The sequence below is a fragment of the Pseudomonas sp. 65/3-MNA-CIBAN-0223 genome (assembly GCF_040310425.1).
Lineage (GTDB): Bacteria > Pseudomonadota > Gammaproteobacteria > Pseudomonadales > Pseudomonadaceae > Aquipseudomonas > Aquipseudomonas gregormendelii.
Map to the genome: position 1 here is coordinate 113485 of NZ_JBEOPV010000009.1, position 115343 is coordinate 228827.

The window sequence follows — 115343 nt, forward strand, 5'->3', positions numbered from 1 at the left end:
TCGCGCCATTGGTGCCCTTGATGATCATGTCGGCCGCTTCGGTCCAGCCCATGTGGCGCAGCATCATCTCTGCAGACAGGATCAGCGAACCCGGGTTGACCTGGTCCTTGCCGGCGTATTTCGGCGCAGTACCGTGGGTGGCTTCGAACATGGCAATGGTGTCGGACAGGTTGGCACCCGGCGCGATACCGATGCCGCCCACTTCGGCCGCCAGGGCGTCGGAGAGGTAGTCACCGTTCAGGTTCAGGGTCGCAATCACATCGTATTCGGCCGGGCGCAGCAGGATCTGCTGGAGCATGGCATCGGCGATGGCGTCCTTGACGATGACGTTCTTGCCGGTTTTCGGGTTCTTGAACTGCATCCATGGACCGCCGTCGAGCAGGGTCGCGCCGAACTCTTCAGCCGCCACTTCGTAAGCCCATTCCTTGAAGGCACCTTCGGTGAACTTCATGATGTTGCCTTTGTGCACGATGGTCAGCGAGTCGCGATCGTTGTCGACCACGTACTGCAGCGCCTTGCGCGCCAGGCGCTTGGTGCCCTGCAGCGAGACTGGCTTGATGCCGATACCGCAGTTTTCGTCGAAACGGATCTTGGTGACACCCATTTCCTCTTTCAGGAACTTGATGACCTTGGTCGCTTCCGGCGAACCGGCTTTCCACTCGATACCGGCGTAGATGTCCTCGGAGTTCTCGCGGAAGATCGTCATGTCGACGTCGCCTGGCTTCTTGACCGGGCTAGGCACGCCTTCGAACCAGCGAACCGGGCGCAGGCACACATAAAGGTCCAGCTGCTGGCGCAGGGCCACGTTCAGCGAACGAATGCCGCCGCCGACCGGCGTGGTCAGGGGGCCCTTGATGGAAACCACGTAATCCTTGACTGCGTCCAGGGTTTCCTGAGGTAGCCAGGTGTCCTGATCGTAAACCTGAGTCGCTTTCTCCCCGGCGTAGACTTCCATCCAGGAAATTTTGCGATCGCCGCCGTAAGCCTTCTTAACAGCAGCATCGACAACCTTGATCATGACCGGGCTGATATCAACGCCGATACCATCGCCTTCGATGAAGGGGATGATCGGGTTGTTAGGAACATTGAGAGAATGGTCCGCGTTGACGGTGATTTTGTCGCCGACTGCCGGAACCTGAATCTTCTTGTATCCCATGCTGAACTCCATTGTTTGGATTGAACATCTGGCTTGGTTCGAGCGTACCCCAGTTAATTCAGCGCGCAAACCCCATGTTCCACCCATCTGCCGCAAACCTGTGCGGCTGGGGTTCTACAAGCCTGAATGCAAAGGGAAAAGCGCCAAACTCAAGCACGGTGCAAGACTCTACGCCCCCCACCCCCCTGCGACCTTTAGACCAATGGACGACACACGTTGTGTATGAACCATCGGCAGATTGCCAGCTACCTATGTATAATGCCGCCCGCTGACCACAGAGTCACGACGGCCGACCCCTCTATTGCGAGAGCTTCGGCCCGAAAAAGCAGGACCGCTACAGCAGTCCACCCGCTTGCCGCTCGACTGATGCACCCAACATCACCGCGCACAAACCTCGACATTCGGCTCATGGACGACTTTGAACGAACGCGCTTACCCGGCGCCCCTCGAGTTTCTGCGCACGCTTTAGCAAAGAAGAGAGAGTTAATCCGAATATGCCCACCCGCTCGAAGATCATCTATACCTTCACCGACGAAGCTCCCGCCCTCGCCACCTATTCACTGCTGCCTATCGTAGAGGCTTTCACTGCCTCCGCTGATATCGCCGTGGAAACCCGCGATATCTCTCTTGCAGGGCGCATTCTGGCCAGCTTCCCCGAGCAATTGGGTGACAAAGCCGTAGCCGACCACCTCGCCGAACTGGGCGACTTGGCCGTTACGCCTGAAGCCAACATCATCAAGCTGCCGAACATCAGTGCTTCCGTTCCGCAACTGCAAGCCGCGATCAAAGAGCTGCAAGCCCAGGGCTTCGCACTGCCGGACTACCCGGAAACCGTGACCAGCGACGCCGACAAGCTCGCCAAGTCGCGTTACGACAAGATCAAGGGCAGCGCCGTGAACCCGGTTCTGCGCGAAGGCAACTCCGATCGTCGTGCACCGCTGTCAGTCAAGAACTACGCGCGCAAGCACCCGCACAAAATGGGCGCCTGGGCTGCGGACTCCAAGTCCCACGTAGCCCACATGAGCACCGGTGATTTCTACGGCAGCGAAAAAGCTGCCCTGATCGACGCCGCTGACGCCGTCAAAATCGAATTGATCGCTCAAGACGGCACCACCACCGTCCTGAAGGAAAAAACCACCGTACAAGCCGGTGAGATCCTCGATTGCGCGGTCATGAGCAAGAACGCCCTGCGCAGCTTCATTGCTGCCGAGATCGAAGACGCCAAAGCCAAAGGCGTGCTGCTGTCGGTTCACCTCAAAGCCACCATGATGAAGGTCTCCGACCCGATCATGTTCGGCCAGATCGTTGCCGAGTTCTATAAAGACGCACTGGCCAAGCACGCCGACGTGCTGGCACAGATCGGCTTCAACCTGAACAACGGCATCGGTGACCTGTACGCTCGCATCAAGGCTTTGCCTAGCGATCAGCAAGCTGCGATCGAAGCGGACATCCAGGCGGTCTACGCCGTTCGTCCGTCGCTGGCGATGGTCAACTCCGACAAAGGCATCACCAACCTGCACGTGCCGAGCGACGTCATCGTCGACGCCTCGATGCCGGCGATGATCCGTGACTCCGGCAAGATGTGGGGCACTGATGGCCAGTTGCACGACACCAAGGCAGTGATTCCGGATCGTTGCTACGCGACCATCTACCAGGCCGTCATCGAAGACTGCAAGGTAAACGGTGCCTTCGATCCGACCACCATGGGCAGCGTGCCAAACGTGGGCCTGATGGCGAAAAAAGCCGAAGAGTACGGCTCGCACGACAAGACTTTCCAGGTCAAGGCCAGCGGCGTGGTTCGCGTTACCGACAGCAAAGGCAGCCTGCTGCTGGAGCAAGCGGTTGAAGCCGGCGACATCTTCCGCATGTGCCAGACCAAAGACGCGCCGATCCAGGACTGGGTCAAACTGGCCGTCAACCGTGCCCGCGCCAGCAGCACGCCAGCGATCTTCTGGCTGGACCCGATGCGCGCCCACGATGGCGTGGTGATCGAGAAAGTTCAGGCTTACCTGAAGGATCACGACACGTCCGGCCTGGACATCCAGATCATGGCGCCAGTCGACGCCATGAAGTTCACCCTGGAGCGTACCCGTGCAGGCAAGGACACCATCTCGGTGACCGGTAACGTACTGCGCGACTACCTGACCGACCTGTTCCCGATCATGGAACTGGGAACCAGCGCCAAGATGCTGTCGATCGTACCGCTGATGAATGGCGGCGGCCTGTTCGAAACCGGCGCTGGCGGTTCGGCACCGAAGCACGTTCAGCAGTTGCTGGAAGAGAACTTCCTGCGCTGGGATTCCCTGGGCGAGTTCCTGGCCCTGGCTGCTTCCCTGGAGCATTTGGGTGTTACTTATAACAACCCGAAAGCCCTGGTGCTGGCCAAGACCCTGGATCAGGCCACTGGCCAGTTCCTCGACAACAACAAGTCGCCATCGCGCAAAGTCGGCAACATCGACAACCGCGGCAGCCACTTCTACCTGGCGCTGTACTGGGCACAAGCCCTGGCGGCCCAGACTGAAGATGCAGCACTGCAGGCGCAATTCGGCCAGCTGGCCAAGACCCTGACCGAGAACGAGACAACCATCGTTGCCGAGCTCAACGCCGTACAGGGCCAGCCAGTGGACATCGGTGGTTACTACCACGCTGATGCCGAGCTGATCAGCAAGGCCATGCGCCCGAGCAACACCTTCAACGCGGCGATTGCTGCGCTGGTGTAAGGTTGTAAGGATGCAAAGAAGCCCCGGCCTTGTGCCGGGGTTTTTGTTTTCGGTACTTAATGATTGGCACAAACCCCTGTGGGAGCTGGCTTGCCAGCGATGGCGGTTTATGATTCACCAATGACGGTGACTGACCCACCGCTATCGCTGGCAAGCCAGCTCCCACAGGGTTTGTGTTTCATTATTCAATATCTGAGGAAGCGTTATGGACTGGAAACCCCACATCACCGTCGCCACCATCGTCGAAGACAACGGTCGCTTCCTCATGGTCGAAGAACTCAAAGGCGGACGAGCGGTACTCAACCAGCCCGCCGGTCACCTCGACCCGAATGAAACCCTGACCGAAGCTGCCATCCGTGAAACCCTCGAGGAAACCGGCTGGGACGTCGAACCCACGGGGGTATTGGGCATTTATCTGTACACCGCCCCGAGCAACGGCGTGACCTACCAGCGAGTCTGCTTCATCGCCAAGCCGCTGAAACACCACCCCGAGTATCAACTGGACGACGGCATCATCGGCGCCAAGTGGTTGACCCGCGAGGAATTAATCGGACAGCGCGACAACTGGCGCAGCGAACTGATCATCCGCTGCATCGACGACTATCTGGGCGGTCAGCGCTTCGACCTGGAATTGATCCGTCCTTCTCTTTAGCCTTGTGGCCTTGGGCCTGCTAGAATCGCGTCCTTTTTCAAGACACTCATTGAATCCCTATGCGTGATCCAGCCCCTTCTGACATACAAAAGAAGCGCGTCATTGTCGGCATGTCCGGCGGCGTGGACTCTTCCGTTTCCGCTCTCCTGCTGATCGAGCAGGGTTACGAGGTGGAAGGCCTGTTCATGAAGAACTGGGAAGAAGACGATGGAACGGAATACTGCACCGCGATGGACGACCTCGCAGACGCCCAGGCTGTCTGCGACAAGATTGGCATCAAGCTGCACACCGCCAACTTCGCCGCCGAGTACTGGGACAACGTGTTCGAGCACTTCCTGGCCGAATACAAGGCCGGACGCACGCCGAACCCGGACATCCTGTGCAACCGCGAGATCAAATTCAAAGCCTTCCTCGACTACGCGATGATGCTCGGCGCCGACCTGATCGCCACCGGTCACTACGTGCGCCGCCGCGACATCGATGGACGCACCGAGCTGCTCAAGGGCCTGGACCCGAACAAGGACCAGAGTTACTTCCTGCACGCCGTGGGCGGAGAACAGATCGCCAAGACCCTGTTCCCGGTGGGCGAGCTGGAAAAACCCGAAGTGCGCGCAATCGCCGAGAAGCACGACCTGGCCACCGCGAAGAAAAAAGACTCCACCGGGATCTGCTTTATCGGCGAGCGCCGCTTCAGCGACTTCCTCAAGCAGTACCTGCCGGCACAACCCGGCGAGATCAAGACCACCGAAGGTGAAGTCATCGGGCGCCACCACGGCTTGATGTACCACACCATCGGCCAACGCCAGGGCCTGGGCATCGGCGGCCTCAAGGACGCCGGTGACGAGCCGTGGTACGTGCTGATCAAGGACCTGGAGCATAACGAGCTGATCGTCGGCCAGGGCAATGACCATCCATACCTGTTCTCCCGCGCCCTGCTCGCCTCGGACATCTATTGGGTCAACCCCATCGACCTCAGCGAGCCACTCAAGTTGACCGCCAAGGTGCGTTACCGCCAGGGCGACCAGCCGTGCACGCTGGAAAAAACCGCTACCGGCTATCGCGCCACCTTCGATGACCCGCAACGGGCGGTCACCCCGGGCCAGTCCGTGGTGTTCTACGACGGTGAGATCTGCCTGGGTGGCGGCGTGATCGAAATAGCCGAGCCCTGGACGAGCAAGAACGCGAGCAAGGGCCAAGTCCAATGAGCCCGACCCAGGAGCAACTGACAGCGCTGGGTGGGGTATTCCTCGCCGCGGTCCTGGTGGACAAGATCGCCAAGACCGGCCAGACCACCGAAGCGGGCCTGACCTGCATGCTGGGCAGCCTGCTGATTCGTGATCCCAAGGACACGCTGGAAGTGTACGGCGGAGACGACATCAACCTTCGCGAGGGCTATCGCGCCCTGATCGGCGCCCTGGAACGCGATCCCAGCACACTGCAGCGCGAACCGCTGCGCTACGCGCTGGCCATGCTCGGCCTGGAGCGTCAGCTGGCCAAGCGCGAAGACTTGATGGACGTGATTGGCAAGCGCCTGCCGCAGATCCAGTCCCAGGTCGAGCACTTCGGCCCGGCCCACGAAAACGTGATCGCCGCCTGTGGCGCGTTGTACCAGGACACCTTGAGCACCTTGCGCCAGCGCATTCAGGTGCACGGCGACATGCGCAACCTGCAGCAGCCAAGCAACGCTTCGAAGATCCGTGCCCTGCTGCTGGCCGGAATTCGTTCGGCGCGCCTGTGGCGCCAGTTGGGCGGTCATCGCTGGCAGCTGGTGATCAGCCGGCGCAAATTGCTCAAAGAGCTTTACCCGCTGATGCGCAGTAGCTGAACAGCGCTCGCAACACCGATTTTGATCTGTAACGCGTAATACGCCGGTCAGTTGGCAACGGACCGGCGGATTTTTTCATGTATGATACGCGCCCCATTTCGTTGCCCGACTGTCCGAGAACACCCCATGCAGCTTTCTTCGCTCACTGCGGTTTCCCCTGTTGACGGCCGCTACGCCGGCAAAACCCAGGCCCTGCGCCCTATTTTCAGCGAATACGGCCTGATCCGTGCTCGCGTCCTGGTCGAAGTGCGCTGGCTCCAGCGCCTGGCCGCTCACTCTGCCATCAGCGAAGTACCGGCGTTCTCCGCCGAAGCCAACGCTGTCTTGAACACCCTGGCGGAAAACTTCTCTCTGGAGCACGCCGAGCGCGTCAAAGAGATCGAGCGCACCACCAACCACGACGTCAAGGCCATCGAATACCTGCTCAAAGAGCAAGCGGCCAAGCTGCCTGAACTGGCGGCCGTCAGCGAATTCATCCACTTTGCCTGCACCAGCGAGGACATCAACAACCTGTCCCACGCCCTGATGCTGCGCGAAGGCCGTGATGACGTGATGCTGCCGCTGATGCGCCAGACCGCCGACGCCATCCGCGAACTGGCGATCCGTTTCGCTGACGTGCCAATGCTGTCGCGCACCCACGGTCAACCGGCCTCGCCGACCACTCTGGGCAAAGAGCTGGCGAACGTGGTTTACCGCCTGGAGCGCCAGATCGCCCAGGTCGCCGCCGTGCCATTGCTGGGCAAGATCAACGGCGCTGTGGGCAACTACAACGCCCACCTGTCGGCCTACCCCGAGATAGACTGGGAAGAAAACGCCCGCGCCTTCATCGAAGACGAGCTGGGCCTGGGCTTCAACCCGTACACCACGCAGATCGAACCGCACGACTACATCGCCGAGCTGTTCGACGCGATCGCGCGCTTCAACACCATCCTGATCGACTTCGACCGTGACATCTGGGGCTACATCTCCCTGGGTTACTTCAAGCAGCGCACCATCGCGGGCGAAATCGGTTCATCGACCATGCCGCACAAGGTCAACCCGATCGACTTCGAAAACTCCGAAGGCAACCTGGGTATCGCCAACGCACTGTTCCAGCACCTGGCGAGCAAGCTGCCGATCTCCCGCTGGCAGCGCGACCTGACCGACTCCACCGTGCTGCGCAACCTCGGTGTCGGCTTCGCCCACAGCGTCATCGCGTACGAAGCCAGCCTCAAAGGCATCAGCAAACTGGAGCTCAACGCCCAGAAGATCGCTGCCGACCTGGACGCTTGCTGGGAAGTATTGGCCGAGCCGATTCAGACCGTCATGCGTCGCTACAACATCGAAAACCCGTACGAAAAGTTGAAAGAATTGACCCGCGGCAAGGGCATCAGCCCCGAAGCGCTGCAAACTTTCATCGATGGCCTGGACATGCCGGCCGCCGCCAAGGCCGAGCTGAAACTGCTTACCCCGGCGAACTACATCGGCAACGCTGTAGAGCAAGCCAGGCGCATCTGATCGACCGCTGCACCCGTTTAAAACGCCCGGCAGCGCCGGGCGTTTTTATTCCCGTCTGAAAAGTACTTTTTTTCAATAGGTTACACATGAATCCTGATATTCCTCTTCAACTCCTGGGCGGCATCACGGCGCGCGAGTTCATGCGCGACTACTGGCAGAAAAAACCGCTGCTGATCCGTCAGGCGATTCCAGATTTCGAAAGCCCGATCGACGCCGACGAACTGGCCGGCCTGGCGCTGGAGGAAGAAGTTGAGTCGCGCCTGGTGATCGAAAACGGCGAGCGCCCTTGGGAATTGCGCCGCGGCCCATTCGCCGAAGACGAATTCAGCAAACTGCCGGAACAGGACTGGACCCTGCTGGTTCAAGCCGTTGACCAGTTTGTCCCGGAAGTCGCTGAACTGCTGGAAAACTTCCGCTTTCTGCCAAGCTGGCGCGTCGATGACGTGATGATCAGCTTCGCCGCACCAGGCGGCAGCGTCGGTCCGCACTTCGACAACTACGACGTGTTCCTGCTGCAAGGCCATGGCAAGCGCAACTGGAAAATCGGCCAGATGTGCGACTCTGAAAGCCCGCTGCTGCAGCACGCCGACTTGCGCATCCTGGCTGAATTCGAAGCCACCGATGAATGGGTCCTGGAACCGGGCGACATGCTTTACCTGCCGCCGCGCCTGGCCCACTGCGGCGTGGCCGTCGACGATTGCCTCACCTACTCGGTCGGCTTTCGCGCGCCAAGCGCCGCTGAAGTGCTGACCCACTTCACCGACTTCCTCAGCCAGTTCCTGTCGGACGAAGAGCGCTACACCGACGCCGATGCCCAGCCAGTCGCCGATCCGCACCAGATCCAGCACGACGCCCTCGGCCGCCTTAAAGGCCTGCTGGCCGAACACATGAGCGACGAGCGCCTGTTGCTGACCTGGTTTGGCCAGTTCATGACCGAGCCGCGCTACCCGGAGCTGGTGGTCGGCCCGGAAGAGATCGAAGAAGACGACCTGCTTGCCAGCCTGGAACAGGGCGCCGTACTGATTCGCAACCCGAGCGCGCGCCTGGCCTGGTCCGAAGTCGATGACGACCTGCTGCTGTTCGCCAGCGGCCAGAGCCGTTATCTGCCGGGCAAGCTGCGCGAGCTGTTGAAGCTGATCTGCGCCGCCGATGCGCTGCACATCGATAACCTCGGCGAATGGCTGGGCGATGACGACGGTCGCGGCCTCCTGTGCGAGCTGATCAAGCAAGGAAGCCTGGGGTTTGCCGATGAATAAAATTCACGTAAGTGTCGCAGACTGGCAGAAGGACAACGCCGAGATCCGGCGCATTCGTGAGACGGTGTTCATCGCCGAGCAATCCGTACCGCCCGAGCTGGAATGGGATGCGGATGACGCGACAGCGGTGCATTTCCTGGCCTTCGAGGGTGACTTTCCGATTGGCACTGCGCGCCTCCTGCCTGACGGTCACGTCGGCCGGGTGTCGGTGCTCAAGGACTGGCGCGGCTTGAAGGTCGGTGATGCGCTGATGCAGGCGGTGATCGGCGAGGCCGAGGAACGTGGACTGAAGCGGCAGATGCTCAGCGCGCAGGTGCAGGCCACGGCGTTCTATGAGCGCCTGGGTTTCAGCCTGGTCAGTGAGGAGTTCCTGGAAGCCGGGATTCCGCATGTGGACATGGTTCGGCATTCCTGAAGATCAAAAGATCGCAGCCTTCGGCAGCTCCTACAGAGTTGTGCGAACATCCGTAGGAGCTGCCGAAGGCTGCGATCTTTTCTGAAGCAACACCACAAAACGCCCCGCCATCCTCGGATGCCGGGGCGTTTTGCTGTCTGCGATTCAACTTGCTCCTATCGAGGCCGACAAACTGGCAATATCAATCAAAGGCAGGATCAAAAGATCGCAGCCTTCGGCAGCTCCTACGGGCTTTGTTTATTTGGCGGAGATAACGGACATGTCCCTACGCACCCTGCTCACCACGCTGCTGCTGAGCTGCAGTTTTTCGCTCAGCGCAGCCACCGAGATTGTGCCGCTGAACTACCACACCAGCGCCGACATGCTGCCGATGGCACAAGACTTCATCGGCAAGGACGGCCAGGTGAGCGCCTATGGCAACCAGCTGATTGTCAACGCCGATCAACGCAAGATCGACGAACTTAAGGCACTGATCAGCCAGCTGGATACCGCGCCGAAGCGCCTGCTGATCACCGTCGACACCAGCGAAAACAACTTCCAGGCTGACCAGGGCTACTCGGTAAACGGCGCCAGGCCGAGCCAGACTCGCATCATCAACCGCAGCACCGACAGCCGTGATGGTGGCATCCAGCAGATCCAGGCCAGCGAAGGTGCGCCTGCGCTGATCCAGATCGGCCAAAGCGTGCCGCTGACCAGCAGTCAAAGCGACTCCTACGGCGATTTGCGCAGCCAGACCGAATACCGCAACGTCACCCAGGGTTTCTACGTCACCGCCAGCGTCACCGGTGATATCGTTCACCTGGATATCAGCACCAACCGTGACCGCATGAGCCAGGAACGTCCCGATGTAGTGAATGTGCAAAGCACCGACACAACTGTCACGGGGCGCCTGGGCGAGTGGATCACCCTGGCCGGGGTGAATCGCCAGACCCAGGCCGACAAACAGGGCCTGACCCGCAGCTACTCGACTCAAGGCCGGGACGACATGACCCTGCGGGTCAAAGTCGATACTTTGGACTAAATCACCGAAAACTGACTGATTAGTCGTATTAGACCAAAGATGTAGTGCTTGAAAAAAAGCACTACAAAACGTTTGACGATCGAAAAAAGCAAAGGCATGATGGCCTCGCTCCCGCTAATCAGGGGCCCTGGCAAGGGCCTTCGAAGCGATGTTCGCACCTACCCCGCGAACCGCTTCGTGTCTGTACCGCCCACAAGGTGTGTTTGACGAGGTTGCCGACTGGAACGAAGTTGTCCCGAGGGACGGAAGCGTAATTAGGTAACCCGGCTCCACACTGAAGTCTGCACCAGGGCCCACGATGCCCGAATGCGTTCGCCAGTTCGCCCTTACCTGCTCACTTCCCCTCGAGCCCATCGTTCATCCCGTCGCCAATCCCGCCGAATCCGACTTGACCACCTAAGCTTCTGGTCTGCGAGCGCACGTATTTTCCACCGCAGAACAACTTTCCGTAAAAGACGCGACGAGGTTTATCTCCATGGCACTGACACGCGAACAGCAAATTGCAGCCCTCGAAAAAGACTGGGCTGAAAACCCACGCTGGAAAGGTGTGACACGCGCCTACTCCGCTGCTGACGTCGTCCGCCTGCGTGGCTCGGTTCAACCTGAGCACACCTTCGCAAGACTCGGCGCCGAGAAGCTGTGGAACCTGGTGACCCAGGGTGCCAAGCCGTCCTTCCGCCCTGAGAAAGATTTCGTCAACTGCATGGGCGCCCTGACCGGCGGCCAGGCTGTGCAACAAGTCAAGGCCGGTATCCAGGCGATCTACCTGTCCGGCTGGCAAGTAGCTGCGGACAACAACTCCGCCGAATCGATGTACCCGGACCAGTCGCTGTACCCGGTGGACTCGGTTCCAACCGTGGTCAAACGCATCAACAACTCGTTCCGTCGTGCTGACCAGATTCAGTGGAAAGCCGGCAAAGGCCCGGGCGACGAAGGCTACATCGACTACTTCGCACCAATCGTAGCTGACGCCGAAGCCGGTTTCGGTGGCGTGCTGAACGCTTACGAGCTGATGAAGAGCATGATCGAAGCTGGCGCCGCCGGCGTTCACTTCGAAGACCAGCTGGCTTCCGTGAAAAAATGCGGCCACATGGGCGGCAAGGTACTGGTGCCTACACAGGAAGCCGTACAGAAGCTGACCGCTGCTCGTCTGGCTGCTGACGTGGCCGGTACACCGACCATCATCCTGGCCCGTACCGATGCGAACGCCGCTGACCTGCTGACTTCCGACTGCGACCCGTACGACCAGCCATTCGTGACTGGCGAACGTACCCAGGAAGGCTTCTACAAAGTGCGCGCCGGCCTCGACCAGGCCATCGCTCGCGGCCTGGCTTACGCGCCGTACGCCGACCTGATCTGGTGCGAAACCGCCAAGCCGGACCTGGACGAGGCTCGCCGCTTCGCCGAAGCGATCAAGAAGGAATACCCGGACCAACTGCTGTCGTACAACTGCTCGCCTTCCTTCAACTGGAAGAAAAACCTGGACGACGCGACCATCGCCAAGTTCCAGCGTGAACTGTCCGCCATGGGCTACAAGCACCAGTTCATTACCCTGGCCGGCATTCACAACATGTGGCACAGCATGTTCAACCTGGCGCACGACTACGCCCGCAACGACATGACTGCCTACGTGAAACTGCAAGAGCAAGAGTTCGCTGACGCCGCCAAGGGTTACACCTTCGTGGCTCACCAGCAGGAAGTGGGCACCGGCTACTTCGACGACATGACCACCGTAATCCAGGGTGGTTCGTCTTCGGTTACCGCGCTGACCGGCTCGACCGAAGAAGAACAGTTCCACTGATCTGCTTCGCCTGAAATAACAGCCGCTGCGGGCCGAATGGAAAGCTAACCGCAGCGCTGCACCTCTGACGCCCCGACTTGCTCGGGGCGTTTTTTTGCCCGCAATTCAACAAACCATGGCAGCGTTGCGCACACAGATACAGACGCGCAAGGCTGCGCCAGAGCCAGACTCAGTAATCAATTTCCTGGAGCAGGGTCTTGGCTTTGTGATTATTGTTACGTACCGAGAAGACTCGCAATTTCTTCTGTTCGCGAACGCTTTCAACAATCAGGTAAGTTTCGTAGGACGCCGAACCGCTAAGGAACACCGGGGTATCGCCGAAGTAATTAGCATTATCGTAAATACCGTGGTCCTCATGGAAGTGACCGGCAAAGACAGCAGCCACCTTATGTTTTTTCATCATCGCCCTGAATGCTTCGGCGTCGGCGGCGCTAAAGTTCTTCCAACCATTAGGCTTATGGGTAACGAGGATATTGACCTTGCCCCAGTTGCTGGCGAACGCCATCTTGTTATCGATAAAATTCCAGGATGAGTTAATGTTAAATTGTTTCTTATTAACATGTGACACCCCCGTCTCAAATTTGGTTGCATAGACTGGATAATTATTGGCCTGTACTACGTGTAAATTATTATGCCACTCTGAATGGGCAAAACTGCCAGCGTAGCTTTCCCTGAACTTTCCGGCGCCAGTACTGGACCTATAATCAATATTGCCTCTCGCTATTAAATTTTTTGTCATTCTCAGGTAAGTCAGAACACTGTCTCTGGCACACCCATTATTAGCACAGTCGTTAACATTATTTTCATAGTCGTGATTACCCAACCCCAAATAGACCTTGTTATTGAAGTACTCTTTAAACCTTTTCTTCATAAAGCTTAGCTGGTCCCCATGACCGAAAGCTGTGATATCACCATTGACATATACTGGAATATCGAGTGCGGGATGACTGCTCCTGAACGAGTTAACGTCACGATACTGTGCATGGATATACGCTGCTGAAAGCTCCTTTTCGTTACCCTTCTCGTCTTCCTTTTTATCGGTCCAAGGATACTGCGGGTCCGAGGTCATCACGATATAAGAAGGTGTGCCAGCATAGGTCCAGTGATCATTGGATTTTTTACCTGTCGGATAATTGCGATAACCATCCTTTGGAACGCCGTCAAATTTTGAGATAAAATAAGAACTGTCACCTTTGGAATGTTGATGTATCGCACCGACATAGGTCTGATCGGTCAAGTCTTTGGGCTCAGCGTAGGAACCGGCAAGGGTCCCTTTGAAATCCCAAAGAATATTGCTGAAGGGGCCTGTCGGATATGATACCTCGCCTGCAATACCATTAAACCTTGACGAAAAGTATAAATTACCGCCATTGATAACTCTCTTATGAATGGCCCCAACGTAGGTCAACTCATTCGATTCTTTCGGGTCAGCAGCGGTGCCGGCATGAGCCCCTTTGAACTCCCAGTAATCGTTACTGTAGGGCCCCGTCGGAAAAAACCAATTATGATCACTCGCATTGCCATCGAATTTCGCCGCGAAGAAAAAGTTTTTTCCCTCATATGTGTATTTGTGAATGGCGCCGATCGTTGTGGCTTCTTCCCATAGTTTAGGATGCTCATAAGTGCCAGAAGCGGCGATGGCGCTCATGGCCGTCGCTGCAGAGGGCGGCACGAGCTCGGCAGTGGACGGTGCCAAGGCAGAGCTTTCGTTCGCCGACACGTTCATGACGCCGAACGTCAACTGACTGGCAATCAACAAGGAAAGGGTAGTTCGCTGCAAGGTGATAAGCACTGGACGTCTTCGTTGGATTGAAAAAACCCAGAATGCCGCTGCAGTAAAAGCAAAAACATACGAAAAGTACGAGATTTCCTACAACCCCCCACACCACAAGACTGTTATCGCCTGATAAGTACACGCGCCAACGGCACCCCACGGAAGGGCTTTCCCTCGTTCTCATCGAAGCCAGAAGGAGGATCAGGCGACAAAAAAGAGCAGCACCATGAAGAGGTCAATGGACCCGCCCAAAATGGCACCTTGAACACAGAAACCGCTCATTGAAATCGTATAACCGCCGGCAAACAATAGTGATTATCATTTACAAGCTGTTGAATTCATTGCATCACCTGTAAAACATAATTGATTGAAAGTCGCCTAATGCCCGCTATGCATGGGCTGCGAGGCCTTTAAGGCACGCTATGTCCTTATTCCTATCAATAATTTCGCTATCTGAATTTTACTTGCACGGTGTTGTGCCATAAAATCAGCGGGATTGATTGCTGCGACATATCGTCACTGCGTTGTTTCTTTTTCAAGCTCAGAGACCTTTGCTCTCTGTTAAGGATTTCCAGCATGCCCGAAGCGACAGGACTCATGGCCCACAACTGGGGCTTTGCCATTTTCCTTCTGGGCGTTGTCGGCCTCTGCGCCTTCATGCTCGGTGTCTCCAGCCTCCTTGGGTCAAAAGCCTGGGGCCGCAGCAAAAACGAACCGTTCGAGTCGGGCATGCTACCTACAGGTGGCGCCCGCTTGCGGCTCTCAGCCAAATTCTATCTGGTCGCGATGCTCTTCGTGATCTTCGATATCGAAGCCCTCTTTCTCTTTGCCTGGTCTGTGTCCGTCCGCGAAAGCGGCTGGACCGGATTCGTCGAAGCTCTCGTTTTCATAGCAATTCTGTTGGCAGGTCTTGTCTACCTGTTCCGAGTGGGCGCCCTTGACTGGGCTCCGGAAGCTCGTCGCAAGCGGCAGGCGAAGCTGAAACAATGAGGCTTTGGCAATGCAATACAATCTCACCAGGATCGACCCCGATGCTCCTAACGAGCAGTATCCGATTGGCGAGCGGGAAACCGTTTCCGATCCGTTAGAAGATCAAGTCCACAAAAACATCTTCATGGGCAAGCTCGAAGACGTGCTTAACGGCACGATCAACTGGGGGCGCAAGAACTCCCTGTGGCCGTACAACTTCGGTCTTTCGTGCTGCTACGTGGAAATGACCACCGCCTTCACGGCGCCCCACGACATCGCGCGCTTTGGCGCCGAGGTTATCCGGGCATCACCGCGCCAGGCGGATTTCATGGTTATCGCCGGTACCTGCTTCATCAAGATGGCGCCGATCATTCAGCGTCTCTACGAGCAAATGCTCGAGCCTAAATGGGTTATCTCCATGGGTTCGTGCGCCAACTCCGGTGGCATGTACGACATCTACTCCGTCGTTCAAGGGGTGGACAAGTTCCTGCCCGTGGACGTCTACGTGCCTGGCTGCCCGCCCCGCCCTGAAGCTTTCCTGCAAGGCTTGATGCTGTTGCAGGAGTCGATTGGACAGGAGCGTCGTCCGCTTTCCTGGGTCGTCGGTGATCAAGGCGTGTACCGCGCCGAGATGCCTTCGCAAAAGGAACAGCGCCGCGAACAGCGAATCGCAGTCACCAACCTGCGCAGCCCCGACGAAGTCTGATCCAGATCTGCTTCTTTAATAGAACGAGACACTGGCTTCATTCTTTACGTTGACCGAAAGCGATAAATAACCATGACTACAGGCAGTGCTCTGTACATCCCGCCTTACAAGGCAGACGACCAGGATGTGGTCGTCGAACTGAACAACCGTTTTAGCCCCGAGGCGTTCACCGCCCAGCCGACCCGCACCGGCATGCCGGTGCTTTGGGTTGCCCGCGCCAAACTTGTCGAAGTCCTGAGCTTCCTGCGCAACCTGCCCAAGCCGTACGTCATGCTCTATGACCTGCACGGCGTGGACGAGCGTCTGCGCACCAAGCGTCAAGGGCTGCCAAGCGGCGTCGACTTCACCGTGTTCTATCACCTGATGTCGATCGAACGTAACAGTGACGTGATGATCAAGGTGGCCTTGTCCGAGAGCGACCTCAGCGTACCGACCGTCACCGGCATCTGGCCGAACGCCAACTGGTACGAGCGCGAAGTCTGGGACATGTTCGGCATCGACTTCCCCGGCCACCCGCACCTGACCCGCATCATGATGCCGCCGACCTGGGAAGGTCACCCGCTGCGCAAGGACTTCCCGGCGCGCGCCACCGAGTTCGACCCGTTCACCCTGACCCTGGCCAAGCAACAGCTTGAGGAAGAAGCTGCGCGCTTCAAGCCTGAAGACTGGGGCATGAAGCGTTCAGGTGCGAACGAGGACTACATGTTCCTCAACCTCGGCCCGAACCACCCTTCTGCTCACGGTGCCTTCCGCATCATCCTGCAGCTGGACGGTGAAGAGATCGTCGACTGCGTGCCGGACGTCGGTTACCACCACCGTGGTGCCGAGAAGATGGCCGAGCGTCAGTCCTGGCACAGCTTCATTCCGTACACCGACCGTATCGACTACCTCGGCGGCGTGATGAACAACCTGCCGTACGTGCTCTCGGTCGAGAAGCTGGCCGGCATCAAGGTGCCCGAGAAGGTCGACGTCATCCGCATCATGATGGCCGAGTTCTTCCGGATCACCAGCCACCTGCTGTTCCTGGGCACCTACATCCAGGACGTCGGCGCCATGACCCCGGTGTTCTTCACCTTCACCGACCGTCAGAAGGCGTACACGGTGATCGAAGCCATTACCGGTTTCCGTCTGCACCCGGCCTGGTACCGCATCGGTGGTGTCGCTCACGACCTGCCACGCGGCTGGGAAAAACTGGTGAAAGACTTCGTCGAATGGATGCCAAAGCGTCTGGACGAATACCAGAAAGCCGCACTCGACAACAGCATCCTCAAAGGCCGGACCATCGGCGTCGCCGCCTACAACACCAAGGAAGCCTTTGAATGGGGCGTCACCGGTGCAGGCTTGCGTTCGACCGGTTGCGACTTCGACCTGCGTAAAGCACGTCCGTACTCCGGCTACGAGAACTTCGAATTCGAAGTGCCGCTGGCCGCCAATGGCGATGCCTACGACCGTTGCATCGTGCGCGTCGAAGAAATGCGCCAGAGCATCAAGATCATCGAGCAGTGCATGCGCAACATGCCGGAAGGCCCGTACAAGGCGGATCACCCGCTGACGACGCCGCCACCGAAAGAGCGCACCCTGCAGCACATCGAGACCCTGATCACGCACTTCCTGCAGGTTTCGTGGGGCCCGGTCATGCCGGCCAACGAATCCTTCCAGATGATCGAAGCGACCAAGGGCATCAACAGTTATTACCTGACGAGCGATGGCGGCACCATGAGCTACCGCACCCGGATTCGCACCCCAAGCTTCCCGCACTTGCAACAGATCCCTTCGGTGATCAAAGGCGAGATGGTCGCGGACTTGATTGCGTACCTGGGTAGTATCGATTTCGTTATGGCCGACGTGGACCGCTAAGCATGAACAGCACGCTTATCCAGACAGACCGTTTCGCCCTGAGCGAAACCGAGCGCTCGGCCATCGAGCACGAGCTGCATCACTACGAAGACCCGCGCGCGGCGTCGATCGAAGCCCTGAAGATCGTCCAGAAGGAACGTGGCTGGGTGCCCGATGGCGCCCTTTACGCCATTGGCGAAATCCTCGGCATCCCGGCCAGCGACGTAGAAGGCGTGGCGACGTTCTATAGCCAGATCTTCCGTCAGCCGGTGGGCCGCCACATCATTCGCGTCTGCGACAGCATGGTCTGCTACATCGGCGGCCATGAGTCTGTGGTCAGCGAAATCCAGAGCAAGCTCGGCATCGGCCTGGGTCAGACCACCGCCGACGGTCGTTTCACCCTGCTGCCGGTCTGCTGCCTCGGCAACTGCGACAAGGCTCCGGCGTTGATGATCGACGACGACACTTTCGGTGATGTGCAGCCAGCAGGCGTTGCCAAATTGCTCGAGGGCTACGTATGACCCTGACTTCCTTTGGTCCTGCCAACCGCATCAAGCGGTCGGCCGAGACTCACCCGCTGACCTGGCGCCTGCGTGACGACGGCGAAGCCGTCTGGCTCGACGAGTACCAGGCCAAGAACGGTTATGCCGCTGCGCGCAAGGCCTTCGCCGACATGGCCCAGGACGACATCGTCCAGACCGTGAAAGACGCCGGCCTGAAGGGTCGCGGCGGTGCAGGCTTCCCCACGGGCGTGAAGTGGGGCCTGATGCCCAAAGACGAATCCATCAACATCCGCTACCTGCTGTGCAACGCGGATGAAATGGAGCCGAACACCTGGAAAGACCGCATGCTGATGGAGCAGCTGCCCCATCTGCTGATCGAAGGCATGCTGATCAGTGCTCGCGCGCTGAAAACCTACCGTGGCTACATCTTCCTGCGTGGCGAATACACCACCGCCGCCAAGCACCTCAACCGTGCCGTGGAAGAAGCCAAGGCTGCAGGCCTTCTGGGCAAGAACATCCTGGGTTCGGGTTTTGATTTCGAGCTGTTCGTCCACACCGGTGCCGGGCGTTACATCTGCGGTGAAGAAACCGCACTGATCAACTCCCTCGAAGGCCGCCGCGCCAACCCGCGCTCCAAGCCGCCCTTCCCTGCCGCCGTGGGCGTGTGGGGCAAGCCGACTTGCGTGAACAACGTTGAAACCCTGTGCAACGTGCCGGCGATCATCGGCGACGGCGTGGACTGGTACAAATCGTTGGCTCGCGCGGGCAGTGAAGACATGGGCACCAAGCTCATGGGCTTCTCCGGCAAGGTCAAGAACCCGGGCCTGTGGGAATTGCCGTTCGGCGTCACCGGGCGCGAGTTGTTCGAAGACTACGCCGGTGGCATGCGCGACGGCTTCAAGCTCAAAGCCTGGCAGCCGGGCGGTGCCGGTACCGGTTTCCTGTTGCCGGAACATCTGGACGCACAAATGTACGCCGGCGGCATCGCCAAAGTGGGCACCCGCATGGGTACCGGCCTGGCCATGGCGGTGGACGACAGCGTCAACATGGTGTCCCTGCTGCGCAACATGGAAGAGTTCTTCTCCCGTGAGTCGTGCGGTTTCTGCACCCCGTGCCGTGACGGTTTGCCGTGGAGCGTCAAGCTGCTGCGCGCGATCGAGAACGGTGAAGGGCAAGCCGGCGACATCGAGACCCTGCTGGGTCTGGTCGGTTTCCTCGGCCCGGGCAAGACCTTCTGTGCTCACGCACCGGGCGCCGTGGAGCCGTTGGGCAGCGCAATCAAATATTTCCGCCATGAGTTCGAAGCCGGCATCGCGCCTGTCAGCGCCGTCGTCCCGCCTCTGGCACGGCCGATCGTAATCGGCGCGTAAACGCTTAAAAAGGCGAAGGGCCCGTGCCCGCAGCTTTTCGTGTGATGACGCCTTGAACGGCTGTGTTGATTCACGCGAATAACAAGATTCCATTAGCCACGCCCGCTGACACCGGGCCAACGAAGAACTTTGAACCATGGCCACTATCCACGTAGACGGCAAAGAGCTCGAAGTCGACGGGGCAGACAACCTGTTACAGGCATGTCTGTCGCTAGGCCTCGATATTCCGTATTTCTGCTGGCACCCCGCCCTAGGCAGCGTTGGCGCTTGCCGCCAGTGCGCGGTCAAGCAGTACACCGACGCCAACGATACCCGTGGTCGGATCGTCATGTCCTGCATGACGCCGGCCACCGACGGCAGCTGGATCTCCATCGAAGACGAAGAAGCGAAAGTGTTTCGCGCCAGCGTCGTCGAATGGCTGATGACCAACCACCCTCACGACTGCCCGGTCTGTGAGGAAGGCGGTCACTGCCACCTGCAAGACATGACGGTGATGACCGGCCACAATGAGCGCCGCTACCGCTTCACCAAGCGTACCCACCAGAACCAGCAACTGGGCCCGTTCATTTCCCACGAAATGAACCGCTGCATCGCTTGCTACCGCTGCGTGCGCTTCTATAAGGATTACGCCGGCGGCACCGACCTCGGCGTATTCGGCGCCCACGACAACGTGTACTTCGGTCGCGTTGAAGACGGCACCCTGGAAAGCGAGTTCTCCGGTAACCTCACCGAGGTCTGCCCGACCGGTGTGTTCACCGACAAGACTCACTCCGAGCGCTACAACCGCAAGTGGGACATGCAGTTCTCGCCGAGCATCTGCCATGGTTGCTCCAGCGGTTGCAACATCTCCCCGGGCGAGCGCTACGGTGAACTGCGTCGCATCGAAAACCGCTTCAACGGTTCGGTCAACCAGTACTTCCTGTGCGACCGTGGCCGTTTCGGCTATGGCTACGTCAACCGCGAAGACCGCCCGCGTCAGCCTTTGCTGGCCAATGGCGCCAAGCTGAGCCTCGACGAAGCGCTGGATAAAGCCGCTGACCTGCTGCGCGGTCGCAACATCGTCGGTATCGGTTCGCCCCGTGCCAGCCTCGAGAGCAACTACGCGTTGCGCGAACTGGTCGGCGCCGAGCACTTCTACTCCGGTATCGAAGCCGCCGAGCTGGAACGCATTCGCCTGGTCATGCAGGTGCTTAAAGACAGCCCGCTGCCGATCCCGAACATGCGCGACATCGAAGACCACGATGCGATCTTCGTCCTCGGTGAAGACCTGACCCAGACCGCTGCCCGTATGGCACTGTCCCTGCGTCAGTCAGTCAAGGGCAAGGCTGAAGACATGGCCGACGCCATGCGCGTCCAGCCCTGGCTCGACGCCGCCGTGAAGAACATCGGCCAGCACGCGCTGAACCCGCTGTTCATCGCCAGCCTGGCTGAAACCAAGCTCGACGATATCGCCGAAGAGTGCGTCCACGCCGCTCCAGACGATCTGGCGCGCATCGGTTTCGCCGTGGCTCATGCCCTCGACGCCAGCGCTCCAGCAGTTGAAGGCCTCGACACCGAAGCCCTCGAACTGGCCCAACGCATTGCCGACGCCCTGCTTGCGGCCAAGCGTCCACTGATCATCGCCGGCACCTCCCTGGGTTCCAAGGCACTGATCCAAGCTGCTGCCAACATCGCCAAAGCGCTGAAGCTGCGCGAAAAGAACGGTTCCATCAGCCTGATCGTGCCAGAGGCCAACAGCCTCGGCCTGGCCATGCTGGGTGGCAACTCGGTCGACGAAGCGCTGCAGGCCGTGATCGATGGCCAGGCCGACGCACTGGTCGTGCTGGAAAACGATCTGTACACCCGTACCGACAAGGCGCTGGTCGATGCTGCCCTGAACGCGGCGAAAGTGCTGATCGTCGCCGACCACCAGAAGACCGCCACCAGCGATCGTGCACACCTGGTGCTGCCCGCTGCCAGCTTTGCTGAAGGCGACGGCACCCTGGTCAGCCAGGAAGGCCGCGCCCAGCGCTTCTTCCAGGTGTTCGATCCGAAGTATATGGACGCGAGCATCCTGGTCCACGAAGGCTGGCGCTGGCTGCATGCCCTGCGTGCCACCCTGCTGAACCAGCCGATCGACTGGACCCAGCTGGACCACGTTACCGCTGCCGTTGCTGCGAGCACGCCGCAACTGAACCGTATCGTCGATGCCGCACCGTCCGCCGCGTTCCGCATCAAGGGCATGAAACTGGCTCGTGAACCGCTGCGTTACTCCGGTCGTACCGCCATGCGCGCCGACATCAGCGTGCACGAACCGCGTACGCCGCAAGACAACGACACCGCGTTCAACTTCTCGATGGAAGGATACTCGGGCTCGGTCGAACCGCGTCAGCAAGTGCCATTCGCCTGGTCCCCGGGCTGGAACTCGCCGCAAGCCTGGAACAAGTTCCAGGACGAAGTTGGTGGTCACATCCGCGCTGGCGACCCGGGCACCCGCCTGATCGAAAGCACCGGTGATGCGTTGAACTGGTTCGCCGCTGTACCGCGTGCATTCAACCCGGCTCCGGGTACCTGGCAGGTCGTGCCGTTCTTCCACCTGTTCGGCAGCGAAGAAAACTCTTCCAAGGCCGCGCCGGTTCAAGAGCGGATTCCGGCTGCTTATGTCGCTTTGGCCAAATCCGAAGCCGATCGCCTGGGTGTCAACGAGGGCGCCTTGCTCAGCTTGAACGTAGCCGGCCAGACCCTGCGTCTGCCACTGCGAATCAACGAAGAACTGGGTGCCGGTCTGGTTGCATTGCCAGCAGGTATAGCCGGGATCCCTCCGGCGATCTTCGGCAAATCCGTTGACGGTCTGCAGGAGGCAGCTCAATGACCTGGTTCACGCCTGAAGTGATTGACGTGATCATCGCGGTCCTCAAGGCCATCGTGATTCTGCTCGCCGTGGTGGTGTGCGGCGCGCTGCTGAGCTGGGTCGAGCGTCGTTTGCTCGCCCTCTGGCAGGACCGTTATGGTCCGAACCGCGTCGGCCCGTTCGGCGCGTTCCAGATCGCGGCCGACATGATCAAGATGTTCTTCAAGGAAGACTGGACTCCGCCGTTCGCCGACAAGATGATCTTCACCCTGGCACCGGTCGTGGCCATGAGCGCCCTGCTGATTGCCTTCGCGATCATCCCGATCACCCCGACCTGGGGCGTGGCGGACATCAACATCGGCATCCTGTTCTTCTTCGCCATGGCTGGCCTGTCGGTTTACGCGGTGTTGTTCGCCGGCTGGTCGAGTAACAACAAGTTCGCCCTGCTGGGCAGCTTGCGGGCCTCGGCGCAGACCGTGTCGTACGAAGTGTTCATGGGCCTGTCGCTAATGGGCATCGTGATCCAGGTCGGCTCGTTCAATATGCGCGACATCGTCGAATATCAAGCGCAGAACCTGTGGTTCATCATTCCGCAGATCTTCGGCTTCCTGACCTTCTTCATCGCCGGCGTCGCCGTGACTCACCGTCACCCGTTCGACCAGCCCGAAGCGGAGCAGGAACTGGCCGACGGTTACCACATTGAATACGCCGGCATGAAATGGGGCATGTTCTTCGTTGGCGAGTACATCGGCATCGTGTTGATTTCGGCGCTGCTGGTGACCTTGTTCTTCGGTGGCTGGCATGGCCCGTTCGGTATTCTGCCGCAGATCCCGTTCATCTGGTTCGCGCTGAAAACCGCGTTCTTCATCATGATCTTCATCCTGCTGCGCGCCTCGATTCCGCGCCCACGGTATGACCAAGTGATGGATTTCAGCTGGAAGTTCTGCCTGCCGCTGACCCTCGTCAACATGCTGGTGACCGCTGCGATCGTGTTGCTCAACACGCCCGCCGTCGCGGCTCAGTGAGGATAGAGAATCATGAAGTACATTTTTGACATCGTGCATGGCTTCTTCACCCAGCTTCGCAGCCTGGTGATGATCTTCGGCCATGCCTTCCGCAAGCGTGACACGCTGCAGTACCCGGAAGAGCAGGTGTACCTGCCGCCGCGCTACCGTGGCCGTATCGTCCTGACTCGTGACCCAGATGGCGAAGAGCGTTGCGTAGCCTGCAACCTGTGCGCCGTGGCGTGCCCGGTCGGTTGCATCTCGCTGCAGAAAGCTGAAACCGATGACGGTCGCTGGTACCCGGAGTTTTTCCGCATCAACTTCTCGCGCTGCATTTTCTGCGGCCTCTGCGAGGAAGCCTGCCCGACCACCGCGATCCAGCTGACACCGGATTTCGAGATGGCCGAGTTCAAACGTCAGGACCTGGTTTACGAGAAAGAAGATCTGCTGATCTCCGGCCCCGGCAAAAACCCTGATTACAACTTCTATCGTGTTGCAGGTATGGCCATTGCCGGTAAGCCCAAGGGCGCCGCGCAAAATGAAGCCGAACCGATCAACGTGAAGAGCTTGCTGCCTTAAGGAAGAAAGATGGAATTCGCTTTCTATTTCGCATCGGGTATCGCTGTGGTGTCCACGCTTCGCGTGATCACTCACACCAACCCCGTGCACGCCCTGCTCTACCTGATCATTTCGCTGATCGCCGTGGCCATGACGTTCTTCGCCCTCGGCGCACCGTTTGCCGGTGTCCTGGAAGTGATCGCCTACGCTGGCGCCATCATGGTGCTGTTCGTGTTCGTGGTGATGATGCTCAACCTTGGCCCGGCCTCGGTTCAGCAGGAGCGCGTCTGGCTCAAGCCTGGCATCTGGCTCGGCCCGACCATCCTCGGCGCCCTGCTGCTGGCTGAGCTGCTATATGTGCTGTTCGCCCACCAGAGCGGCCAGGCCATCGGCCACACCACCGTAGACGCCAAGGCCGTGGGCATCAGCCTGTTCGGTCCTTACCTGCTGGTGGTTGAACTCGCCTCGATGCTGCTGCTCGCTGCAGCCGTCACGGCGTTCCACTTGGGCCGTAACGAAGCCAAGGAGCAATGACGATGCCTGCTATCCCTTTGGAGCATGGTCTGGCGGTTGCCGGCATCCTGTTCTGCCTCGGTCTGGTCGGCCTGATGGTCCGCCGCAACATACTCTTCGTGCTGATGAGCCTGGAGGTCATGATGAATGCCTCCGCGTTGGCGTTCATCGTCGCCGGTAGCCGCTGGGGCCAGCCGGATGGACAGATCATGTTCATCCTGGTGATCAGCCTGGCAGCCGCCGAGGCAAGTATTGGCCTGGCGATTCTGTTGCAGCTGTATCGCCGCTTCCACACTCTCGATATCGACGCTGCCAGCGAGATGCGCGGATGAATCTTCTCTATCTGACTTTCGTATTCCCTCTCATCGGTTTCCTGCTGCTGTCGTTCTCCCGGGGACGCTTTTCGGAAAACCTTTCGGCGCTGATCGGCGTCGGCTCCATCGGCCTGTCTGCCATCGTCACGGCCTACGTGATCTGGCAATTCAACGTCGCCCCGCCGGAAGGCGGCCACTACACCCAGGTGTTGTGGCAGTGGATGGCGGTTGAAGGCTTCACGCCGAACTTCGCCCTGTACCTGGATGGCCTGTCCGTAACCATGCTCGGCGTGGTAGTGGGCGTCGGTTTCCTGATTCACCTGTTCGCCTCCTGGTACATGCGCGGTGAAGACGGTTACTCGCGCTTCTTCGCCTACACCAACCTGTTTATCGCCAGCATGCTGTTCCTGATCCTGGGCGATAACCTGTTGTTCCTGTACTTCGGCTGGGAAGGCGTGGGCCTGTGCTCGTACCTGTTGATCGGTTTCTACTACAGCAACCGCAACAACGGAAACGCGGCACTCAAGGCCTTTATCGTGACCCGCATCGGCGACGTGTTCATGGCCATCGGCCTGTTCATCCTGTTCGTGCAACTGGGCACTCTCAATGTCCAGGAGCTGCTGGTACTGGCACCGCAGAAGTTCCAGGTCGGTGATTTCTGGATCGTCCTGGCGACCCTGATGCTGCTGGGTGGCGCCGTGGGTAAATCCGCGCAACTGCCACTGCAAACCTGGCTGGCGGACGCGATGGCCGGTCCGACTCCGGTTTCGGCACTGATCCACGCCGCGACCATGGTCACCGCCGGTGTCTACCTGATTGCCCGTACCCACGGCCTGTTTGCACTGGCCCCGGACATCCTGCAACTGGTCGGCATCGTCGGCGGTGTGACCCTGGTGCTGGCCGGTTTTGCCGCACTGGTGCAAACCGACATCAAACGCATCCTCGCCTACTCGACCATGAGCCAGATCGGCTACATGTTCCTGGCGTTGGGCGTTGGTGCCTGGGATGGCGCGATCTTCCACCTGATGACCCACGCCTTCTTCAAGGCGCTGCTGTTCCTCGCTTCCGGTGCGGTGATTGTTGCCTGCCACCACGAGCAGAACATCTTCAAGATGGGCGGCCTGTGGAAAAAACTGCCACTGGCCTATGCCAGCTTCATCGTCGGCGGCGCGGCCTTGTCGGCCCTGCCACTGGTGACCGCAGGCTTCTACTCCAAGGACGAAATCCTCTGGGAAGCGTTTGCCAGCGGCAACCACGGTCTGCTGTATGCAGGTCTGGTCGGCGCGTTCATGACCTCGCTGTACACCTTCCGCCTGATCTTCATCGCGTTCCACGGTGAAGCGAAGACTGAAGCCCACGCCGGTCATGGCATCGCCCACTGGCTGCCCCTGTCGGTGTTGATCGTATTGTCCACCGCCATCGGCGCGATGATCGTTCCGCCACTGCACGGTGTGTTGCCGCAAAGCGTCGGCCATGCCGGCGGCGAAGCCAAGCACAGTCTGGAAATCGCCTCGGGCGCCATCGCCCTGGCCGGTATCCTGCTGGCCGCGCTGCTGTTCCTCGGCAAGCGTCGTTTCGTTACTGCAATCGCCAACAGCGGCATTGGCCGCTTCCTTTCGGCCTGGTGGTTCGCTGCCTGGGGCTTCGACTGGATCTACGACAAACTGTTCGTCAAGCCATACCTGGCGATCAGCCACGTGCTGCGCAAAGACCCGCTGGACCAGACCATCGGCCTGATCCCGCGTATGGCCAAGGGCGGTCACACCGCCTTGAGCCGTACCGAAACCGGTCAACTGCGTTGGTACGCGGCCTCGATGGCAGCCGGCTCCGTGCTGGTCATCGGCGCCATTGTGCTGGTAGCGGTCTGAATATGAACCTTGCGAACTTGCGAAAGGAATTGAGCCCGTCATGATTCTGCCTTGGCTAATCCTGATCCCCTTCATCGGCGGCCTGCTGTGCTGGATGGCTGAGCGCTTCGGCGCTACCCTCCCGCGCTGGATTGCGCTGATCACCATGTCCCTGTTGCTCGCTCTTGGCCTCTGGCTGTGGGCAACCGGCAACTATTCATTTGCCCCGGCGCCTGGCGCCGATCCAACCTGGGCGCTTGAGTTCAAGCACACCTGGATCCAGCGTTTCGGCATCAGCGTGCACCTGGCCCTCGACGGCCTGTCGCTGTTGATGATCCTGCTGACCGGCCTGCTGGGTATCCTCTCGGTACTGTGCTCGTGGAAAGAGATCCAGCGACACGTTGGCTTCTTCCACCTGAACCTGATGTGGATCCTGGGCGGTGTCGTCGGCGTGTTCCTCGCCCTCGACCTGTTCATGTTCTTCTTCTTCTGGGAAATGATGCTGGTGCCGATGTACTTCCTCATCGCGCTCTGGGGTCACAGTTCTTCGGACGGCAAGAAAACCCGGATCTACGCGGCGACCAAATTCTTCATCTTCACCCAGGCTTCCGGCCTGATCATGTTGGTGGCGATCCTCGGTCTGGTACTGGTCAACTTCAACAACACCGGCGTGATCACGTTCAACTACGCCGACCTGTTGAAAACCAAGATGTCGCTCACTACCGAGTACATCCTGATGCTGGGCTTCTTCATTGCCTTCGCGGTGAAGCTGCCAGTCGTGCCGTTCCACTCCTGGTTGCCTGATGCTCACGCCCAGGCGCCAACCGCAGGTTCGGTCGACCTGGCCGGTATCCTGTTGAAAACGGCCGCCTACGGCCTGCTGCGTTTCGCCTTGCCGCTGTTCCCGAATGCCTCGGCCGAGTTCGCGCCGATCGCCATGACCCTGGGTCTGATCGGGATTTTCTACGGCGCATTCCTGGCGTTCGCGCAAACCGACATCAAGCGTCTGATTGCCTTCTCGTCCGTTTCCCACATGGGCTTCGTGCTGATCGGCATCTATTCCGGCAGCCAGCTCGCGCTGCAGGGCGCAGTGATGCAGATGCTGGCGCACGGTGTCTCGGCAGCCGCGCTCTTTATCCTCAGCGGCCAGTTGTATGAGCGCACCCATACCCGCGACATGCGCCAGATGGGTGGCCTGTGGTCGAAGATCGCCTACCTGCCCGCCATCAGCCTGTTCTTTGCTGCCGCGTCCCTGGGCTTGCCGGGTACGGGTAACTTTGTGGGCGAGTTCCTGATCCTGCTCGGCACGTTCGCCAGCGCTCCATGGATCACATCGATTGCCACGACCGGCCTGGTGTTCGGTTCGGTGTACTCGCTGATCATGATTCACCGTGCCTACTTCGGCCCGTCCAAATCGGACGCGGTGCTGCATGGCATGGATGCTCGCGAACTGATCATGGTGCTGGGCCTTGCGGTACTGCTGATTTACCTCGGCGTATACCCGCAACCGTTCCTCGATACCTCTGCCGCCACGATGCATGGCGTGCAGCAATGGCTCAGTACCGCCTTCACTCAACTCGCTTCGGCCCGGTAAGAGCGCTATGGAATTCACTACTCAACACTTTATCGCGCTGGCGCCGCTGTTGATCACCACCATCACGATCATCGTGGTGATGCTGGCGATTGCCTGGCGCCGTAACCACTCGCAGACCTTCCTGATTTCCGTGGCAGGTCTGAACCTGGCGCTGCTGTCGATCCTGCCAGCCCTGAAAGTTGCGCCTCTGGCCGTGACCCCGTTGCTGCAGATTGATAGCTTCGCCTGCCTGTACATGGCGCTGATCCTGGTCGCCACCCTCGCTTGTGTAACCCTCGCCCACGCCTACCTCGGCGATGGGGGTTCGGGTTACCCGGGCAACCGTGAAGAACTTTACCTGCTGATCCTGATGTCCGCCCTGGGCGGCCTGGTGCTGGTCAGCGCGCAGCACTTGGCCGGCTTGTTCATCGGTCTGGAACTGCTGTCGGTGCCGGTCTACGGTCTGGTGGCGTATGCCTTCTTCAACAAGCGTTCGCTGGAAGCCGGCATCAAATACATGGTGCTGTCGGCCGCCGGTTCCGCATTCCTGTTGTTCGGCATGGCCCTGCTGTATGCCGATTCCGGCAGCCTGAGCTTCGTCGGTATTGGCCAGGCCCTCGCGGCCACCGGCCTGCCGAGCTCGCTGGCACAACTGGGCCTGGGCATGATGCTGGTCGGTCTGGCATTCAAGCTGTCGCTGGTACCGTTCCACCTCTGGACCCCGGACGTTTACGAAGGTGCTCCGGCACCGGTGGCCGCGTTCCTGGCCACCGCGTCGAAAGTCGCTGTGTTCGCCGTGATGGTGCGTCTGTTCCAGATCTCCCCAGCCGCAAGCAGCGGTGTGCTGAGTGACGTGCTGACCATTATCGCCATCGCGTCGATTTTGTTCGGTAACCTGCTGGCCCTGACCCAGAGCAATCTCAAGCGTCTGCTGGGTTACTCGTCCATCGCGCACTTCGGTTACCTGCTGATCGCCCTGGTGGCGAGCAAGGGCCTGGCCGTGGAAGCCATCGGCGTGTACCTGGTCACCTACGTCATCACCAGCCTCGGCGCCTTCGGCGTGATCACGCTGATGTCCTCGCCGTACAACGGCCGTGACGCCGATGCCCTGTACGAATACCGCGGCCTGTTCTGGCGCCGTCCGTACCTGACTGCGGTACTGACCGTGATGATGCTGTCCCTGGCCGGTATCCCGCTGACTGCGGGCTTCATCGGCAAGTTCTACATCATCGCCACCGGCGTCGAGTCGCATCAATGGTGGCTGGTCGGTTCCCTGGTACTGGGCAGCGCCATCGGCGTCTTCTACTACCTGCGCGTGATGGTCACCCTGTACCTGATCGAGCCGAACCTGCGTCGCCACGATGCGCAACTGCACTGGGAACAACGTGCAGGCGGCGTGATGCTGCTGGCCATCGCTGTGGTCGCCTTCTTCCTCGGCGTGTACCCACAGCCGTTGCTGACCCTGGTTCAGCAGGCGGTATTGGCGGGTTGATCGCTTGGCGGTAATCGGTAGAAAACAAAACGGCACCTTCGGGTGCCGTTTTTTGTGGCGAGGGGGCTTGCTCCCGCTGGGACGCGAAACGACCCCGCTGTTCAGCTGAGAAGCGGGGCCTGCTGCGCAGTCCAGCGGGAGCAAGCTCCCTCGCCACAATGGAATCAAAGGTTCTTCACCATCGGTACACACGCCAGTTGCAGCCCTGAAGGTGATTGGTAAATCGCACTCCCCTCCCCGACGTAACCGCAGCGCCGGTAAAAATCGGCAGCGTTCAACGTTGCGTCCAGACACACCTCTGCCAGCCCCAGTTCCCGCGCCAGATTTTCAAGAAAATACAGGACACGCTGACCCAACCCCCGCTGCATGAAATCAGGAAGAATAAAGATCGCACCGATTTCACGATGCTGCAGATCTAGCATCCCGGTCGCTACCGCTTCACCGTCCACGCACCCCAAATAGAAATGCTTTGCCATGAGTGTGTCGTAACCGTCCTCGGCCGAACCTCTCGTCCAATCGAGCATTTGCTGCTGGCTGTAGGCACCGATGCATTGATGCCGAATCGCTAGTCGCCGGATATCGAAGGCAATCTGGGCATCGTCCAGGGTCGCTCTTCGGATTTCGAACATTTCTCTCTCCATGCGCCATGTGCGGACGGGCAATGAAAAAGCCCCGTCCATTTCTGGCGGGGCTTTGGGTAGCCGTCAAATGACAAACACGCATGACCTTATGGCCCGCCGGAAGCGGTCATAGAGGAGCACATCATGTTCATTCGGTGTTGGGCAGTCATGTTCGGATAGTGCTGTGGATTGTTCCGACACGTCAATCGCGAAGTCTCTTGTTGCTCCACCGAAAGCCCTTGCAAGAAGGTCAGGTTCGTCCTACAGCCAGAATTGAGGCACTTCTCTATCCTCAGTAATTGCTGAAAAGATCAATCGAGGCACGGAGGAACAATCAAACGAGACATTTTTTCCGAACTACTGGACGGCTTGAAATCCTTGGCAGATGAGCGCGAAGGCAAAGTCAAACTACGGACCACCAAGCTTCATCTGGTAAAGGATTCCGATAAAAGCGAGGAAACAAACAATCCCACACACCGATTGAGTTCAAATCAAACGCACATGACGAAATTGTAATTCCCCCATCACCTTGGCGTTATCCGCAGCTTGCAACGATGTCACCCGGCGACCATGCCGGCGGCCCCTTGTCCGTCGAACAATAAAACCCACGCCGAAGCACGTTCCCGTTCTGCCGAACCCAAGGAGTGTTTGATGGTTAACAATACAAAAATGTCGATGGCCGCTTTAGCGGTGGTGGTCGGCTCCGGGCCGTCCATGGTGTTTGCAGAAGACAAGCCTGAGGGCTTTGTCCAAGGCAGCAGCCTGACGGTACTCAACCGCAACTTCTACTTCAATCGTGATCACCGCAACGGCCAGTCCAGCCCTTCCGGCAATGGTTATTCCGAAGCCTGGGCACATGCGGTAATCAGCAAGTTCGAATCCGGATTTACCCAAGGCACCGTCGGGGTCGGTGTTGATGCTTTTGCGATGATCGGCTTGAAACTCGACACCGGTGACGGGCGCAACGGTGGCCGCAGTTCCTTTGATGTGCTGCCGGTCAACAGTGACGGCGAGGCGCGGGACGAATACACCAAGGTCGGGGGCGCCGCGAAAGTGCGGGCGTTCGATACGGTGGTCAGGGTCGGTGATGTATTCCCGGCCAACCCGGTAGTGGCGGCGGGTGACTCTCGTTTGCTGCCAGAAAGCTTTCGCGGCGTGACGGTGACCAACACCAGCATTGAAGGTCTATCGGTTCAGGGCGGTCGACTGCACGCTATGAGCCAACCGGTGTCCAGCGATATGCGCGAGAATTTCGCGACCTTCTACGCCGGCCCGGTCAATTCGCCGTGGATCGCTTACGGCGGCGGCGACTATGTACTGAACAAAAACCTCAGTTTCAGCCTCTACTCCAGCCGTCTCAAAGACGCCTGGAATCAGTATTACGCCGGTACCGCCTGGACCTATCCGCTCTCCGATGACCTGTCGCTGTTCGGCGGCCTGAACTATTACAAGGCTGTCGATGAGGGCAAACAACTGCTCGGCGAGTTCGATAACAACATCTGGAGCGGCCGTGCCGGCGTGAAGTTCGGCGCCCACTCCGTCGCCCTCTCCCACCAGCGCAACAACGGTAATGACGACTTCGATTACCTGCGCCAGTCCGACTCGATCTTCCTCGACAACTCCATCCAGTACAGCGACTTCAACTCGCCGAAAGAACGTTCGTGGATGGTGCGTTATGACCTCGACATGACGACCTACGGTGTGCCCGGTCTGTCATTCATGACCCGATATGCGCGTGGTACTGATGCCGATTATTCCAACGCCAACGCGGTGTACATGCGCCGGGATGCCGAAGGTAATCCGCTGACGGATCAGAAGCGCTGGGAGCGCGATATCGAAGTCAAATACGTGGTGCAGAGTGGTTCGATGAAAGACCTGTCATTGCGCTTGCGCCAGGCCACTACTCGCGCCACGGCGTTTGAGTCCGATCTGGATGAAGTGCGGGTGATTGTCGAATACCCGTTGGCGATTCTCTGAGTTCACGAGCACAACACATTCACCTTTAGAAGCTCCTTGCTCCTTTGGTAAGAGGTGAATTTTTGGCGTCCTTCGGGCCGCCTTTTTTATGCCCGGTGTTTAGAATCACTTACCCCCTTATGCTGGAGCCCCACGCGGTCATTGAGGCCGAGCGCTTACCGGCGCACCTGAAAAAGTGGCTGGCGATGCCACGATGCCTTCTGCGAATGGCGAGACGTAGGGGGAAGTTGTATTGGCGTCCGCTGGAACGGTTGTTTCAGGCGGATTGGGCGTTGGCTTTTTCATAATGTTTTCACTCAGCTTGACGGTGCAGCTGACCCATTAGGTTCCTCGCGAAGGGGTAGCAGCTGTACGCAGGTTGGAACCCGGGCAATTGAGCAAAACCCGACAGACTCGAAGTCTCCCGCGCACAGCCGCCATAACGGAGTGCACACCATCAAGGTGCGCAAGAATACGTTATGAAAGATGCTTTTGCTGCCAGTTAAACCACGGGGTTCCAATCGCGATCGCTGATTTGGCCGCGACATCCACACACTAGAGAGCCGACGTCCGACGGACAACCTGAAAACATTGTGGGAAGGTTCTGCAATTGACCTACACACTTAAACATCCCGAAGCGAAATACAGATCGTGATATTGCAATCCCCCCGGTGTCGGCTATCCACCGCTGTTCCGGCAGACGCCCGCCACGCTGTATTTGAGGGTGTTGAGCTGCCCTTGCGAATCTTCATAGGTCATGGCGGTGGGGACGACCGAGCAGTCCGGCTGCGGCTTCACGACGCTGACGATTTTCACCACATCCAGCTTCATCCCGTACCCGTAATCCCTCACCACTGGCGGCGCCTTGCCCTGGTTGGCGGAGTATTGCGCCATGGCTTTGGCGTTGGCGCTGAATGCGCGCTCGAACGTGCGGTCACCACCGCCCTCGGCCAACACATTCATGGACATCGCCATGACGCCGGCGAGGGTCAACGACTTGATCAACTTCATGTTCAACTCCTCCATAAAAAAGCCCGGCATCGATGCGCGATGACAGGCTTGTTCCAGCACGGTGTGGTTACAGGTCCTGGGTCTTGTCGTCTTTCTTTTCATTGACGACGACCGGATTGCCAGCAGCCTTTTCCTTGGCGACAAACAGCTCCACAGAGCGGTCCTTGGCGGCCATCATTTTTTCGAAAGTGCGGTCGCCGCCACCTTCGGCCATGGCCAGGGAAGACAACGCGAGGGCTGCAGTGAAGGCACTGATCTGAGCGAATTTCATGTTTGATTCCTCGTTTAAGTAGCTGACGGGATCAAGGTAACAATCCGAACCTATCGTGACGGTGGCGTGGGGATTACATATTCGTTATGTGGGAAAGTGCGGCAACCACACAGAAAATTTTCAGGCCGGAGAAATACCTGTGGCGAGGGAGCTTGCTCCCTCGCCATAGGGGTTGTGTTCACAGTCAGGTAGGGACGGAGTCCTCATCCCGGCGATGGGCGAGTTGATAGAGCGCCGGCAATATCAGCAGCGTGAGGATGGTCGAGGACAGGATTCCGCCGATCACCACCGTCGCCAACGGGCGCTGCACTTCCGCACCCGTGCCGGTCGCCAGCGCCATCGGGATAAACCCCAGCGACGCCACCAACGCAGTCATCAATACCGGCCGCAGACGTGTCAGCGCACCTTCGTTGATCGCATCCGACAGCGACCGCCCCTCCTCGCGCAGATTGCGGATAAACGCGATCATCACCAAACCGTTAAGCACCGCCACACCCGACAGCGCGATAAACCCCACGCCCGCCGAAATCGACAACGGAATATCGCGCAACCACAGCGCCATGACCCCACCGGTCAGGGCAAACGGAATCCCGGTAAACACCAGCAGACCATCCTTGAGATTGTTGAACATCATGAACAACAACCCAAACACCAGCAGCAACGCCACCGGCACGACGATCTGCAAGCGTTTGGCTGCCGATTGCAGTTGCTCGAACTGCCCGCCCCAACTGGTCCAGTAACCGGCCGGTACTTGCACGTCACGCTCGATGACTTCGCCCGCCTCGCTGACAAACGAACCAATGTCACGCCCACGCACGTTGGCGCTGACGATCACCAGGCGCTTGCCGTTCTCGCGGCTGACCTGATTCGGCCCGAGCACCAGGTCGAGGCTGGCGACTTCCTGCAGGGCGATGAAGCCGATCTGGTTGGCCGTACCGTTCACCGCAGGCACTGGAATCAGCAGCGCCGACAAACCATCGATGTCCTTGCGCATGGCATCGGACAAGCGCACAACCATGTCGAAACGCCGATCGCCCTCATACAACGTCCCGGCCTGCCGTCCGCCCACCGCCACGGCAATGGTGTCCTGCACATCACCGACGTTGAGCCCGTAACGCGCCGCTTTGTCGCGGTCAATGTTGATGGTCAGCACCGGCAACCCGGTGGTCTGTTCGACTTTGACCTCGGACGCGCCGTTGACCTTCTGCATCGCCGTGGCGATCTTCGCGGCGGTGGCATTGAGCACGTCCATGTCATCGCCGAACACTTTCACCGCAACATCGCTGCGCACGCCGGAGATCAGTTCGTTGAAGCGCAATTGGATCGGCTGCGACATTTCATAGTTGCTGCCCGGCAGCGTCGCGGCGGCTGCTTGCAGTTCCGCCATCAGGGTTTCGCGGGACTTGCCCGGTTCCGGCCACTGCTCTTTGGGTTTGAGCATCACGTAGCTGTCGGAGATGTTCGGCGGCATCGGATCGGAGGCAATTTCCGCAGTCCCCGTTCGGGCGAACACCCGCTCGACTTCCGGCACCTTGGCGAGAATCAACGTTTCCAGACGCTGCTGCATGTCCACCGATTGCGTCAGGCTGGTGCCCGGTACGCGCAAGGCTTGCAAGGCAAAATCGCCCTCGCTGAGGCTCGGCACAAACTCGCTGCCCATACGGCTGGTGAGCACGCTGCTGAGCACGATCACCGCCACCGCCGCGCCCACGGCGACAGCGCGATGCGACATGACCCAGGCCAGTGCCGGCGCATACACCTTGCGTGCGCCGCGCATCACCGCGCCCTCTTCTTCCTTGACCTTACCGGTGACGAACAGCGCAATCGCCGCTGGCACGAAGGTCACCGACAACAGCATCGCACCGAGCAAAGCGATGACCACGGTGAACGCCATCGGGTGGAACATTTTCCCTTCGACGCCGCTGAGGGCGAAGATCGGCAGGTATACGACCATGATGATCAACTGACCGAAAATCAGCGGTCGCCGCGCCTCTTTCGCCGCGGCAAACACTTCCTTGAAACGCTCGGCGCGGGTCAGCAAACGCCCATGATGTTGCTGCGCATGGGCCAGGCGACGCAGGGTGTTTTCAACGATCACCACCGCGCCGTCGACAATGATGCCGAAGTCGAGCGCGCCGAGGCTCATCAGGTTGGCACTGACCTTGTTGCTGAACATCCCGGTGAAGGTGAACAGCATCGACAGCGGAATCACCATCGCCGTGATCAGCGCCGCGCGGATGTTGCCGAGGAACAGGAACAGAATCGCGATCACCAGAATCGCGCCTTCGATGAGGTTTTTCTTCACCGTGGCGATGGCTTTGTCGACCAAGTGCGTACGGTCGTAAACCGGCACGGCGATCACCCCGACAGGCAGGGACTTATTGATCTGTTCAAGCTTGCTCGCGACTGCTTGCGACACCGTGCGGCTGTTTTCACCAATCAGCATGAACACCGTGCCGAGCACCACTTCACGCCCGTTTTCCGTGGCCGCGCCACTGCGCAGTTCACGGCCGATGTCCACGGTGGCGACGTTCTTGATGCGGATCGGCGTGCCGTCGACGTTGGCCATGACGATGTTCGCGATGTCCTCGGTGCTCGCCACTTGCCCCGGCGCACGGATCAGCAATTGCTCGCCGCTGCGCTCGATGTAACCGGCGCCGACGTTGGCGTTGTTGCGCTCCAGCGCGGTGACCAGATCGGTGAGGGTGAGCTTGTACGCGGCCAGGCGTTTCGGATCCGGCGCAATCTGATATTCCTTGGCGAAACCACCGATGGTGTTGATCTCGGCGACGCCCGGCACGTTGCGCAATTGCGGTTTGATGATCCAGTCCTGAATCACCCGCAGATCGGTTGGCGTGTACGGCGTGCCGTCGTCCTTCAGCGCGCCTTCCTGCGCTTCGACCGTCCAAAGAAAGATCTCGCCAAGGCCGGTGGAGATCGGTCCCATCACGGCTTCCGCGCCTTCGGGCAATTGCTCCTTGGCGATTTGCAAACGCTCGTTGACCAATTGGCGGGCGAAGAACAGGTCGGTGCCGTCCTTGAAAATCACCGTGACCTGCGACAGCCCCGAACGCGACAACGAACGGGTCTGCTCCAGCGCCGGCAGACCGGCCATGGCGGTTTCAATCGGGAAAGTGATGCGCTGCTCGGTTTCCAGCGGCGAGAACCCGGCCGCGCCGGTGTTGATCTGCACCTGGACGTTGGTGATGTCGGGCACGGCGTCGATCGGCAGTTTTTGATAACTGGCGATGCCGAGGCCGGCCATGAGCAGAACGGCGAGCAGCACGATGATGCGCTGCTCGATGGCAAACTGGATTAGGCGTTCGAACATGAGGGCCTTCCGGGATCAATGAGAATGTTCGGCCGAGGCTTTGCCCAGTTCCGATTTGAGGACAAAGCTGCCGGCGCTGGCGACTTGTGCGCCCGCGTCCAGGCCTTGGGTGATTTCTACAAAACCATCGGCGCGGCTGCCCAGCTCCACCGCTCGCGTCTCGAAGCCGTCGTCGGTACGGACGAATACCGAGGGTTTGTCCTCGACCGTCTGGATCGCGGTTTCCGGCACGGCGACTTTCGCTTCGCGACTGTCGGTAGCCACCAGCGCAGTGACGAACAATCCGGGACGCCACGAACCCTGCGGGTTTTCCAGCGTCACGCGGACCGTTGCAGTACGGGTCTGCTCGCCGAGCAGGCTTCCGACATAAGCCACGCTGCCAACCACTTCGGCATTCAGCTCCGCTGCGCTGACCGTGACTTTTTTGCCCACCTGTACCTTGTTCAGATCCTTCGGTGATACGCCAAACGTCACCCACACCCGCGACAAATCCGAGAGGGTGAACGCTGCCGTAGACTCATCGACCACCTCGCCCGGCGTCAGGTGTTTTTCCACCACGACACCGTCGAACGGCGCACGCAATTCGTAGCGGTTGCCGCCGGTGGCAACCACACTGCCGCTGAGCACACTGATTTTTTGCCGGGCATTGCTCACGGCGATTTCGGCTTCTTGCAACGCTTGGCGCGCCTGGAGGAAATCCTGCTCGGCGGAAATCTTGTCCTGCCAGAGTTTTTTCTCACGCTCATAGGTGGTGCGCGCCAACGCCAGACGACGTTGTGCGGCGGCTTGCTCGCTGCGCTGATCGGAGATCTGCTGGCTGGCGATCACCGCCAGCAACTGACCCTTTTTCACCGACTGGCCAAGGTTGACCGCCACCGACTCGACCACGCCCGGCACACGCGGCACCACATGCGCGGTGCGGTCTTCGTCGAAGCGCACTTCGCCGGGGAACGGCAAACCGAGGCTGATGTTCTGCGCCCGCGCTTCGACCAGTTGAATGCCGGCGGCGGTGATCTGCTCGGTGCTCAATTCGAAGTGGCCTTCTTCGCCATGTTCGCCCTCGGCTGCGGCGCCCTCCTCGGCGTGATCCGCGTGCTCGGCATGTTCCGAAGCCTCATCGGCGTGCGCGTCGATAACGCCATTGCCCGCCCACATCGAGCCGATGCCGATGCCCAAAACCAGCGCCGCCGCAGCGACCACGATCAGTTTTTTATCCATGGAAACTCCTCTGCGCCGAACCTGCGCGCAGTGATCTGAAAAGTGAAATTCAAGGGCGGACGCTGAGGTCGCCGAAGATCCGTTCAATGCGTACGCGGGCGTCGGTCGCCTCGCTGACTGCCTGGATGTATTGGCTGCGCGCAGCGATCAGGGTGCGCTGAGCATCGAGCACATCGAGGAAGCCGAACTTGCCCATTTCGAAACCCCGGGTGGCGCTTTCAACAGCGCTTTGCGCGGCGGGCAGGATGGTCTGGTTGAACGCTTTGACTTCGCCGTTGGCCGTCTGCCATTGCTCAAGGCTGGACTGGATTTCCGTGCGCAAGCGTAGCTCGGTGGCGTTGCGCAGATCCCGCGCCTGATCAGTTCGGCGTGCCGCCGCGAGGACGTTGCCCTGATTACGATTGAACAGCGGAATCGGCATCGTCAGCCCGACCACGTTGACCCGCTCGCGCTCGGTTTCGCTGTACTGGCTGCCGATGCTGACGGTGAGATCGGGAATGCGTTGGGACTTTTCCAGCCCCAACGAAGCTTCACGCTGATCGATCTGCAACTTGGCCAGACGCAGCTCGGCGGTCTCGTTCAGACGCTCAAGCAAACGATTCGGCGGCGGCACGTTGGCGAGGTTTTGCGTGGCGGTTTGCACCGTGGTCGAGGTCGGCAGCGGCGCGCCCATGACCTGCGCCAATTGTTGATAGGCGTTGGCCTGATCGCGTTCGGCGCGGCTCAGTTCCAGGCGCACTTCCGAGAGTTGCACCTGCGCCCGCGTGCCTTCGACGGGTGACGACTTACCGGCCTCGATCCGCCCTTGCGCCACACGCAAACCGTGCTCGGCCAGTTGCAGTGACTGGCGGGACAACTGCAAGCGTTGCTGCGCAGTCTGGGCGCTGTTGAACGCCTGAATCACATCGGCGCGCAAGGTGTTGCGCTTGCGCTCAAGCTCGATGCCAGCGGCGTCCTGCGCGCGGCTGGCGACGTCGATGCGCGCGCCGCGCTTGCCACCCAGTTCGATCGGCTGACTGAGCATCACCGTGGTGGTACGCGAGTCGCGACGGGTGTCTTCAGCCTCCCACGAGACTTCAGGGTTGGGGATCAGCCCGGCCTGTTGGCGGTCACCCTCGGCGATACCTATTTCCCACTGCGCAGCGGCCAGATCCGGGTTGCCGGCAAACGCCGTTTGCAGGGCCTGATCGAGGGTCAGGGTCGATGCGCCCGCGAGGCTGGTAATGGTCAGCAACAGAATGCCACTGGCTGTTTTTTGCAGGCGTGATCGCGCCGTCAGTTGTCTTGAAACGGGCAATGGAAGACTTCCTTCATTGAGGATTTTTCGATGCCGCCACGGTAGGGTTTTGAACTTATCGACAAGGTGACTGGAACATTACAAATCCGTTATCCACGGTTTCGCCAAGTTGTTTTGCTCTAGGATGCGAAGTGCAAAAAGCTAAATTGGCAATACATAGAAACAAATGAGTCTAAGTTATCTGCTGAACAGCACTTGCCCAAGCAGGAAGGTCATATGCAAACGCCTGCGTCGCTGCGACAGGCTGTCGCAGACAGCCACTTTAGAGCCTCATGGCGCACGTCTCAGGTTGACTCTGTAGCCACTTCAGCCTTTACCGTGCACGCCTGCAAACGGAGAAATACCCGTCGGAAAAATCGTTAGTCGTTAATAGCGCCTGCCGGGAAGACCTTACAAAAACAATAACTTTCCCGGTCACCTTAATTACACATCCATTCAATTAAAGTGGTGATTGATCATGCGAATCCTTGTGATCGAGGACGAGCTTAAAGCTGCCGAATACTTGCATCAGGGTTTGACCGAAAGTGGTTATATCGTTGACCACGCGGCCACCGGCGCCGATGGTTTGCATCTGGCGCAACAACAGGTTTATGACCTGATCATTCTCGACGTCAATCTGCCCGAACTCGACGGCTGGGGCGTGCTGGAGCAACTGCGTCGCACGCATTCGACGCGGGTGATGATGCTCACCGCGCGCGGGCGTCTGGCCGACAAGATTCGCGGCCTCGACCTGGGCGCCGACGATTATCTGGTAAAGCCGTTCGAGTTTCCCGAATTGCTCGCGCGGGTGCGCACGCTGATGCGCCGCAGCGAGAACATCCCGGTGCCGCAAGTGCTGAAAGTCGCCGATCTGGAACTCGACCCCGGCCGGCATCGTGCGTTTCGCGGCGAACAGCGCATCGACCTGACCACCAAGGAATTCGCCCTGCTGCATCTGTTGATGCGCCAGTCCGGCGAGGTGATGACCCGCACACAGATCATTTCGCTGGTGTGGGACATGAATTTCGACTGCGACACCAACGTCGTGGAGGTCTCGATCCGGCGTCTGCGGGCGAAAATCGATGACCCGTTCGAGCACAAGTTGATCCACACCCTGCGCGGTGTCGGTTACGTGCTGGAGGCGCGGGAATGAAGCCGGCCAGCCTGTCGATGCGCCTTGGCTTGACGGTGAGCATCCTCGGCGCGCTGCTGGTGGTGTTTCTGGCGATCCTCGCTTATTTCGCCCTGACCCATGAGCTGAATGCGTTGTCCAGAGACAGCCTGGAAAAGAAGATGGAACAGGTCGAGCACAGCCTGTCGCTGTACGTTGACGCCAATGAAATCAGCGGTAAACCGCATGTCCTCCTCGATCAGGTGATGGGCCACGACAACCTCACGCTGACGATTTACGACCTTGTCAATCAACGCTCGCCGCTGCTCAAGTCCGGCAGCGGATTACGCGACCTGCGAGTTGAGTTGAAAGCCGTGCGGGCCACCACCGACCAATTGGTTTATTCGGAAAGTACCGACGCCGAGGGGGCAAAATTCCTCACCGTGTCGAAGCTGATTCGCCTCAAGGATGGCAGCAGCGTGCCGGTGCTGTTATCGATCGATAACGCGCACGACCAGGCCCTACTCAGCGCGTATCTGCGTTCGACGCTGATTGCCTTGCCGTTGCTGCTGGTGTTCATCGGCCTGACCGCGTGGGGCGCCGTGCAGCGCGGGTTGGCGCCGATGCGTGAGTTTCGCAAAGTGGCGGCGATGGTCTCGACCCAGGATCTGGAGCATCGGTTGTCAGTGGTGAACATGCCGCAGGAGTTGAGCGAACTGGCGCAAGGCATCAACTTCATGCTGCATCGGCTGGATGCGGGGGTGCAGCAGCTGTCGCAATTCTCCGATGATCTGGCCCACGAATTGCGCACGCCGATCAATAACCTGATGGGCAAGGCGCAAGTGACGCTGTCGCGCGAACGCACGGTGGATGAGTACAAGGATGTGCTGGTGTCGTGCACCGAAGAGCTGGAGCGCGTGGCGCGGATAGTTTCGGACATGTTGTTTCTGGCGCAGGTGAGTGATCCGTCGGCGCTGGCGCCGTTTGAGTCGGTGGCGCTGGAGGTTGAAGCGGCGAAGGTGGCGGAGATGTTTTTGCTGTCGGCGCAGGACAAGCAGATTCATTTGAATGTGCTTGGCAGCGCTTCAGTGATGGGCGATCGATTGATGATTCAACGGGCGATCTCCAATTTGCTGTCCAACGCTTTGCGGCATTGCCCGTCCGGGAAAACCGTGACATTGCTGATTGAACAAAGCGCGACGCAGACCTCGCTGCTGGTCAGCAACCCCGGCGCGGGAATTGAAGCGCAGCATCTGCCGCACCTGTTCGACCGCTTCTACCGCGTCGACAGCAGCCGTTCGCGTTCACAGGGCAGTACCGGATTGGGGTTGGCAATCGTCCGTTCGATCATGGGCCTTCACCAGGGTGTGGCCGACGTAAAAAGCCTGCCTGGCGCAATGACCGTGTTCAGGCTTGGATTTCCTGCGGTGACTCAAACGGCCCCATCGCTGGCAAGCCAGCTCCCACAGTGATTTCGGGTATTCCCAGGTTTTGTCAGCACCGCTGAAACCTGTGGGAGCGAGCCAGCTCGCGAAAGCGGTGGGTCAGTCGATATCAATGTTGAATGTCAGACAGCATTCGCTTGCAGGCAAGCTCCCACAGTGATTTGCGGTGCATGCGGAATATGTGACCACCCTAGAAACCTGTGGGGGTGATTTCGGGTGTACCCGGGTTTTGAGGGCACCACAGAAACCTGTGAGAGCTGGCTTGCCCGCGATGGCGGTGGGTCAGTCGATATCTTTGCGGTGTGTCAGGCACAAATGAAAACGGCACCTTGCGGTGCCGTTCGCCTCTCACAGTTCAGCTTTTACTTGCGCGCATCCGCCCAGGATTTCAGCAGTTCGTTGTAGTTCACGGTTTCACCTTTTGGCTTCTCGTTCGCCAGTTTCGGCTTCGGAGCACCGGGCTGGTCGAACCAGTATTGCGCATCCCGTTCCGGGTTCATCTTCGGCCCGCACACCGGCTGTGCCTTGGAGCGTTCCAGGCGGGTCATGATCGCGTCCTGATCCTTGGCCAGGCCATCGAGTGCCTGTTGCGGGGTTTTCTCGCCGCTGGCGGCTTCGGCGATGTGGCTCCACCACAGTTGTGCCAGGCGCGGATAGTCGGGCACGTTGGTCCCGGTCGGGGTCCATTGCACACGGGCCGGGCTGCGATAGAACTCCACCAGGCCGCCGAGTTTAGGCGCGAGGTCGGTCATGGCTTGCGAGTTGATGTCCGACTCGCGAATAGGCGTCAGGCCGACGATGGTTTTCTTCAGCGAAACGGTTTTCGAGGTCACGAACTGCGCGTACAGCCAGGCCGCCAGTTTTTGTTTTTCAGGCGTCGACTTCATGAACGTCCAGGACCCCACGTCCTGATAACCAAGCTTCATGCCCTCTTCCCAATAAGGCCCACGTGGCGACGGTGCCATGCGCCATTTCGGCGTGCCGTCGGCGTTCACCACCGGCAAGCCCGGTTTGGTCATGTCGGCGGTAAAGGCGGTGTACCAGAAGATTTGTTGGGCGATGTTGCCCTGGGACGGCACCGGGCCGGATTCGGAGAACGTCATGCCTGCGGCTTCCGGTGGAGCGTAGGCCTTCATCCAGTCGACGTACTTCTGCGTCGCATAAACCGCTGCCGGGCCATTGGTATCACCGCCACGGGTTACGCTGGAGCCGACCGGATGGCAGTCCTCGACGCGGATGCCCCACTCGTCCACCGGCAAGCCATTGGGGATACCCTTGTCACCGCCACCGGCCATGGAAAACCAGGCATCGGTGAATCGCCAGCCTAGCGACGGGTCTTTCTTGCCGTAGTCCATGTGCCCGTAGATACGCTTGCCGTCGATTTCCTTGACGTCCTCGCTGAAGAACTTGGCAATGTCTTCATAAGCCGACCAGTTCACCGGCACACCCAATTCGTAGCCGTACTTTTCCTTAAACTTGGCCTTCAGGTCCGGACGTTCAAACCAGTCGGCGCGGAACCAGTAGAGGTTGGCGAACTGCTGGTCCGGCAGTTGATAGATCTTGCCGTCCGGCGCGGTAGTGAATGAGATGCCGATGAAATCCTTGATGTCCAGCGTCGGCGAGGTGAAGTTCTTGCCTTCGTTGGCCATCAGGTCGGTGATTGATTCAGTCTTGCCGTAGCGGAAATGCGTACCGATCAAATCCGAGTCGTTGACCCAACCGTCATAGATGCTCTTGTCTGACTGCATCACGGTTTGCAGCTTCTCCACCACATCGCCTTCCTGCAGCAGGTCGTGGGTCAGCTTGATCCCGGTGATCTCGGTAAAGGCCTTGGCCAACACCTTGGACTCGTATTCGTGGGTGGTCAGGGTTTCCGAGACCACTTTGATGTTCATCCCGCGAAAGGGCTCGGCAGCCTTGATAAACCACTTCAGCTCTTCGAGCTGCTGCTCTGGCGTCAGCGTGGACGGCTTGAACTCGCTGCCAATCCATTTCTTGGCGGCGTCTTCATAGGCATCGGCCCAGGCCGCAGCGCTCAACCCGCTGAGTGCCAGCATGGCTGCCAATGAAACGCTATGTCGCAGCTTATTGTTTTTGTCGAACATAGAGACCTCCTGTTTGAGTTTTGGAGCAACTTTGCCGAGCGATGTCGACTAGCCCCAGCGCATCACAGCCAACAGCCACACCAGGGACAACGCGGACGCTACCCAGATGCTCCAGTCGGTGGCGCCAATCACCAGCAAATGCAGGTAGGCGCTACCGAGAAGACCGATAAACAGCCGATCGCCACGGGTGGTGGCAATCGGTAAAAAACCCCGGCGAAGGACGCTCGGAGAACGCAGCTCCCACGTCGTCATGCCCACCAGGATCAGGCCAATGACGATGAAAAACACCGCGGTGGGGACAGTCCAGCTCATCCATTCCATCATCAGCTCCTCATACCCGGCCCAGGGCAAAACCCTTGGCCACGTGGTTGCGCACAAACCAGATCACCAGCATGCCGGGCAAGATGGTCAGTACCCCTGCCGCCGCCAGCACACCCCAGTCGATACCGGACGCCGAGACCGTGCGAGTCATCACCGCCGCGATCGGCTTGGCGTTCACCGAAGTGAGGGTGCGCGCCAGCAGCAACTCGACCCAGGAAAACATGAAGCAGAAAAATGCCGTAACACCGATACCGGAGCCGATCAGCGGAATGAAGATCTTCACGAAGAACTTGGGGAAACTGTAGCCGTCGATGTAGGCCGTTTCGTCGATTTCCTTGGGCACCCCGGACATGAAGCCTTCGAGGATCCACACGGCCAGCGGCACGTTGAACAGGCAGTGCGCCAGGGCCACGGCGATGTGCGTATCGAACAGACCGATCGAGGAGTACAGCTGAAAAAACGGCAACAGGAACACGGCCGGGGGCGCCATGCGGTTGGTCAGCAGCCAGAAGAACAGGTGCTTGTCGCCCAGGAAGCGATAACGCGAGAACGCATAGGCGGCCGGCAACGCCACGCTCAGGGAAATCACCGTGTTCAGGCTCACGTAATACAGCGAGTTGAGGTAGCCGGTGTACCAGGCTGGATCAGTGAAGATGACCTTGTAGTTGGCCAAGGTAAAGTCCTGCGGAAACAGGGTCAGGCCGCTGAGGATTTCGGTGTTGCTCTTGAAGGACATGTTCAGCAGCCAGTAGATCGGCACCAGCAGGAACAGGATGTAGATCAGCAACGGGATCAGCTTTCTTTTGCTCATGGCAGACCTCAGCGGTTGGCGTCAGAGTGAGTCATGGCGGTGTAGAACAGCCAGGACACCAACAGGATGATCAGGAAGTACACCAGCGAGAAAGCCGCAGCCGGGCCAAGGTCGAACTGGCCGATCGCCATCTGGGTCAGGGTCTGGCTGAGGAAGGTGGTGGCGTTGCCCGGGCCGCCGCCGGTCAGCACGAACGGCTCGGTGTAGATCATGAAGCTGTCCATGAAGCGCAGCATTACCGCGATCAGCAGTACGCTTTTCAGCTTGGGCAGCTGGATATGGCGGAACACTGCCCAGGCCGAGGCCCGATCGATCCGTGCCGCCTGGTAGTACACGTCCGGGATCGCCCGCAGGCCGGAAAAGCACAGCAGCGCCACCAGCGAAGTCCAGTGCCAGACGTCCATCACCAGCACCGTGACCCAGGCGTCCATGGTGTTCGCCGCATAGTTGTAGCTGATGCCCATGGCATTGAGGCTCGAACCCAGCAGGCCGATGTCGGCTCTGCCGAAGATCTGCCAGATGGTGCCCACCACGTTCCACGGGATCAACAGCGGTATCGCCAGAATGATCAGCACCAGCGACGACCAGCGGCCCTTGGTCGGCATTGTCAGCGCGATCGCAATGCCCAGGGGGATCTCGATCAGCAGCACACAGCCGGAGTAAATGAACTGGCGCAGCAACGAGTCATGCAGCCGCGGGTCAAGCAGCACCTGCTTGTACCAGTCGGCGCCGACGAAGTACCGACTGGATTGATCGAAGATGTCCTGCACCGAATAGTTGACCACGGTCATCATCGGGATCACTGCGCTGAATGCCACCAGCAGGAACACCGGCAACACCAGCCACCAGGCCTTGTTGTTCTGCACCTTGTTCATGGCTGCGTCTCCAGCAGGTAATCATCGGCATAGACCATCAACCACTGGGCCGGGAAACTGATGTAGGCAGTGCCTTGCGGCACCGGCTTGTCTTCGGCCAGGCGTACTTTCAGCGGGGCGCCATCGAGGTTCAAGGTCATGATCTTGTAGGTACCGAGGTCTTCGACGTGTACGACTTTTGCCTGCATCGCGTCATCGAATGGCTCGTCCCACACATGGACGAACTCCGGACGAATGCCAACCTTCAGGGTCTGCCATTCGGATTCAGCGATACGCTGCTGTTGCGCTTCGGACAACGGCAAGTGGGTCGAAGCAAACCCGACGCCCCCAGGCTGGGGCTGCACGTCGATCAGGTTCATCCCGGGGCTGCCGATGAAATAGCCCACGAAAGTATGGCTCGGCCGTTCGAACAGCTCCCGCGGAGTACCGAACTGCACGATCTGGCCGCCGTACATCACGGCGATCTTGTCGGCAAAGGTCGAGGCCTCCAGCTGATCGTGGGTGACGTAGACCATGGTGATGTTGAACTGCTCGTGGATCTGCTTGAGCTTGCGCCGCAACTTCCACTTCAAGTGCGGATCGATCACGGTCAGTGGCTCATCGAACAGGATCGCGGAGACGTCATCGCGGACCAGCCCACGGCCCATGGAGACTTTCTGTTTTTCGTCAGCAGTCAGGTTGCGCGCCTTCTTGCCCAGCAGCGCCTGCAGGTCGAGGACCTCGGCAATCTCCTGGACCTTGCTGTGGATTTTCGCTTCGGCCATGCCCTGGTTGCGCAATGGAAAGGCCAGGTTGTCGAACACCGTCATGGTGTCGTAGACCACCGGGAACTGGAACACCTGGGCTATGTTGCGCTTCTCCGGAGTCAGGTCGTTGACGACTTTGCTGTCAAACAGCACCTGGCCCTGGGACGGGCTGAGCAGGCCGGAAATGATGTTGAGCAAGGTCGACTTGCCGCAGCCCGAAGGGCCGAGCAAGGCGTAGGCGCCCCCCTGCTCCCAGATGTGATCCATCTCGCGGATCGCGTAGTCCTCCGGACCGCTCGGCGTGCGCGTATAGCTGTGGGCGAGGTTCTGCAAGCGGATCTCGGCCATCAGGCAACCCTCGCGATACGGCGCCCGGGTGCCTGGACCAAGCGGCCCTGGGCATCGAACACAAACAGTTTGTGGGTCGGGATATAGATGCGAATCGGCGCGTCGACGTCGTATTCGTGAACCCCGGGCAAGTGCAGCACCAGCAGGAAATGTTCGTTGCGCACGTGCAGGAAGGTTTCCGATCCGCTGATTTCCGCCACCTCGACCGTTACTGCCAGCTCCAGGTCATCGTCGTTGCTCGGCACCAGGGAAATATGACTGGGCCGCACGCCAAAGCGGTATTCACCCTCACCGACCGGTCGCAGGTCGACGTTCAGCGGGAAGTGCACGAAATTGGCGAAGCTGACTTCATTGCCGGCAATGCGCCCGGGCATCAGGTTGATCGGCGGCTCGGAGAACAGTTCTGCCGCCAGCACACTCTGCGGCTGGTGATAGACCTCGGACGACTTGCCACTCTGGATCACCCGTCCTTCGTGAAGAATGGTCGTGGTGCCGCCCAACGCCAATGCTTCATTGGGTTCGGTGGTGGCGTAGATCGCGATGGTGTGCCGGGCCTTGAACAGCTCGCGCATTTCCTGGCGCAGCTCTTCGCGCAACTTGTAGTCGAGGTTGACCAACGGTTCGTCGAACAGGATCAGTTCGGCATCCTTGACCAGGGCACGAGCCATGGCAGTGCGCTGTTGCTGGCCACCAGACAGTTCGAGCGGATGGCGCTGGAGGAACTTCTCGATGCGCAGCATCTTCGCCGTCTCCTGAACCTTGCTCTCGATCAGGTCCCTGGACACCCCTGCCTGGCGCAAAGGCGAGGCGATATTCTCGAACACGGTCATGGTCGGGTAGTTGATGAACTGCTGATACACCATCGAGACGTTACGCAGACGCACGGGGCGTTGGGTGACGTCGACGCCGTTCATCAGGATGCGCCCGCTGTCGGGCTTGTCCAGGCCGGCCATCAGGCGCATCAGGCTGGTTTTGCCGGACAGCGTGCGACCGAGCAGAACGTTGAAAGAACCGGCTTCAAAATTCAGGCACGCATCGTCGATCCAGGTCTGGCCTTCGACGGTGCGGCTGACGTGCTCCAGGGTTAACGACATGGCTCGGCCTTTTTATTATTGGAGTCAAGCGACCCAGGCTGTAGAGCGAGTTTCATGCCAGGAAACGCAAGTCGTTGAACCACTGGGAAAAACGCCAAACTGGCGAGCAGCCGGGGTTCAATGCTGAACAGAAATGAACAACCGCCAATGAACAATTGAACAGATGGTCGGTTGACAATGAACAATAGTGAACAACACTCTATGGACTCTTCACGGTCCCTGTAGGAGCTGCCGAAGGCTGCGATCTTTTGATCTTGATCTTGATCTTGTGCGTCTTCAAATGAGCTGGAAATCAAGATCAAAAGATCGTCCGAACGCGGCCCGAGCCTTCGGCAGCTCCCACGCAGGTCGTGGGCAACTGAAGTACCCATAAAAACAATAAAAGCTTTGCTCAGAGATCGCCTGCCATGGCCGTACCTGCCTCGCCGCTCTCCCATGACGCCATCATTCAGGACTCCTGGTCCCGTTGCCGCGCGTTTGGTCTGGACCATCAAAGCGCCCCGGCCTTCGATCAGCTGCCGGCCGCTGGCATAGCGCAACTGCTGGAGAGCCAGCATTCACTGGTACAGACCACCCATCAGGAGGTCCTGCCCTACTACGAGAACATCCTCAGTAACTCCAACTGCCTGATCATGCTCGCCGACAATCAGGGCCAGGTGCTGACATCTTGGGGGACCCAGCGATTCATCGAGCCGACACTGACCCGAGGCTTCAGCGCCGGGGCCAGCTGGATGGAGCGCTGCAGCGGAACCAACGCGATCGGCACCGCGCTGGCCTGTGAGCAGGCGGTGCATATCGAACACGATGAACATTTCCTCAAGGCCAACCGCTTCATGACCGGCTCCGCCGCGCCGATTTTCGATGCCGAGCGCAAAGTGATCGCCGTGCTGGATGTGTCAAGCGACAGCTACCTGCCGCCGTCACACACGCTGGGCATGGTCAAGATGATGAGTCAGACCGTGGAGAACCGGCTGATTCTCAACCTGTTCCACGGCCAACACTTCCAACTGACCTTCAACACCGGTTTGAACAACCTCGACAGCCAGTGGGCCGGCTTGCTGATTTTTGATGAGAGCGGCCAGGTGCTGTCGGCCAATCGACGGGCGGACAATCTGCTCGGCATCAGTCTGTCGCGAGTGAGCGTCGAGAGTCTGTTCAAGGTCTCATTGCTGGAACTGTTGAATCAGCCGGATGATCTGCCCTTCGCGCTGCAGACCTCGGGACGCAATCGCTTCCAGTGCCTGTTGAAACGGCCCAAGCAAGTGCCGGTCAAGGCTCGAGTGTTCGTCGAGCAACCAGCAGTACCATCGGCTGGGATCAGTCTCAATACCTTGCACTTTGGCGACAGCCGGGTGGAAAAAGCCGTGCGCCAGGCCGAGCGGTTGCTGGAGAAGGACATTCCGCTGCTCATCCACGGTGAGACCGGTGTGGGCAAGGAAGTTTTCGTCAAGGCTCTGCACCAGGCCAGCTCGCGCAGCAAACAGGCGTTTATCGCGGTGAACTGTGCAGCGATCCCCGCCGAGTTGGTGGAGTCTGAACTGTTCGGCTACGAAAAAGGCGCGTTCACTGGCGCCAACCAGAAAGGCAGCATCGGGCTGATTCGCAAGGCCGACAAAGGCACCCTGTTCCTCGATGAAATCGGCGACATGCCGCTGCCGACTCAAGCACGTCTGTTGCGGGTGTTACAGGAGCGTTGCGTGCAACCGGTGGGCAGCAGTGAATTGTTTCCGGTGGATATTCGAATTATTTCGGCGACCAATCGATCCCTGCGCGAACAGGTTCAATTGGGCCGGTTTCGCGAAGATTTGTATTACCGCATCGGCGGGTTGACCCTGGAGTTGCCGCCGTTAAGGGAACGCAGTGACAAGCAGGAGCTGTTCAAACGATTGTGGGAACAGCATCGCGAACCGTCGCAGTGGGCGGGTTTGAGTCGTGAGGTGCTGGAGTTGTTTGCTCGCCACCCGTGGCCGGGGAATTTGCGCCAGGTCAGCAGCGTGATGCAGGTGGCGCTGGCCATGGCCGAGGAGCAACCGGTGCGCCCGGAGCATTTGCCCGATGATTTTTTTGTCGATATGCAGATGGAGCCGGTGGATGGACCGGAGCCGCTGGCAGTGGATCTGGATGATGCCGAGGATTTAAATCGGCAGTTGCAGGCAGTGGGCGGGAATATTTCGCACCTGGCCCGGCGGTTGGGGGTTAGTCGTAATACGCTTTACAAGCGGTTGCGTCAGGCCGAGTGATGAATCAATTCACGATGGGCGTAGCAAACTCATTGCCTTAGCTGAGTTGAATCACCTCTTGCAGTGCTGCGTCCATTTGTCCAGCCTGGACATTGCCAATTATTGAAAGATCGGCTCGGCATACGTCGCTGACGCGGCTTGAAGGGTGCGCAGGCCAAGCAGCACGATGACCACCATTATTAGCCCTGCGGCAATGGCTACACCGAACCCTGCTCGTGCACCATAAGTATCGATGATCAAGCCCGATAGTACTCCACCGAGCGCTACGCCTATGCTGATACCCGTTGTCATCCATGTCAGTCCTTCGGTGATCCTAGACGGCGGAACAATGATAGTACCGAGGTTCATGACGACGACCATAGTTGGCGCAAATGACACACCTGCCACAAACAGCATCCCCGAAAGGATGTAGACGTCCGGTGAGAAAATGGGCAACACGGCTGTGACTGCTGTTATCAGAACTCCGATAAAGAACTGCTTTTCAATCGGTAAGGAAATCCTTATCGCGCCGAACGTCAGGCCCGCAATCATTGAACCGAGCGCATAGGCTGCCAGGGTGAAACTGGCGGACGCTGGCCAGCCTTGAGCGTTGGCGAAGGCAACAACCGCAACGTCGATTGATCCGCCAATCACACCCATGGCCAAGAGCGCCAGCACGATGGTACGAACGCCGGGGATAAGCAGGATCGAGCTAGCGTTCCTTTTAACGCCAACGACCACCTTCGGTTCTGTCTGCCGTTGCATAAGAAAAGCCGTCACGCCGACAACCAGCAACAAGACGGCTACAAGCGGCCCGGCTTCGGCGAAAAAGCTGACGCTCAAACCAATGGCGAGTGGTGGGCCGATGATAAAGGCGAGTTCAGTTAGAACCGTGTCCAAAGAGAAGGCAGTGTGTAATTGCGGCTTGCCGCGGAAAAGTTGCGTCCAGCGCGCTCTTATCATCGCGGGCATGCTCGGCATCGTGCCCGCCAATCCCGCAAGAATAAAAAGCAGTGGGGCCGGAGCCCTCAGAGAGACAGCAATGATTAGCGCCAGCAACATGCCAATGCTGAAGGCCGTCACAAACGGCAGAACCCGACTCTGGCCCCGTTGATCAACGAGTTTTGATACGTGCGGGCCGATTAGCGCATTCGCCAAGGTAAAAGTACCGGCAACCGAGCCCGCCAGCCAATAAAGACCCGTCTGCTGCACCAACATGGTAATGACGCCGATGCCGATCATTGCCTGGGGCAGACGGGCAATGGAACTCGCGATCACTAACCCCATGACGCCCGGGGTGGTGAGAAGTTCGCGATAAGGATTAGCCATGATTTGTCCTTTCTGAATTTAACACTGATAAGTAGCCCACAGTATTTGACGCAACTAATGGGAAGGTATCGGTGACCGGATGTTATTATTCAGCTGAGCACTTGGCCCTCAAAGATAAGCGCCGTTGACCCCGGACCGCGCGCAACCTGCTCTTCGAAGAAATTGTGGATGCACACATGATCGGGATACTCAGAAGTAATCAGGTCTTGCACATTAACCTCCCAGAAGCGAAAACGGCATTTCTAAAGTTAATTGCACCTGAATCGCGGACAAGTGCTAGCTCAAGAAATATCATCCATTGGATCACACACTTCTCTTACTTAACCACGCCTGTCTTTACTAAAAAACCAAAAAGGAAACTTCCTACTCGCTCTTCGGAAAAACCTCACAAAAAAACTAACGAACTTATTGCCAGTTCGAAACGCCGAAACGACACACAAAGTCAACCACTGAAGACTAACCGCTGCACACGTTGAACAACGCCAACACTTCTTACCACTAAAATGCGTTTACCCCTCGACCACACGCACCCAAAAAACAAAAACCCGCACAAGGCGGGTTTTGTTTTCAACGACGATCGCTATCAGTCAGCCAAACGCCAGGTAGTCGCGCCCTTGCCATCTTCCAGCACCACGCCCATGGCGGTGAGCTGGTCGCGGATGCGGTCCGATTCGGCCCAGTCTTTACCAGCCCTAGCGGCCAGACGCGCAGCAATCAGCGCATCGACTTCAGCCGCATCAACCCGCCCTTCAGCACCAGCCTGCAGGAAGTCATCGGCCTCAAGCTGCAACACACCCAGCACACTGGCCAGTTCCTTCAGGCGCGCCGCCAGACCCGCCGCCGCGTCGATATCTGTATCCCGCAAGCGGTTAATCTCGCGGACCATCTCGAACAGCACCGCACAGGCTTCCGGTGTACCGAAGTCGTCGTTCATCACCTGGGTGAAACGCTCGACAAAGGCTTCGCCGCCGGCCGGAGCAACACTCGGCAGGCCTTTCAAGGCGTGATAGAAACGCTCGAGTGCGCCCTTGGCGTCCTTGAGGTTGTCTTCGGAGTAGTTGATCGCGCTGCGATAGTGGCTCGATACCAGCAGGTAACGCACCACTTCCGGGTGGTACTTTTCCAGCACGTCGCGAATGGTGAAGAAGTTGTTCAAGGACTTGGACATCTTCTCGCCATTGATGCGAATCATGCCGCAATGCATCCACGCGTTAGCGTAGGTCTTGCCGGTGGCCGCTTCGCTCTGGGCGATTTCGTTTTCATGGTGCGGGAACTCGAGGTCACTGCCGCCGCCATGGATATCGAAGGTCTCACCCAGGCAGCAGGTGGACATCACCGAGCACTCGATGTGCCAGCCCGGACGACCGTCGCCCCAAGGCGATGGCCAGCTTGGCTCGCCCGGCTTGGTGGCCTTCCACAGTACGAAGTCCAGCGGGTCCTGTTTCGACTCGTCGACTTCGATACGGGCGCCGATGCGCAGGTCTTCGATCTTCTTGCGCGACAGCTTGCCGTAACCCATGAACTTGGCCACGCGGTAGTACACGTCGCCATTGCCCGGTGCGTAAGCGTAACCCTTGTCGATCAGGGTCTGGATCATGCTCAGCATGCCCGGAATGTGATCCGTGGCACGCGGCTCCATGTCCGGCTTGAGGATGTTGAGGCGCGCCTCGTCCTCGTGCATGGCGGTGATCATGCGCTCGGTCAACGCGTCGAACGGCTCGCCGTTCTCCCGCGCCCTGTTGATGATCTTGTCTTCGATATCGGTGATGTTGCGCACGTAGGTCAGGTTGTAACCGCTGAACCGCAACCAGCGGGTCACCAGGTCGAACGCGACCATGCTGCGGCCGTGGCCAATGTGGCAGTAGTCATACACGGTCATCCCGCAGACGTACATGCGCACATTGTTGCCATCCAGCGGCTTGAAAACTTCTTTGCTCTTGGTGAGCGTGTTGTAGATCGATAGCACTTTAGTTGTTTCCTTGAATCACTGGCCCCACGAATCACGCAAGGTCACGGTGCGGTTGAATACCGGATGACCTGGTTTCGAGTCCTTGATATCCGCGCAGAAGTAACCTTCGCGCTCGAACTGGAAACGGTCTTCCGGCTGTGCGTTGCCCAGCGAAGGCTCGGCACGACAACCGGTGAGAACTTGCAGCGATTGAGGGTTGATGTTGTCCAGGAAACTGGCGCTGTCTTCGGCCTTCTCAGGATTCGGCGAGCGGAACAGGCGATCGTACAGACGCACTTCGCACTCGACGCTGGCCGCGGCCGGCACCCAGTGCACCACGCCTTTGACCTTGCGGCCTTCAGGGTTCTTGCCCAGGGTTTCGGGGTCGTAGGAGCAACGCAGTTCGACGATGTTGCCGTCGGCGTCCTTGATCGCTTCGTCGGCACGAATGACGTAGCTGCCGCGCAGGCGTACTTCGCCGTTGGGTTCCAGGCGCTTGTAGCCTTTTGGCGGCTCTTCCATGAAGTCTTCACGGTCGATGTAGATTTCCCGAGCGAATGGCAGGACGCGCACGCCCATGTCTTCCTTCGGGTGGCACGGCAGTTCGAGGTTCTCGACCTGGCCTTCCGGGTAGTTGGTGATGACCACTTTTAATGGACGCAGGACGCACATGGCGCGCGGTGCGCTGTGGTCGAGGTCATCACGAATGCTGAATTCCAGCATGCCGAAGTCGACCACGCCATCGGAACGGTTGGTACCGACCATGTCGCAGAAGTTGCGGATCGATTTGGGCGTGTAGCCACGGCGGCGAAAGCCCGACAGCGTGGACATGCGCGGGTCGTCCCAGCCATGCACGTGCTTCTCGTCCACCAGTTGCTTGAGCTTGCGCTTGCTGGTGATCGTGTAGTTCAGGTTCAGGCGGCTGAACTCGTACTGGCGCGGGTGGGCCGGTACCGGCAGGTGCTCGAGGAACCACTCATACAGCGGCCGGTGGCTTTCGAATTCCAGGGTGCAGATCGAGTGGGTGATGCCTTCGATGGCGTCCGACTGACCGTGGGTGAAGTCGTAGTTGGGGTAGATGCACCACTTGTCACCGGTCTGGTGGTGGTGGGCGTGACGGATGCGATACATGATCGGGTCGCGCAGGTTCATGTTCGGCGAGGCCATGTCGATCTTGGCCCGCAGTACCCGCGCGCCGTCCTGGAACTCACCGGCTTTCATGCGCGCGAACCAGTCGAGGTTCTCTTCCACGGAGCGATCACGAAACGGGCTGTTCTTGCCCGGCTCGGTCAGGGTGCCGCGGTATTCCTTGGCCTGCTCGGGGCTCAAGTCATCGACGTAGGCCTTGCCGGCCTTGATCAGCTCGACTGCCCAGTCGTGCAACTGGTCGAAGTATTGCGAGGCGTAGCGCACTTCGCCGGACCATTCAAAGCCCAGCCACTTGATGTCGCTTTCGATCGCGTCGATGTATTCCTGGTCTTCCTTGGCCGGGTTGGTGTCGTCGAAGCGCAGGTGCGTGACGCCGCCGAATTCCTGGGCCAGGCCGAAGTTCACACAGATCGACTTGGCGTGACCGATGTGCAGATAGCCGTTGGGCTCGGGCGGGAAGCGGGTGACGATCTGCGTGTGCTTACCCGAGTCCAGGTCCGCCTGGATGATCGGGCGCAGGAAATTGGCCGGCACGGCTGGGCCGGTCTTGGAATTCGAGGTAGGTTCGACAGTGGGCTTGCTCATAGGATCCTTGAACGTACAAGTGCGCGGCCGCAGACGGGGCCTGACAAATCAAAGCCGCTATCATAGCCGATGCCGTCAAGCTGCTGACAGAGCAGGCCCGAAAACGGCTGCATTTAATCGCCTGCAAATGAAAAACAGCCTCGAAATTCGCGTCTGTCGCGCTAAACTGCGTTTCTTGGCCCAATACAGGCTGAACCGGTTGCAGGCGCCAATGCCCAAAACCACGAATTCATTGAAAACGCTTTATCTCATGAAGCTTTAATTCATCAAGAGTACCGATCATGACCCAAGTCAAACTGACCACCAACCATGGCGACATCGTCCTGGAACTGAACGCTGAAAAGGCACCGCTGACCGTTGCCAACTTCATCGAATACGTCAAGGCAGGCCACTACGAAAACACCGTGTTCCACCGCGTCATTGGTAACTTCATGATCCAGGGCGGCGGTTTCGAGCCAGGCATGAAAGAAAAGAAAGACAAGCGCCCAAGCATCCAGAACGAAGCCGACAACGGCCTGCCGAACGTCAAGTACAGCGTAGCCATGGCCCGCACCATGGAGCCGCATTCGGCTTCCGCGCAGTTCTTCATCAACGTGGCCGACAACAGCTTCCTCAACCACAGCGCCAAGACCACCCAGGGCTGGGGCTACGCCGTGTTCGCCAAAGTGGTGGCCGGTGAAGAAGTAGTCGACAAGATCAAAGGTGTTTCCACCACCATGAAGTCCGGCCACCAGGACGTTCCCGCAGAAGACGTGATCATCGAGAAAGCCGAGATCATTGAGTGATACTGCTGATTTCAGACTTGCATCTGGAAGAGGAGCGCCCGGACATTACCCGGGCGTTTCTGGATTTGCTCACCGGGCGCGCCCGCTCGGCGAGTGCGTTGTACATCCTCGGCGACTTTTTCGAAGCGTGGATTGGCGACGATGCCATGACCGCCTTCCAGCGTTCCATCTGCCAGGCCCTGCGCGATCTCAGCGACAGCGGCACGGCCATTTTTCTGATGCACGGTAATCGCGACTTCATGCTCGGCCAGGCCTTCTGCAAACAGGCCGGCTGCACGCTGTTGAAAGACCCGAGCATCGTGCAACTCGCAGGCGAACCGGTGCTATTGATGCACGGTGACAGCCTGTGCACCCGCGACGAAGCCTATATGAAGCTGCGTCGCTACCTGCGCAATCCCGTCACCCTGTTCATCCTGCGCCACCTGCCCTTGGGCACGCGGCACAAGCTGGCGCGCAAACTGCGCAGCGAAAGCCGGGCCCAGACCCGAATGAAGGCCAATGACATTGTCGATGTGACCCCCGAGGAAGTGCCGCGGGTGATGCAGCAATACGGGGTGAAAACCCTGATCCATGGCCACACTCACCGCCCAGCCATTCACAAATTGCAGATTGGCGAGCAGGCGGCCAGGCGCATTGTGCTGGGGGACTGGGATCGCCAGGGGTGGGCGTTGCAGGTCGATGAGAACGGGTTTGCGTTGGCCCCGTTTGATTTTACAGCCTCTTAAGTTCAAAAGATCGCAGCCACAACCATTAATGCCCTGCCGACGCAGGCCCGGCCTTGGCGGCAAATGGCGGTTTGGCCAGCCACACGATCAGTATCAACCCCATGAACCCCCACCCCAGCAGCGTGAAATAATCCACGGTGGAGAGCATGTACGCCTGGCTGGTCAGCACATGATCGAGTTGCGCATAGGCCGGGTTGCCAGGGCCGCCCAGGGCATTGAGCGCGTCACGGGTGGCGGGCTCGTAGGTGCTGATGCTTTCACTCATGTAGGCGTGGTGTTGATCCGCCCGGCGAATCCAGATCCAGGTGGTCAGCGATGCCGCAAAGCTGCCGCCCAGGGTGCGCAGGAAAGTCGCCAGCCCGGCGCCGTCGGCGATCTGGCTCGGTGGCAGGTCTGACATCAGGATGCTCAGCGTTGGCATGAAGAACAGTGCCACGCCAATGCCCATGAATAACTGCACTAGCGCGATGTGCTGGAAGTCCACTTCGTTGGTGAAACCGGCGCGCATGAAGCAGCTCAGGCCAATCGCCAGGAATGCCAGGCCGGCCAGCAGGCGCAGGTCGAATTTGTGCGCGTACTTACCGACAAACGGCGACAGGATCACCGGCAGGATACCGATCGGCGCCACCGCCAGCCCGGCCCAGGTCGCGGTATAGCCCATCTGGGTTTGCAGCCACTGCGGCAGGATCAGGTTGATCCCGAAGAACCCGGCATACCCCAGCACCAGCACTATTGTGCCGATACGGAAGTTGCGGTGGGCAAACAGGCGCAGGTTGACCACCGGATGCTGGTCGGTCATTTCCCAGATGATGAACACCGCCAGGGCAATCACCGAAATGGCCGCGCCGATGATGATGAAGTTGGATTCGAACCAGTCCAGGTCATTACCTTTGTCGAGGATCACCTGCAAGGCGCCGACCCCGATGATCAGGGTGATCAGGCCGACGTAATCCATCGGCTGGCGACTGGTTTCCACCGGGCGCGCCTTCAGTTGCTGACGCACGACCATCACCGCGAAGATACCGATCGGTACGTTGATGAAGAAGATCCACGGCCAGCTGTAGCTGTCGGTAATCCAGCCGCCGAGGATCGGGCCTGCAATCGGCGCCACCACCGTGACCATCGCCAGCAACGCCAGGGCCATGCCGCGCCTCGCAGGTGGATAGACCGCAATCAGTAACGTCTGCGTCATCGGGTACAACGGCCCTGCGACCAGGCCCTGGACCACCCGGAACAGGATCAGCTCCGGCATCGAGGTGGAAATGCCGCACAGGAACGAGGCAACCACGAACAGGATGGTCGCCCAGAGAAACAGCTTCACCTCACCGAAGCGCCTGCTGAGCCAGCCAGTCAGCGGCAGGGCGATCGCATTGCTCACGGCAAACGAGGTGATGACCCAGGTGCCCTGCTCCGAACTGACCCCCAGGTTGCCGGAGATCGTCGGCAGCGCCACGTTGGCAATGGTGGTATCGAGCACCTGCATGAAAGTCGCCAGCGACAGGCCGATGGTGCTGAGCAGCAGGCTGGGAGGCGTGAAAGAGGCGTTATTGCTCATCGCAAATCCTTTGGAGCTTCAGACCCTGTGGGCGCGGGCAAGCCCGCTGCCACAGGGTTTGTGTGGTTGCGAATCAGCGTTGCGCGGTCTTGCTCGCCGCGGCGCTGTTGTCGTGGATCAGTTGGGCGATCATTGCATCGGCTTCGGCCAACTGACGGTCGTAGACGTTGGTGCTGAACGAGGCCTTTTGCGGCGGCTGTTGCGCCAGCACCGGACCGCTCTGGTCATGCAGGTTCACATCGACCTGGGTCGACAGCCCGACGCGCAATGGATGCCTGGCCAGCTCTTCGGCGTTGATATGAATCCGCACCGGCACCCGCTGGACGATCTTGATCCAGTTACCGGTAGCGTTCTGCGCCGGCAGCAGGGCGAACGCGCTGCCGGTTCCGGCGCCAAGGCTGTCGATGGTGCCGCTGTACTTCACGTCACTGCCATAGAGGTCGGCTTCGATGTCCACCGGCTGCCCGATGCGCATGTCGCGCAGCTGGGTTTCCTTGAAGTTGGCGTCGATCCACAGTTGATCCAGGGGAATCACCGCCATCAGCGCGGTGCCCGGTTGAACCCGCTGGCCCAATTGCACCGTGCGCTTGGCGACATAACCGGTAACCGGAGCGATCAAGGTGCTGCGGGCGTTGGTCAGGTAGGCCTGGCGTAGTTGCGCGGCGGCGGACATGACGTCCGGGTGCGACGAAACCACAGTGTCATCCACCAGCGCGCTGGTGGTTTTGAGTTGCTGGCGGGCATTGGCCAGGGCGTTTTGCGCCGAGGTCAGGTCATCGCGGGCGTGGGACAGTTCTTCCTGGGAGATCGCCCCGCCGGCTGCCAGGTTCTTGCGTCGATTGAAGTTGTCCTGGGCCTTCTGCACTTCCGCCTGCTGGGCGTTGACCTGGGCTTTCATGCCGTCGACATTGCTGTACAAGCCGCGAACCTGACGCACGGTGCGGGCCAGGTTGGCCTGGGCACTTTGCAGCCCGACTTCGGCGTCATTCGGGTCGAAATTGATCAGCACCTGACCTTCATGCACCAGGTCGCCATCGTCGGCACCGATGCTGACCACGGTGCCGGTGACCAGCGGAGTGATCTCCACCACGTTGCCGTTCACATAGGCATCGTCGGTGCTCTCGTTCCAGCGCCCGTAGAGCTCGTGATAGACCCAGACGCCAGCACCGGCGAGGATCACGACAATGGCCAGAAGCACCAGCATGATCTTGCGCTTGCGCGGATTGCCGGTGTCCTGATGAGCATCGGCGGCTTTTTGAGTGTTTTCGGCAGTGGCCATGACAGTTACCTTGAATTAGTTGTGCTGCGTGGCTGAAGTGGCGGCCGCCAGGGTGTCACCCTGGAAGCCTCCGCCCAGCGCCTGCATCAGTTGGATCGACAGGTCGATCTGCTCGGCATTCAGGTTGGCCAGCTGACGCTGGGCCTGGAGCAATTGCTGCTCGATGCTGAGCACGTCCAGGTAGTTACCGATGCCGGAACCGTAGCGCTGGACCACGGTGTCGTAGGATTGCCGGGCGATCTCGGTGGCGTGCTGCTGCGCGCCGATCTGCCGGCCGATATCTCGCAGCTGATTGATCGAGTCGCTGACATCGCCGAGTGCCTTGACCAGGCTTTTGTTGTACTGCGCCACCGCGAGGTCATAGTCGGCGTCGCGGGAATCGAGGTCGGCACGCAGGCGGCCGCCGTCGAAAATCGGCAGGGAAATCGTCGGCCCGACGTTGAAGAAACGACTGGCCGAACCGAACATTGCATCCCCCAGCAACGATTCGAAGCCAGCGGCAGCACTCAGGTTGAGGTTGGGGTAGAAGCGGGTCTTGCCGGCGGCAATGTTCTTGCTCGCGGCTTCGACCCGCCAGCGCGCGGCGATCAGGTCCGGCCGGCGACCGAGCAGTTCGGCCGGCAGCACCGATGGCAGTGCCACGGCGCTGGCCTGGAGGACTTTGGGCCGGGGGATTTCATTGCCGCGATCCGGGCCCTTGCCGAGCAGCACCGCCAGGGCGATCTTCGCGCTGTTCAGGCGTTTTTCAGCATCGATCAGGCTGGCCTGCGAGCTGGCTTCCAGGCTTTCGGTCTGCTGGAACTGATACTGGCTGTCGATACCCGAACTCAGGCGGCGCTTGCTCAGGTCGAGCATCTGCCGGGTACGCTTGAGGTCTTCGCTGGCCAGGTCATGGATGATGTGGGCCTGGCCCAGATCGCTGTAGCCCCGGGCGACGTCGGCGGCCAGGGTCAACTGCGCGGCCTGTTGGTCGACTTCGGCGGCACGGGCCTCGCCCAGTGCAGCTTCCCAGGCGTCCCGCTGCCCACCCCAAAGGTCGAAGTTGTAATTGAAACTGGCACCGAGGTTACGCAGGGTGGAATACGCCCCGCCCTGCCCCTGCGGGTCCTGATCCCGAGCCAGGCGGGCACGGCTGACCCCGGCACTGGCATCGAGCGTCGGCATGCGCTCGGCATCGGCGGCGTAGGCTGCGGCGCTGGCCTGATGCGCGCGAGCCTCGGCAATCTGCATGTCGGGGCTGTCTTGCAGGGCTTCGCGGATCAGCCCGTCAAGTTGCGGGTCGCCGAGGCTCGTCCACCAGGCGCTTTTCGGCCAGGCGGCAGGCGACAAGGTGACGCCGGTCAGCGACTGCCCGGCCTTGAGACTTTTTGCATCCAGACTGACGCCTTCGGTTTTCAAGCCACTGTAATTGGCACAACCCGCCAGGGTCATGGCCACCAGCACCAGGCTCAAGCGGGTGCGCGAGAGTTTACTGCTCATTTATCACCTACCCGCAGCAAGGTGATGGAGTCACCCGCCGCGACTAAAATTTTCTTCAGGATCTGTTCCAGGGTCGCCAGCTCTTGCTCGGTGATGGCGCCAGCCAATTCGTTCATGGCTGCCACGCCGATGTCTGGCAGGCGGTCAGCCAGCTGCTGGCCTTGTGCAGTGAGTACCAGCTGCACTTGACGACGGTCGGCTTCCGAGCGCTGGCGGGCGAGGAAACCTTTGTGCTCCAGGCGATCGAGCATTCGCGTCATGGAACCGCTGTCCAGCGACAGGTGACGGCAAAGTTCGGCCGGGGTGTCGACGCCGAACTGGGCCATGATGATCAACACTTTGAACTGCGCGGCGGTAATGCCGTGAGGTTCCATGTGGGTGTCGATGATCCGGTCCTTGAGCAGCGCAGCTCGCCCGAGCAGGAGCCCGAGGTGGCAGTTCTTGAAGTCGTCCGGGGTGAAGTGTTTCATCTGGCCACCGATTAGCTGCCTAGGCAGAGAATGTATGACAAGATGTTACTGCCTAGGCAGCGAATGTCAACGTAATAGTTAGGATGCTTTGTATTTGAGTGATAAATGGAGGAGGCATTGGTGGCCGTACCGACGCCTTCGCGGGCAAGCCCGCTCCCACAGGTTCCGTGTTACACCTGTGGGATTGGTGACTCTTGAAGTGAGATCCCTGCAGGACATCCGATCCCTGTGGGAGCGGGCTTGCCCGCGAAGGCAGCGACTCGGTTTTAGAGGGAACGCGGCTTAGAAATCGCGCTTGTAGAAGATATCCAGTGAACTCGCCACGCCACCCGCCGCTTCCAGGTAAACCTTCTTGCTCAGCTTGTAACGCAACGCAATGGTATTGGCCGGCTCGAACACCCCAACCCCATACCGCAGGCTGAGTTTTTCCGAGATATTGCCGCTGGCGACCACGGCGGTCTGGTCGCCACTGCCCTGGGTGTCGAGCTGGAAGTCCTGAATGCCCAGGTTCTTGGCCAACCCGCTGGTCACCCCGGCACTGCCCATCAAACCCAGGCCCAGTGCCGCCTGGGCAAGCATGTTGTTATCGCCGCCATCCGTACTCAGCGGCCGCCCCAGCACCAGGTAGGACAGGGCCTGCTCCTGGCTCAATGCTGGTTCGGAGAAGATCTGCGTGGTGGGCTGTTCGGCGCTGCCACTCAGGCGAATGCCGGCGATAACGTCATCGGTCTGGCGGATGGCCTCGATGTCCAGGAACGGCTGATCCAACGGCCCGGCAAACAACAAACGGGCCCGGCGCACGGTCAGGCGCTGGCCGTAGGCGCGGTAACGACCGTCGTTGAGCCAGAGCTCGCCGCGGGTGTCCATGTTGTCGCCGATGTGCACGTGGCCCTGTAGGTTGGCCGTCAGGCCAAAACCGGCGAAGCTGAGTTTGTCGGCGCCCACCTCCACATCAATGTCCATTTTCATCGCCAGTGGCGGCTTGCCTTGCTCGGTCTGCTGACCCACGATGACCGTGTCATCGGAGACCTTGACCGTCGATGGCGGCAACTCGCGCACGGTGATTTCCCCTCTGGGCACCAGCACTTTGCCGGCGACCGCCAGCTCATCGCCTTTCATCGAGATTTTCAGGTCCGGGGCCACCTCAAGCTTTGCATAGGGTTCGACGGACACCGGAAGCTGCGAGCCCTTGAGTGCCAGGTCCACCACCAGTGCCTGGCCCCAGGCGATGTTGCCATTGAGCGTGCCCTGCCCGGTCTTGCCGCTTTTCCAGCCGCCGTTCAACTGCACGGTTTCCCCGGCGATCACTGCCTGCAGCTGCAGGGCTTGCAGTTCGATCGGCAATTGCGGTCCGGACACTTCGCCATCGCTCAACAGCAGATTGCCGTTAACCAAAGGCGCCATCAGGGTGCCGCCGATCGTGCCGCTGCCATTCAGGCGCCCGGTGATTTTTTCGACCATCGGCACAAACGGCCGGGCCACGGACAAGTCCAGGCCATTGAGGCGGAACGTGCCACTCATGGGTTTGTTTGCCGGCAGCGGGTTGATCTGGGCCTGAACCCGCAGCTCCCCCAGCTTGCCGCCGACGAAGTTCAGGTCGGTGTCGATGCGCTTGGGGGTCATTTTGCTGGTGAGCAGCAAGGCCTGGTACGGGAAGTCCAGCCACTGATCCTTGTCGCGCACTCGCAGCGTGCCGCCACTGGCATCGATGCTGATCTGGCCATTCGGACCGCTGGCGGGCAGATCCAGCTGCAGGTCGGCGTTAAGCGCGCCTTTCCAGGCGAAGTCCTTGGGCAACCACTGCGCCAGGCTCTCGATCGGGAATTGTTTCAGGTGATAGCGCAGCTTGGGCTCGGGCATCAGGCGCTGGTCTTCACCGCACAGGCTGGCCGGGCCGGACCGCCAGCAATGGGCGCCGAAGTTGATTTTACCGTCGGCCAGGCGTTCAAGCTTCGCCGGGCCCTGCAACCTCCAGTCCTGGCCGCCGGCCTGGATATCACCAGTGGCCAGGCGTCCGCGCCAGTTGCCTTGGTCCAGCGCGCCGTCCAGACCGAGGGCGAGCTTGAGCTGCGGCCCTTGCAGGGCAAGGCTGAGTTTCTGATTCTTGATGTCACCCTGACCGCTGGCAGTGAGCGTGCCCAGCGCGGTATCACCGGCCCGGATGCCGCTGCCCTTGAGATCGATTTTCGCCCGCTGCGCACTGTCCAAGGTCGCGTCCAGGTTCAGGCTTTGCAAACGATTGTCCTGGAAAGCCAGCTGAGTGCCTTGCAGGCCGAGTTTGCCTTGTGGCGCCTTGAGTGTACCGGCGACGTCCATCCGGCCATTGAGCTGGCCGCGCAGTTGTGGCCACAGCTGCGCCAGACGCGGCATCTTGATATCGATCTGGCCGGCGAGTTTCTGCTGCAGGCTGCCCTTGCCATTGATGCTGTTGTCGCCCAGGCGAATCTGCAAGGCACTGAGGTTCCATTGCTCGCCGGCGCCATCGGCCTTGGCCTGGATGACCGCAGGTTGACCACGCAGCTTGCCCTTGAGGTCGAGGTCGGCGTTGAGGCTGAGCTTGTCATTTTTCATCTCGCCAGTACTGCGCAGCGGGCCGGCCAACGTGCCCGGCAGCTCCGCGACCCAGTACGCCGGATCGATTGCCGACAGATCCAGCGCGGTATCCCAGGCGATGCCATCGGCAAATTGCAGGTTCAGGTGGCCCTGGGCCTTGCCCTGCCCTGCTTCCAGCTGGATTTGCTGCAGGTAGATTTTAGTCAGGTCGCCTGCGAACGGGCTCTGCAGGCTGAAGGCACCGGCCGGGCCATCCAGCGCAGCCTTGAAGTGCCCCAGGTATTTGCCGTCGGTGTAGGAGACTTCGCCGTTGAAGCTGCGCAATGCCACTTGTGGCTCATCGATCAGCGGATAGACGCGGTGCCAGGGGAAGTCCAGCCAGTCGATCTTGGCATCGGCGCTCAGGCCTTTGCTCCAGTCCAGCTGGCCGGTGAGTTTGAGGTACTGTTTGTCGTTTGCGCTCAGGTCCAGACCGGCAATCTGCGCGCCCTGAGCGTCGACCTTGCCTTGCAGCGCCAGGGCGACCGGGCCTTGTTCCGCCGGCAGCGTAGCCGTGCCGAGGAGCTGGTAGCCGTTTTTCAGGTCACCGGCGCCCGAGAGTTCAAGCTGATTGAGTTGCAGGGTATCCGGAAGATCGGCGCTGGCCTTGAAGCCGTCCGCCGTAATGCGCACCTTGGCCGGCAGGTTCTCCACCAGCGGCTGCAGTTCACCCGTCAACTGCCCGTTCAGATAGCCGCTGCTGTCGGCCTTGAGGTTGAGGGTTTTGAGCAGGTCTCCGTCGATTTTCAGGGCCAGGGCCCAAGGACCGGTGCCAGGCGCGGGCAACGTCAGGTGGCCTTCAGCGGTCAGTGGCCAGTTGCCGCTGGGTTGCAGCAGGCCGGACAGATTCAGGCTCAGTTCGTCGCGCTGCAGCTTGACCGAGTCAATCTTCAAGCCCTGGGCGGTCCAGTGTGCGGCCAGTTGCAAGCCCCTGAGCTCTTCGCTGCCGTTGAACAGCAGGCTCCCGACCTTGACATCACCCAGCTCGATGGCCAGCGGCAGGTCCAGGTCAGGCAGGCTGATTGGCCCGCTGCTGTCTTGGTCGGTGCCCGGTGGAAACTGCAGGCTGACCTGCTCGGCCTGCAACTGCTCGATGCACAGGGTCCGGCGGGCCAGGCAACCGGGTGACCAGGCGAAGATCGCCTTGTTCAACTCAACCCGGCTGCTGTCCTGCTGCCATACCAGATGATCGGCGCTCCATTGACCGCCCAGGCGACCCTGGAAATTGTCCACACTCAAGCCCGGCACGAAACCCAGCGCCCAGCGACTGCCCGCCGCCGTCCCAAGCACGGTGGAGACAGCCAGAATAGTCAGCAGCAACAGGCCGAGGATGGCCAGCAGCGTTATCTTCAAACCACGATTCACAACTCGGGCCCCATGGAAAAGTGCAGTCGAACGCCACCCTCGTCATCCAGCGCGTGGGCCAGGTCAAGGCGGATCGGCCCCACTGGCGAGATCCAGCGCACGCCGATACCCACGCCGGTCTTGAGGTTCGGCAATTCGAGCTTATTAAAGGAGTTGCCCTGATCCACAAAGGTCGCCACCCGCCATTTTTCGGCGACCGAGTATTGGTACTCGGCACTGGCGGTGACCATGTACCGGCCACCAATCCGGTCGCCCTCGGAGTTTTCCGGGGACAGGCTCTGATAGTCGTAACCACGTACGCTCTGATCACCACCGGCGAAGAACCGCAGCGACGGTGGTATCGATTTGTAGCCGTTGGTGGCGCTACCGCCAACCTGGACCCGGCCAAGGAAGCGGTGTTTGTCGAATACCGTGGTCAGGCCTTTGACCAGCGCCGTGCCGTACAGCAGGTTGTTGTCCGAGCCCAATCCCTCCTTGGCCACCTTGGTCTCGAATTGCAGGCGATAGCCGTTGTGCGGGTCGATGCGGTTGTCGCTTTTCAAATAGGAATAACTGACCCCGGGCATCAACAGGGTACTGAGACCCGAGTCGTCGCCGAGTCGATATTCCTCGCGCTGCCACTTCAGCGACACCACGCGCTGCCAACCGCTGGGCAGCTTGCTGTGCCACTCGGGACCTATGGTCAGCAGCTTGCTGAGTGAGTCCTTGTCGGCGATTTCTTCGCTCTGGTAGCCGCCAGCGAAACGCAGCTTGTCCGTCAGGGGCGGGTCCAGGGGGATGTCGTAGAAAATCCCGACGTTCTGCCGGGGTGCCGATATTTCGGTTTCCCAGCCGTAGCTGTGGCCCTGGGGATTGACCCAGTGACGCGTCCAGTTGGCCTTGACCCGCGGGCCGACGTCGGTGGAATAACCCAGGCCCAGCCCCATGGTGCGCGGCTTGCGGGTGTCGAGCTTGACGTCGACCGGGATCACATTGTTTGTCGAAGCGGTGGGGGCTGCATCGACCCGCACACTTTCAAAATAGCCACTGGACTGCATCGCCTGATTGAGTTCGGCGATCAGCTCGGAGTCGTACGGAGCGCCTTCCTTGAAGGGCACCATGCGCCTGAGCAAATCTTCGTCGAATGGCGTGTCGCCCTCGAAATTGACCTTGCCCAGGGAGTAACGCGGGCCGCTCTGGTAGACCAGATCGATATCGGCTAAGCCCGCCCTCGGGTCGACCGACAGAGTCTGGCGGGAAAAATGCCCACTGAAAAAACCGAAACGCGACGCCTGGTTCTGGATCAGGCGCTTGGCGTCTTCGTAATTGCCATGGTTGAGCACTGCGCCGGTTTTCAGCGCCGCACTTTTGGGAACACGAAAGGATTTCAGCGACGCCGCCGGTCCTTCGACTCGAATAGTGACATTGCGCAGGTGAATCGGCTCACCGGGATCGACGTTGAGAATCAGCCGTGGACTCTTGCCGCCCTTCACGTCCGTCTCGATCTGCGGCTGGTAATAACCCAGGGCCTGGGCAGCCTTGCGAGCCTGCTCCTCGGCACCGCGGCTGAAGCGCAACAAGGCTTCTTCGTCACGATCGCCGAGGCTGCCGATATAGCCCTCTATATTGGCCTTGAGTTCATCGTTGGACGGTTTGACCCGCACATCCAATTCACTTTGCGCCAGCGCTGTGCAGCTGGTTATCAGCATCAGCACGCTACTGGTAATTCTTCCTGGAAACTTCATAGGCGCGGATGCTATCACGAGCTTGGGAGCGTGATAGAGCCTGGTTTGCGCGCAAAGTTCGTCCTTTATGCGGTGGCGGTTTGCAGGACCTGGGGGTTGGCGTGAAAAAATACGTGCTCACGTACCGGGCCAATAGCCACTTCACCGATCTCCTCATAGCCCTGGCGCTTGTAAAATTCCAGGTAACGCGGGTTGCCGGTGTCCAGCACAACGCCCTGGGAGTGCTCATCGACGGCGCACCAGTTGTGCACAGCCTGTAACAATTGTTCGCCGAAGTGCTTGCCCTGAAATTGCGGATGAATACCCAGCAAGGGCAGCAGGTGCACCGAGTCGGACGGCACGCACGCCATGACCGCATCGTGGTATTCCAGGTAGCGGCGGGTGCAGCGAAACCCGGTACTCAGGACCATGCGCAAACGCCATGCCCAACTTTCGGTGATCCCCAGGCGACGTTGCGGCGGCGCGATCAGGGCGATGCCAATCAGGCGGTCGTTGACCAGCAGGCCGATGGCGGGCAAGTCCTGGAGGAAATGCTGCTTGACCAGCTCGCGCACGGTGGCGCGCACTCGCTGCTCGTAGCCGGGACGTTCGGCTTCGAACAGATAGCTGAACGTCGGCTCGTGGCGGTAGGCCTGGTAAAGCAACGAGCGGGCTTCGCGGGAATAGCCACTGTCGAGCATGTGGATATCGGCAATGGCGGTCGAGGTTTCGGGCATAACGGCAAATCTCCCCGGGGCACCGCTCAAAATGGCGGCGCTCTTGTTGGTACGAGCCTCTGGGTGCCGGCACAGTTCCTTGCTGGTTTGAAAACAGCAGGTGCGCTGGGTCTAACAAGGTATAGACCAAGTGGATCGCAGGTGTGCGCGGGGCTCGCCGACCCGCGAGCCGCGGGATGGACAAGTACAGCCGAAAACACACCAACGGCTGGCCCCTCGAAGGCATGTCAGTTAGCATCGCCCTTTTGCGCCAGGACTGCCGACCATGAAGATCGTCTCCTTCAACATCAACGGGCTGCGTGCTCGCCCGCATCAGCTGGCGGCGCTGATTGAGAAGCATCAGCCCGACGTGATCGGGCTGCAGGAAACCAAGGTCCACGATGACCAGTTCCCGCTGGCCGACGTGCAAGCGCTGGGCTACCACGTGTATTTCCATGGGCAAAAAGGCCACTACGGTGTGGCCCTGCTCTCTCGCCAGGAACCCCTGGAGCTGCACAAAGGTTTCGCCACCGATGACGAAGACGCCCAGCGCCGATTCATCTGGGGCAAGTTCGCTGATGCCAACGGCGTGCCGGTGACGATCATGAACGGCTACTTCCCACAAGGTGAAAGCCGCGATCACCCGACCAAGTTCCCGGCCAAGGAACGCTTCTACAATGACTTGCAGCAACTGCTGGAAAGTCAGTTCAGCAATGAGCAGCCGGTTGTAGTCATGGGTGACGTCAACATCTCCCCGGAAGACTGCGACATCGGCATCGGGCCGGACAACATGAAGCGCTGGTTGAAGACCGGCAAGTGCAGCTTCCTTCCGGAAGAGCGTGAGTGGATGGCGCGGTTGAAGAACTGGGGGCTGGTGGACAGCTTCCGGCACCTGAACCCGCACGTGACTGATCGCTTCAGCTGGTTCGATTACCGTAGCCGTGGCTTTGAGGATGAACCCAAGCGTGGGCTGCGGATCGACCTGATCATGGCGTCCCATGGCTTGTTGCCACGGGTGAAGGATGCGGGTGTGGACTATGAATTGCGCGGGATGGAAAAACCGTCGGATCATGCGCCGATCTGGCTTGAGTTGAGTTGATATTTAAAAGATCGCAGCCTCGTTTCACTCGACAGCTCCTACACATCTCCTGCGCACGCTGCGATCTTTTGAGCTGTCATCTTTATGAAACCCTACTGACTTAATCTGCGGGCACTTCCTTTGCTCTTGTAGGGTGCCAGCATGCTGCTGCGCGTTTTGTTCCTGTTGCTGCTGGGCGTTGTCACGCCCGTATCGGCGTTGGCGGTTGCGTTACCCCTGCCCGAGCACGGCCCGGTATTGCGCATCCAGGGTTCCAACACCATCGGCGCAGCCTTGGGCCCGGCGCTGGTCGAAGGGCTGCTGCGCGAACAAGGTGTGCTCAAGGTTCATCGCGAAGCGCCAGGCAAGACCAACGAAGTGCGCGTCGTCGGCGAAACTGTCGAGGGGCGTCGGGTGGAGGTCGAGATCGCCGCGCACGGCTCCAGCACCGGCTTCACTGCGCTGCAAAGCGCCTCTGCCGACCTCGCCGCCGCCTCGCGCCCGATCAAGGACAGCGAACTCGCCAGCCTGCAATCCCTGGGCGACCTGAAGAGTCCCGGCGCCGAGCAGGTCATTGCGATCGACGGCTTGGCGATCATCCTGCATCCAGACAATCCGCTGAAACAACTGACCACCGATCAACTGGCGCGCATCTTCAGTGGTGACATCAGGACGTGGGAAGAAGTCGGTGGCAGCGGCGGGACGATCCATCTTTATGCGCGCGATGATCACTCCGGCACTTACGACACCTTGAAGGAACTGGTCCTCAACGGTCGTGGGAAAACCCTGAGCGCCAGCGCACAACGCTTCGAGTCCAGCGAGCAATTGTCGGACGCCGTCAGCCAGGACCCTCAGGGCATCGGCTTTATCGGTTTGCCGTACGTGCGCCAGGCCAAAGCCGTGGCGATTGCCGACGGTGCTTCCCAGGCGATGCTGCCACTGAACAATCTGATCGCCACCGAAGACTATCCGCTGTCACGTCGACTGTTCCTTTACCTGCCGCCCAGAGGCAATAATCCCTGGGCACAGGCGTTGGTGAAATTCGCCCAGGGCAGTCAGGGCCAGGAGATTGTCGCAGCCAACGGGTTTATCGCGCAGACCGTCCAGGCCATGTCGGTAAGCCCCAATGCGTTGATGCCAGAGGAGTATCAAACCCTCAGCCGACATGCGCAGCGTCTGACCGTGAATTTTCGCTTTGAAGAAGGCAGTGCCACCCTGGACAACAAGGCGCGCCAGGACCTGTCGCGAGTGCTGGACTATATAAACCAGCGCGACAAGGCCGATCGGCAGGTGACGCTGGTGGGATTTGGCGATGCCAAGACTGACCCTGCACGCGCCGACCTGTTGTCGAAGCTGCGGGCCATGGCCGTGCGGCGCGAGCTGGCCAAGCGCGGTGTGGTGCTGCGCGAAATCCGCGGTTTTGGCGCGCAGATGCCGGTGGCGGCGAACAGCGCGGATGAGGGACGGATCAGGAATCGGCGGGTTGAGGTCTGGGTTTACTGAATAAACTGGAATCTGTCACAGCCCCGTGGCGAGCTGGCTCGCTCGCCACGGGTTTTTCAACCGGCTTGAGCCATTAGCTCAGCAACTTCTCCAGCTGCGCCGTGGTGTCCACTGCGCCCATCGTCTTCGCAGCATCCAGCGCCGATACGCCGTTGGCATCCTTGGCTTTCGGATCAGCGCCTTTGCTGATCAGATAGTCGACGATGGCAACTCGGTTGAACATGGCCGCCATCATCAGCGCGGTACGGCCGTCGAAGGATGAGCCTTCGACTTGCGCGCCACCGTCGACCAACGCGCTGACCACCGCCAGATCGCCCTTGAACGCAGCGCCGGCGATCGGGCTCTGGCCATTGTCGTTGCGGATTTCCGGGTCGGCCTTGTGCTCGAGCAGCACTTTCACCGTGTCGACATGGCCATGGTAGGCCGCAAGCATCAACAGGGTGTCACCCTTGTGGTTGCGCAAGTTCGGCGGCAGGCCTTTGGACAGCAATGCGGCCATCATGGCCGCATCGCCCTCGCGCGCCTTGTTGAATACCTGTTCGGCGAATTCAGCGGCTTCTTCGGGGGTCATCTGGCGGCTTTGGTCTGACATGGTGGCTCCACTTTCTGTGTAGGTGCAAAGGGCGACAGTTTCCCGAGCAGCCTGGAGACTGTCACTTCTTTTTTCTGATCAAGGGTCATAGCCAGATTCAATAACGGTGTTTGCCATCATGAATCTCGGCCAGCACCTGTTCAGTCACCTGCACATAGGTGTGAGTTCCCGGCAACCAGGCATAGATGGGATCGTCACCGGTTTTACCGGGGTCAAACCCTTCGTCCTTGAGGCGGGTCTTCTGGTACTTGAAGGTGCCGGTGGTTTCCATTTTCACCTTCACCCGCAGGAACAACGGTACGGCATACGCGGGCATCTGTTCGCGAGCGAATGCCAGCAGCTCACTGAAATCCAGGGTCGCCAGGGATTCGGCCGGGGTGATCGCGGCCATGCCGGCACGGCCATTGGTGTTGTGTACTTCCACCCCGTAGGCCACCGCCTCGGAAATATTCGGATGCTGCAGCAGGATGTTTTCCACCTCGGTGGTCGAGACGTTCTCGCCTTTCCAGCGATAGGTATCGCCCAGTCGATCGACAAACTGGGCGTGACCGAAGCCGATGTTGCGCAACAGGTCGCCGGTATTGAAGTAACGGTCGCCCTTTTCAAACACGTCGTGCAGCACCACCTTTGCGGTCTTCTGCGCGTCGGTGTAGCCATCCAGTGGCGCCTTGTCGTCGATTTTCGCCAGCAGCAACCCTTGCTCGCCTTTGGCAACCTTGCGCATGAACCCCTTGGCGTCACGCAGAGGCTGGCCACTGTCGTGGTCGTAGGCAGCCAGCTCCCAGGACATCAGGGAAAAACCTACGGTGTTGTCGAAGTTGAGAACGTTGGTGAAACCGATATTGCCGTCACTGGCAGCGTACAGCTCGCAGATGTGCTGCACCGCAAAGCGGGTCTTGAATTCAGCCCAGGCGCCGGGGCGCAGGCCGTTGCCGATCATCTTGGTGACCCGGTGCCGGCTGTCTTGGGCAGTGGGCGGCTGATCGACCAGGTAGCGACACAGTTCACCGACATAGCCGAGGGTGGTCGCACGGTATTTGCGCACATCATCCCAGAACTGGCTGGCGCTGAACTTGCGGCGAATGGCGAAACCTGAGGCGCCACTGATGGCCGAGCCCCAGCACACACACAGCCCGGTGGCGTGGTACAGCGGCAGGGTGCAGTAGACGATATCGTCCGGGCTCATGTTCAGCGCGATCGTGCCAAAACTGGCGGAACTGCGCATCCAGCGACCGTGCTTGAACACCCCGGCCTTGGGTAACCCGGTGGTGCCTGAGGTGTAGATGTAGAAGCAGGGATCGTCGCAGAATACCTGCTGGCTGGTCACCGGGTTTGCGCTTGGGCTGTCGGCGATGGCCGCCATCATGTTGATGAAACCATCGGGCGCAATGCCCGGGTGCCGGCAGGTGTCCTGATCGGCTACGAACCAGGTGCGGGCAGGCTCCAGCGCCACGCGCTCGCGAACAGCGGAGAACGCCGGCACCAGTTCTTCGCCGACAATGATCGCCGCAGGCGCTACCAGGTTCAGGCTGTGCACCAGGGTGTCACGGGTTTGCGAGGTATTGAGCAGCGCGCTGATCGCACCCGTCTTGGCCACCGCCAGGATAGTCACCAGCAGTTCCGGACGATTCTCGATGAACACCGCCACCACATCACCCTTGCGGATGCCCTGCGCGCTCAAATGGTGAGCCATGCGATTGGCCCACTCGTTCACCTGGGCGTAGGTCAGGAGCACATCGCCCTGAAGCAATGCCGGGCCGTCGGGATTGCGCAACGTCGCTTGCTCGAAGCTCCAGCCCAGGCCACAGGACTGGGTTGGATCCTTGACGTTGGCAGCCTTCATGCCCCGGACCACTCGTGGCAGGGCCTTGGCGATGGTGGGCAGTTTGCGCAGCATCATGCCCCAGGTAATCGTGTCGTTCAGCGCGCGGCTCATCGTTGCTCCCGTTCGATCTTTTTATTGTCGGGTGGTGGCCGAAAGTACGTGAGTGATTCAGGGGCTGTACACGCAGTTTTTGCAATGTTTTGTATCCGCACAACAGACCGGCGACAACGTGAGCCCGGTTTTTGCGATTGGTTCCATTGAAACCGAACGAATCTCGCAAAATGCAGGATGCACGATGGCCTTTCATGCAGATTGCACGAAAGCAAAAATTGGCTTATTTTTTATCTTATTGATTTGTAAGGGTTTTTATTATTTTCAAATGCTGGCACAAAGGGTGCAACTACCTCTCCATGCTTGCCAATCAAGTGCTAACGGAGCTGATAGACATGAGCCTGATCCAAGAAAAATTTACCTCCCTGTTCTCCAACTTCGAAGTGAACACTCAGCCACGCCCCGACGGCGGCATCCTGCTGACACTGCGCAGTCAGGAAGGCAAAGTCTTCAAACGCTCGATTTCCTACCAGCAACTGCATGCTGGCGACCAGTTGTCCTGGGTGATCAGCGCGATCCGTCGTGACCTGGCTGAGCAAGCCAGCGAGTTGCCACAGATTTCGATGCTGCAAAGCCAGCAACGGTTCGCTCTGCCGACTTATCATTCGGCGTAAATTGTCGCAGGGCTGCAAACAGTCAGGCCGTGAGAGCTTTCGCTTCACGGCCTGAGTTGTTTCTGAAGTTTGTAAGGCTTAACACGCCCCTGCCTGATTCCTGAGACGCGCCCCTGTAGGAGCGAGCTTGCTCGCGAAAAACTACCAGGCGCCTTGGCCACTCAGGCTTCCCGCGTCATCGTTGACGACCATCGCGAGCAAGCTCGCTCCTACAGTCCATAGTCTATTCGGAGACTGTTTAGTATCTGGTCGGATCGATGCTCGCGAAGCTGTCGACAGTCTGGTGACCAGTCAGCGTCCCGCCTTCACGTGCCAGGCCGCAGGTGGCCATGCCGGCTTCCCGCGCCGCGTCCAGTTCTTCGACGATATCCGACAGAAACAGAATTTGCGCCGCTTCAAGGCCAATCGCCTGAGTGATGCGCTGGTAAGACTGCGCCTCACGCTTTGGCCCCGAGGTCGTATCGAAGTAACCGCTGAATAACGGCGACAAATCCCCTGCCTCCGAGCAACCGAAAATCAGCTTCTGCGCCTGAATCGAGCCTGACGAATAAACAAAAAGTTGAAAACCCGCCTGATGCCACGCCTTGAGCGCTTCAACAGCATCCGGGTACACATGCCCCTGCAACTGCCCTGCCTTGTACCCCTGCTCCCAGACCATCCCTTGCAACGCCTTCAACGGCGTGGCCTTGCGGTCTTCGGCAATCCAGCCCAGGAGTATCTCGATGACACGCTCGACATCCGCCTGCGGCTCATGGCTGTCCTGGCGCACTGCGTCCAATTGCTCGGCCACATCGGCGCGCCCGGCCTGTTGCCGTACGAAATCCGGCAGGTGCCTGGCCGCATAGGGAAACAGTACGTCGAACACAAAGCTCACGGCGCTGGTGGTGCCTTCGATGTCGGTGAGGATTGCTTTGATCGGCATCGGCTCAGTCCTCGAGTCGCGGGAAGCGATTGGCGATGTCTTCGCCGGTGAAGTTGGCCACCCAGCCTTCAGGGTTATTGAACAGGCGGATTGCCACGAAGTGCGGATGTTCGCCCATGTCGAACCAATGCGGGGTACCGGCCGGCACCGAGATCAGGTCGTTCTTCTCGCACAGCACGGCGTAGACGTAATCGTCGATGTGCAGGGTAAACAATCCACGGCCGGCGACGAAAAATCTTACTTCGTCTTCGCCATGCCGGTGTTCGTCGAGGAACTTGGCGCGCAATTCGGCCTTCTGCGGGTGATCGCTGTTGAGGCTGATAACGTCGACCGTCACGTAGCCTCGTTCGGTCATCAGCTTGTCGATCTGCTCCTGGTACGCCGCGATCACTTCTTCCTGGCTGGCGCCGGGCTGGATCTTCGCCGCCGCTTGCCAGCGGTCGAAGCGCACGCCCTGCTCGGCCAGGGTCGAGGCGATGTCTTCGAAATGGGTCAGCACCTTGTTCGGAATGTCAGGGCTTGAGACGTGGTAAACGGACAGGCTGCTCATCAGGGCAACTCCTTAACGGTTCATGCGTTACGGTTGGAGAGCGAGCGCATCTTCAACTCGCACTCAAACAAAAATTCGAAGGCCTCGATCTGCCGCAACGCATCGCTCATGCGCGCGCCCCAGGTGTACAGGCCGTGGCCGCGAATCAGGTAACCCACGCAATCAGGGTGCGCCTCCAGCCAAGGCTGAACCTTGGCGGCGAGGCGCGCAATGTCCTGGTCATTGTCGAAGACAGGCACGCGCACCCGGGATTCGTGGGTCGATACGCCACTGAAGGCTTTTTGCAGTTCATAATCTTCGAACTCGATGAAGGCTTGCGGCGTCAGGCGCGACAGCACCGTGGCGTTCACCGAATGGGTGTGCAGCACCGCGCCGATGTCCCCGCGCCAGCTATACAGCTGGGTGTGCAGCAGGGTTTCGGCGGAGGGTTTCTTGCCCGGTTCCAGGCTGTTGCCCGACAGGTCGGTGGCCAGTACATCGTTCAGGCTCAACTGGCCTTTGTGCTTGCCGGACACGGTCAGCAGCGCCTCGGTGGGCGACAGACGGGTCGAATAGTTGCTGCTGGTGGCCGGCGACCAGCCGCGGCCATACAGAAAACGCCCGGCATCAATGATTTCCTGGGCGAGGTGTTCACGGGTAAGGCTCATGGCCGGTCCTCTTGCATGCGTGTGGCTATGATAACGGCAGCGGCGAAGGCTGCGAGACTGGCGATACTAAAGGTGAACGTGGCCCCGAGGGCATTCCAGCTGTAGCCGGAGTACAGCGCACCCAATGCGCCGCCAGTGCCAGCCAGGGCTGCGTACAACGCCTGGCCCTGCCCTTGCTGGCGCGCACCGAAACTACGTTGCACGAATTGGATGGCAGCGGCATGAAAACTGCCGAAGGTAGCCGCGTGCAGCACCTGGGCAAACAGCAGCACCCACACATATTCGGCGAACGAGCCCAGCAGCACCCAGCGCAGCGCCGCCAGCAGGAAACTCGCCAGCAGCACCCGGCGCACGGAGAACCGCGCAAGAATCTTGCTCATGCCCAGGAACATCAGGACTTCGGCCACCACCCCCAATGCCCAGAGCATGCCGATCAGTCCACGACTGTAGCCCAACTGCTCAAGGTGCAGGGTGAGGAAGGTGTAATAAGGGCCATGGCTCAGTTGCATTAGGCCCACGCAGGCGTAAAACGCCAGGACGCCCGGGCTGCGCAGCTGTTGCAGAAAACCGTCGCCGGCGATGCGTTCACTTTGCACCGGCTCGGCATTGGGCACCCACAGGCTGCTGATCACGATCCCGGCCATGATCAGCACCAGCGCCAACGGATAAATGTCCAGGCTCAACCACTCGAACAAGCGCCCCAGCGCGACGACGGTGATGATAAAACCGATGGAGCCCCACAAACGGACCTGGCTGTAGCGCGAGGTCTGGCCTTTCAAGTGCGCCAAGGTGATGACTTCGAACTGCGGCAGCACCGCGTGCCAGAAGAACGCGTGCAAGGCCATGACCATGGCCAGCCAGGCGTAGGTCTTGCTGACGAAAATAAGCGAGAACGAAAGCAGCGTGCAGACCGCACCGAAGCGCACGATCGCCAGGCGTCGGCCGCTGTAGTCACCCAGCCAGCCCCAGATATTGGGCGCCACGCACCGCATCAGCATCGGGATGGCCACCAGCTCGCCGATGCGCGCGCTGGAAAACCCCAGGTGATCGAAGTACAGCGCCAGAAACGGCGCCGTCGAACCGAGCAAGGCGAAATAGAACAGATAAAAACTGGAAAGCCGCCAGTACGGGAGTGCCGCTGTCGTCATCAGACAGCAGCGGCCTTGAGGCCAGCCATTAAAGCTGACCCAGCACCGGCGTGCTTACTTGCACATCGGCGTTCTGCCCACGGTGGCGCAGCAGGTGATCCATGAGCACGATGGCCATCATCGCTTCGGCAATCGGCGTGGCGCGGATGCCCACGCACGGGTCGTGACGGCCCTTGGTGATCACATCCGCCGGGTTGCCGTGGACGTCGATCGAACGGCCTGGCGTGGTAATGCTGGATGTCGGCTTCAACGCCAGGTGCGCAACGATCGGCTGTCCGGAGGAAATGCCGCCCAAAATGCCCCCGGCGTTATTGCTGAGGAAACCTTCGGGGGTCATTTCGTCGCGGTGTTCGGTGCCTCGCTGGGCGACGCTGGCGAAACCGGCGCCGATTTCCACGCCCTTGACTGCGTTGATGCTCATCAGCGCATGGGCCAGCTCGGCGTCAAGACGGTCGAAAATCGGCTCGCCCAGGCCTGGCATCACACCTTCAGCGACCACGGTGATCTTCGCGCCGACCGAATCCTGATCGCGGCGCAACTGGTCCATGTAGGCCTCAAGCTCGGGCACCTTGTCCGGGTCGGGGCTGAAGAAGGCGTTGTCTTCCACCGAATCCCAGGTCTTGAACGGAATCTCGATCGGGCCCAGCTGGCTCATGTAGCCCCGAATGACGATGCCCTGGGTCGCCAGGTATTTTTTTGCGATCGCGCCGGCCGCTACGCGCATCGCGGTTTCACGAGCCGAACTGCGGCCGCCACCGCGGTAATCGCGCTCGCCGTATTTGTGGTGATAGGTGTAGTCGGCGTGGGCCGGACGGAACAGATCCTTGATCGCCGAGTAGTCCTTGGACTTCTGGTCGGTGTTGCGAATCAACAGGCCGATGGCACACCCGGTGGTGCGGCCTTCGAACACGCCAGCAAGGATTTCCACCTCATCGGCTTCCTGACGTTGCGTGGTGTGACGGCTGGTGCCGGGTTTGCGGCGATCGAGGTCGCGCTGCAAATCCTCCAGGGAAATTTCCAGGCCCGGCGGGCAGCCGTCGACAATGGCGACCAACGCCGGACCATGGCTTTCGCCAGCGGTGGTGACAGTGAACAGCTTGCCGTAGGTATTGCCGGACATGCAGGACGCTCCGTGAATTGAACGTGAATACGTAATGCGCGCCAGTATACGCAGGCTACCCAAGTAGTTCATCCTCGAACCTTATGGGTGCCCGCGAGTCCAACCGGCACCTTTGTGAATGATGGCGTGATGATGCTGCGAGTTCTAGCCTTGAGCCTTACCTTGTTTACCGGATTTGTGCAGGCCACTGTCCTGCAACGTCCCATTTCGCTGGACACCGGCAGCGGCGAACTGTTTGGTTCGTTGTTGCTGCCAAAGTCCGACACCCCCGTGCCCGTGGTGCTGATCATTTCCGGCTCCGGCCCGACCGATCGCGACGGCAATAACCCCGACGGCGGGCGCAATGACAGCCTCAAGCGCCTGTCCTGGGTGCTGGCCAAACACAACATCGCCAGCGTGCGCTACGACAAGCGCGGCGTTGCCGCGAGCCTGCCCGCCACCCCGGACGAGCGCAATCTGTCAGTGGAGGGCTACGTGTCCGACGCCCAGGCGTGGGGGCGCAAGCTCAAGGCCGACCCGCGATTCGGCCAGTTGATTCTGCTGGGGCACAGCGAAGGTGCCTTGATCGCCAGCCTCGCCGCGCCCGATGTCGATGCCGCAGCCGTGATTTCCATGTCCGGCAGCGCTCGCCCAATTGACCAGGTACTGCGCCAGCAATTGAGCAACCGTCTGCCTGCGCCCTTGATGTTGCGCGCCAACGAATTGCTCGACAGCCTCAAGGCCGGCCACACCGACGACAACGTGCCGCCGCAACTGCAGGTGATTTTCCGCCCGAGCGTGCAGCCGTACCTGATCTCACTGTTTCGCCAGGATCCGGCAGCGGCGTTCGCCAAGCTTGCGATGCCGGCGCTGATCATCCAGGGCAGTAACGACATCCAGGTCGGTGTCGGTGACGCCAAACTGCTTAAGGCGGCCAAGCCGGACGCCGAACTGGCACTGATTGAAGGCATGAACCACGTGATGCGCATCGTGCCCAACGACGTGAAGCGCCAGTTGGCGTCGTACAAGGATCCGAATTTGCCGCTAGCCGCCGAGCTGGGCTCACGCATCATCGGGTTTATTGACGGACTTCGTGCCAGTTAAGCGCTATTGACCCTCCAGTCCTGCAGAAAACGGCCGATAAGCCGGTGTCGCCAGCAATAAGCCTGGCGACACGCCGAGCTTGGACAGGACCTTGCCGTTATGACTGACACCCCGACTTCACCCGCCACCGCAGCTGAACAGGACGCGCCCCCAGCGGTCGAGCTGCCGTGGGCGGACGTGCACGCCGAGCATCGCCAGATGCTGCGCCTGGCTCCCCTGCAGACTGATCGCAACACCGGTGGGCGACCGCTGCGCTTTGTCGAATTCGGCTACGCCGAACGTCATGACAAGGAACGCAGCCTGATGCGCATGAGCATCACCCTGCCCGGCCAGCGAGTGCGCAAGGAACAGAACCTGCTGGATGTGTGGGTCGATCACCAGGACAAAAGCGTGCACTTCGGCCCCGACAGCGGCTTGCAGATCGAACCGATGAATCGTGGCGTCGGTCGCTTCATGGCGACCCACGGCATCACCTGGCTGAAGCAACGCTGGCCCGGGTACAGGGTCAACGGCCGCGATCTCAATAACAAGGACGCGCTGAACGAAGACACCCGCCTGCGTCGTGATGACTTCCTCAAGGGGCACGGTTTTGAAGTGGTCTATGCCGATGCCCAGCATCTCAAGGGCAGCGTCAAGGACGTGCCGGTCGGCGACCTGAAGGCGCAGTGGAACAGCGAGAAGGTGCAGGTGGTGGAGATTCTCGAGGCGGCGCAGATGCTCCAGCAGGCCGAGCAGAACCTGGCCGAGCAGGAGGTCAAACTCAAGCAACACGAGGAAAAGGTCAGCAAGTACCGGCGCGAGGACACGGCGCTGCGCTTTACCATCTCATGCCTGGTGGCATTTGCGGTGTTTCAGGCGGGGTTGTTGATCTGGATTGCTACGCACAGGTAGGGCTTGGGGGCTATGGTGCCGCCATCGCTGGCAAGCCAGGCTCCCACAGGATTACTGTCGTTGCGATAATGGCTGAACGACACAAAAACCTGTGGGAGCCTGGCTTGCCAGCGATAGCGTCCTCGGGTCAGACGCGGGACGCGAATAGCGCCTGATGCTCCCGGCACTGCTGCGCCGTCAACATGAACACCCCGTGTCCACCGCGCTCGAAGTCCAGCCAGGCGAAATCGACTTCCGGGTACAACCCCCCGACGTGCACCTGGCTGTTGCCTACTTCGACAATCAGCAAACCCTTCTCGGTCAAATGCTCGCCGGCTTGTGCGAGCATGCGGCGCACCAGGTTCAAGCCATCGTCGCCGCAGGCCAGGCCAAGTTCCGGCTCATGCTGGTACTCGTCCGGCATGTCGGCAAAATCTTCGGCATCGACATAAGGCGGGTTCGACACGATCAGGTCGAAGCGCTGCCCTGGCAACCCATCGAACCCATCGCCCTGCACCGTGTACACGCGCTCGTCGACGCCATGGCGCTCGATGTTCTGGTTGGCCACTTCCAGCGCTTCGAAGGACAGGTCGGCCAGCACCACCTCGGCGTTCTGGAATTCGTAGGCGCAGGCAATCCCGATGCAGCCGGAACCGGTGCACAGGTCGAGGATTCGTGCAGGCTCGCTGCCCAGCCATGGCTCGAAACGTTTTTCGATCAGCTCGCCGATCGGCGAGCGCGGGATCAGCACGCGTTCGTCCACGATGAACGACATGCCGCAGAACCAGGCCTCACCGAGCAAATAGGCGGTGGGAATACGTTCTTCGATGCGCCGCTTGAGCAATCGCTGGAGGTTGACCAACTCGTCGTCTTCCAGGTTGCAGTCGAGGTAGCTGTCCGCCATTTCCCACGGCAGGTGCAATGCACCCAACACCAGTTGACGAGCTTCGTCCCAGGCGTTGTCGGTCCCATGGCCGAAGAACAGATCCTCCCCATGGAAGCGGCTGACGGCCCAACGGATATGGTCGCGCAGGGTACGAAGTCGGGAAGTGATCACGGGGGCAAACTCTCTGAAAAAACGACTGCCGATTCTACCAGCCAAAACGCCTGGCGACGACGCCGTAAAAACATCCCGGCAAATGTAGGACTTTTCTGTTTTTTCGCCAGGCCGATGAACAAATTGTGAGTACTGACAAGGCTGCAAGCCAGTAAAGACGGCATCTGCGATGGTAGCGATTCACAGAATCGCTCAGCCAGAGGACAATGTCGCAAAAGCCCCACCCGAAGGAGCCCCAGAATGTCCGTTCCAAAAACGATGTTTCAACTCAGCGGCCGCGGTTATGCAGCAGCCAATCTGAGTCATGCGACCCTTGTCATCATCGATGCCCAGAAGGAATACCTCAGTGGTCCCCTGGCCCTGAACGGCATGGATGCTGCCGTCGCGAACATCAAGCAACTGGTAAGCGCTGCCCGCGCCGCCGGCCGGCCAATCGTGCATGTGCGTCACCTTGGCACCGTGGGTGGTCTGTTTGACCCCCAGGGCGAACGCGGTGAATTCATTCCAGGCCTGGAGCCCCTGGCCGACGAAACCATCATCGGCAAACTGCTGCCGAGCGCGTTTCACGGCACCGAATTGCTGGAGCGCTTGCAGAATCTGGGCTCGCTGGACCTGATCGTATGCGGCTTCATGAGCCATTCCAGCGTCAGCACCACCGTACGCGCGGCGAAAAACCTGGGCTTTCGCTGCACCCTCGTCGAAGACGCCTGTGCCACCCGCGACCTGCCCTACAAGGGCACAGTCCTTAGCGCCGAACACGTGCAGCAGACAGAAATGGCGATCATGGCGGACAACTTCGCCACCCTCGCCCTGACTCACGAACTGATTTGACCGATGCCTGACGAGCGGTGCATATCGCCGCTCATCCGCAAAAGCCTCTCATTTGCTGTAATTGTCTTAGCCTCAGGAACATCCCGGTCAACTCCCGGTCGAAGGGCCGATACCCATTGAGGAAGGTCGGAATGAAGTTATCCGATGGTTTTGACGCTCGGCGCCTGCGCCCCAAAGGCCAGAGCAACTGGCGTTTTCGTTTTGGTGCCGCGTTCGCTGCGCTGCTGGCCACCTGCGGCGTGCTGCTCGCGATGGCCGGCGCTGCCAGCCTGCTCGGCCGCCCGCCCGCACTCGGCGAACTGAATGCAAGCCCATTGGGCTCGACGATCATCCTGGCTGTCGGGCTGTTCGTTTTGTACCTGGGCGTATGGTTGTGGCGCCGCTGCCGTCGTCGCGCGCGGCAATCACGGGAACTGAACATGTCGCCGCACTTGATGAAAAAACACGATTGATGCAAAGGCCCGCCTGCTGACGGGCCTCAATTGTTATGGCTCAAGCCCCGACTTGGGTAAACTGGCCGCCCTTCGCGGAGGCTGACATGCAAGACGACGATTTTTCCCTGTTCAAAAGTGCGATCCAAGGCGTCAAGCCGATCAAGCACGATCGCGCCGAAACCGGCAAACCCAAGGCTGACCGCGCGCAGATCGCCAAGCTGCGCCAGGCCGCAACCGTGCGCACCGATGCCACCACCGTTGACGGCCTGTCCGACCAGTTCGTGATCGACGTCGGCCCCGAAGACGAGCTGATGTGGGCCCGTGACGGGGTGCAGGAAAGCCAGATGCGCAAGCTCAAGGTCGGCCAGATCCCTTTCGAAGGCAGCCTCGACCTGCACGGCATGACCGTGGAAAAAGCCCGGGAAACCCTGTGGGCCTTCCTCGCCGAAGCCACCAAATTCGAAATCCGCTGCGTGCGCGTCACCCATGGCAAAGCCGTGCGCCTGGACGGCAAGCGCCCGATGATCAAAAGCCACGTCAACACCTGGCTGCGCCAGCATTCCCAAGTGCTCGGCTTCACCTCGTGCCAGGCCCGACACGGCGGTGCCGGAGCGGTTTATGTGATGCTCAAGCGCACCATGATGGAAGGTCGCGACGATTAAACCTGTCGCTTCACGCTTGCAGCGCCGTGTCCGCCACCGTACCCTTGCCCTTTGCGTAGAATCCCACAGGTAGTTTCATGTCCCTGGAACAGAATTACACCGCGATTCTCGGCCAATTGGGCGAGGACGTATCCCGCGAGGGCCTGCTCGACACGCCAAAGCGTGCCGCCAAAGCCATGCAGTATCTCTGCCGCGGCTATGAACAGACGCTGGAAGAAGTCACCAATGGTGCCTTGTTCAGCTCCGACAACAGCGAAATGGTGCTGGTGAAGGACATCGAGCTCTACTCGTTGTGCGAGCATCACCTGCTGCCGTTCATCGGCAAGGCGCATGTTGCCTACATTCCGAGTGGCAAGGTGCTGGGGCTGTCGAAAGTCGCGCGGATCGTCGATATGTACGCCCGCCGCCTGCAGATCCAGGAAAACCTCAGCCGCCAGATCGCCGACGCGGTAATGGAAGTCACCGGCGCGCTGGGCGTTGCAGTGGTGATCGAGGCCAAGCACATGTGCATGATGATGCGCGGTGTGGAGAAGCAGAATTCGTCGATGATCACGTCTGTGATGCTCGGTGAGTTCCGTGAGAACGCCGCGACTCGCAGCGAATTCCTCAGCCTCATCAAGTAATTCGCAACACGGAGAAAACCGGCATTCATCGCCGGTTTTTTTTCGTCCGGCAAAAATCAGGTAAGCTGCGCGCCTTTATCAATTCCCACCGTGAGGCTTGTACCGTGTTCGTAAAAGCGCTTCGTGTCGGCCTTGGCCAACTGATCATCTTCATCGACTTCATCACCCGCCCGGGCAAGAAGCAGCGCCCGGCCGAGGTTCAGGCCAAGGTCAACTCCGCCGCCAGGGACCTGACCCTGTATCAATTCCACGCCTGCCCGTTCTGCGTCAAAACCCGCCGCGCCCTGCGCCGCCTGAATGTTCCGGTTGCGTTGCGCGATGCGAAGAACAACGAACAGGATCGCCAGACGCTGCTGGATCAAGGCGGCAAAATCAAGGTGCCGTGCCTGCGCATCGAAGAGAATGGGCAGACCACCTGGATGTATGAGTCCAAGGTGATCATTGATTATCTGGATAAGCGGTTTGCAGCGGCTTGATCCATTTGGATGTTTGATCTGGCGCCTTCGCGTACTCGTAAGTGGGCCAGCACAGCCAAGCCTGGTTGCGCTCGCGCGCAACACGACATGCATGCCGCACACAAGTAAAGCCCACCAGATTGTGGGCTTTACTTGCGTGCGGCACGAAAATAAACTCGGCTTCAGGATGCGGGGCTCATGCGTTGCAAAAACATAAACTCTTCAACCAATCTCGTTCGCTCCTGCTTAAGCTTGGAAATAGAGTCCTTAAATTCTTTAATTTTTTTCTCACGGTTTTCATCTTCTTTCTTGAAAGTAGAGATAGAATTATTTATTTCAGTAATTTCTTGCTCAGAAATTTTGTTATCCGGACTTTCCGCTTCGCTCGTCATTAATTCAACTAGTTGCCTATGGTCTTTTTCAAGCTTGTCTTTATCCAACTGCAACTTCTCTAGTTTAGCTGGAGAATCCAAAAAGTCTTTCACAAGTCTTTTCCACTCCTCACCCGCAGCATTTGGGACTTTAATGTATTGTGGATATTTCCCATCGCCCTCTTTTTTCACAGAACCGAATGTCTTGATAACAAATTCATCTCTTTGTATGTAAGAGGACCACGTTTCTGTTCCAAAACCAGTATTTGTATGATCATAGATCTTGCCCTCGACGGCCCAATCCAGACGTTGACTTACCGCGACGCCATTCCTTGACGCGTGCTCCAAAGCTAGATCTTTGCTATTTTTCAGACTCTGAATTTGTCTGTCTATCGTGGAAATTTTCTTTTCATGTGGTTTCTGAACATTAGCAATGAGCTTAGCGGTTTTCTTCCGAAGGTTGTTGCGAATAGATTCCAAGTCGCTATCACTGGCTTTTGCCCATTCAATCTTTTTTTCAAGGGGTGCTTTTCTTTCTGCGTTTCTGCGATTTTTACCATCAAGCCTTTCAACTTCTCCTTCTTTGTCGTCAATCTCAGCGTCAATACTACGCATTCTAAGCCGTATGTTTTTCTCATCAACTTTCTTGGCGATCGGTATAATTTTTTCCTCGATAGATATTAACTGCCCCTGTTTTTTATCGAACATACGAGAGTTCTGATCGACGAGTTTTACACGCAGCGAAATAAACAGCCCCTTCAGATCACCTGTACTTTTTCCCATTGATTTAATTGCATTCATCAATGCGGGATTATTTTTGGTGTTATCAAGCTCACCGACTATTTTATCGAGCTTGCCCAAGTTCTTTTTTGAAACTTTATCGGCTGCGTGCAGTTCATCTAATTTACGACTGAGTGGTCCTTGCGCTGGACCGGACAAACCTGAAGACTGCATAATTACCCCACCCTTGAAATTTTTTATAAGCAATTACATAAAAATCTTAAATAAATATACGATGTAATGGATAAGGGTATCTTGCAAAATACGCTCTTTATCATTCTGAGCGCCATCATGGTCAGTTAACTCCATCCCCCAGGTGGTTTGAACGCTATCGCGTGCTCGTAAGCAGCAGGTGGAGATATTGCGCTCCCGAGTGCGCCTACCCTCCAAAACCTGACCCTATTAGAGTGCTACTACGTATTGCCGCGGTTTGGCTGGCAAACCCATGTCGCCATACGCAATCCATTTTCAGAACAAAGCCAGGATTAAAATAAACCTTACAATTGGCCGGTTTATTAGTTCTACCTTCAGGCCACCTGGGCGACTCCGGCCTGACGCACGACCGCCGCCAGACGCCTATGAGTTTGATTCGTTGATCCATCGGGGACTCTCGATTCCATGGCATGGTCAGGCACCTCCTGACCGCATTTTTGCACCTGTAAACGATGCCTCTGGTTTAAAACGTAAAGGAAGTCCCCGGTTTCTACCCGGGCAAGCCCGCTCCCACAGGGTTTGGGTGGTGGACGCCATATTTATGTTCGACGGATACCACTGTGGGAGCCGGGCTTGCCCGCGATGGCGTCTGCACATCCGACATTGATGTGGCAGGGAGATTGCCATCGCAAGCCCCCTCCCACAGGGTGTTGGTGATGGACGCAGCATTTGCGTTCGGCGGATATCACTGTGGGATCGGGCTTGCTCGCGAAGGCGGCATGCCAGGCGATATACTCCGATCTGCAAAGTTTTCGTCTACAAAAGCAAAAACAATATTTGCTTTATTTGTACACAAAAGCATAATCCACCTCGTGCGAGTTCCTGACCAAGAGGTCAACAAATTCGCAAGTGCCTCAAAGGACCGCTGCCGCCCTCATGGGTCCGGTCCTGGAAATAACAATAAAACTCTTGAGGAGTACTCGCTGTGGAAAGCCGCAAATCCGAAGCATCGACGCTGGACCTCTCGCCGCCCGCCCCCACCGGCTGGCTGGAGCGTCTGTTTAAACTCAGCTTGCATGGCACCACGGTGAAGACCGAGTTGATTGCCGGTCTGACAACCTTCATCACCATGGCTTACATCATTTTCGTCAACCCCAACATCATGGCCGATGCCGGGATTGATCACGGTGCGGCTTTCGTCGCCACCTGCATCGCCGCTGCGCTGGGCTGCCTGCTGATGGGCCTTTATGCCAACTGGCCGGTCGGCCTGGCACCGGGCATGGGGCTTAACGCGTTCTTCACCTACACCGTGGTCGGCACCATGGGCTACAACTGGGAAACGGCCCTTGGCGCGGTCTTCGTGTCTGGCGTGCTGTTCATGTTCCTGACCTTCTCGCGGATCCGCGAATGGCTGCTCAACAGCATTCCAGTGAGTTTGCGCTACGCCATGGGCGCCGGCGTTGGGTTGTTCCTGGGGCTGATCGGCCTGAAAACCGCGGGCATCGTCGTCGATAGCCCGGCTACCCTGATCAAACTGGGCTCCCTGCGCGAACCTGGCCCGCTGCTGGCAGCCATCTGCTTCCTGATGATTGCTGTTCTCAGCTACCACAGGGTATTTGGCGCGATTCTGATCAGCATCATCACCGTGACACTGGCAGGCTGGGGCCTGGGCCTTGTGCATTATGAAGGCATCATGTCGGCCCCGCCGAGCCTGGCCCCGACCTGGATGGCCATGGACGTCGCCGGCGTGTTCAATGTCAGCATGATCAGCGTGGTACTCGCCTTTCTCTTCGTGCACATGTTCGACACCGCCGGCACCCTCATGGGCGTGGCCCAGCGCGCCGGCCTGGTAAATGCCGACGGCAAGATCGAAAACCTCTCCCGTGCCCTTAAGGCCGACAGTGCTTCCAGTGTATTCGGTGCGGTAGTGGGTGTGCCGCCCGTCACCAGTTATGTGGAAAGTGCCGCTGGCGTTGCCGCAGGTGGTCGGACTGGTCTTACCGCAGTCACCGTAGGTGTGCTATTTATTGCCGCGATGTTCTTCGCACCGCTGGCCGGGATGATTCCCGCCTACGCCACAGCCGGCGCGCTGATCTATGTCGCCATGTTGATGATGGGCGGCATGGCTCACATCGAATGGGATGAAGCGACCGACAGTATCCCGGCGATTGTCACCGCGATCATGATGCCCCTGACGTTCTCCGTTGCCGACGGTATCGCCCTGGGTTTCATCACCTACGTGGCACTGAAGGCCGGCACGGGCAAGTACAAGGAAATTTCCGTCAGCCTGTGGGTGTTGTGCGCGATCTTCATCGCCAAGTTCGTTTTCTTGTAAGCGTTACGCAGTAAGCGTTACGAACCAGCCTCACCCCGTCGGGTGGGGCTTTTGCGCAAATGGAGGAAAGTGATGAGTCTGGAAACCTGGCTGCTGTTCAGCGGCGCTGCACTGGTGGTGATCCTGATCCCGGGACCGCTGTCGTTGCTGATGATCAGCAACAGCCTGAATTACGGTCTGCGACGGTCTTACCCCGCCTTCCTCGGGGGAGTGATTGCCTCGATCTGCCTGCTCAGCGCTTCTGCACTGGGCCTGGGCGCCCTGCTGCTGGCTTCGGAACAGCTGTTCAGCGCGCTGAAGATCGTCGGTGCGCTGTACCTGTTCTACCTCGCCTGGCAGAGCTGGCAGCAATCGCGCCAACCGTCGGTGGGCGCTGAAGTGCCCCAGACGGCCGCTGTTCCGCGCTTTCGCGCACTGTTCGGGCGCGCATTTGTATTGGGCGCAAGTAATCCGAAGGACATTCTTTTCTTCGCTGCGTTTCTGCCACAGTTTTTGAGCGCCGAACAACCGTTCCTGCCGCAATTACTGGTGATGATTGCGACGTGGACGGTGCTGGATCTGCTGTGCAAGTTGGCTTATGGGCTGGGTGCGCACGGCGCGGCGCGGTATCTGCGAAGCGGCAAGGGGCAGAGTTGGTTTAACCGGATCAGTGCCGGCCTGTTCAGTGGTGCGGGTGCTGCGTCGCTGTTGAGCCGTTAGCAAGGCAAAATCAAAAGATCGTCCGAACGCGGCCCGAGCCTTCGGACGATCTGGAGGTGATGTTGCCTGTTGGGGCCTCATCGCGGGCAACCCCGCTCCCACAGTGGATTGTGGTGCTCTTTTGACTTTCCAGCAGGCAAAAAAAAGCCCGCAGTGTGAGCGGGCGAAAGACCAAAGAAGCTATATGCGCAGTCGCTTCCCGGTTGGGGCAGCTGCTTGGGGGATCAGCTGCCGCGATACGTGGAATAGCTGTACGGCGAGATCAGCAGCGGTACGTGGTAGTGATCCTGCTCGGCAGAGATGCCAAACCGCAACACCACGACGTCCAGAAACGCTGGCTCCGGCAACTGCACGCCACGGGCGCGGTAGTAGTCGCCTGCATGAAATTGCACCTGATAAACCCCGGTACGGTAGTCATCGCCTTGCAGCAGCGGTGCATCGACCCGCCCGTCGCTGTTGGTTATCGCGCTGGCGACCAATTCCAGCTGCGAGCCTTCAACGCGGTAGAGCTCGACCTTGATCGAGCTGCCCGGGCAACCGTGTGCTGCGTCCAAAACGTGAGTAGTCAAACGTCCCATTGATTCTGCGCGCCTGCGGTATCGAACCGTCAGGCCTCGCGCCTCCCGAAGTCAGTTAAAAAGGAGACCGCACCGATTCGGAGCACGAAACGCTGCGGCGAGGAACTGATTAAGACACTTTTCAAAAAAATTGTACACAATAAAAACGACATTTTTCGTGTCACTCCTGCCCACTGCCGATCAGTGCTGTATCTGCCTGCTCGGCAGGCCACCTCAGGACCTTCGATCCATTAGCTGACCATTCAGGCAGGTTTCTTGCACTACCACTGCAAGATGACAGCGAGTGAAAAATGCGAAAATTCAGACTTACAATGTGGATATAAAGTTGTATACAATCATCCCATCGCTGTGACGCCAGCCTGTGATTCCATCGCCAGGCCGCCACACAACCTGTCAACGAACAAGAAGGAAGACTGCAGTGAGCGCTGACTACCCACGCGACCTGGTCGGTTACGGCAGTAACCCTCCGCACCCACACTGGCCGGGCAATGCCCGCATCGCCTTGTCCTTCGTACTCAACTACGAAGAAGGTGGCGAGCGCAACATTCTGCATGGCGATAAAGAGTCTGAAGCGTTCCTCTCGGAAATGGTCTCGGCGCAGCCGCTGCAAGGCGAGCGCAACATGAGCATGGAATCGCTTTACGAGTATGGCAGCCGCGCCGGCGTCTGGCGGATCCTGAAACTGTTCAAGGAATTCGACATTCCGCTGACGATCTTCGCGGTGGCCATGGCCGCCCAGCGTCACCCGGACGTGATCCGCGCCATGGTCGATGCCGGCCACGAAATCTGCAGTCACGGCTATCGCTGGATCGACTACCAGTACATGGATGAGGCCCAGGAACGCGAGCACATGCTCGAAGCGATCCGCGTGCTCACCGAGATCACCGGTGAACGCCCACTGGGCTGGTACACCGGCCGCACCGGCCCGAACACTCGGCGCCTGGTCATGGAAGAAGGTGGTTTCCTTTACGACTGTGACACCTACGACGATGACCTGCCCTACTGGGAACCGAACAATCCGACCGGCAAGCCGCACCTGGTGATCCCTTACACCCTGGACACCAACGACATGCGCTTCACCCAGGTCCAGGGCTTCAACAAGGGCGATGATTTCTTCGAATACCTCAAAGACGCGTTCGATGTGCTGTACGCCGAAGGCGCCGAAGCACCGAAAATGCTCTCCATCGGCCTGCACTGCCGCTTGATCGGCCGTCCAGCGCGTCTGGCTTCGCTCAAACGCTTTATCGAATACGCTAAAAGTCATGAACAGGTGTGGTTCAGCCGTCGCGTCGACATCGCTCGCCACTGGCACGAAACCCACCCGTACCAAGGGCCTGCAAAATGAGCACTTTTCAAACTCTAAAACCCTCGACCCTGAGCCGCGACGCCTTCGTCAAAGCCTTTGCCGACATCTACGAACATTCGCCATGGGTGGCCGAGAAGGCCTTTGACCTGGGCCAGGACGCCTCGATCGACCAGATCGAAACCCTGCACCAGCGCATGAGCGACATCCTGTTGAGCGCCGATCACGCCAGCCAGCTGGCATTGATCAACGCTCACCCGGACCTGGCCGGCAAAGCTGCCGTCCAGGGCCAGCTGACCGAAGCCAGCACCAATGAACAGGCTGGCGCCGGTATTCACCAATGCACGGCAGAAGAGTTTTCTCGCTTCACCGAGCTGAACGACGCCTACAAAGCCAAGTTCAAGTTTCCCTTCATCATGGCGGTAAAAGGCAGCAACCGGCATCAGATCCTCGCGGCGTTCGAAACGCGCATCAACAACTCGGTCGACACCGAATTCAAGTGCGCGCTGGCGGAGATCAACAAGATCGCCCTGTTCCGATTACTGACCCTATAAGCGAGCCTGGCCCAGGTGTTCTCAAACGCAAATGACACCCGGGGCCTTGCAAGCATCCCAAGCCAACTTATTAAAGGCAGACAAGAAGAATGAAAGCTTACGCCGTACCTTTCGAGAAGTTCGTCAACCTGGCCGATGCCCGCCTGGGCACCAAGATCATCTCGGTCACCGATGACTGGTTCGCAGACGCCAATCGTCTGTTCCAACCGACCCCGGCCGTATGGAAGGAGGGCGTGTTCGATGACAACGGCAAGTGGATGGACGGCTGGGAGTCGCGCCGCAAGCGTTTCGAAGGTTACGACAGCGCTGTGATCCGCCTGGGTGTACCAGGTTCGATCAAGGGCGTGGACATCGACACTTCATTCTTCACCGGCAACTTCCCGCCATCGGCGTCCCTGGAAGCCTGCTTCCTGGCCTCGGGCGAACCAGACGACAACACCCAGTGGACTGAAGTGCTGTCGGCCGTCGAGCTGCAGGGCAACAGCCATCACTACCACGAAATCAGCAACGACCAGTCGTTCAGCCACCTGCGTTTCAACATCTACCCGGACGGTGGTGTGGCTCGACTGCGCGTGTACGGCATTCCGTTCCGCGACTGGTCGGCCGTGGGCGACAACGAGCAAGTTGACCTGGCTGCAGCCCTGAACGGCGGCCGCGCCCTCGCCTGCTCCGACGAACACTTCGGTCGCATGAGCAACATCCTGAACCCGGGCCGTGGCATCAACATGGGCGACGGCTGGGAAACCGCACGTCGTCGTACCCCGGGCAATGACTGGGTCATCGTCGCGCTGGGTCATCCGGGCGAGATCGAAAAAATCATCGTCGACACCCTGCACTTCAAGGGCAACTACCCGGACACCTGCTCCATCCAGGGCGCGTTCGTGAAAGGCGGTACCGACAGCCAGATCGAAACCCAGTCGCTGTTCTGGCGTGAGCTGTTGCCGGCGCAGAAGCTGGAAATGCACGCCGAGCACACCTTCTCCGAGCAGATCAAGGCACTGGGGCCAATCACCCACATCCGCCTGAACGTGTTCCCGGACGGTGGTGTGAGCCGCCTGCGCGTTTTGGGCAAGGTCGCTAAATAAGCGCTGAACCCAATCGCCAGCAGGCTGGCTCCCACATTGGCAATGCATTCCCCTGTGGGAGCCAGCCTGCTGGCGATAGCAACAGAACCAACAACACAGAATTCGGAAAAGAACAGCATGCGCACACTGACGATTGAACCGCTGACCAAAGAAGCCTTCGCCCCTTTCGGTGACGTCATTGAAACCGACGGCAGCGATCACTTCATGATCAACAACGGTTCGACCATGCGCTTCCATAAACTGGCGACGGTTGAAACCGCTACGCCTGAGGACAACGCCATCATCAGCATCTTCCGCGCCGACGCGCAGGACATGCCACTGACCGTTTGCATGCTGGAGCGCCATCCGCTGGGCAGCCAGGCTTTCATTCCTCTGCTCGGCAACCCCTTTCTGATCGTGGTCGCGCCAGTTGGCGATGAACCTGTATCAGGCTTGGTCCGCGCCTTCGTCACCAACGGCAGGCAGGGCATTAATTACCATCGCGGCGTTTGGCACCATCCGGTGCTGACGATCGAAAAGCGGGATGACTTCCTGGTGGTTGATCGCAGTGGCACAGGCAATAACTGCGATGAGCATTTTTTCAAAGAGGATGAGCGTTTGATCCTCGCCCCCCACCAATAAGAGAAGGTCTGATCACTCGAATACAGAGTGACAGGCGAGAGGTAAAGACTGTGGAAGCACATCTGTTGGAATGGCTGAACCTGAGCGTGCGCTGGGTTCACATGATTACTGGCGTGGCCTGGATCGGTGCGTCGTTCTATTTCGTCTGGCTGGAGAACAACCTCAATCGGGTCAACCCGAAAAGTGGTCTGGCCGGTGATTTGTGGGCGATCCATGGCGGCGGTATCTACCACCTGGAAAAATACAAACTGGCTCCACCAACCATGCCGGACAACCTGCACTGGTTCAAATGGGAAGCCTACTTCACCTGGATGTCGGGGATCGCGCTGCTGTGCGTGGTGTTCTACTCCAACCCGACGCTCTACCTGCTGGCTCCTGGCAGCAGCCTGACCGGTCCTGAAGGCGTTCTGTTGGGCATCGGCTCGCTGTTCGTTGGCTGGTTCGTCTACTCCTTCCTCTGCGACTCGGCCCTGGGCAAGCGCCCTGCGCTGCTGGGTTTCATTCTGTTCGTGCTGATCATTGGCGCCGCCTACGGCTTCAGTAAAGTGTTCAGCGGTCGTGGTGCTTACCTGCACGTCGGTGCGATCATCGGCACCATCATGGTCGGCAACGTGTTCCGCATCATCATGCCAGCACAACGTGCGCTGGTGGCGGCGATTGCCGAGAACCGCACGCCCGATCCGGCACTGCCGGCCAAAGGCCTGCTGCGCTCACGGCACAACAACTACTTCACCTTGCCCGTGCTGTTCATCATGATCAGCAACCACTTCCCGAGCACCTATGGCAGCCAGTACAACTGGCTGATCCTGGCCGGGATCGCGGTACTGGCAGTGCTGGTGCGTCACTACTTCAACACCCGTCACGACAGCCACAAATTTGCCTGGACCCTGCCGGTGGCAGCGGTGGGCATGATTTGCCTGGCCTATGTGTCCGGTCCGAAGCCGATGTCCAGCGCGCCTGAAGTCGCCAAGGCCACCATCGAGTACCAGCCACTGCCGGAAACCGCCCTGGGCGGTGACAAGAAGCCGGTTGAAGCTGCACCCGCGACGGCTCCTGCAACGGCACCGACCCAGGCAGCGAATGCCCGCCCGGGTTTTGACAAGGTGCACAACGTGATCCAGGAACGCTGCACGGTTTGCCATTCCGCCAAGCCGACCAGCCCGCTGTTCAGTGCCGCACCGGCTGGCGTGATGTTCGACACCCCCGACCAGATCCGCCAGAACGCCCCGCGTATCCAGGCGCAAGCGGTCGCCAGCCAGATCATGCCACTGGGCAACATCACCCAGATGACCCAGCAGGAACGTGACCTGATTGGTGCTTGGATCGTGCAGGGAGCCCAGACCAATTAACCGCTGAAAAGCATCGCGAGCAAGCCTTGCTCCCACTGGATTCCCAGGAATTCTGTAGGAGCAAGGCTTCCCCGCGATCGGCCGCCGCACGGTCGACCTGATGCACATAATCACAAGAATAAAAAAGATCCGAGGTGTTGCATGTCCGAGCTATCCGAAGCGCGCATCCCCGACGCACCCGCTATTCAGCGTTTGCCCCTGTTGCAACTGATCCTGGTTGGACTGCAGCACGTTCTGCTGATGTACGGTGGCGCCATTGCGGTGCCGCTGATCATCGGACAGGCCGCAGGCCTGAGTCGCGAAGAAATCGCTTTCCTGATCAACGCCGACCTGCTGGTTGCCGGCATCGCAACCATCGTGCAGTCCCTGGGCATCGGCCCGATGGGCATCCGCATGCCGGTGATGATGGGCGCCAGCTTTGCCGCCGTCGGCAGCATGGTTGCCATGGCAGGAATGCCTGGCATCGGCCTGCAAGGCATTTTCGGCGCGACCATTGCCGCGGGCTTCTTCGGCATGATCATCGCCCCGTTCATGTCCAGGGTCGTACGTTTTTTCCCGCCCCTGGTGACCGGCACGGTCATCACCTCAATCGGTTTGTCGCTGTTCCCCGTGGCCGTCAATTGGGCCGGCGGTGGCGCCGGCGCGGCGCAATTCGGCTCACCGATCTACCTGGCCATCGCCGCCCTGGTGCTGGGCACCATTTTGCTGGTGCACCGTTTCATGCGCGGCTTCTGGGTCAATATCTCGGTGCTGATCGGCATGTGCCTGGGTTATGTGATCTGCGGCCTGATCGGCATGGTCGACCTCAGCGGCATGGCCCAGGCGCCCTGGGTACAGATCGTCACCCCGCTGCATTTCGGCATGCCGAAATTCGAGCTCGCACCGATCCTGTCCATGTGCCTGGTGGTGGTGATCATCTTCGTCGAGTCCACCGGCATGTTTCTCGCCCTGGGCAAGATCACCGGGCAGGAAGTTTGCCCGCGGATGCTGCGCCGCGGCCTGTTATGTGACGCCGGTGCTTCGTTCTTCGCCGGTTTCTTCAACACCTTCACCCACTCCTCGTTCGCCCAGAACATCGGCCTGGTGCAGATGACCGGCGTACGCTGCCGCTCGGTCACCATCGTCGCCGGCGGCTTGCTGATCGTGCTGAGCCTGCTGCCCAAAGCGGCGTTTCTGGTGGCGTCGATTCCACCGGCGGTATTGGGCGGTGCAGCCATTGCCATGTTCGGCATGGTTGCGGCCACCGGGATCAAGATTCTGCAGGAAGCCGACATCGGTGACCGTCGCAACCAGTTGCTGGTGGCGGTGAGCATCGGCATGGGGTTGATCCCGGTGGTGCGGCCGGAGTTTTTCGCCCATCTGCCCTTGTGGATGAGCCCGATCACCCACAGCGGAATCGCGATGGCGACGTTGAGCGCGCTGTCGCTGAACCTGCTGTTCAACATCCTCGGCGGCAAGGAACGCGCCGCCATCAACGACTGCCACGCGCACTGACAAATAAGTACACGCCCCGCCAGGTGGAAGCGAGCCTGCTCGCGATGACGTTATCGGAATCAACACTTCATTGACTGATACACCGCCATCGCGAGCAGGCTCACTCCCACAGGGTTGGAGCCCCCGTGCCTTGAACAATAAAAACAAGAAGGAGCACCAGATGATCCGGAATCAGAAAAACCTGCTGCTGGGCGCCGCCCTGCTGACCACTGGCCAGGTCATGGCCGGCGACTTGTTGCTGTGGCAGACCAACAGCCTGAGCTATCTCTATGGCAAGGACTTTGCGGTCAACCCGTCGATCCAGCAGACGGTGACATTCGAGCACGCCGATGGCTGGAAGTACGGCGACAACTTCATGTTCATCGACAGCACCTACTACAACGGCGAGCAAGACCGCAACAAAGGCGTTCACGCCTATTACGGCGAGTTCAGCCCGCGACTGTCCCTGGGCAAGATCCTTGACCGACGCTTCGAATTCGGCCCGATCAAGGACGTGTTGCTGGCCATGACCTACGAGAATGGCGAAGACGACAGCGAGGCCTACCTGATCGGCCCCGGTTTTAACCTCGCAATACCGGGCTTCAACTTCTTCACCTTGAATTTTTATTATCGCCAGACCGAAGGCTCGCGCCCCGGCAGCGATGTCTGGCAAGTCAGCCCGGCCTGGTCCTACACCCTTCCACTCGGCAATTCGAGTGTACTGATCGACGGCTACCTGGACTGGGTGGTGGATAACGACCAGAACGCCCGTGGCACTTATCACGCCAACGTGCACTTCAACCCGCAGATCAAGTACGACCTGGGCAAGTCCATGGGTTGGCGGGAGAAACAGGTGTACGTCGGCATCGAATACCGCTACTGGAAAGACAAGTACGGCATCGAAAACAGCGCCAATTTCGACACCAATGAAAACACCACCAGCCTGCTGGTGAAGGTGCACTTCTAAGATGACCCGCAACCGTGCCCCAAACCTGTCGTCGGTGCGCTGTTGCGGGGCACTTGAGACCTGGCCAAGGAGTCAGTATTCTCCGCGACCGCCTGAATCCGCTTTAAAAAAAAGCCCGGATTTAATTCCTGACCAGAAAGCCAACTTATCCCGGCTCTGGACGGTATCAAGGCATCCCCGAACCACTCTCAATCGACTGTTTTCGAGCAGCCGAGCGGGAGTTTTTTGGTTTTCGCAAAGCCTTGGCGCAGCTTTTGCTAACAGCAATAAAGCTGACCGAATGGATGATTTTTTGCAGCTAAAGAAAAAGGCGCCACACCAGAGCGCCGACCTTAAAAAAATAACGTGATACCACTACTTTTTGGGAGCAACCGAATGAAACGTACGTGCACTAGCCTGATGCTGGCAGGATCGTTGCTGGCCGGGGGCCAGGCCATGGCCGGCGACTTGCTGCAGTGGCAGGACAACAGCCTGACTTACCTGTATGGCAAAGACTTCCAGGTCAACCCGCGCATCCAGCAGACCGTGACATTCGAACACGCCGACGGCTGGAAATACGGGGACAACTTCTTCTTCATCGACAAGATTTTCTACAACGGCAAGGAAGACTCTTTCGCCGGCAAGAACACTCACTACGGCGAATTCAGCCCGCGCTTGTCGTTCAACAAGATTTTCAACCAGAAGCTGGAGTTCGGCCCGATCAAGGACGTGCTGCTGGCCATGACCTATGAGTTCGGCGAAGACGACACCGAGTCGTACCTGATCGGTCCGGGTTTTGACCTGGCCATCCCCGGCTTCGACTACTTCCAGTTGAACTTCTATAACCGTCACACCGAAGGCGACCGTGCGGGTGACGATGTCTGGCAGATCACGCCGGCCTGGTCCTACACCCTCCCGGTGGGTGACTCGGACGTGCTGATCGACGGCTTCATGGACTGGGTGGTCGACAACGACGTGAACGACAAAGGCGAATACCACGCCAACCTGCACTTCAATCCGCAAGTCAAATACGACCTGGGCAAGGCCCTGAGTCTGGGTGCCAAGCAGTTGTACGTCGGTGTCGAGTATGACTACTGGAAAAACAAGTACGGTATCGAAGACAGCCAGGGCTTCAAAACCGATCAGAGCGTGACCAGCTTCCTGGTCAAGGTTCACTTCTGATTTTGTAAGAGTGAGCCTGCTCGCGAAGGACCAGAGAGCGCCATGATTTTGTAGGAGCGAGCCTGCTCGCGAAGGACCAGAGAGCGCCACGGGGTTTCAGGCTCCCAGCGTCATCGTTAACGTCCATCGCGAGCCAGCTCGCTCCTACAGCAACCCCAGAAACCGGGACAACTCCCCGCGCTTGGCCAGCGCATCGCGCCGCCCCAAATCAATCAACTCGCTGCAATACCCCGCCTCGAACAACAGATAACTCAACACCCCCGCTCCACTTGTCTTGGTCGCCCCCGGTCCGCGCAGGAACAGGCGTAGCGCCGCTGGTAATTCCTGCCGATGCCGCGCAGCGATCTCATCGATCGGCTGGCTCGGTGAGATCACCAGCACCTCCACCGGCGCCACGCCAAGCGCTCGGGTGGGCGTGCCATCTGGCATCAGGTGACTGAACTGGTTCAGACGCTGCAGCAGCTCGATGTCGCTTTCCAGGCTGTCGATGAACGTGCTGTTGAGCATGTGCCCGCCAATTTGCGCGAGGGTCGGCTGCTGGCCGGTATAGGCGCGTTGCAGCGGCTGCTCGGGATCGACCCCGCGCGGGTTGCCGCTGACCCCCACCACCAGCACGCGGCTGGCACCAAGATGCAGGGCCGGACTGATCGGGGCCGATTGGCGTACCGCGCCGTCGCCGAAATACTCTTCACCGATTTTCACCGGCGCGAACAGCAGCGGAATCGCGGAACTGGCGAGCAGGTGCTCAATCGTCAATTGCGTAGGCACGCCGATGCGACGATGGCGTAACCAGGCGTCGATGGTGCCGCCGCCCTGGTAGAACGTGACGGCCTGACCCGACTCATAGCCAAACGCAGTGACCGCCACGGCCTGTAACTGTTTCTGCGCGATCGCCTCAGCGATGCCGGACAACTGCAGCTTGTCGTCGAGCAGTCCGCGCAATGGCGAACTGTCAAGCAAGGCCACCGGCACCTGGGCACCGATCCCGAGCAGGCTGTGACCGACAAAGCGGCTGGCCTGATGGATCACCCCTGGCCAGTCGCTGCGCAACACCAGATGACTGCGAAAGCCTTGCCAGAACGCCGTCAGGCGCTCGATGGCGGCACGAAAATCCAGCGCGCCACTGGCCAGGCTGACCGCATTGATCGCACCCGCCGAGGTACCGACAATGACCGGAAACGGATTACGTGCACCCTGCGGCAGCAACTCGGCAATCGCCGCCAGCACTCCCACCTGATAGGCCGCCCGAGCCCCACCGCCGGAAAGAATCAAGCCTGTAACCGGTTCAACGGGACTCATCGCAACGCTCCATGGTACTTGTTGGTAGTCCGCTCCTGCAGGGGATCATGTCTCAACCGCGCTTGGCGTACAGCTTGGGTTCACCGGGTGGGCGGCTCTTGAAACGCCGATGCGCCCACAGGTATTGCTGCGGACAGTCGCGCAGCACGCCTTCGACCCACTGATTGATGCGAATGCAGTCGGCTTCCTCGGTTTCCCCCGGGAAGCCTTCGAGCGGCGCATGGATCATCAGTCGATAGCCGCTGCCGTCCGCCAGGCGCTCCTGGGTGAACGGCACCACCAGCGCCTTGCCCAGCCGTGCGAACTTGCTGGTGGCCGTCACAGTAGCGGCCTGAATGCCAAACAGCGGCACGAAGATACTTTGCTTGGCGCCGTAGTCCTGGTCCGGTGCATACCAGATCGCGCGTCCGGCCCGCAGCAGCTTGAGCATGCCGCGCACGTCGTCACGCTCCACGGCCAGCGAGTCGAGATTGTGGCGCTCGCGGCCGCGGCGCTGGATGTAATCGAACAGCGGGTTCTTGTGCTCGCGGTACATGCCATCAATGGTGTGCCGCTGGCCGAGCAACGCTGCCCCGATTTCCAGGGTGGTGAAATGCACGGCCATCAGGATCACCCCCTTGCCTTCGCGTTGGGCTTTTTGCAGATGCTCCAGGCCTTCGACATGCGCCAGCTTCGCCAGCCGCTCGCGCGACCACCACCAGCTCATGGCCATTTCAAAGAAGGCGATGCCGGTGGAAGCGAAATTTTCCTTGAGCAGGTGTTTGCGCTCGGCGGCGGATTTTTCCGGAAAACACAATTCGAGATTGCGCTTGGCGATGCGCCGTCTGTCGCCCGCCAGGCGATACATGACGGCGCCCAGGAGCCGACCGATGGACAGCAACGCCGGATAAGGCAGTTGGACAATCAGCCACAATAGCCCCAGACCACACCACAGCGGCCAGAAACGCGGGTAAAGAAATGCTCTTCGAAAACGCGGGCGATCCATTAAAGGTTCCGTCAAGACAATGGCCGCGCATTCTACATCGTTAGACCCGGCTTGCGGCCTGCGGGCGTTCTCGTTATAAGTCTCGGCACTTTTAGTGACAAGTCGTTGTATGCCGACCATGAGCCAAACCGAACCGCTAGACAAAGATCCCGTGTTCCAGTTGAAGGGCAGCATGCTCGCCATTACGGTGCTGGAACTGGCCCGTAACGACCTCGAGAACCTCGATCGACAACTGGCCGCCAAGGTCGCCCAGGCGCCTAACTTCTTCAGCAACGCGCCACTGGTGTTGGCCCTGGACAAACTTCCACCGGGTGAAGGCGCCGTTGATCTGCCGGGCCTGATGCGCGTGTGCCGCCAGCATGGCCTGCGCACCCTGGCGATCCGTGCCAGTCGCATCGAGGACATTGCTGCGGCCATTGCGGTCGACCTGCCGGTGCTGCCACCGTCCGGTGCCCGTGAGCGAGCCCTGGACCCGAATGAAGGCGTTGTCGTGAAAAAACCGGAGAAACCACCGGAGCCGACGATCAAGCCGACCAAAATCATCACCTCCCCCGTGCGCGGCGGCCAGCAGATTTACGCCCAGGGTTGCGACCTGGTGGTGATTTCCTCCGTCAGCCCGGGGGCGGAACTTCTCGCCGATGGCAACATCCATGTATACGGCCCGATGCGCGGTCGCGTGCTGGCCGGGGTCAAAGGCGACACCAAGGCCAGGATTTTCTGTCAGCAGATGAGCGCTGAACTGGTCTCCATTGCAGGCCACTACAAGGTTTCGGAGGACCTGCGACGCGACCCTTTATGGGGTTCAGGCGTTCAGGTCAGCCTGTCGGGCGATGTGTTGAACATCATTCGGCTTTAACGGATACTGCCGCATTTTCCAAGCATCTCTAAAACGTAGCGAAAACGGCTTGAACGAAGTGGGAAAATGGCCAGAAAGCAGTGTTTACCGAAGGTAAGCGCCGTTCAGGGCCGGATTCCAGCCAAGGCTGTCCGACTGCAGTAGTTTTCCAGAGATGTTTTTTCAGGGGCTAAATGTCCTTTTTCCTTAGGGGTGAAACACCTTGGCCAAGATTCTCGTGGTTACATCCGGCAAGGGTGGTGTGGGTAAGACCACCACCAGTGCCGCTATCGGTACCGGCCTCGCACTGCGCGGCCACAAGACAGTTATCGTCGACTTCGACGTAGGCCTGCGTAACCTCGACCTGATCATGGGTTGCGAACGCCGCGTGGTGTACGACTTCGTCAACGTGGTCAACGGCGAAGCCAACCTGCAACAGGCCCTGATCAAAGACAAGCGCCTGGAAAACCTTTACGTACTGGCCGCCAGCCAGACCCGCGACAAAGACGCGCTGACCGTCGAAGGCGTGGAAAAAGTCCTGATGGCGTTGAAGGAAGACTTCGAGTTCGTGGTCTGCGACTCCCCGGCAGGTATCGAGAAGGGCGCTCACCTGGCGATGTACTTCGCTGATGAAGCGATCATCGTGACCAACCCGGAAGTGTCCTCGGTACGTGACTCGGATCGCATGCTGGGCCTGTTGGCCAGCAAGTCGCGCCGCGCTGAAAAGGGCGAGGATCCGATCAAGGAACACCTGCTGCTGACCCGCTACAACCCGCAACGCGTGAATGACGGTGAGATGCTCGGCGTGGAAGACGTCAAGGAAATCCTGTCTGTCACCCTGCTTGGCGTGATTCCGGAATCCCAGGCTGTACTCAAGGCCTCCAACTCGGGTGTGCCCGTGATTCTCGACGACCAGAGCGATGCCGGCCAGGCATACAGCGATGCCGTCGATCGTCTGCTGGGCAAAACCGTGGAGCATCGTTTCCTCGATGTCACGAAGAAGGGATTCTTCGAGCGCCTGTTTGGAGGTAGGTAATGAACATTTTTGACTTCTTTCGAGCCAACAAGAAGCCAAGCACAGCCTCGGTAGCGAAAGAGCGTCTACAGATCATCGTGGCGCATGAACGCGGCCAACGCAGTACACCGGACTACCTGCCAGCCTTGCAGAAGGAACTGGTGGAGGTGATCCGCAAGTACGTCAATATCGGGTCCGATGACGTGCATGTCGCTCTGGAAAACCAGGGCAGCTGCTCGATTCTGGAACTCAATATCACCCTGCCTGATCGCTGAGTCGATCCGGCTGGAGCCACGGCGGCTCAGGCCCTTCGGGACCGTGTAGGAGCTGCCGCAGGCTGCGATCTCTTGATCTTGTTTTTAAAGGCAAAATCAAAAGATCGCAGCCTGCGGCAGCTCCTACGGGGACAATGAAGGGCGTGAGTCGCCGTTGGCGTTTGTTACGAGGCTGTTTTAATGCCGCTGTCCAACATCCAGATCATCCACCAGGACGCCGGCGTCCTGGTGGTGAACAAACCGACCTTGCTGCTCTCCGTCCCTGGCCGGGCCGATGACAACAAGGACTGCCTGATCACCCGCCTGCAGGAAAATGGCTACCCTGAGGCGCGCATCGTCCACCGGCTGGATTGGGAGACGTCCGGCATCATCCTGCTGGCGCGTGACCCGGATACTCATCGCGAGTTGTCCCGGCAGTTTCACGACCGCGAAACGGAGAAAGCCTACACCGCCCTGTGCTGGGGCCAGCCGGAACTGGACAGTGGCAGCATTGACTTGCCCCTGCGCTACGACCCGCCGACCAAACCCCGCCACGTGGTGGATCACGAATTTGGCAAGCACGCGCTGACATTTTGGCGAGTGCTGGAGCGTTGCGGTGACTGGTGCCGGGTCGAACTGACGCCCATCACTGGCCGCTCCCATCAACTGCGCGTTCATATGCTGTCCATTGGTCATCCACTGCTGGGCGACGGGCTCTATGCCCACGAACAGGCACTGGCCGCCTGGCCAAGGCTGTGCCTGCACGCCAGCATGCTGAGCTTCACCCATCCGCAATCCGGCGAACGCCTGCGCTTCGAGTGTCCCGCACCGTTCTAGGCTACTGCCTTCCCCCGCCAATCGCGGGCAAGCCTTGCCCCCACAGTTGGCCAGTTCATAGCTTGTGCGAACCACACAAACCTGTGGGAGAGAGGCTTGCCCGCGATGGCGGTGCGTCAGTCGACATCTATGCCGGCTGGCAATCCGTATTCGCGAGCAAGCCCGCTCCCACAGGGATCGGCTCGATAGGCACATTAGCCGCCCAATACGTTAAACTGGCGCCACTGCTGTCTGGAGCTTTTTATGCGCGAAGAGTTGAACCAAGGCCTGATCGACTTTCTCAAGGCCTCCCCTACCCCCTTTCATGCCACTGCCAGCCTTGTACAGCGCCTGGAAGCGGCGGGCTACCAGCGTCTTGACGAGCGCGAGTCCTGGAACACCGAAGCGAACGGTCGCTACTACGTCACCCGCAATGACTCTTCAATTGTCGCGATCAAGATGGGCCGCCACTCCCCACTCAACAGCGGTATCCGCCTGGTGGGCGCCCACACCGACAGCCCGTGCCTGCGGGTCAAGCCGCAGCCGGAGTTGCAGCGCCAGGGTTTCTGGCAGCTGGGCGTGGAAGTCTACGGCGGCGCCTTGCTGGCACCCTGGTTCGACCGCGACCTGTCGCTGGCCGGCCGGGTCACTTTCCGCCGCGACGGCAAGGTCGAAAGCCAGCTGATCGATTTCAAGCTGCCGATTGCCATCATTCCCAACCTGGCCATTCACCTCAATCGTGAAGCCAACATGGGCTGGGCGATCAATGCCCAAACCGAACTGCCGCCGATCCTCGCGCAGTTTGCCGGCGACGAGCGCGTGGATTTTCGTGCTGTGCTCACCAACCAGCTGGCCCTGGAACATGGTTTGAATGCCGACGTGGTGCTCGACTACGAGCTGAGCTTCTACGACACCCAGGCCGCTGCGATCATCGGCCTGCATGGCGACTTCATTGCCGGTGCGCGCCTGGACAACCTGCTGTCGTGTTATGCCGGCTTGCAGGCATTGCTCACCGCCGAGACCGATGAAACCTGCGTGCTGGTGGCCAACGACCACGAAGAAGTCGGCTCCTGCTCGGCCTGCGGTGCCGACGGCCCAATGCTTGAGCAAACCTTGCGCCGCTTGCTGCCGGAGGGTGACGAGTTTGTCCGCACCATCCAGAAATCCCTGCTGGTATCGGCCGACAACGCCCATGGCGTGCACCCCAACTACGCCGACAAGCACGATGCCAACCACGGCCCGAAACTCAACGCCGGCCCCGTCATCAAGGTCAACAGCAACCAGCGCTACGCCACCAATAGCGAAACCGCCGGGTTCTTCCGTCACTTGTGCATGGCTGAAGAAGTGCCGGTGCAAAGCTTCGTGGTGCGCAGCGACATGGGCTGCGGCTCGACCATCGGCCCGATCACCGCCAGCCACCTGGGCGTGCGCACGGTCGACATCGGCTTGCCGACGTTCGCCATGCACTCGATCCGCGAGTTGTGCGGCAGCCATGACCTGGCGCACCTTGTGAAAGTACTGAGCGCGTTCTACGCCAGTCACGAATTGCCATGACACCCGTGTAGGAGCCTGGCTTGCCGGCGATGGCGGTTTCAATGACTCCATCGCCGGCAAGCCGGGCTCCCAAGGCCTGTGCTCGACCCACCAAACCCGCCTAGAATTCAAGTAATCCCTTTCGACAAGGCCGTCGCCATGATCACCATGCAATCCTTCCACGCCATGCTGATCCCGATCCTCACCGGGATGATCCTGCTGGCCATCGGATTCAATTTCCGCGACAAGAATGCCGGCGTGTTCGCAATGTGGATTGGCATGCTGACGATCCTTGGCACCGTGGTGTTCAAGATCCTCGCCAAACTCAACGAATAAATACTCGCCCCGACTCGCATTGATTTTGGCGGGCTCGTACACTCGGGCAATCTGATCTCCCAAGGTTGACCGCCTAGTGTTTGTTCGTCTTTTTGCCCTGCCGTATTTCCTCTTCGTCTGCCTCATGACGCTGTTACCGCTGGCGTCTGCCGAGGCGGTCGGCCTGCCCGGGCTGCTCAATGGCTCGGAGAAACCCCAGCCGGAGGCGCAAGCGCCTCTCGGGCAGTCCCTGGACGATGTCATCAAGTCGCTGGAAAACGACCAGCAGCGCAGCAAACTGCTGGCCGACCTGAAAAAACTCCGCGATGCCACCAAGCAAGTCCAGCCAGCCGCCGAACAAGGTGTGCTTGGTTTGATCGGCGGCACGCTGGCCAGTTTCGAGAAACAGTTTTCCGGGGAGGACAGCCCGATTACCCGCTGGTCCCAAGAGTACGACCTGGCCAAGGACGAGCTGCAAGCGCTGATTCTGCCGGCCAACGAATGGCTGCCGATCATCTTCGCCTTCGCCATGATCCTGATGGTCTGGAGCCTGCTTGCTGCCGTGCTGATCTGGCTCGGCCACCGCGTGCGCATGCGCTTCGGCCTGACCGAAGAGCTGCCCCAACACCCCAAGGCCCTGGATATGTTGCGCTTCGCCCTGCGCAAACTCGGGCCCTGGTTGATCGCCCTGGTCATGACCGTGTACATGACCTACGCCCTGCCCTCGTCACTGGGCAAAAGCCTGGCCATGGTCCTTGCCTATGCGCTGGTGGTGGGCACCTGTTTCTCGGCTATCTGCGTGATCGCCTTTTCCGTTCTGGACGGCCCGCACCGGCACCGCGCCTTGTTCATCTTGCGGCACCAGGCCTTCCGGCCACTGTGGCTGATCGGCAGTTTTGCCGCGTTTGGTGAGGCACTGAGCGACCCGCGCCTGGTGGAAAGTCTTGGCAGCCACCTGGCGCACACCGCCGCGACCATAGCCAATGTCCTGGCAGCGCTGTCCACGGGACTGTTCATCTTGCGTTTCCGCCGCCCGATCGCCCACCTGATCCGCAACCAGCCACTGTCGCGCCGCCTGACCCGCCGCGCACTCAGCGACAGCATCGATATCCTGGGCACCTTCTGGTATGTACCGGCGCTGGTGCTGGTAGCGATCTCGCTGTTTGCCACGTTCGTATCCGCCGGTGATACCAGCACCGCACTGCGCCAGTCGCTGATCTGCACCGTGCTGCTGGTGTTGTGCATGGTGATCAACGGCCTGGTGCGGCGTCACTCGCTCAGGCCGCAACGCGGGGTGAAGCGCCATGCACTGTATTCGGATCGTCTGAAAAGCTTCTTCTACACCCTGGCCCACCTGGTGGTCTGGCTGGCGTTCATCGAATTGGGCCTGCGCGTCTGGGGCATGTCGTTGATAGCCTTCACCGAGGGTGAAGGCCATGAAATCAGCGTCAAGCTGTTAAGCGTGGCCGGCACGCTGATGTTCGCCTGGCTGATCTGGATTCTCAGCGACACCGCGGTGCACCACGCCCTGACCCGCTCGCGCAAAGGCCTGGCCAACGCCCGGGCGCAGACGATGATGCCGCTGATTCGCAACGTGCTGTTCGTGGCCATTTTCATCATCGCGCTGATCGTCGCCCTGGCCAACATGGGCATGAACGTCACGCCGCTGCTGGCGGGTGCCGGCGTAATCGGCCTGGCCATCGGTTTTGGCGCGCAGTCCCTGGTCGCCGACCTGATCACCGGCCTGTTCATCATCATTGAAGACTCACTGGCCATTGATGACTACGTGGACGTCGGCGGGCACCTGGGGACCGTCGAAGGCCTCACGATCCGCACGGTACGCCTGCGGGACATCGACGGTATCGTGCACACCATCCCGTTCAGCGAAATCAAAAGCATCAAGAACTACTCCCGGGAGTTCGGCTACGCGATTTTCCGGGTGGCGGTGCCGTCCAGCATGGACATCGACGAAGCGATCAAGCTGATGCGTGATGTCGGCCAGAAAATGCGCACCGACCCGCTGCAGCGGCGCAACATCTGGTCTCCGCTGGAGATCCAGGGCGTCGAGAGTTTCGAGTCAGGCAACGCGATCCTGCGCGCCCGATTCAAGACGGCACCGATCAAGCAGTGGGAAGTGTCGCGGGCGTTCAACCTGTCGCTCAAACGCCATCTGGATGAGGCAGGAATGGATCTGGCAACGCCGCGCATGAGTGTGCAGGTGGTAACGGCGGGCGGCGGACCGATAGCGCAAACAACCTCGAAACCTGACTAACCTAACCCGTAGGAGCTGCCGCAGGCTGCGATCTTTTGATCTTCAATTGCCCAAGATCAAGATCAAAAGATCGCAGCCTGCGACAGCTCCTACAGTGGGTTCGAGCAGCGGCAGCAACAGCGGCAGCAGCGGCGGCGGCGGCGGGTACGTTTTCAAAGGCAAAAAAAATCCCCGAACCAGTCGGGGATTTTTTATGTTCGATCAATCAACCCGAGGGCCGATCAATCTTCGCGATAGCGACGCAGCTTCAACTGCTTGCCAGCAACGCGAGTGTCCTTCAGCTTGGTCAGGAGCTTTTCCAGACCATCTTCCGGCAGCTCGACGAGGCTGAAGCTGTCACGCACCTGGATGCGACCGATGGCTTCGCGGGCCAGGCCGCCTTCGTTCAGGATGGCGCCCAGCAGGTTCTTGGCAGCGATACCATCACGCGCACCCAGCGCGGTACGGCAACGAGCACGACCTTCAGCCAATGGAACCGGAGCGCGACGCTCACGATCACCACGGTCCGGACGATCACCGGTACGCTCTGGACGATCGCCACGCGGTGCATTGTTCGGCACCAGTGGACGTTCTTTCTCGATCGCGGCCAGGGTCAACGCCTGGGCGTTGGTTGCCTTGCGCAACAGGGCAGCGGCCAGGGCACGCGGAGTGCAACCGATGTCGGCGGTCAGGCGATCCAGCAGATCACCGTGGGTCGATTCGGCGTCAGCCACCAGTGGCGACAGGCTGTTGGTCAGTTTCTTGATGCGAGCATCGAGAACAGCTTGTGCGTCCGGCAGGCGAACTTCGGCAACCTTTTGACCGGTTACACGCTCGATCACTTGCAGCATGCGGCGCTCACGTGGAGTCACCAGCAACAGCGCACGACCTTCGCGACCGGCACGGCCAGTACGGCCGATACGGTGAACGTAGGACTCTGGATCGTACGGCATGTCAACGTTGAACACGTGAGTGATGCGCGGAACGTCCAGGCCACGAGCGGCAACGTCGGTCGCCACAACGATGTCCAGACGGCCATCCTTGAGGGAGTCGATCACGCGCTCACGCTGGTTCTGGGCAATGTCACCGTTCAGCGCAGCGGCTTTGTAGCCTTTGGCTTCCAGGGCGCTGGCCAGGTCCAGGGTCGCTTGCTTGGTGCGTACGAACATGATCAGGGCGTCGAAATCTTCAACTTCCAGCAGGCTCAATACAGCCGAGGTCTTCTGGTCAGCGTGAACCAACAGGTGAGCCTGTTCGATCGCGGTAACGGTCTGAGTCTTGGTCTGGATCTTCACGTGTTGCGGATCGCGCAGATGGCGTTCGGCAATGGCACGGATCGACTGCGGCAAGGTTGCCGAGAACAATACGGTCTGGCGGGTTGCAGGCAGGGACTTGAAGATGACTTCGAGGTCGTCCATGAAACCCAGTTTGAGCATTTCGTCAGCTTCGTCGAGAACCAGGTGGTTCACGGTCGACAGGACTTTTTCGTCGCGACGCAGGTGGTCGCACAGACGGCCCGGGGTGGCGACAACGATTTGTGCGCCGTTACGGATTGCTTTCAGTTGTGGGCCCATAGGCGCGCCGCCGTAAACGGCCACAACGGTAACGCCCGGCATTTGCTTGGCGTAGGTTTCGAAAGCGGTTGCTACTTGCAGCGCCAACTCACGGGTTGGCGCCAGGATCAGGGCTTGCGGCTCGCGCTTGGCAGGATCGATGCAATGCAGAATAGGCAGGGCGAACGCAGCGGTTTTACCCGTACCGGTTTGCGCCTGGCCAATCATGTCCTGGCCGGCCATGATGATTGGGATCGATTGCTGCTGAATAGCCGAAGGTTCTTCGTAGCCAGTCGCAATGACGGCTGCAAGGATATTCGGATTAAGATTAAAAGCGGCGAAGCCGCCGGTTTCCTGGGTCATGGGTCTGCCTCTAAGTGCATCCGCAAAGACCCATGCTCCAAAGCTGCGCATGCCGTGTAAGACTCAAGAGTCGCCCTGGCTGCTTTGTCGGCGGGGATTTGCGAAAACGAATGAATGAAAAAGATTCGTCAAGGGAGAGTCCGCTGTGCGGACGTGCAGCCGAAGCTGACTTCGGGGAATTGCGCTACCTAAACGCGGCCTGGTTAAAGGCCGGCGCGCACTATACCGGAATTCGGGCAAAAAGGGAGCATTATTTGTCGGAAAACTGACGTATACGCCGTTGTGTCACAGGCTTTGCGCAGAATCCAACCAGGGTCTACTTTTCAAAGGCCCGGCCCTGCTGGAGATGGCGCTAAAACGGTTCACCCTGCTGAGCCGCCACCTTTGCCCTGCGCCCGGCAACCGCCCCCTTCCCGCCCGAGGAATTGCCCCATGAATCAGCCCTGCTCCAGTCGAGTCAGCCGCGAACGGCGCGGTCATGTGCTGTTGATCGGTTTGGACCGGGTGGCCAAGCGCAATGCGTTCGACCTCGACCTGCTGAATGAACTGAGCCTGGCCTATGGCGAGTTCGAAGCCGACCGCGAAGCGCGGGTGGCGGTAGTGTTTGGCCACGGCGAGCATTTTACCGCCGGGCTCGACCTGGTCAGCGCCAGTGCCAGCCTGGCCGAAGGCTGGCAGGTGCCCCCCGGTGGCTGCGATCCATGGGGAATCCAGGCCGGCCCTCGGGTGAGCAAGCCGGTGATCGTCGTCGCCCAGGGATACTGCCTGACCATTGGCATCGAATTGATGCTGGCCGCTGATATCAACCTGTGCGCCAGCAATACCCGCTTCGCCCAGAAAGAAGTGCAACGCGGGATTTTCCCGTTCGGCGGCGCCACCTTGCGCCTGCATCAGGTTGCCGGCTGGGGCAATGCAATGCGCTGGTTACTTACCGGGGATGAGTTCGATGCCCATGAGGCGCTGCACCTGGGCCTGGTCCAGGAAGTCATGGCCAGTGAGGATTTGCTGCCACGGGCACTGGAGTTGGCTGAACGGATCGCCCGTCAGGCGCCGCTTGGGGTGCAGGCGACCCTGATGTCGGCCCGGCAGGCGCGCTATGAAGGAGAAACGGCGGCAGCGCTGGGGCTGGCGCCGCTGGCGAAGAAGCTGCTGGGCAGTGAGGATGCCAGGGAGGGAGTGCGGTCGATGATCGAGAAGCGACCTGGCGTGTTTAAGGGACTTTGAGGGATGTATTGACTGTGGGGCCCTCATCGCGGGCAAGCCCGCTCCCACAATGATTGCGTCGTATACGAAACCTGTGGGAGCGGGCTTGCCCGCGATGAGGGCCTCACAGACGCCGACTCATGTTGCCGGGCGAATAGCCTTGATCAGCGACTGCAACGAATACCCCAATCGCGGCGCCAGCCCTTCGGCCCGGGCCACCAGGGCGTCCATGTCGAGCTCCTGATCCAGCTCTGACGGCACCAGTAAAATCACATTGCCCTCTTTCACCGGCAACTCCCAGTAATGGCGGTGATACAGCCCGCGCAACAGCGCAGCGCCCAGCGGCTTGCCATCGTCGGTCGCCCACTGATTGATCACCAGCCATCCGCCCGGATTCAGGCGCTTTTGACAGTTCTCCAGGAAACTCCAGGCCAGGTGGCCGACCCCAGGCCCGACATCGGTATACAGGTCGACGAAAATCAGGTCTGCAGGCTCCGCAGTGTCCAGCAACTCCAGCGCGTCGCCGACCCTGATATACAGGCGCGGATCATCATCCAGCCCCAGGTATTCAATGGCCAGGCGCGGCACGTCGGGCCGCAGCTCGATGGCTTCGACGTCTTCCAGCGGCAGGAATTTCAGGCAGGCCTGGGTCAGCGTACCGGCGCCCAGCCCCAGGAACAATGCACTTTCCGGCTGCTCGTGGCACAACGCACCGATCAGCATCGCGCGGGTGTAATCGTATTCGAGCCAGCTCGGGTCGGCGGTGAACACGCAACTCTGTTCGATGGCGTCACCGAACTCGAGAAATCGGTAGTCCGCCACTTCCAGCACGCGTATCACGCCGAACTCATCCTGTACCTCGGCGAGCAGATGCTCGACGCGCTCCTCGGTCATTTCGTCTCCTGGTCGTCTCGGGCCTGCAGCTTGGGGAAACAGCAGCGCAGTCAACCGCTGATGCGGCTGCAAAGGCGCGATTGTCAGCGATGCAACGGGAACAGGTCACGCACTAATTGCTGATAACATGAGGGTCCGAGCGTAAAACTACCGAGACCGTGATGAGCCAACCCTGGAGCCCTGACAGCTGGCGCGCCCTGCCGATCCAGCAACAACCCGCCTACCCAGACGCAGCACATTTGCTGCAGGTCGAGCAAACCCTGGCCAGCTATCCGCCGCTGGTGTTTGCCGGTGAAGCCCGGGAGTTGCGTCGCCAGTTCGCCGAAGTGACACAGGGTCGGGCGTTTCTGTTGCAGGGCGGCGATTGCGCTGAAAGTTTTGCCGAATTCTCCGCAGCAAAAATTCGCGACACCTTCAAGGTGCTGCTGCAAATGGCCATCGTCATGACCTTTGCTGCCGGCTGCCCGGTGGTCAAGGTCGGTCGCATGGCCGGGCAGTTCGCCAAACCCCGTTCGGCCAATGACGAAACCATCGACGGCGTCACCTTGCCGGCCTACCGTGGCGATATCGTCAACGGCATCGGCTTCGATGAAAAAAGCCGCGTGCCGGATCCGGAACGCCTGCTGCAGTCCTACCACCAGTCCACCGCCACCCTCAACCTGCTGCGCGCGTTTGCCCAGGGTGGTTTTGCCGACCTGCATCAGGTGCACAAGTGGAACCTGGACTTCATCGCCAACTCGGCACTGGCTGAGAAATACAGCCACCTGGCCGATCGCATCGATGAAACCCTGGCCTTCATGCGCGCCTGCGGCATGGACAGCTCGCCACAGCTGCGCGAGACCAGTTTCTTCACTGCGCACGAGGCCTTGCTGCTCAATTACGAAGAAGCTTTTGTTCGCCGTGACAGCCTGACCAACGATTACTATGACTGTTCAGCGCACATGCTGTGGATTGGCGACCGCACTCGCCAGCTGGACGGCGCTCACGTCGAGTTTCTGCGTGGCGTGAACAATCCGATCGGGGTCAAGGTCGGCCCGAGCATGAACCCCGACGACCTGATCCGCCTGATTGATGTGCTCAACCCGGACAACGACCCTGGCCGCCTGAACCTGATCGCCCGAATGGGCGCCAACAAAGTCGGTGACCACCTGCCCGCCCTCATCCGCGCTGTGCAGCGCGAGGGCAAGCAGGTGCTGTGGAGTTCCGACCCGATGCACGGCAACACCATCAAGGCCAGCAGCGGCTACAAGACCCGCGACTTTGCGCAGATCCTGGGCGAAGTGAAGCAATTCTTCCAGGTTCACCAGGCCGAAGGCAGTTATGCCGGCGGGATTCATATCGAGATGACAGGACAGAACGTGACCGAATGCATCGGCGGCGCGCGGCCGATTACCGAGGACGGGTTGTCAGACCGCTACCACACCCATTGTGACCCGCGGATGAATGCAGATCAGTCGCTGGAATTGGCGTTCTTGATTGCCGAGACGTTGAAGCAAGTCCGGCGGTAAACCACTTTGAAACAATCGCGAGCGGGCTAGCTTCCACATTTTGACGGCGTTGTTCTGCCAAACGCGGTCAACTGTGGGAGCGAGCCTGCTCGCGATGAGGCCAGCTCAGGCACCCTCAATCCCAGCCAATGCCACTCTTAATCTGGCCGCACTCACCCGCTGGCAATTCAACTGCACCTGCGCCAGCCCCAGCCAATCGGCCATCCGCCGCAAATTCACCGCCAACGCCAGCATCCCCTCATCGTCCAGCCCCGGCTCTTCCTCGTGCACGGCATGCACCGCCAAGCGGCCGTGCGCGCGCTCCGCGCGCAAATCTACCCGCGCCGATATTCGTTCGTTGTGCAAAAACGGCAGCACGTAATAGCCATAGACCCGTTTATCCCGGGGCGTATAAATCTCCAGCCGATAGCGAAAATCAAACAACCGCTCGGTACGGCCGCGCTCCCAGATCAGTGAATCGAAGGGCGACAGCAAGGCGCTGGCCTCGACCTTGCGTGGCACTTTCGGCTCGGGCAGGCAAAAGGCCGGTTGCCGCCAACCCTGGACCTCACAGGACAGCAATGCGCCCGCCTCCAGCAGTTCCGCCAGGCGCGAACGCGCATCGCCCGGATTCAGGCGAAAGTAGTCACGCAGGTCCTTTTCCGTCGCGATGCCCAAGGCATTGGCCGCATGCAGCAACAGGCCACGCTGGGCCTCATCTTCCGAGAGCATCGGCTGCTGGAGGATGACCGCGGGAAGCACCCGCTCCGGCAAGTCATACAACCGCTCGAATCCACGTCGTCCGGCAACAGTCACTTCACCGGCGGCAAACAACCATTCCAGCGCGTGTTTTTCCGCGCTCCAGTCCCACCATGGCCCGGCTCTTTCCTGGCGAGTCGACAGGCTGCCTGCGCCCAACGCCCCGAGTTCCTGAACCGAGCCAAGGACGCGGCGGATGATGTCCTGGTGCTCACGACCGAAACGCGCCAGTTGCTGATAAATATCTTCGCCCCGGCCTGCCCGCGCCATCCGCCAGCGCATCAAGGGGAACATCGACAAGGGCAGCAGGGACGCTTCATGCCCCCAGTATTCAAACAGCGTGCGCTGCCGCCCCTGACTCCAGGCCGCCTGATCAAGCAAGGCGGATGAATAACAGCCCAGGCGCGAAAACAGGGGAAGGTAGTGCGAGCGCACCAGTGCATTGACCGAATCGATCTGCAGGATACCCAGACGTTCGATCAAACGATTGACCTGGATTGATTTGACCAGCGCTGGCGGCTGGCGCCCACCGAACCCCTGGGAGCTCAACGCCAGGCGCCTGGCCTGCAGCAAGGAAAAATACGAGGAGGTAGACATTCAAAGGCTCATGCAGAGGTCTGTGTCCACCTTAGCGGCCCACGCATGAAACGCCAATGGCGTGACCTCATCGCCTTTTCAGCAGGTGCCCGCCCGGCTCCAGCGAACGAATACGACCGCCTGCTGCCGCCCATGAAAAACCCCATGACCCGGGCTTGCGCCACGCGTGATGGGGTTGTGACCAGGCATGTGCCATCGGTGTTTCCAGCCTTATTTGCCGCCGCCCAATGGGTCTTGCCAGAAGTGACGCTCCGCTTCCTGCGCCACGTCCGCGCGACTCAGGCCGATGTCCTTCAAGGCCTCATCGCTCATGCCCGCCAACATTTCCCGTTCGCGGTGCAGTTCATACCAGCGGGTCAGCTTGTGCAGCAGATCCGAGGCGAAGTGAATGGAGTGTTTTTCTACTGCGCTGACATCCTGTTGACCTTTCATCTTGTTGCCCTCCGTTTGGGATGGCTCAAGTGTCGCGCCGGGGCTAAGATCAATCCAACGAATGTTTCTTATGCAATACATCTCGGAGATTGATGTATGTCTGCCTACCCCAGTATCGACACTGAAGTGCTGCGCACCTTCGTCGCCATCGCTGACCAAGGTGGCTTCACTCGCGCAGGCGAACTGGTCAACCGCACCCAGTCTGCGGTCAGCATGCAGATGAAGCGGCTTGAAGAGGACGTGCTGCAGCGCCAGTTGTTTCAACGTGACGGGCGCCAGGTGCGGCTGACAGCCGAGGGCCAGGTACTGCTTGGTTATGCCAGGCGCATCCTCAAGCTGCACAGCGAAGTATTCAATACCCTGCGCGAGCCGCATATGGTCGGCATGGTCCGGATCGGTACGCCGGACGACTACGTGATGCGTTTTCTACCCGGGATTCTGCGGCGTTTTGCGCAGTCCTATCCGCTGATCCAGATTGAGGTGCATTGCGAGTCATCAAAACAATTGCTGCTGCGCCAGGACCTTGACCTGTCCATCGTCACCCGCGAACCCGGCAACGAGATCGGCCAACTGCTGCGCAAAGAACGATTTGTCTGGGCCGAAGCGCAATGTTTCAGCGCCCACGAGCAGACGCCTTTGCCGCTGGCGATGTTCAACAGCGATTGTTTCTGCCGCCTGTGGGCGTGCAATGCACTGGATGCCATGGGGCGTGATTATCGGGTGGCGTATAACAGTTCCAGCCTGTCGGCGATCATGGCGGTGGTCAGCGCCGGCCTTGCAGTGACTGCGCAGCTGGAAAGCCTGATCACCCCCGACATGCGCATCCTGGGTGAGGCCGAGGGTCTGCCGGTGTTGCCCGAGGCCAGCATCATGCTGGTGCGCAACTTGCACAACCCCTCGCCTATCACTGAGTGCCTGGCGGAACACATCGTCGATGGTTTCAAACTTTAAAGGCGAGCATCACCGCGCACATCACCAGAAAGCCGCAAAACAGCCCGCGCAGCAGGCGCTCCGGCATCGCGTGGGCGATTTTAACGCCCCAGCTGATGCTCAGAAGGCCGCCGATGGCCAATGGCACGCCGATCATCCAGTCGACTTGATGGTGCACGGCGTAGGTCACCAGTGTCA

At 59.6% G+C, this 115343-nt stretch carries 100 protein-coding genes and 1 pseudogene (2 of these 101 only partly in view); 60 read left to right on the forward strand and 41 right to left on the reverse strand.

Annotation, left to right across the window (positions count from 1 at the left end):
• Positions 1 to 1156, reverse strand: partial view of an NADP-dependent isocitrate dehydrogenase gene (gene icd / locus AAEZ09_RS13130; protein ID WP_350599700.1) — the 5' portion only. 101 nt of this gene lie to the left of the window's left edge; only the first 1156 of its 1257 coding nucleotides appear in the window; it begins with the start codon at positions 1154 to 1156; the stop codon falls past the left edge of the window.
• A 494-nt stretch (positions 1157 to 1650) separates the two neighbouring features.
• On the opposite strand from icd, the gene AAEZ09_RS13135 reads away from it, so the two are divergent.
• The 9 genes from AAEZ09_RS13135 to aceA all read left to right on the forward strand — a co-directional run bounded on the left by AAEZ09_RS13135 (position 1651) and on the right by aceA (position 12343).
• Positions 1651 to 3876 (forward strand): NADP-dependent isocitrate dehydrogenase, encoded by a 2226-nt coding sequence (locus tag AAEZ09_RS13135; RefSeq protein ID WP_350599702.1) that lies wholly within the window; start codon positions 1651 to 1653, stop codon positions 3874 to 3876.
• Between the two features lie 205 nt (positions 3877 to 4081).
• Entirely contained in the window at positions 4082 to 4528 is a 447-nt protein-coding gene (locus AAEZ09_RS13140; protein WP_045062347.1) for an NUDIX hydrolase, read from the forward strand.
• Positions 4529 to 4587: 59 nt separating this feature from the next.
• Positions 4588 to 5733: a tRNA 2-thiouridine(34) synthase MnmA gene (mnmA, locus tag AAEZ09_RS13145; RefSeq protein WP_045062284.1), complete on the forward strand. Its 1146-nt coding sequence runs from the start codon at positions 4588 to 4590 to the stop codon at positions 5731 to 5733.
• Positions 5730 to 6353, forward strand: coding sequence for a high frequency lysogenization protein HflD (hflD, locus tag AAEZ09_RS13150; protein WP_045062285.1), 624 nt, complete (start codon positions 5730 to 5732; stop codon positions 6351 to 6353). The genes mnmA and hflD overlap by 4 nt, the downstream gene beginning before the upstream one ends.
• A gap of 126 nt (positions 6354 to 6479) precedes the next feature.
• Complete coding sequence (gene purB / locus AAEZ09_RS13155; RefSeq protein WP_045062286.1) at positions 6480 to 7850, forward strand: adenylosuccinate lyase; 1371 nt, start codon at positions 6480 to 6482, stop codon at positions 7848 to 7850.
• Between the two features lie 86 nt (positions 7851 to 7936).
• Positions 7937 to 9106: a ribosomal protein uL16 3-hydroxylase gene (locus AAEZ09_RS13160; RefSeq protein ID WP_045062287.1), complete on the forward strand. Its 1170-nt coding sequence runs from the start codon at positions 7937 to 7939 to the stop codon at positions 9104 to 9106.
• On the forward strand, positions 9099 to 9521 hold the full coding sequence (locus tag AAEZ09_RS13165; RefSeq protein ID WP_045062288.1) for a GNAT family N-acetyltransferase: 423 nt from the start codon (positions 9099 to 9101) through the stop codon (positions 9519 to 9521). Before AAEZ09_RS13160 ends, AAEZ09_RS13165 begins: the two co-directional genes overlap by 8 nt.
• A gap of 259 nt (positions 9522 to 9780) precedes the next feature.
• Positions 9781 to 10542, forward strand: a complete 762-nt coding sequence (locus AAEZ09_RS13170; protein ID WP_350599704.1) for a secretin N-terminal domain-containing protein — start codon at positions 9781 to 9783, stop codon at positions 10540 to 10542.
• 475 nt (positions 10543 to 11017) lie between these two features.
• Positions 11018 to 12343, forward strand: coding sequence for an isocitrate lyase (gene aceA, locus AAEZ09_RS13175; RefSeq protein WP_045062291.1), 1326 nt, complete (start codon positions 11018 to 11020; stop codon positions 12341 to 12343).
• Positions 12344 to 12512: 169 nt separating this feature from the next.
• On the opposite strand, the gene AAEZ09_RS13180 is transcribed toward aceA, so the two are convergent.
• The gene (locus tag AAEZ09_RS13180) at positions 12513 to 14135 is read right to left on the reverse strand and encodes a metallophosphoesterase (protein WP_350599705.1); all 1623 of its coding nucleotides are present in this window, start codon (positions 14133 to 14135) and stop codon (positions 12513 to 12515) included.
• A 558-nt stretch (positions 14136 to 14693) separates the two neighbouring features.
• Between AAEZ09_RS13180 and AAEZ09_RS13185 the strand changes: the two genes are divergently transcribed.
• The 13 genes from AAEZ09_RS13185 (at position 14694) to nuoN (ending at position 29632) form a co-directional block, all read left to right on the forward strand.
• Positions 14694 to 15107 carry an NADH-quinone oxidoreductase subunit A gene (locus AAEZ09_RS13185; protein ID WP_003223812.1) on the forward strand — a complete coding sequence of 138 codons (414 nt, stop codon included), beginning with the start codon at positions 14694 to 14696 and terminating at the stop codon, positions 15105 to 15107.
• Between the two features lie 10 nt (positions 15108 to 15117).
• Positions 15118 to 15792 (forward strand): NuoB/complex I 20 kDa subunit family protein, encoded by a 675-nt coding sequence (locus AAEZ09_RS13190; protein ID WP_008146035.1) that lies wholly within the window; start codon positions 15118 to 15120, stop codon positions 15790 to 15792.
• A 72-nt stretch (positions 15793 to 15864) separates the two neighbouring features.
• Positions 15865 to 17649 carry an NADH-quinone oxidoreductase subunit C/D gene (gene nuoC / locus AAEZ09_RS13195; RefSeq protein ID WP_350599707.1) on the forward strand — a complete coding sequence of 595 codons (1785 nt, stop codon included), beginning with the start codon at positions 15865 to 15867 and terminating at the stop codon, positions 17647 to 17649.
• Positions 17650 to 17651: 2 nt separating this feature from the next.
• Complete coding sequence (gene nuoE, locus AAEZ09_RS13200; RefSeq protein WP_007970445.1) at positions 17652 to 18149, forward strand: NADH-quinone oxidoreductase subunit NuoE; 498 nt, start codon at positions 17652 to 17654, stop codon at positions 18147 to 18149.
• Positions 18146 to 19501, forward strand: a complete 1356-nt coding sequence (nuoF, locus tag AAEZ09_RS13205; RefSeq protein ID WP_045062301.1) for an NADH-quinone oxidoreductase subunit NuoF — start codon at positions 18146 to 18148, stop codon at positions 19499 to 19501. The genes nuoE and nuoF overlap by 4 nt, the downstream gene beginning before the upstream one ends.
• Positions 19502 to 19637: 136 nt before the next feature.
• Entirely contained in the window at positions 19638 to 22352 is a 2715-nt protein-coding gene (gene nuoG, locus AAEZ09_RS13210; RefSeq protein ID WP_350599708.1) for an NADH-quinone oxidoreductase subunit NuoG, read from the forward strand.
• Positions 22349 to 23356 (forward strand): NADH-quinone oxidoreductase subunit NuoH, encoded by a 1008-nt coding sequence (nuoH, locus tag AAEZ09_RS13215; protein WP_028623953.1) that lies wholly within the window; start codon positions 22349 to 22351, stop codon positions 23354 to 23356. Before nuoG ends, nuoH begins: the two co-directional genes overlap by 4 nt.
• 12 nt (positions 23357 to 23368) lie before the next feature.
• Entirely contained in the window at positions 23369 to 23914 is a 546-nt protein-coding gene (gene nuoI, locus AAEZ09_RS13220) for an NADH-quinone oxidoreductase subunit NuoI (RefSeq protein WP_205892400.1), read from the forward strand.
• Between the two features lie 9 nt (positions 23915 to 23923).
• Positions 23924 to 24427, forward strand: a complete 504-nt coding sequence (gene nuoJ, locus AAEZ09_RS13225) for an NADH-quinone oxidoreductase subunit J (protein WP_045062310.1) — start codon at positions 23924 to 23926, stop codon at positions 24425 to 24427.
• Positions 24428 to 24429: 2 nt separating this feature from the next.
• Entirely contained in the window at positions 24430 to 24738 is a 309-nt protein-coding gene (gene nuoK, locus AAEZ09_RS13230) for an NADH-quinone oxidoreductase subunit NuoK (protein ID WP_007905077.1), read from the forward strand.
• A complete protein-coding gene (gene nuoL / locus AAEZ09_RS13235; RefSeq protein WP_045062313.1) occupies positions 24735 to 26588 on the forward strand; it encodes an NADH-quinone oxidoreductase subunit L in 1854 nt (617 codons plus the stop codon). Before nuoK ends, nuoL begins: the two co-directional genes overlap by 4 nt.
• A gap of 40 nt (positions 26589 to 26628) precedes the next feature.
• Entirely contained in the window at positions 26629 to 28161 is a 1533-nt protein-coding gene (gene nuoM / locus AAEZ09_RS13240) for an NADH-quinone oxidoreductase subunit M (protein ID WP_045062315.1), read from the forward strand.
• Between the two features lie 7 nt (positions 28162 to 28168).
• Positions 28169 to 29632, forward strand: a complete 1464-nt coding sequence (gene nuoN, locus AAEZ09_RS13245; RefSeq protein ID WP_045062317.1) for an NADH-quinone oxidoreductase subunit NuoN — start codon at positions 28169 to 28171, stop codon at positions 29630 to 29632.
• A gap of 164 nt (positions 29633 to 29796) precedes the next feature.
• Here nuoN and AAEZ09_RS13250 read toward each other — a convergent pair whose 3' ends face one another.
• Positions 29797 to 30261 carry a GNAT family N-acetyltransferase gene (locus tag AAEZ09_RS13250; protein WP_122839256.1) on the reverse strand — a complete coding sequence of 155 codons (465 nt, stop codon included), beginning with the start codon at positions 30259 to 30261 and terminating at the stop codon, positions 29797 to 29799.
• A 324-nt stretch (positions 30262 to 30585) separates the two neighbouring features.
• Between AAEZ09_RS13250 and AAEZ09_RS13255 the strand changes: the two are divergent.
• Positions 30586 to 30690 (forward strand): annotated as a pseudogene (locus AAEZ09_RS13255) (transcriptional regulator); the annotation flags it as partial.
• Between the two features lie 213 nt (positions 30691 to 30903).
• On the forward strand, positions 30904 to 32229 hold the full coding sequence (locus AAEZ09_RS13260) for an OprD family porin (RefSeq protein ID WP_350599710.1): 1326 nt from the start codon (positions 30904 to 30906) through the stop codon (positions 32227 to 32229).
• A gap of 657 nt (positions 32230 to 32886) precedes the next feature.
• Here AAEZ09_RS13260 and AAEZ09_RS13265 read toward each other — a convergent pair.
• From AAEZ09_RS13265 to AAEZ09_RS13285, 5 genes are all read right to left on the reverse strand, one after another.
• Positions 32887 to 33219, reverse strand: coding sequence for a DUF2790 domain-containing protein (locus AAEZ09_RS13265; RefSeq protein WP_350599711.1), 333 nt, complete (start codon positions 33217 to 33219; stop codon positions 32887 to 32889).
• A 67-nt stretch (positions 33220 to 33286) separates the two neighbouring features.
• The gene (locus AAEZ09_RS13270) at positions 33287 to 33490 is read right to left on the reverse strand and encodes a co-regulatory protein PtrA N-terminal domain-containing protein (protein WP_122839259.1); all 204 of its coding nucleotides are present in this window, start codon (positions 33488 to 33490) and stop codon (positions 33287 to 33289) included.
• A gap of 184 nt (positions 33491 to 33674) precedes the next feature.
• Positions 33675 to 36821: a CusA/CzcA family heavy metal efflux RND transporter gene (locus AAEZ09_RS13275; protein WP_350599712.1), complete on the reverse strand. Its 3147-nt coding sequence runs from the start codon at positions 36819 to 36821 to the stop codon at positions 33675 to 33677.
• 15 nt (positions 36822 to 36836) lie between these two features.
• Positions 36837 to 38039: an efflux RND transporter periplasmic adaptor subunit gene (locus tag AAEZ09_RS13280; protein ID WP_350599714.1), complete on the reverse strand. Its 1203-nt coding sequence runs from the start codon at positions 38037 to 38039 to the stop codon at positions 36837 to 36839.
• A 49-nt stretch (positions 38040 to 38088) separates the two neighbouring features.
• The gene (locus AAEZ09_RS13285) at positions 38089 to 39336 is read right to left on the reverse strand and encodes a TolC family protein (RefSeq protein ID WP_350599715.1); all 1248 of its coding nucleotides are present in this window, start codon (positions 39334 to 39336) and stop codon (positions 38089 to 38091) included.
• Between the two features lie 457 nt (positions 39337 to 39793).
• On the opposite strand from AAEZ09_RS13285, the gene AAEZ09_RS13290 reads away from it, so the two are divergent.
• Together AAEZ09_RS13290 and AAEZ09_RS13295 are read left to right on the forward strand one after the other, a co-directional pair.
• Positions 39794 to 40468, forward strand: coding sequence for a heavy metal response regulator transcription factor (locus AAEZ09_RS13290; protein WP_350599716.1), 675 nt, complete (start codon positions 39794 to 39796; stop codon positions 40466 to 40468).
• Entirely contained in the window at positions 40465 to 41898 is a 1434-nt protein-coding gene (locus AAEZ09_RS13295; protein WP_350599718.1) for a heavy metal sensor histidine kinase, read from the forward strand. Before AAEZ09_RS13290 ends, AAEZ09_RS13295 begins: the two co-directional genes overlap by 4 nt.
• A gap of 335 nt (positions 41899 to 42233) precedes the next feature.
• Here the strand turns inward: AAEZ09_RS13295 and AAEZ09_RS13300 are convergent, their stop codons facing one another.
• The 6 genes from AAEZ09_RS13300 to AAEZ09_RS13325 are packed head-to-tail and all read right to left on the reverse strand — an operon-like array spanning position 42234 to position 48171.
• Positions 42234 to 43976, reverse strand: a complete 1743-nt coding sequence (locus tag AAEZ09_RS13300) for an ABC transporter substrate-binding protein (RefSeq protein ID WP_045062319.1) — start codon at positions 43974 to 43976, stop codon at positions 42234 to 42236.
• A 48-nt stretch (positions 43977 to 44024) separates the two neighbouring features.
• The gene (locus AAEZ09_RS13305; protein WP_045062321.1) at positions 44025 to 44297 is read right to left on the reverse strand and encodes a DUF2160 domain-containing protein; all 273 of its coding nucleotides are present in this window, start codon (positions 44295 to 44297) and stop codon (positions 44025 to 44027) included.
• Positions 44298 to 44307: 10 nt separating this feature from the next.
• Positions 44308 to 45108: a carbohydrate ABC transporter permease gene (locus tag AAEZ09_RS13310; protein ID WP_045062323.1), complete on the reverse strand. Its 801-nt coding sequence runs from the start codon at positions 45106 to 45108 to the stop codon at positions 44308 to 44310.
• A gap of 8 nt (positions 45109 to 45116) precedes the next feature.
• Entirely contained in the window at positions 45117 to 45983 is an 867-nt protein-coding gene (locus tag AAEZ09_RS13315; RefSeq protein WP_033057091.1) for a carbohydrate ABC transporter permease, read from the reverse strand.
• Positions 45980 to 47077, reverse strand: coding sequence for an ABC transporter ATP-binding protein (locus AAEZ09_RS13320; RefSeq protein ID WP_045062326.1), 1098 nt, complete (start codon positions 47075 to 47077; stop codon positions 45980 to 45982). Before AAEZ09_RS13320 ends, AAEZ09_RS13315 begins: the two co-directional genes overlap by 4 nt.
• Positions 47077 to 48171, reverse strand: a complete 1095-nt coding sequence (locus AAEZ09_RS13325) for an ABC transporter ATP-binding protein (protein WP_205892398.1) — start codon at positions 48169 to 48171, stop codon at positions 47077 to 47079. The genes AAEZ09_RS13320 and AAEZ09_RS13325 overlap by 1 nt, the downstream gene beginning before the upstream one ends.
• Before the next feature lie 407 nt (positions 48172 to 48578).
• On the opposite strand from AAEZ09_RS13325, the gene AAEZ09_RS13330 reads away from it, so the two are divergent.
• Positions 48579 to 50411 carry a sigma-54-dependent Fis family transcriptional regulator gene (locus AAEZ09_RS13330; protein WP_205892397.1) on the forward strand — a complete coding sequence of 611 codons (1833 nt, stop codon included), beginning with the start codon at positions 48579 to 48581 and terminating at the stop codon, positions 50409 to 50411.
• A 99-nt stretch (positions 50412 to 50510) separates the two neighbouring features.
• Here AAEZ09_RS13330 and AAEZ09_RS13335 read toward each other — a convergent pair whose 3' ends face one another.
• The 3 genes from AAEZ09_RS13335 to AAEZ09_RS13345 all read right to left on the reverse strand — a co-directional run bounded on the left by AAEZ09_RS13335 (position 50511) and on the right by AAEZ09_RS13345 (position 55401).
• Positions 50511 to 51719: an MFS transporter gene (locus tag AAEZ09_RS13335; protein ID WP_350599720.1), complete on the reverse strand. Its 1209-nt coding sequence runs from the start codon at positions 51717 to 51719 to the stop codon at positions 50511 to 50513.
• A 583-nt stretch (positions 51720 to 52302) separates the two neighbouring features.
• Positions 52303 to 53685: a cysteine--tRNA ligase gene (gene cysS, locus AAEZ09_RS13340; protein ID WP_350599721.1), complete on the reverse strand. Its 1383-nt coding sequence runs from the start codon at positions 53683 to 53685 to the stop codon at positions 52303 to 52305.
• 18 nt (positions 53686 to 53703) lie between these two features.
• The gene (locus AAEZ09_RS13345) at positions 53704 to 55401 is read right to left on the reverse strand and encodes a glutamine--tRNA ligase/YqeY domain fusion protein (protein ID WP_045062335.1); all 1698 of its coding nucleotides are present in this window, start codon (positions 55399 to 55401) and stop codon (positions 53704 to 53706) included.
• A gap of 281 nt (positions 55402 to 55682) precedes the next feature.
• Here AAEZ09_RS13345 and AAEZ09_RS13350 point away from each other — a divergent pair, with 281 nt between their 5' ends.
• The gene (locus tag AAEZ09_RS13350) at positions 55683 to 56186 is read left to right on the forward strand and encodes a peptidylprolyl isomerase (protein WP_045062337.1); all 504 of its coding nucleotides are present in this window, start codon (positions 55683 to 55685) and stop codon (positions 56184 to 56186) included.
• Complete coding sequence (gene lpxH / locus AAEZ09_RS13355; protein ID WP_045062339.1) at positions 56183 to 56911, forward strand: UDP-2,3-diacylglucosamine diphosphatase; 729 nt, start codon at positions 56183 to 56185, stop codon at positions 56909 to 56911. Before AAEZ09_RS13350 ends, lpxH begins: the two co-directional genes overlap by 4 nt.
• Positions 56912 to 56936: 25 nt before the next feature.
• Here the strand turns inward: lpxH and AAEZ09_RS13360 are convergent, their stop codons facing one another.
• The 7 genes from AAEZ09_RS13360 to AAEZ09_RS13390 all read right to left on the reverse strand — a co-directional run bounded on the left by AAEZ09_RS13360 (position 56937) and on the right by AAEZ09_RS13390 (position 68091).
• The gene (locus tag AAEZ09_RS13360) at positions 56937 to 58466 is read right to left on the reverse strand and encodes a DHA2 family efflux MFS transporter permease subunit (protein WP_350599722.1); all 1530 of its coding nucleotides are present in this window, start codon (positions 58464 to 58466) and stop codon (positions 56937 to 56939) included.
• 73 nt (positions 58467 to 58539) lie between these two features.
• The gene (locus tag AAEZ09_RS13365) at positions 58540 to 59745 is read right to left on the reverse strand and encodes an HlyD family secretion protein (RefSeq protein WP_350599724.1); all 1206 of its coding nucleotides are present in this window, start codon (positions 59743 to 59745) and stop codon (positions 58540 to 58542) included.
• A gap of 15 nt (positions 59746 to 59760) precedes the next feature.
• Positions 59761 to 61224 (reverse strand): efflux transporter outer membrane subunit, encoded by a 1464-nt coding sequence (locus AAEZ09_RS13370; RefSeq protein WP_350599725.1) that lies wholly within the window; start codon positions 61222 to 61224, stop codon positions 59761 to 59763.
• Positions 61221 to 61694: a MarR family winged helix-turn-helix transcriptional regulator gene (locus AAEZ09_RS13375; protein WP_350599726.1), complete on the reverse strand. Its 474-nt coding sequence runs from the start codon at positions 61692 to 61694 to the stop codon at positions 61221 to 61223. Before AAEZ09_RS13375 ends, AAEZ09_RS13370 begins: the two co-directional genes overlap by 4 nt.
• Before the next feature lie 282 nt (positions 61695 to 61976).
• On the reverse strand, positions 61977 to 65651 hold the full coding sequence (locus tag AAEZ09_RS13380; protein ID WP_350599728.1) for a translocation/assembly module TamB domain-containing protein: 3675 nt from the start codon (positions 65649 to 65651) through the stop codon (positions 61977 to 61979).
• Positions 65648 to 67375, reverse strand: coding sequence for an autotransporter assembly complex protein TamA (locus tag AAEZ09_RS13385; protein WP_350599729.1), 1728 nt, complete (start codon positions 67373 to 67375; stop codon positions 65648 to 65650). The genes AAEZ09_RS13380 and AAEZ09_RS13385 overlap by 4 nt, the downstream gene beginning before the upstream one ends.
• 65 nt (positions 67376 to 67440) lie before the next feature.
• Complete coding sequence (locus tag AAEZ09_RS13390) at positions 67441 to 68091, reverse strand: GNAT family N-acetyltransferase (RefSeq protein ID WP_045059166.1); 651 nt, start codon at positions 68089 to 68091, stop codon at positions 67441 to 67443.
• Positions 68092 to 68356: 265 nt separating this feature from the next.
• On the opposite strand from AAEZ09_RS13390, the gene xthA reads away from it, so the two are divergent.
• Both xthA and AAEZ09_RS13400 read left to right on the forward strand, forming a co-directional pair.
• Positions 68357 to 69169 (forward strand): exodeoxyribonuclease III, encoded by an 813-nt coding sequence (gene xthA, locus AAEZ09_RS13395; protein ID WP_045059165.1) that lies wholly within the window; start codon positions 68357 to 68359, stop codon positions 69167 to 69169.
• 141 nt (positions 69170 to 69310) lie between these two features.
• Positions 69311 to 70651, forward strand: a complete 1341-nt coding sequence (locus AAEZ09_RS13400) for a substrate-binding domain-containing protein (RefSeq protein ID WP_350599731.1) — start codon at positions 69311 to 69313, stop codon at positions 70649 to 70651.
• A 73-nt stretch (positions 70652 to 70724) separates the two neighbouring features.
• Here AAEZ09_RS13400 and AAEZ09_RS13405 read toward each other — a convergent pair whose 3' ends face one another.
• Together AAEZ09_RS13405 and AAEZ09_RS13410 are read right to left on the reverse strand one after the other, a co-directional pair.
• Positions 70725 to 71243: an ankyrin repeat domain-containing protein gene (locus tag AAEZ09_RS13405; RefSeq protein ID WP_045059163.1), complete on the reverse strand. Its 519-nt coding sequence runs from the start codon at positions 71241 to 71243 to the stop codon at positions 70725 to 70727.
• Between the two features lie 97 nt (positions 71244 to 71340).
• Positions 71341 to 73179: a long-chain-acyl-CoA synthetase gene (locus AAEZ09_RS13410; protein WP_045059162.1), complete on the reverse strand. Its 1839-nt coding sequence runs from the start codon at positions 73177 to 73179 to the stop codon at positions 71341 to 71343.
• 335 nt (positions 73180 to 73514) lie between these two features.
• Here AAEZ09_RS13410 and AAEZ09_RS13415 point away from each other — a divergent pair, with 335 nt between their 5' ends.
• Complete coding sequence (locus AAEZ09_RS13415) at positions 73515 to 73793, forward strand: DUF3509 domain-containing protein (RefSeq protein WP_045059161.1); 279 nt, start codon at positions 73515 to 73517, stop codon at positions 73791 to 73793.
• A gap of 238 nt (positions 73794 to 74031) precedes the next feature.
• Here AAEZ09_RS13415 and mtnC read toward each other — a convergent pair whose 3' ends face one another.
• The 5 genes from mtnC to aroC are packed head-to-tail and all read right to left on the reverse strand — an operon-like array spanning position 74032 to position 78180.
• Positions 74032 to 74715 (reverse strand): acireductone synthase, encoded by a 684-nt coding sequence (mtnC, locus tag AAEZ09_RS13420; RefSeq protein ID WP_045059160.1) that lies wholly within the window; start codon positions 74713 to 74715, stop codon positions 74032 to 74034.
• Between the two features lie 4 nt (positions 74716 to 74719).
• The gene (locus AAEZ09_RS13425; protein ID WP_045059159.1) at positions 74720 to 75265 is read right to left on the reverse strand and encodes a 1,2-dihydroxy-3-keto-5-methylthiopentene dioxygenase; all 546 of its coding nucleotides are present in this window, start codon (positions 75263 to 75265) and stop codon (positions 74720 to 74722) included.
• A gap of 20 nt (positions 75266 to 75285) precedes the next feature.
• Entirely contained in the window at positions 75286 to 75912 is a 627-nt protein-coding gene (locus AAEZ09_RS13430; RefSeq protein WP_205892387.1) for a methylthioribulose 1-phosphate dehydratase, read from the reverse strand.
• Positions 75909 to 77060 (reverse strand): MFS transporter, encoded by a 1152-nt coding sequence (locus AAEZ09_RS13435; protein WP_045059157.1) that lies wholly within the window; start codon positions 77058 to 77060, stop codon positions 75909 to 75911. The genes AAEZ09_RS13430 and AAEZ09_RS13435 overlap by 4 nt, the downstream gene beginning before the upstream one ends.
• A 28-nt stretch (positions 77061 to 77088) precedes the next feature.
• On the reverse strand, positions 77089 to 78180 hold the full coding sequence (gene aroC, locus AAEZ09_RS13440) for a chorismate synthase (RefSeq protein ID WP_045059156.1): 1092 nt from the start codon (positions 78178 to 78180) through the stop codon (positions 77089 to 77091).
• A 129-nt stretch (positions 78181 to 78309) separates the two neighbouring features.
• Here aroC and AAEZ09_RS13445 point away from each other — a divergent pair, with 129 nt between their 5' ends.
• A complete protein-coding gene (locus tag AAEZ09_RS13445) occupies positions 78310 to 79263 on the forward strand; it encodes an alpha/beta hydrolase (protein ID WP_350599798.1) in 954 nt (317 codons plus the stop codon).
• Positions 79264 to 79362: 99 nt separating this feature from the next.
• Positions 79363 to 80154 (forward strand): hypothetical protein, encoded by a 792-nt coding sequence (locus tag AAEZ09_RS13450; RefSeq protein ID WP_205892385.1) that lies wholly within the window; start codon positions 79363 to 79365, stop codon positions 80152 to 80154.
• A 127-nt stretch (positions 80155 to 80281) separates the two neighbouring features.
• On the opposite strand, the gene prmB is transcribed toward AAEZ09_RS13450, so the two are convergent.
• Positions 80282 to 81190 carry a 50S ribosomal protein L3 N(5)-glutamine methyltransferase gene (prmB, locus tag AAEZ09_RS13455; protein ID WP_350599733.1) on the reverse strand — a complete coding sequence of 303 codons (909 nt, stop codon included), beginning with the start codon at positions 81188 to 81190 and terminating at the stop codon, positions 80282 to 80284.
• A 240-nt stretch (positions 81191 to 81430) separates the two neighbouring features.
• On the opposite strand from prmB, the gene AAEZ09_RS13460 reads away from it, so the two are divergent.
• The 5 genes from AAEZ09_RS13460 to AAEZ09_RS13480 all read left to right on the forward strand — a co-directional run bounded on the left by AAEZ09_RS13460 (position 81431) and on the right by AAEZ09_RS13480 (position 84216).
• The gene (locus AAEZ09_RS13460) at positions 81431 to 82021 is read left to right on the forward strand and encodes a cysteine hydrolase family protein (RefSeq protein WP_045059152.1); all 591 of its coding nucleotides are present in this window, start codon (positions 81431 to 81433) and stop codon (positions 82019 to 82021) included.
• A 131-nt stretch (positions 82022 to 82152) separates the two neighbouring features.
• A complete protein-coding gene (locus AAEZ09_RS13465; protein ID WP_045059151.1) occupies positions 82153 to 82473 on the forward strand; it encodes a hypothetical protein in 321 nt (106 codons plus the stop codon).
• Between the two features lie 86 nt (positions 82474 to 82559).
• Complete coding sequence (locus AAEZ09_RS13470; RefSeq protein WP_045059150.1) at positions 82560 to 83117, forward strand: Smr/MutS family protein; 558 nt, start codon at positions 82560 to 82562, stop codon at positions 83115 to 83117.
• Between the two features lie 77 nt (positions 83118 to 83194).
• On the forward strand, positions 83195 to 83740 hold the full coding sequence (gene folE, locus AAEZ09_RS13475; RefSeq protein ID WP_045059149.1) for a GTP cyclohydrolase I FolE: 546 nt from the start codon (positions 83195 to 83197) through the stop codon (positions 83738 to 83740).
• 104 nt (positions 83741 to 83844) lie between these two features.
• On the forward strand, positions 83845 to 84216 hold the full coding sequence (locus AAEZ09_RS13480) for a glutathione S-transferase N-terminal domain-containing protein (RefSeq protein ID WP_350599735.1): 372 nt from the start codon (positions 83845 to 83847) through the stop codon (positions 84214 to 84216).
• A gap of 161 nt (positions 84217 to 84377) precedes the next feature.
• On the opposite strand, the gene AAEZ09_RS13485 is transcribed toward AAEZ09_RS13480, so the two are convergent.
• Complete coding sequence (locus tag AAEZ09_RS13485) at positions 84378 to 85520, reverse strand: hypothetical protein (RefSeq protein WP_350599736.1); 1143 nt, start codon at positions 85518 to 85520, stop codon at positions 84378 to 84380.
• 964 nt (positions 85521 to 86484) lie between these two features.
• Between AAEZ09_RS13485 and AAEZ09_RS13490 the strand changes: the two genes are divergently transcribed.
• Both AAEZ09_RS13490 and AAEZ09_RS13495 read left to right on the forward strand, forming a co-directional pair.
• Positions 86485 to 87834 carry an NCS2 family permease gene (locus AAEZ09_RS13490; protein ID WP_045060233.1) on the forward strand — a complete coding sequence of 450 codons (1350 nt, stop codon included), beginning with the start codon at positions 86485 to 86487 and terminating at the stop codon, positions 87832 to 87834.
• A 72-nt stretch (positions 87835 to 87906) separates the two neighbouring features.
• Positions 87907 to 88533, forward strand: a complete 627-nt coding sequence (locus tag AAEZ09_RS13495) for a LysE family translocator (RefSeq protein WP_045060232.1) — start codon at positions 87907 to 87909, stop codon at positions 88531 to 88533.
• 224 nt (positions 88534 to 88757) lie between these two features.
• On the opposite strand, the gene uraH is transcribed toward AAEZ09_RS13495, so the two are convergent.
• A complete protein-coding gene (gene uraH / locus AAEZ09_RS13500) occupies positions 88758 to 89111 on the reverse strand; it encodes a hydroxyisourate hydrolase (protein ID WP_008031462.1) in 354 nt (117 codons plus the stop codon).
• Between the two features lie 418 nt (positions 89112 to 89529).
• Here uraH and puuE point away from each other — a divergent pair, with 418 nt between their 5' ends.
• From puuE to AAEZ09_RS13545, 9 genes are all read left to right on the forward strand, one after another.
• Positions 89530 to 90456, forward strand: a complete 927-nt coding sequence (gene puuE, locus AAEZ09_RS13505) for an allantoinase PuuE (protein WP_045060231.1) — start codon at positions 89530 to 89532, stop codon at positions 90454 to 90456.
• Positions 90453 to 90968, forward strand: a complete 516-nt coding sequence (gene uraD, locus AAEZ09_RS13510; RefSeq protein WP_045060230.1) for a 2-oxo-4-hydroxy-4-carboxy-5-ureidoimidazoline decarboxylase — start codon at positions 90453 to 90455, stop codon at positions 90966 to 90968. The genes puuE and uraD overlap by 4 nt, the downstream gene beginning before the upstream one ends.
• Before the next feature lie 89 nt (positions 90969 to 91057).
• Positions 91058 to 92053: an allantoicase gene (alc, locus tag AAEZ09_RS13515; protein ID WP_350599738.1), complete on the forward strand. Its 996-nt coding sequence runs from the start codon at positions 91058 to 91060 to the stop codon at positions 92051 to 92053.
• Positions 92054 to 92170: 117 nt separating this feature from the next.
• On the forward strand, positions 92171 to 92674 hold the full coding sequence (locus AAEZ09_RS13520) for an ureidoglycolate lyase (RefSeq protein WP_016773758.1): 504 nt from the start codon (positions 92171 to 92173) through the stop codon (positions 92672 to 92674).
• A 50-nt stretch (positions 92675 to 92724) separates the two neighbouring features.
• Positions 92725 to 94023: a urate hydroxylase PuuD gene (locus AAEZ09_RS13525; RefSeq protein ID WP_350599739.1), complete on the forward strand. Its 1299-nt coding sequence runs from the start codon at positions 92725 to 92727 to the stop codon at positions 94021 to 94023.
• A 141-nt stretch (positions 94024 to 94164) separates the two neighbouring features.
• Complete coding sequence (locus tag AAEZ09_RS13530) at positions 94165 to 95517, forward strand: nucleobase:cation symporter-2 family protein (protein ID WP_045060227.1); 1353 nt, start codon at positions 94165 to 94167, stop codon at positions 95515 to 95517.
• Positions 95518 to 95677: 160 nt separating this feature from the next.
• The gene (locus tag AAEZ09_RS13535) at positions 95678 to 96463 is read left to right on the forward strand and encodes an outer membrane protein OmpK (RefSeq protein ID WP_350599740.1); all 786 of its coding nucleotides are present in this window, start codon (positions 95678 to 95680) and stop codon (positions 96461 to 96463) included.
• Position 96464: 1 nt separating this feature from the next.
• On the forward strand, positions 96465 to 96812 hold the full coding sequence (locus AAEZ09_RS13540) for a hypothetical protein (RefSeq protein ID WP_350599742.1): 348 nt from the start codon (positions 96465 to 96467) through the stop codon (positions 96810 to 96812).
• Positions 96813 to 96838: 26 nt separating this feature from the next.
• On the forward strand, positions 96839 to 97624 hold the full coding sequence (locus AAEZ09_RS13545; RefSeq protein WP_350599743.1) for an outer membrane protein OmpK: 786 nt from the start codon (positions 96839 to 96841) through the stop codon (positions 97622 to 97624).
• 144 nt (positions 97625 to 97768) lie between these two features.
• Here AAEZ09_RS13545 and AAEZ09_RS13555 read toward each other — a convergent pair whose 3' ends face one another.
• Together AAEZ09_RS13555 and AAEZ09_RS13560 are read right to left on the reverse strand one after the other, a co-directional pair.
• Positions 97769 to 98923, reverse strand: a complete 1155-nt coding sequence (locus tag AAEZ09_RS13555; RefSeq protein ID WP_045060224.1) for a patatin-like phospholipase family protein — start codon at positions 98921 to 98923, stop codon at positions 97769 to 97771.
• Positions 98924 to 98975: 52 nt separating this feature from the next.
• Positions 98976 to 99908, reverse strand: a complete 933-nt coding sequence (locus AAEZ09_RS13560; protein WP_350599745.1) for a lipid A biosynthesis lauroyl acyltransferase — start codon at positions 99906 to 99908, stop codon at positions 98976 to 98978.
• Positions 99909 to 100026: 118 nt separating this feature from the next.
• Between AAEZ09_RS13560 and minC the strand changes: the two genes are divergently transcribed.
• From minC to AAEZ09_RS13595, 7 genes are all read left to right on the forward strand, one after another.
• On the forward strand, positions 100027 to 100764 hold the full coding sequence (gene minC / locus AAEZ09_RS13565; protein WP_045060241.1) for a septum site-determining protein MinC: 738 nt from the start codon (positions 100027 to 100029) through the stop codon (positions 100762 to 100764).
• Between the two features lie 202 nt (positions 100765 to 100966).
• A complete protein-coding gene (minD, locus tag AAEZ09_RS13570) occupies positions 100967 to 101779 on the forward strand; it encodes a septum site-determining protein MinD (protein WP_045060222.1) in 813 nt (270 codons plus the stop codon).
• Positions 101779 to 102033: a cell division topological specificity factor MinE gene (minE, locus tag AAEZ09_RS13575; protein WP_007944431.1), complete on the forward strand. Its 255-nt coding sequence runs from the start codon at positions 101779 to 101781 to the stop codon at positions 102031 to 102033. Before minD ends, minE begins: the two co-directional genes overlap by 1 nt.
• A 180-nt stretch (positions 102034 to 102213) precedes the next feature.
• Entirely contained in the window at positions 102214 to 102849 is a 636-nt protein-coding gene (locus AAEZ09_RS13580; RefSeq protein ID WP_205892376.1) for an RluA family pseudouridine synthase, read from the forward strand.
• A gap of 243 nt (positions 102850 to 103092) precedes the next feature.
• Positions 103093 to 104382: a M18 family aminopeptidase gene (locus AAEZ09_RS13585; RefSeq protein WP_045060220.1), complete on the forward strand. Its 1290-nt coding sequence runs from the start codon at positions 103093 to 103095 to the stop codon at positions 104380 to 104382.
• A 138-nt stretch (positions 104383 to 104520) separates the two neighbouring features.
• On the forward strand, positions 104521 to 104697 hold the full coding sequence (locus AAEZ09_RS13590) for a hypothetical protein (protein ID WP_163019418.1): 177 nt from the start codon (positions 104521 to 104523) through the stop codon (positions 104695 to 104697).
• A 76-nt stretch (positions 104698 to 104773) separates the two neighbouring features.
• Positions 104774 to 106948: a mechanosensitive ion channel domain-containing protein gene (locus AAEZ09_RS13595; RefSeq protein WP_350599746.1), complete on the forward strand. Its 2175-nt coding sequence runs from the start codon at positions 104774 to 104776 to the stop codon at positions 106946 to 106948.
• A 221-nt stretch (positions 106949 to 107169) separates the two neighbouring features.
• On the opposite strand, the gene AAEZ09_RS13600 is transcribed toward AAEZ09_RS13595, so the two are convergent.
• Positions 107170 to 108843 carry a DEAD/DEAH box helicase gene (locus AAEZ09_RS13600; protein ID WP_045060217.1) on the reverse strand — a complete coding sequence of 558 codons (1674 nt, stop codon included), beginning with the start codon at positions 108841 to 108843 and terminating at the stop codon, positions 107170 to 107172.
• Between the two features lie 432 nt (positions 108844 to 109275).
• Here AAEZ09_RS13600 and AAEZ09_RS13605 point away from each other — a divergent pair, with 432 nt between their 5' ends.
• The gene (locus AAEZ09_RS13605) at positions 109276 to 110067 is read left to right on the forward strand and encodes a crotonase/enoyl-CoA hydratase family protein (RefSeq protein ID WP_350599748.1); all 792 of its coding nucleotides are present in this window, start codon (positions 109276 to 109278) and stop codon (positions 110065 to 110067) included.
• Between the two features lie 117 nt (positions 110068 to 110184).
• Here AAEZ09_RS13605 and AAEZ09_RS13610 read toward each other — a convergent pair whose 3' ends face one another.
• Positions 110185 to 110940 (reverse strand): spermidine synthase, encoded by a 756-nt coding sequence (locus tag AAEZ09_RS13610; protein WP_045060215.1) that lies wholly within the window; start codon positions 110938 to 110940, stop codon positions 110185 to 110187.
• Between the two features lie 161 nt (positions 110941 to 111101).
• Here AAEZ09_RS13610 and AAEZ09_RS13615 point away from each other — a divergent pair, with 161 nt between their 5' ends.
• Positions 111102 to 112448 (forward strand): class II 3-deoxy-7-phosphoheptulonate synthase, encoded by a 1347-nt coding sequence (locus tag AAEZ09_RS13615; protein ID WP_045060214.1) that lies wholly within the window; start codon positions 111102 to 111104, stop codon positions 112446 to 112448.
• 105 nt (positions 112449 to 112553) lie between these two features.
• Here AAEZ09_RS13615 and AAEZ09_RS13620 read toward each other — a convergent pair whose 3' ends face one another.
• Positions 112554 to 113783 (reverse strand): winged helix-turn-helix domain-containing protein, encoded by a 1230-nt coding sequence (locus tag AAEZ09_RS13620; RefSeq protein WP_350599749.1) that lies wholly within the window; start codon positions 113781 to 113783, stop codon positions 112554 to 112556.
• A 210-nt stretch (positions 113784 to 113993) separates the two neighbouring features.
• Positions 113994 to 114215 carry a DUF1127 domain-containing protein gene (locus AAEZ09_RS13625; RefSeq protein ID WP_350599751.1) on the reverse strand — a complete coding sequence of 74 codons (222 nt, stop codon included), beginning with the start codon at positions 114213 to 114215 and terminating at the stop codon, positions 113994 to 113996.
• A 96-nt stretch (positions 114216 to 114311) separates the two neighbouring features.
• On the opposite strand from AAEZ09_RS13625, the gene AAEZ09_RS13630 reads away from it, so the two are divergent.
• Positions 114312 to 115166 (forward strand): LysR substrate-binding domain-containing protein, encoded by an 855-nt coding sequence (locus tag AAEZ09_RS13630; RefSeq protein ID WP_045060211.1) that lies wholly within the window; start codon positions 114312 to 114314, stop codon positions 115164 to 115166.
• Here the strand turns inward: AAEZ09_RS13630 and AAEZ09_RS13635 are convergent.
• A protein-coding gene (locus AAEZ09_RS13635) for a sulfite exporter TauE/SafE family protein (protein WP_045060210.1) crosses the window boundary here: on the reverse strand, positions 115156 to 115343 show its final stretch. Its footprint extends 562 nt past the window's final position; 188 of the gene's 750 nt are visible here — the last part of the coding sequence; its start codon lies beyond the right edge, outside the window; it ends in the stop codon at positions 115156 to 115158. The genes AAEZ09_RS13630 and AAEZ09_RS13635 overlap by 11 nt on opposite strands.

Coding starts and splice junctions, on each gene's coding strand:
- AAEZ09_RS13135 (WP_350599702.1), top strand. CDS start 1,651: ATGCCCACCCGCTCGAAGATCATCTATACCTTCACCGACGAAGCTCCC.
- AAEZ09_RS13140 (WP_045062347.1), top strand. CDS start 4,082: ATGGACTGGAAACCCCACATCACCGTCGCCACCATCGTCGAAGACAAC.
- mnmA (WP_045062284.1), top strand. CDS start 4,588: ATGCGTGATCCAGCCCCTTCTGACATACAAAAGAAGCGCGTCATTGTC.
- hflD (WP_045062285.1), top strand. CDS start 5,730: ATGAGCCCGACCCAGGAGCAACTGACAGCGCTGGGTGGGGTATTCCTC.
- purB (WP_045062286.1), top strand. CDS start 6,480: ATGCAGCTTTCTTCGCTCACTGCGGTTTCCCCTGTTGACGGCCGCTAC.
- AAEZ09_RS13160 (WP_045062287.1), top strand. CDS start 7,937: ATGAATCCTGATATTCCTCTTCAACTCCTGGGCGGCATCACGGCGCGC.
- AAEZ09_RS13165 (WP_045062288.1), top strand. CDS start 9,099: ATGAATAAAATTCACGTAAGTGTCGCAGACTGGCAGAAGGACAACGCC.
- AAEZ09_RS13170 (WP_350599704.1), top strand. CDS start 9,781: ATGTCCCTACGCACCCTGCTCACCACGCTGCTGCTGAGCTGCAGTTTT.
- aceA (WP_045062291.1), top strand. CDS start 11,018: ATGGCACTGACACGCGAACAGCAAATTGCAGCCCTCGAAAAAGACTGG.
- AAEZ09_RS13185 (WP_003223812.1), top strand. CDS start 14,694: ATGCCCGAAGCGACAGGACTCATGGCCCACAACTGGGGCTTTGCCATT.
- AAEZ09_RS13190 (WP_008146035.1), top strand. CDS start 15,118: ATGCAATACAATCTCACCAGGATCGACCCCGATGCTCCTAACGAGCAG.
- nuoC (WP_350599707.1), top strand. CDS start 15,865: ATGACTACAGGCAGTGCTCTGTACATCCCGCCTTACAAGGCAGACGAC.
- nuoE (WP_007970445.1), top strand. CDS start 17,652: ATGAACAGCACGCTTATCCAGACAGACCGTTTCGCCCTGAGCGAAACC.
- nuoF (WP_045062301.1), top strand. CDS start 18,146: ATGACCCTGACTTCCTTTGGTCCTGCCAACCGCATCAAGCGGTCGGCC.
- nuoG (WP_350599708.1), top strand. CDS start 19,638: ATGGCCACTATCCACGTAGACGGCAAAGAGCTCGAAGTCGACGGGGCA.
- nuoH (WP_028623953.1), top strand. CDS start 22,349: ATGACCTGGTTCACGCCTGAAGTGATTGACGTGATCATCGCGGTCCTC.
- nuoI (WP_205892400.1), top strand. CDS start 23,369: ATGAAGTACATTTTTGACATCGTGCATGGCTTCTTCACCCAGCTTCGC.
- nuoJ (WP_045062310.1), top strand. CDS start 23,924: ATGGAATTCGCTTTCTATTTCGCATCGGGTATCGCTGTGGTGTCCACG.
- nuoK (WP_007905077.1), top strand. CDS start 24,430: ATGCCTGCTATCCCTTTGGAGCATGGTCTGGCGGTTGCCGGCATCCTG.
- nuoL (WP_045062313.1), top strand. CDS start 24,735: ATGAATCTTCTCTATCTGACTTTCGTATTCCCTCTCATCGGTTTCCTG.
- nuoM (WP_045062315.1), top strand. CDS start 26,629: ATGATTCTGCCTTGGCTAATCCTGATCCCCTTCATCGGCGGCCTGCTG.
- nuoN (WP_045062317.1), top strand. CDS start 28,169: ATGGAATTCACTACTCAACACTTTATCGCGCTGGCGCCGCTGTTGATC.
- AAEZ09_RS13250 (WP_122839256.1), bottom strand. CDS start 30,261: ATGTTCGAAATCCGAAGAGCGACCCTGGACGATGCCCAGATTGCCTTC.
- AAEZ09_RS13260 (WP_350599710.1), top strand. CDS start 30,904: ATGGTTAACAATACAAAAATGTCGATGGCCGCTTTAGCGGTGGTGGTC.
- AAEZ09_RS13265 (WP_350599711.1), bottom strand. CDS start 33,219: ATGAAGTTGATCAAGTCGTTGACCCTCGCCGGCGTCATGGCGATGTCC.
- AAEZ09_RS13270 (WP_122839259.1), bottom strand. CDS start 33,490: ATGAAATTCGCTCAGATCAGTGCCTTCACTGCAGCCCTCGCGTTGTCT.
- AAEZ09_RS13275 (WP_350599712.1), bottom strand. CDS start 36,821: ATGTTCGAACGCCTAATCCAGTTTGCCATCGAGCAGCGCATCATCGTG.
- AAEZ09_RS13280 (WP_350599714.1), bottom strand. CDS start 38,039: ATGGATAAAAAACTGATCGTGGTCGCTGCGGCGGCGCTGGTTTTGGGC.
- AAEZ09_RS13290 (WP_350599716.1), top strand. CDS start 39,794: ATGCGAATCCTTGTGATCGAGGACGAGCTTAAAGCTGCCGAATACTTG.
- AAEZ09_RS13295 (WP_350599718.1), top strand. CDS start 40,465: ATGAAGCCGGCCAGCCTGTCGATGCGCCTTGGCTTGACGGTGAGCATC.
- AAEZ09_RS13300 (WP_045062319.1), bottom strand. CDS start 43,976: ATGTTCGACAAAAACAATAAGCTGCGACATAGCGTTTCATTGGCAGCC.
- AAEZ09_RS13305 (WP_045062321.1), bottom strand. CDS start 44,297: ATGGAATGGATGAGCTGGACTGTCCCCACCGCGGTGTTTTTCATCGTC.
- AAEZ09_RS13310 (WP_045062323.1), bottom strand. CDS start 45,108: ATGAGCAAAAGAAAGCTGATCCCGTTGCTGATCTACATCCTGTTCCTG.
- AAEZ09_RS13315 (WP_033057091.1), bottom strand. CDS start 45,983: ATGAACAAGGTGCAGAACAACAAGGCCTGGTGGCTGGTGTTGCCGGTG.
- AAEZ09_RS13320 (WP_045062326.1), bottom strand. CDS start 47,077: ATGGCCGAGATCCGCTTGCAGAACCTCGCCCACAGCTATACGCGCACG.
- AAEZ09_RS13325 (WP_205892398.1), bottom strand. CDS start 48,171: ATGTCGTTAACCCTGGAGCACGTCAGCCGCACCGTCGAAGGCCAGACC.
- AAEZ09_RS13330 (WP_205892397.1), top strand. CDS start 48,579: ATGGCCGTACCTGCCTCGCCGCTCTCCCATGACGCCATCATTCAGGAC.
- AAEZ09_RS13335 (WP_350599720.1), bottom strand. CDS start 51,719: ATGGCTAATCCTTATCGCGAACTTCTCACCACCCCGGGCGTCATGGGG.
- AAEZ09_RS13345 (WP_045062335.1), bottom strand. CDS start 55,401: ATGAGCAAGCCCACTGTCGAACCTACCTCGAATTCCAAGACCGGCCCA.
- AAEZ09_RS13350 (WP_045062337.1), top strand. CDS start 55,683: ATGACCCAAGTCAAACTGACCACCAACCATGGCGACATCGTCCTGGAA.
- AAEZ09_RS13360 (WP_350599722.1), bottom strand. CDS start 58,466: ATGAGCAATAACGCCTCTTTCACGCCTCCCAGCCTGCTGCTCAGCACC.
- AAEZ09_RS13365 (WP_350599724.1), bottom strand. CDS start 59,745: ATGGCCACTGCCGAAAACACTCAAAAAGCCGCCGATGCTCATCAGGAC.
- AAEZ09_RS13370 (WP_350599725.1), bottom strand. CDS start 61,224: ATGAGCAGTAAACTCTCGCGCACCCGCTTGAGCCTGGTGCTGGTGGCC.
- AAEZ09_RS13375 (WP_350599726.1), bottom strand. CDS start 61,694: ATGAAACACTTCACCCCGGACGACTTCAAGAACTGCCACCTCGGGCTC.
- AAEZ09_RS13385 (WP_350599729.1), bottom strand. CDS start 67,375: ATGAAGTTTCCAGGAAGAATTACCAGTAGCGTGCTGATGCTGATAACC.
- AAEZ09_RS13390 (WP_045059166.1), bottom strand. CDS start 68,091: ATGCCCGAAACCTCGACCGCCATTGCCGATATCCACATGCTCGACAGT.
- xthA (WP_045059165.1), top strand. CDS start 68,357: ATGAAGATCGTCTCCTTCAACATCAACGGGCTGCGTGCTCGCCCGCAT.
- AAEZ09_RS13400 (WP_350599731.1), top strand. CDS start 69,311: ATGCTGCTGCGCGTTTTGTTCCTGTTGCTGCTGGGCGTTGTCACGCCC.
- AAEZ09_RS13405 (WP_045059163.1), bottom strand. CDS start 71,243: ATGTCAGACCAAAGCCGCCAGATGACCCCCGAAGAAGCCGCTGAATTC.
- AAEZ09_RS13410 (WP_045059162.1), bottom strand. CDS start 73,179: ATGAGCCGCGCGCTGAACGACACGATTACCTGGGGCATGATGCTGCGC.
- AAEZ09_RS13415 (WP_045059161.1), top strand. CDS start 73,515: ATGAGCCTGATCCAAGAAAAATTTACCTCCCTGTTCTCCAACTTCGAA.
- mtnC (WP_045059160.1), bottom strand. CDS start 74,715: ATGCCGATCAAAGCAATCCTCACCGACATCGAAGGCACCACCAGCGCC.
- AAEZ09_RS13425 (WP_045059159.1), bottom strand. CDS start 75,265: ATGAGCAGCCTGTCCGTTTACCACGTCTCAAGCCCTGACATTCCGAAC.
- AAEZ09_RS13430 (WP_205892387.1), bottom strand. CDS start 75,912: ATGAGCCTTACCCGTGAACACCTCGCCCAGGAAATCATTGATGCCGGG.
- AAEZ09_RS13435 (WP_045059157.1), bottom strand. CDS start 77,060: ATGACGACAGCGGCACTCCCGTACTGGCGGCTTTCCAGTTTTTATCTG.
- aroC (WP_045059156.1), bottom strand. CDS start 78,180: ATGTCCGGCAATACCTACGGCAAGCTGTTCACTGTCACCACCGCTGGC.
- AAEZ09_RS13445 (WP_350599798.1), top strand. CDS start 78,310: ATGATGCTGCGAGTTCTAGCCTTGAGCCTTACCTTGTTTACCGGATTT.
- AAEZ09_RS13450 (WP_205892385.1), top strand. CDS start 79,363: ATGACTGACACCCCGACTTCACCCGCCACCGCAGCTGAACAGGACGCG.
- AAEZ09_RS13460 (WP_045059152.1), top strand. CDS start 81,431: ATGTCCGTTCCAAAAACGATGTTTCAACTCAGCGGCCGCGGTTATGCA.
- AAEZ09_RS13465 (WP_045059151.1), top strand. CDS start 82,153: ATGAAGTTATCCGATGGTTTTGACGCTCGGCGCCTGCGCCCCAAAGGC.
- AAEZ09_RS13470 (WP_045059150.1), top strand. CDS start 82,560: ATGCAAGACGACGATTTTTCCCTGTTCAAAAGTGCGATCCAAGGCGTC.
- folE (WP_045059149.1), top strand. CDS start 83,195: ATGTCCCTGGAACAGAATTACACCGCGATTCTCGGCCAATTGGGCGAG.
- AAEZ09_RS13485 (WP_350599736.1), bottom strand. CDS start 85,520: ATGCAGTCTTCAGGTTTGTCCGGTCCAGCGCAAGGACCACTCAGTCGT.
- AAEZ09_RS13495 (WP_045060232.1), top strand. CDS start 87,907: ATGAGTCTGGAAACCTGGCTGCTGTTCAGCGGCGCTGCACTGGTGGTG.
- uraH (WP_008031462.1), bottom strand. CDS start 89,111: ATGGGACGTTTGACTACTCACGTTTTGGACGCAGCACACGGTTGCCCG.
- uraD (WP_045060230.1), top strand. CDS start 90,453: ATGAGCACTTTTCAAACTCTAAAACCCTCGACCCTGAGCCGCGACGCC.
- alc (WP_350599738.1), top strand. CDS start 91,058: ATGAAAGCTTACGCCGTACCTTTCGAGAAGTTCGTCAACCTGGCCGAT.
- AAEZ09_RS13520 (WP_016773758.1), top strand. CDS start 92,171: ATGCGCACACTGACGATTGAACCGCTGACCAAAGAAGCCTTCGCCCCT.
- AAEZ09_RS13530 (WP_045060227.1), top strand. CDS start 94,165: ATGTCCGAGCTATCCGAAGCGCGCATCCCCGACGCACCCGCTATTCAG.
- AAEZ09_RS13535 (WP_350599740.1), top strand. CDS start 95,678: ATGATCCGGAATCAGAAAAACCTGCTGCTGGGCGCCGCCCTGCTGACC.
- AAEZ09_RS13540 (WP_350599742.1), top strand. CDS start 96,465: ATGACCCGCAACCGTGCCCCAAACCTGTCGTCGGTGCGCTGTTGCGGG.
- AAEZ09_RS13545 (WP_350599743.1), top strand. CDS start 96,839: ATGAAACGTACGTGCACTAGCCTGATGCTGGCAGGATCGTTGCTGGCC.
- AAEZ09_RS13555 (WP_045060224.1), bottom strand. CDS start 98,923: ATGAGTCCCGTTGAACCGGTTACAGGCTTGATTCTTTCCGGCGGTGGG.
- AAEZ09_RS13560 (WP_350599745.1), bottom strand. CDS start 99,908: ATGGATCGCCCGCGTTTTCGAAGAGCATTTCTTTACCCGCGTTTCTGG.
- minC (WP_045060241.1), top strand. CDS start 100,027: ATGAGCCAAACCGAACCGCTAGACAAAGATCCCGTGTTCCAGTTGAAG.
- minE (WP_007944431.1), top strand. CDS start 101,779: ATGAACATTTTTGACTTCTTTCGAGCCAACAAGAAGCCAAGCACAGCC.
- AAEZ09_RS13580 (WP_205892376.1), top strand. CDS start 102,214: ATGCCGCTGTCCAACATCCAGATCATCCACCAGGACGCCGGCGTCCTG.
- AAEZ09_RS13585 (WP_045060220.1), top strand. CDS start 103,093: ATGCGCGAAGAGTTGAACCAAGGCCTGATCGACTTTCTCAAGGCCTCC.
- AAEZ09_RS13590 (WP_163019418.1), top strand. CDS start 104,521: ATGATCACCATGCAATCCTTCCACGCCATGCTGATCCCGATCCTCACC.
- AAEZ09_RS13600 (WP_045060217.1), bottom strand. CDS start 108,843: ATGACCCAGGAAACCGGCGGCTTCGCCGCTTTTAATCTTAATCCGAAT.
- AAEZ09_RS13605 (WP_350599748.1), top strand. CDS start 109,276: ATGAATCAGCCCTGCTCCAGTCGAGTCAGCCGCGAACGGCGCGGTCAT.
- AAEZ09_RS13610 (WP_045060215.1), bottom strand. CDS start 110,940: ATGACCGAGGAGCGCGTCGAGCATCTGCTCGCCGAGGTACAGGATGAG.
- AAEZ09_RS13615 (WP_045060214.1), top strand. CDS start 111,102: ATGAGCCAACCCTGGAGCCCTGACAGCTGGCGCGCCCTGCCGATCCAG.
- AAEZ09_RS13620 (WP_350599749.1), bottom strand. CDS start 113,783: ATGTCTACCTCCTCGTATTTTTCCTTGCTGCAGGCCAGGCGCCTGGCG.
- AAEZ09_RS13625 (WP_350599751.1), bottom strand. CDS start 114,215: ATGAAAGGTCAACAGGATGTCAGCGCAGTAGAAAAACACTCCATTCAC.
- AAEZ09_RS13630 (WP_045060211.1), top strand. CDS start 114,312: ATGTCTGCCTACCCCAGTATCGACACTGAAGTGCTGCGCACCTTCGTC.